The organism is Simplicispira metamorpha (assembly GCF_004341365.1).
GTDB lineage: Bacteria > Pseudomonadota > Gammaproteobacteria > Burkholderiales > Burkholderiaceae_C > Simplicispira > Simplicispira metamorpha.
In genome coordinates, this window is sequence record NZ_SLXH01000010.1 from 1 (window position 1) to 109905 (window position 109905).

Annotated in this window: 110 protein-coding genes, 1 tRNA gene, 1 pseudogene and 1 CRISPR repeat array (1 of these 113 only partly in view); of the genes and pseudogenes, 56 read left to right on the plus strand and 56 right to left on the minus strand. The window is 64.8% G+C overall.

Going from position 1 to position 109905, the window contains the following annotated elements; translation table 11 throughout:
- Window positions 1–334 (plus strand): annotated as a pseudogene (locus EV674_RS17725) (single-stranded DNA-binding protein); the annotation flags it as partial.
- Window positions 335–798: 464 nt separating this feature from the next.
- Window positions 799–1427: direct repeats of the CRISPR family, unit length 28 nt; unit sequence TTTCTGAGCTGCCTATTCGGCAGTGAAC.
- A gap of 1394 nt (window positions 1428–2821) precedes the next feature.
- On the opposite strand, the gene EV674_RS06880 reads toward EV674_RS17725, so the two are convergent.
- Window positions 2822–3055: a hypothetical protein gene (locus tag EV674_RS06880; RefSeq protein WP_119013870.1), complete on the minus strand. Its 234-nt coding sequence runs from the start codon at window positions 3053–3055 to the stop codon at window positions 2822–2824.
- A 203-nt stretch (window positions 3056–3258) separates the two neighbouring features.
- Window positions 3259–3558 (minus strand): hypothetical protein, encoded by a 300-nt coding sequence (locus EV674_RS06885; protein WP_119013880.1) that lies wholly within the window; start codon window positions 3556–3558, stop codon window positions 3259–3261.
- Window positions 3559–3847: 289 nt separating this feature from the next.
- On the opposite strand from EV674_RS06885, the gene secA reads away from it, so the two are divergent.
- The 4 genes from secA to EV674_RS06905 all read left to right on the plus strand — a co-directional run bounded on the left by secA (window position 3848) and on the right by EV674_RS06905 (window position 9419).
- On the plus strand, window positions 3848–6607 hold the full coding sequence (gene secA / locus EV674_RS06890) for a preprotein translocase subunit SecA (protein ID WP_119013869.1): 2760 nt from the start codon (window positions 3848–3850) through the stop codon (window positions 6605–6607).
- Between the two features lie 91 nt (window positions 6608–6698).
- A complete protein-coding gene (argJ, locus tag EV674_RS06895) occupies window positions 6699–7928 on the plus strand; it encodes a bifunctional glutamate N-acetyltransferase/amino-acid acetyltransferase ArgJ (RefSeq protein ID WP_119013868.1) in 1230 nt (409 codons plus the stop codon).
- 44 nt (window positions 7929–7972) lie between these two features.
- A complete protein-coding gene (locus tag EV674_RS06900) occupies window positions 7973–8908 on the plus strand; it encodes an ATP-binding protein (RefSeq protein ID WP_119013867.1) in 936 nt (311 codons plus the stop codon).
- 43 nt (window positions 8909–8951) lie between these two features.
- Window positions 8952–9419 (plus strand): NUDIX domain-containing protein, encoded by a 468-nt coding sequence (locus EV674_RS06905; RefSeq protein ID WP_119013866.1) that lies wholly within the window; start codon window positions 8952–8954, stop codon window positions 9417–9419.
- 46 nt (window positions 9420–9465) lie between these two features.
- On the opposite strand, the gene EV674_RS06910 is transcribed toward EV674_RS06905, so the two are convergent.
- From EV674_RS06910 to EV674_RS06970, 13 genes are all read right to left on the minus strand, one after another.
- Window positions 9466–9696 carry a DNA gyrase inhibitor YacG gene (locus EV674_RS06910; RefSeq protein WP_119013879.1) on the minus strand — a complete coding sequence of 77 codons (231 nt, stop codon included), beginning with the start codon at window positions 9694–9696 and terminating at the stop codon, window positions 9466–9468.
- 11 nt (window positions 9697–9707) lie between these two features.
- Window positions 9708–10463 carry a cell division protein ZapD gene (gene zapD / locus EV674_RS06915; protein WP_119013878.1) on the minus strand — a complete coding sequence of 252 codons (756 nt, stop codon included), beginning with the start codon at window positions 10461–10463 and terminating at the stop codon, window positions 9708–9710.
- A gap of 77 nt (window positions 10464–10540) precedes the next feature.
- Window positions 10541–11161 (minus strand): dephospho-CoA kinase, encoded by a 621-nt coding sequence (coaE, locus tag EV674_RS06920; RefSeq protein ID WP_119013865.1) that lies wholly within the window; start codon window positions 11159–11161, stop codon window positions 10541–10543.
- On the minus strand, window positions 11158–12033 hold the full coding sequence (locus EV674_RS06925) for a prepilin peptidase (protein ID WP_119013864.1): 876 nt from the start codon (window positions 12031–12033) through the stop codon (window positions 11158–11160). The genes coaE and EV674_RS06925 overlap by 4 nt, the downstream gene beginning before the upstream one ends.
- Window positions 12033–13250, minus strand: coding sequence for a type II secretion system F family protein (locus EV674_RS06930; RefSeq protein ID WP_119013863.1), 1218 nt, complete (start codon window positions 13248–13250; stop codon window positions 12033–12035). Before EV674_RS06930 ends, EV674_RS06925 begins: the two co-directional genes overlap by 1 nt.
- A 24-nt stretch (window positions 13251–13274) precedes the next feature.
- A complete protein-coding gene (gene pilB, locus EV674_RS06935; protein WP_119013862.1) occupies window positions 13275–15011 on the minus strand; it encodes a type IV-A pilus assembly ATPase PilB in 1737 nt (578 codons plus the stop codon).
- Between the two features lie 136 nt (window positions 15012–15147).
- Window positions 15148–15222 (minus strand) — tRNA-Arg (locus EV674_RS06940).
- 104 nt (window positions 15223–15326) lie between these two features.
- Window positions 15327–19556, minus strand: a complete 4230-nt coding sequence (locus EV674_RS06945) for a translocation/assembly module TamB domain-containing protein (protein WP_119013861.1) — start codon at window positions 19554–19556, stop codon at window positions 15327–15329.
- A gap of 3 nt (window positions 19557–19559) precedes the next feature.
- Window positions 19560–21464, minus strand: a complete 1905-nt coding sequence (locus EV674_RS06950; protein WP_119013860.1) for an autotransporter assembly complex protein TamA — start codon at window positions 21462–21464, stop codon at window positions 19560–19562.
- Window positions 21465–21468: 4 nt separating this feature from the next.
- A complete protein-coding gene (locus EV674_RS06955) occupies window positions 21469–22656 on the minus strand; it encodes a vWA domain-containing protein (RefSeq protein ID WP_119013859.1) in 1188 nt (395 codons plus the stop codon).
- 18 nt (window positions 22657–22674) lie between these two features.
- Entirely contained in the window at window positions 22675–23277 is a 603-nt protein-coding gene (locus EV674_RS06960) for a GNAT family N-acetyltransferase (protein ID WP_119013858.1), read from the minus strand.
- A 68-nt stretch (window positions 23278–23345) separates the two neighbouring features.
- Window positions 23346–24200 carry an AAA family ATPase gene (locus EV674_RS06965; protein ID WP_119013857.1) on the minus strand — a complete coding sequence of 285 codons (855 nt, stop codon included), beginning with the start codon at window positions 24198–24200 and terminating at the stop codon, window positions 23346–23348.
- Between the two features lie 135 nt (window positions 24201–24335).
- Window positions 24336–25643: an AI-2E family transporter gene (locus EV674_RS06970; RefSeq protein WP_119013877.1), complete on the minus strand. Its 1308-nt coding sequence runs from the start codon at window positions 25641–25643 to the stop codon at window positions 24336–24338.
- 125 nt (window positions 25644–25768) lie between these two features.
- Between EV674_RS06970 and EV674_RS06975 the strand changes: the two genes are divergently transcribed.
- Both EV674_RS06975 and EV674_RS06980 read left to right on the plus strand, forming a co-directional pair.
- Complete coding sequence (locus EV674_RS06975; protein ID WP_119013856.1) at window positions 25769–26473, plus strand: hypothetical protein; 705 nt, start codon at window positions 25769–25771, stop codon at window positions 26471–26473.
- On the plus strand, window positions 26470–27012 hold the full coding sequence (locus EV674_RS06980; protein ID WP_119013855.1) for a FlgO family outer membrane protein: 543 nt from the start codon (window positions 26470–26472) through the stop codon (window positions 27010–27012). Before EV674_RS06975 ends, EV674_RS06980 begins: the two co-directional genes overlap by 4 nt.
- A gap of 239 nt (window positions 27013–27251) precedes the next feature.
- Here EV674_RS06980 and flhC read toward each other — a convergent pair whose 3' ends face one another.
- From flhC to EV674_RS07005, 5 genes are all read right to left on the minus strand, one after another.
- A complete protein-coding gene (gene flhC, locus EV674_RS06985) occupies window positions 27252–27824 on the minus strand; it encodes a flagellar transcriptional regulator FlhC (protein ID WP_119013854.1) in 573 nt (190 codons plus the stop codon).
- A 40-nt stretch (window positions 27825–27864) separates the two neighbouring features.
- Window positions 27865–28194, minus strand: a complete 330-nt coding sequence (gene flhD, locus EV674_RS06990) for a flagellar transcriptional regulator FlhD (protein WP_119013853.1) — start codon at window positions 28192–28194, stop codon at window positions 27865–27867.
- Between the two features lie 234 nt (window positions 28195–28428).
- A complete protein-coding gene (locus tag EV674_RS06995; protein ID WP_119013852.1) occupies window positions 28429–29331 on the minus strand; it encodes a sulfurtransferase in 903 nt (300 codons plus the stop codon).
- Between the two features lie 60 nt (window positions 29332–29391).
- The gene (locus tag EV674_RS07000) at window positions 29392–30303 is read right to left on the minus strand and encodes a DMT family transporter (protein ID WP_119013851.1); all 912 of its coding nucleotides are present in this window, start codon (window positions 30301–30303) and stop codon (window positions 29392–29394) included.
- An 89-nt stretch (window positions 30304–30392) separates the two neighbouring features.
- Window positions 30393–31532, minus strand: a complete 1140-nt coding sequence (locus tag EV674_RS07005) for an aromatic ring-hydroxylating oxygenase subunit alpha (RefSeq protein WP_119013850.1) — start codon at window positions 31530–31532, stop codon at window positions 30393–30395.
- A gap of 229 nt (window positions 31533–31761) precedes the next feature.
- On the opposite strand from EV674_RS07005, the gene xseB reads away from it, so the two are divergent.
- From xseB to EV674_RS07030, 5 genes are all read left to right on the plus strand, one after another.
- Window positions 31762–31989, plus strand: a complete 228-nt coding sequence (xseB, locus tag EV674_RS07010) for an exodeoxyribonuclease VII small subunit (protein ID WP_119013849.1) — start codon at window positions 31762–31764, stop codon at window positions 31987–31989.
- Window positions 31986–32930: a polyprenyl synthetase family protein gene (locus EV674_RS07015; RefSeq protein WP_241524971.1), complete on the plus strand. Its 945-nt coding sequence runs from the start codon at window positions 31986–31988 to the stop codon at window positions 32928–32930. Before xseB ends, EV674_RS07015 begins: the two co-directional genes overlap by 4 nt.
- A 92-nt stretch (window positions 32931–33022) precedes the next feature.
- Window positions 33023–34933 (plus strand): 1-deoxy-D-xylulose-5-phosphate synthase, encoded by a 1911-nt coding sequence (gene dxs, locus EV674_RS07020; protein WP_119013847.1) that lies wholly within the window; start codon window positions 33023–33025, stop codon window positions 34931–34933.
- Between the two features lie 153 nt (window positions 34934–35086).
- A complete protein-coding gene (locus EV674_RS07025) occupies window positions 35087–36169 on the plus strand; it encodes a TRAP transporter substrate-binding protein (protein ID WP_119013846.1) in 1083 nt (360 codons plus the stop codon).
- 132 nt (window positions 36170–36301) lie between these two features.
- Window positions 36302–37381 carry a TRAP transporter substrate-binding protein gene (locus EV674_RS07030; RefSeq protein ID WP_119013845.1) on the plus strand — a complete coding sequence of 360 codons (1080 nt, stop codon included), beginning with the start codon at window positions 36302–36304 and terminating at the stop codon, window positions 37379–37381.
- Window positions 37382–37453: 72 nt separating this feature from the next.
- Here the strand turns inward: EV674_RS07030 and EV674_RS07035 are convergent, their stop codons facing one another.
- The 3 genes from EV674_RS07035 to EV674_RS07045 all read right to left on the minus strand — a co-directional run bounded on the left by EV674_RS07035 (window position 37454) and on the right by EV674_RS07045 (window position 39474).
- Window positions 37454–37888: a DUF1841 family protein gene (locus EV674_RS07035; RefSeq protein ID WP_119013844.1), complete on the minus strand. Its 435-nt coding sequence runs from the start codon at window positions 37886–37888 to the stop codon at window positions 37454–37456.
- A 16-nt stretch (window positions 37889–37904) separates the two neighbouring features.
- A complete protein-coding gene (locus EV674_RS07040) occupies window positions 37905–38546 on the minus strand; it encodes a trimeric intracellular cation channel family protein (RefSeq protein WP_119013843.1) in 642 nt (213 codons plus the stop codon).
- A gap of 100 nt (window positions 38547–38646) precedes the next feature.
- Window positions 38647–39474, minus strand: a complete 828-nt coding sequence (locus tag EV674_RS07045) for an IclR family transcriptional regulator domain-containing protein (RefSeq protein ID WP_119013842.1) — start codon at window positions 39472–39474, stop codon at window positions 38647–38649.
- 91 nt (window positions 39475–39565) lie between these two features.
- Here EV674_RS07045 and EV674_RS07050 point away from each other — a divergent pair, with 91 nt between their 5' ends.
- The 7 genes from EV674_RS07050 (at window position 39566) to EV674_RS07080 (ending at window position 45650) form a co-directional block, all read left to right on the plus strand.
- Window positions 39566–40261: a 3-oxoacid CoA-transferase subunit A gene (locus tag EV674_RS07050; protein ID WP_119013841.1), complete on the plus strand. Its 696-nt coding sequence runs from the start codon at window positions 39566–39568 to the stop codon at window positions 40259–40261.
- A 35-nt stretch (window positions 40262–40296) separates the two neighbouring features.
- Window positions 40297–40944: a 3-oxoacid CoA-transferase subunit B gene (locus tag EV674_RS07055; protein ID WP_277749426.1), complete on the plus strand. Its 648-nt coding sequence runs from the start codon at window positions 40297–40299 to the stop codon at window positions 40942–40944.
- 88 nt (window positions 40945–41032) lie between these two features.
- Window positions 41033–42235: a 3-oxoadipyl-CoA thiolase gene (pcaF, locus tag EV674_RS07060; protein WP_119013839.1), complete on the plus strand. Its 1203-nt coding sequence runs from the start codon at window positions 41033–41035 to the stop codon at window positions 42233–42235.
- 45 nt (window positions 42236–42280) lie between these two features.
- Window positions 42281–43270: a tripartite tricarboxylate transporter substrate binding protein gene (locus EV674_RS07065; RefSeq protein WP_119013838.1), complete on the plus strand. Its 990-nt coding sequence runs from the start codon at window positions 42281–42283 to the stop codon at window positions 43268–43270.
- Window positions 43271–43423: 153 nt separating this feature from the next.
- On the plus strand, window positions 43424–44062 hold the full coding sequence (locus EV674_RS07070; protein ID WP_119013837.1) for a LysE family transporter: 639 nt from the start codon (window positions 43424–43426) through the stop codon (window positions 44060–44062).
- 137 nt (window positions 44063–44199) lie between these two features.
- The gene (locus EV674_RS07075; protein ID WP_119013836.1) at window positions 44200–44664 is read left to right on the plus strand and encodes a MaoC family dehydratase; all 465 of its coding nucleotides are present in this window, start codon (window positions 44200–44202) and stop codon (window positions 44662–44664) included.
- A 44-nt stretch (window positions 44665–44708) separates the two neighbouring features.
- Window positions 44709–45650, plus strand: a complete 942-nt coding sequence (locus tag EV674_RS07080) for a LysR family transcriptional regulator (RefSeq protein ID WP_119013835.1) — start codon at window positions 44709–44711, stop codon at window positions 45648–45650.
- Here the strand turns inward: EV674_RS07080 and EV674_RS07085 are convergent.
- Together EV674_RS07085 and EV674_RS07090 are read right to left on the minus strand one after the other, a co-directional pair.
- Complete coding sequence (locus EV674_RS07085; RefSeq protein WP_119013834.1) at window positions 45638–46129, minus strand: tRNA (cytidine(34)-2'-O)-methyltransferase; 492 nt, start codon at window positions 46127–46129, stop codon at window positions 45638–45640. The two genes, EV674_RS07080 and EV674_RS07085, sit on opposite strands and share 13 nt — an antisense overlap.
- Window positions 46130–46201: 72 nt before the next feature.
- Window positions 46202–46918: a ComF family protein gene (locus tag EV674_RS07090; protein ID WP_119013876.1), complete on the minus strand. Its 717-nt coding sequence runs from the start codon at window positions 46916–46918 to the stop codon at window positions 46202–46204.
- 48 nt (window positions 46919–46966) lie between these two features.
- On the opposite strand from EV674_RS07090, the gene EV674_RS07095 reads away from it, so the two are divergent.
- From EV674_RS07095 to EV674_RS07105, 3 genes are all read left to right on the plus strand, one after another.
- Window positions 46967–47878 carry a methyltransferase domain-containing protein gene (locus EV674_RS07095; protein WP_119013833.1) on the plus strand — a complete coding sequence of 304 codons (912 nt, stop codon included), beginning with the start codon at window positions 46967–46969 and terminating at the stop codon, window positions 47876–47878.
- Between the two features lie 18 nt (window positions 47879–47896).
- Window positions 47897–48508, plus strand: a complete 612-nt coding sequence (locus EV674_RS07100) for an SCO family protein (RefSeq protein WP_119013832.1) — start codon at window positions 47897–47899, stop codon at window positions 48506–48508.
- 195 nt (window positions 48509–48703) lie between these two features.
- Window positions 48704–50503, plus strand: coding sequence for a putative bifunctional diguanylate cyclase/phosphodiesterase (locus tag EV674_RS07105; RefSeq protein WP_119013831.1), 1800 nt, complete (start codon window positions 48704–48706; stop codon window positions 50501–50503).
- A 77-nt stretch (window positions 50504–50580) separates the two neighbouring features.
- Here EV674_RS07105 and EV674_RS07110 read toward each other — a convergent pair whose 3' ends face one another.
- The 5 genes from EV674_RS07110 to ftsY form a co-directional block, all read right to left on the minus strand.
- A complete protein-coding gene (locus tag EV674_RS07110; RefSeq protein WP_243647377.1) occupies window positions 50581–51237 on the minus strand; it encodes a Crp/Fnr family transcriptional regulator in 657 nt (218 codons plus the stop codon).
- A gap of 189 nt (window positions 51238–51426) precedes the next feature.
- Window positions 51427–52443 (minus strand): Bug family tripartite tricarboxylate transporter substrate binding protein, encoded by a 1017-nt coding sequence (locus tag EV674_RS07115; protein WP_119013875.1) that lies wholly within the window; start codon window positions 52441–52443, stop codon window positions 51427–51429.
- A 137-nt stretch (window positions 52444–52580) separates the two neighbouring features.
- Complete coding sequence (gene rpoH / locus EV674_RS07120) at window positions 52581–53510, minus strand: RNA polymerase sigma factor RpoH (RefSeq protein ID WP_119013829.1); 930 nt, start codon at window positions 53508–53510, stop codon at window positions 52581–52583.
- Between the two features lie 245 nt (window positions 53511–53755).
- On the minus strand, window positions 53756–54889 hold the full coding sequence (locus tag EV674_RS07125) for a hypothetical protein (protein WP_119013828.1): 1134 nt from the start codon (window positions 54887–54889) through the stop codon (window positions 53756–53758).
- Window positions 54890–54982: 93 nt separating this feature from the next.
- Window positions 54983–56227 (minus strand): signal recognition particle-docking protein FtsY, encoded by a 1245-nt coding sequence (gene ftsY / locus EV674_RS07130; protein ID WP_119013827.1) that lies wholly within the window; start codon window positions 56225–56227, stop codon window positions 54983–54985.
- 29 nt (window positions 56228–56256) lie between these two features.
- Between ftsY and EV674_RS07135 the strand changes: the two genes are divergently transcribed.
- The 4 genes from EV674_RS07135 (at window position 56257) to coaD (ending at window position 60608) form a co-directional block, all read left to right on the plus strand.
- Window positions 56257–57732: a M16 family metallopeptidase gene (locus EV674_RS07135; protein ID WP_119013826.1), complete on the plus strand. Its 1476-nt coding sequence runs from the start codon at window positions 56257–56259 to the stop codon at window positions 57730–57732.
- 21 nt (window positions 57733–57753) lie between these two features.
- Window positions 57754–59106, plus strand: a complete 1353-nt coding sequence (locus tag EV674_RS07140) for a M16 family metallopeptidase (protein WP_119013825.1) — start codon at window positions 57754–57756, stop codon at window positions 59104–59106.
- Between the two features lie 122 nt (window positions 59107–59228).
- Window positions 59229–59891, plus strand: coding sequence for a 16S rRNA (guanine(966)-N(2))-methyltransferase RsmD (rsmD, locus tag EV674_RS07145; RefSeq protein ID WP_374761689.1), 663 nt, complete (start codon window positions 59229–59231; stop codon window positions 59889–59891).
- Window positions 59892–60110: 219 nt separating this feature from the next.
- On the plus strand, window positions 60111–60608 hold the full coding sequence (gene coaD / locus EV674_RS07150; protein ID WP_119013823.1) for a pantetheine-phosphate adenylyltransferase: 498 nt from the start codon (window positions 60111–60113) through the stop codon (window positions 60606–60608).
- Window positions 60609–60712: 104 nt separating this feature from the next.
- Here the strand turns inward: coaD and EV674_RS07155 are convergent, their stop codons facing one another.
- The 4 genes from EV674_RS07155 to EV674_RS07170 all read right to left on the minus strand — a co-directional run bounded on the left by EV674_RS07155 (window position 60713) and on the right by EV674_RS07170 (window position 63259).
- Entirely contained in the window at window positions 60713–61027 is a 315-nt protein-coding gene (locus EV674_RS07155; protein WP_119013822.1) for a BON domain-containing protein, read from the minus strand.
- Window positions 61028–61068: 41 nt separating this feature from the next.
- Entirely contained in the window at window positions 61069–61512 is a 444-nt protein-coding gene (locus EV674_RS07160) for a hypothetical protein (RefSeq protein WP_241524970.1), read from the minus strand.
- Between the two features lie 48 nt (window positions 61513–61560).
- Window positions 61561–61725, minus strand: coding sequence for a DUF1328 domain-containing protein (locus EV674_RS07165; protein ID WP_119013821.1), 165 nt, complete (start codon window positions 61723–61725; stop codon window positions 61561–61563).
- A 148-nt stretch (window positions 61726–61873) separates the two neighbouring features.
- On the minus strand, window positions 61874–63259 hold the full coding sequence (locus EV674_RS07170; protein ID WP_119013820.1) for a sensor histidine kinase: 1386 nt from the start codon (window positions 63257–63259) through the stop codon (window positions 61874–61876).
- A 148-nt stretch (window positions 63260–63407) separates the two neighbouring features.
- Here EV674_RS07170 and EV674_RS07175 point away from each other — a divergent pair, with 148 nt between their 5' ends.
- Entirely contained in the window at window positions 63408–64040 is a 633-nt protein-coding gene (locus EV674_RS07175; RefSeq protein WP_119013819.1) for a response regulator, read from the plus strand.
- Window positions 64041–64051: 11 nt separating this feature from the next.
- On the opposite strand, the gene EV674_RS07180 is transcribed toward EV674_RS07175, so the two are convergent.
- From EV674_RS07180 to gpmA, 4 genes are all read right to left on the minus strand, one after another.
- Entirely contained in the window at window positions 64052–64447 is a 396-nt protein-coding gene (locus EV674_RS07180) for a response regulator (RefSeq protein WP_119013873.1), read from the minus strand.
- A 112-nt stretch (window positions 64448–64559) separates the two neighbouring features.
- The gene (locus EV674_RS07185) at window positions 64560–65318 is read right to left on the minus strand and encodes a HesA/MoeB/ThiF family protein (RefSeq protein ID WP_119013818.1); all 759 of its coding nucleotides are present in this window, start codon (window positions 65316–65318) and stop codon (window positions 64560–64562) included.
- A 75-nt stretch (window positions 65319–65393) separates the two neighbouring features.
- Window positions 65394–66833: a S41 family peptidase gene (locus tag EV674_RS07190; RefSeq protein ID WP_119013817.1), complete on the minus strand. Its 1440-nt coding sequence runs from the start codon at window positions 66831–66833 to the stop codon at window positions 65394–65396.
- Between the two features lie 127 nt (window positions 66834–66960).
- Window positions 66961–67704, minus strand: a complete 744-nt coding sequence (gene gpmA, locus EV674_RS07195; protein ID WP_119013816.1) for a 2,3-diphosphoglycerate-dependent phosphoglycerate mutase — start codon at window positions 67702–67704, stop codon at window positions 66961–66963.
- A gap of 72 nt (window positions 67705–67776) precedes the next feature.
- Between gpmA and EV674_RS07200 the strand changes: the two genes are divergently transcribed.
- The 5 genes from EV674_RS07200 (at window position 67777) to EV674_RS07220 (ending at window position 70734) form a co-directional block, all read left to right on the plus strand.
- A complete protein-coding gene (locus tag EV674_RS07200; protein ID WP_119013815.1) occupies window positions 67777–68181 on the plus strand; it encodes a rhodanese-like domain-containing protein in 405 nt (134 codons plus the stop codon).
- Window positions 68182–68239: 58 nt separating this feature from the next.
- On the plus strand, window positions 68240–68500 hold the full coding sequence (grxC, locus tag EV674_RS07205; RefSeq protein WP_119013814.1) for a glutaredoxin 3: 261 nt from the start codon (window positions 68240–68242) through the stop codon (window positions 68498–68500).
- Between the two features lie 74 nt (window positions 68501–68574).
- Window positions 68575–69021 carry a protein-export chaperone SecB gene (secB, locus tag EV674_RS07210; RefSeq protein ID WP_119013813.1) on the plus strand — a complete coding sequence of 149 codons (447 nt, stop codon included), beginning with the start codon at window positions 68575–68577 and terminating at the stop codon, window positions 69019–69021.
- A 49-nt stretch (window positions 69022–69070) separates the two neighbouring features.
- Window positions 69071–70102 carry an NAD(P)H-dependent glycerol-3-phosphate dehydrogenase gene (locus EV674_RS07215; protein WP_119013812.1) on the plus strand — a complete coding sequence of 344 codons (1032 nt, stop codon included), beginning with the start codon at window positions 69071–69073 and terminating at the stop codon, window positions 70100–70102.
- A 131-nt stretch (window positions 70103–70233) separates the two neighbouring features.
- Window positions 70234–70734 carry a flavodoxin family protein gene (locus tag EV674_RS07220; protein ID WP_119013872.1) on the plus strand — a complete coding sequence of 167 codons (501 nt, stop codon included), beginning with the start codon at window positions 70234–70236 and terminating at the stop codon, window positions 70732–70734.
- A 178-nt stretch (window positions 70735–70912) separates the two neighbouring features.
- Here EV674_RS07220 and EV674_RS07225 read toward each other — a convergent pair whose 3' ends face one another.
- Window positions 70913–71803 (minus strand): NAD-dependent epimerase/dehydratase family protein, encoded by an 891-nt coding sequence (locus EV674_RS07225; protein ID WP_119013811.1) that lies wholly within the window; start codon window positions 71801–71803, stop codon window positions 70913–70915.
- Between the two features lie 174 nt (window positions 71804–71977).
- On the opposite strand from EV674_RS07225, the gene EV674_RS07230 reads away from it, so the two are divergent.
- Complete coding sequence (locus EV674_RS07230; protein WP_119013810.1) at window positions 71978–72883, plus strand: dienelactone hydrolase family protein; 906 nt, start codon at window positions 71978–71980, stop codon at window positions 72881–72883.
- Window positions 72884–72991: 108 nt separating this feature from the next.
- Entirely contained in the window at window positions 72992–73843 is an 852-nt protein-coding gene (locus EV674_RS07235; protein ID WP_132750389.1) for a ZIP family metal transporter, read from the plus strand.
- A gap of 33 nt (window positions 73844–73876) precedes the next feature.
- Here the strand turns inward: EV674_RS07235 and EV674_RS07240 are convergent, their stop codons facing one another.
- Window positions 73877–74692: an SAM-dependent methyltransferase gene (locus tag EV674_RS07240; RefSeq protein WP_119014308.1), complete on the minus strand. Its 816-nt coding sequence runs from the start codon at window positions 74690–74692 to the stop codon at window positions 73877–73879.
- Entirely contained in the window at window positions 74689–75288 is a 600-nt protein-coding gene (locus EV674_RS07245; RefSeq protein WP_119014307.1) for a Maf family nucleotide pyrophosphatase, read from the minus strand. Before EV674_RS07245 ends, EV674_RS07240 begins: the two co-directional genes overlap by 4 nt.
- A 26-nt stretch (window positions 75289–75314) precedes the next feature.
- Between EV674_RS07245 and EV674_RS07250 the strand changes: the two genes are divergently transcribed.
- The 21 genes from EV674_RS07250 to nagZ all read left to right on the plus strand — a co-directional run bounded on the left by EV674_RS07250 (window position 75315) and on the right by nagZ (window position 93798).
- On the plus strand, window positions 75315–75866 hold the full coding sequence (locus EV674_RS07250; protein ID WP_119014306.1) for a YceD family protein: 552 nt from the start codon (window positions 75315–75317) through the stop codon (window positions 75864–75866).
- Window positions 75867–75977: 111 nt separating this feature from the next.
- A complete protein-coding gene (gene rpmF, locus EV674_RS07255) occupies window positions 75978–76160 on the plus strand; it encodes a 50S ribosomal protein L32 (RefSeq protein WP_019575026.1) in 183 nt (60 codons plus the stop codon).
- A gap of 173 nt (window positions 76161–76333) precedes the next feature.
- Window positions 76334–77386, plus strand: a complete 1053-nt coding sequence (plsX, locus tag EV674_RS07260) for a phosphate acyltransferase PlsX (protein ID WP_119014305.1) — start codon at window positions 76334–76336, stop codon at window positions 77384–77386.
- Window positions 77386–78363 (plus strand): beta-ketoacyl-ACP synthase III, encoded by a 978-nt coding sequence (locus EV674_RS07265; protein ID WP_119014304.1) that lies wholly within the window; start codon window positions 77386–77388, stop codon window positions 78361–78363. Before plsX ends, EV674_RS07265 begins: the two co-directional genes overlap by 1 nt.
- A gap of 57 nt (window positions 78364–78420) precedes the next feature.
- The gene (fabD, locus tag EV674_RS07270) at window positions 78421–79371 is read left to right on the plus strand and encodes an ACP S-malonyltransferase (protein ID WP_119014303.1); all 951 of its coding nucleotides are present in this window, start codon (window positions 78421–78423) and stop codon (window positions 79369–79371) included.
- Window positions 79368–80114 (plus strand): 3-oxoacyl-ACP reductase FabG, encoded by a 747-nt coding sequence (gene fabG / locus EV674_RS07275; protein ID WP_119014302.1) that lies wholly within the window; start codon window positions 79368–79370, stop codon window positions 80112–80114. The genes fabD and fabG overlap by 4 nt, the downstream gene beginning before the upstream one ends.
- 105 nt (window positions 80115–80219) lie before the next feature.
- Complete coding sequence (acpP, locus tag EV674_RS07280; protein ID WP_119014301.1) at window positions 80220–80459, plus strand: acyl carrier protein; 240 nt, start codon at window positions 80220–80222, stop codon at window positions 80457–80459.
- Between the two features lie 50 nt (window positions 80460–80509).
- Window positions 80510–81757 carry a beta-ketoacyl-ACP synthase II gene (gene fabF, locus EV674_RS07285; protein ID WP_119014300.1) on the plus strand — a complete coding sequence of 416 codons (1248 nt, stop codon included), beginning with the start codon at window positions 80510–80512 and terminating at the stop codon, window positions 81755–81757.
- A 36-nt stretch (window positions 81758–81793) separates the two neighbouring features.
- Window positions 81794–82279: a hypothetical protein gene (locus tag EV674_RS07290; protein WP_132750390.1), complete on the plus strand. Its 486-nt coding sequence runs from the start codon at window positions 81794–81796 to the stop codon at window positions 82277–82279.
- Window positions 82280–82311: 32 nt separating this feature from the next.
- Entirely contained in the window at window positions 82312–82944 is a 633-nt protein-coding gene (rpoE, locus tag EV674_RS07295) for an RNA polymerase sigma factor RpoE (RefSeq protein WP_119014298.1), read from the plus strand.
- A 24-nt stretch (window positions 82945–82968) separates the two neighbouring features.
- Window positions 82969–83649, plus strand: a complete 681-nt coding sequence (locus EV674_RS07300) for a sigma-E factor negative regulatory protein (RefSeq protein WP_241525001.1) — start codon at window positions 82969–82971, stop codon at window positions 83647–83649.
- Window positions 83650–83759: 110 nt separating this feature from the next.
- Complete coding sequence (locus EV674_RS07305) at window positions 83760–85223, plus strand: DegQ family serine endoprotease (RefSeq protein ID WP_119014297.1); 1464 nt, start codon at window positions 83760–83762, stop codon at window positions 85221–85223.
- 187 nt (window positions 85224–85410) lie between these two features.
- A complete protein-coding gene (gene lepA / locus EV674_RS07310; RefSeq protein WP_119014296.1) occupies window positions 85411–87219 on the plus strand; it encodes a translation elongation factor 4 in 1809 nt (602 codons plus the stop codon).
- Window position 87220: 1 nt separating this feature from the next.
- On the plus strand, window positions 87221–88195 hold the full coding sequence (gene lepB / locus EV674_RS07315; RefSeq protein WP_119014295.1) for a signal peptidase I: 975 nt from the start codon (window positions 87221–87223) through the stop codon (window positions 88193–88195).
- Between the two features lie 38 nt (window positions 88196–88233).
- Entirely contained in the window at window positions 88234–88596 is a 363-nt protein-coding gene (locus EV674_RS07320; RefSeq protein WP_119014294.1) for a DUF4845 domain-containing protein, read from the plus strand.
- Window positions 88597–89280: a ribonuclease III gene (gene rnc / locus EV674_RS07325; protein ID WP_119014293.1), complete on the plus strand. Its 684-nt coding sequence runs from the start codon at window positions 88597–88599 to the stop codon at window positions 89278–89280.
- A complete protein-coding gene (gene era, locus EV674_RS07330) occupies window positions 89277–90371 on the plus strand; it encodes a GTPase Era (protein WP_119014292.1) in 1095 nt (364 codons plus the stop codon). The genes rnc and era overlap by 4 nt, the downstream gene beginning before the upstream one ends.
- A gap of 101 nt (window positions 90372–90472) precedes the next feature.
- Window positions 90473–91246, plus strand: a complete 774-nt coding sequence (gene recO / locus EV674_RS07335; protein WP_119014312.1) for a DNA repair protein RecO — start codon at window positions 90473–90475, stop codon at window positions 91244–91246.
- Between the two features lie 18 nt (window positions 91247–91264).
- Window positions 91265–92119, plus strand: coding sequence for a pyridoxine 5'-phosphate synthase (locus EV674_RS07340; protein WP_241525000.1), 855 nt, complete (start codon window positions 91265–91267; stop codon window positions 92117–92119).
- Window positions 92120–92176: 57 nt separating this feature from the next.
- A complete protein-coding gene (acpS, locus tag EV674_RS07345; RefSeq protein WP_119014291.1) occupies window positions 92177–92599 on the plus strand; it encodes a holo-ACP synthase in 423 nt (140 codons plus the stop codon).
- A 62-nt stretch (window positions 92600–92661) separates the two neighbouring features.
- Complete coding sequence (gene nagZ, locus EV674_RS07350) at window positions 92662–93798, plus strand: beta-N-acetylhexosaminidase (RefSeq protein ID WP_119014290.1); 1137 nt, start codon at window positions 92662–92664, stop codon at window positions 93796–93798.
- A gap of 99 nt (window positions 93799–93897) precedes the next feature.
- On the opposite strand, the gene EV674_RS07355 is transcribed toward nagZ, so the two are convergent.
- The 13 genes from EV674_RS07355 to EV674_RS07410 form a co-directional block, all read right to left on the minus strand.
- Window positions 93898–94554 carry a mechanosensitive ion channel family protein gene (locus EV674_RS07355; RefSeq protein ID WP_119014289.1) on the minus strand — a complete coding sequence of 219 codons (657 nt, stop codon included), beginning with the start codon at window positions 94552–94554 and terminating at the stop codon, window positions 93898–93900.
- Between the two features lie 35 nt (window positions 94555–94589).
- Window positions 94590–95609, minus strand: a complete 1020-nt coding sequence (locus EV674_RS07360; protein ID WP_119014288.1) for a GGDEF domain-containing protein — start codon at window positions 95607–95609, stop codon at window positions 94590–94592.
- Window positions 95610–95622: 13 nt separating this feature from the next.
- Window positions 95623–97176 carry a lysine--tRNA ligase gene (gene lysS, locus EV674_RS07365; RefSeq protein WP_119014287.1) on the minus strand — a complete coding sequence of 518 codons (1554 nt, stop codon included), beginning with the start codon at window positions 97174–97176 and terminating at the stop codon, window positions 95623–95625.
- A 65-nt stretch (window positions 97177–97241) separates the two neighbouring features.
- Window positions 97242–97874 carry a sugar transferase gene (locus tag EV674_RS07370; protein WP_119014286.1) on the minus strand — a complete coding sequence of 211 codons (633 nt, stop codon included), beginning with the start codon at window positions 97872–97874 and terminating at the stop codon, window positions 97242–97244.
- 20 nt (window positions 97875–97894) lie between these two features.
- The gene (locus EV674_RS07375; protein WP_119014285.1) at window positions 97895–99061 is read right to left on the minus strand and encodes a DegT/DnrJ/EryC1/StrS family aminotransferase; all 1167 of its coding nucleotides are present in this window, start codon (window positions 99059–99061) and stop codon (window positions 97895–97897) included.
- 9 nt (window positions 99062–99070) lie between these two features.
- Window positions 99071–100402, minus strand: coding sequence for a UDP-glucose dehydrogenase family protein (locus tag EV674_RS07380; RefSeq protein ID WP_119014284.1), 1332 nt, complete (start codon window positions 100400–100402; stop codon window positions 99071–99073).
- Between the two features lie 10 nt (window positions 100403–100412).
- Window positions 100413–101111 carry a class I SAM-dependent methyltransferase gene (locus tag EV674_RS07385; protein ID WP_119014283.1) on the minus strand — a complete coding sequence of 233 codons (699 nt, stop codon included), beginning with the start codon at window positions 101109–101111 and terminating at the stop codon, window positions 100413–100415.
- A complete protein-coding gene (locus EV674_RS07390; RefSeq protein ID WP_119014282.1) occupies window positions 101108–102151 on the minus strand; it encodes a glycosyltransferase family 2 protein in 1044 nt (347 codons plus the stop codon). The genes EV674_RS07385 and EV674_RS07390 overlap by 4 nt, the downstream gene beginning before the upstream one ends.
- Window positions 102148–103257, minus strand: coding sequence for a glycosyltransferase (locus tag EV674_RS07395; RefSeq protein ID WP_165887073.1), 1110 nt, complete (start codon window positions 103255–103257; stop codon window positions 102148–102150). The genes EV674_RS07390 and EV674_RS07395 overlap by 4 nt, the downstream gene beginning before the upstream one ends.
- A complete protein-coding gene (locus EV674_RS17360; RefSeq protein WP_165887074.1) occupies window positions 103254–104447 on the minus strand; it encodes a hypothetical protein in 1194 nt (397 codons plus the stop codon). Before EV674_RS17360 ends, EV674_RS07395 begins: the two co-directional genes overlap by 4 nt.
- Window positions 104444–105232, minus strand: a complete 789-nt coding sequence (locus tag EV674_RS07400; RefSeq protein WP_119014279.1) for a class I SAM-dependent methyltransferase — start codon at window positions 105230–105232, stop codon at window positions 104444–104446. The genes EV674_RS17360 and EV674_RS07400 overlap by 4 nt, the downstream gene beginning before the upstream one ends.
- Before the next feature lie 305 nt (window positions 105233–105537).
- Window positions 105538–107499, minus strand: coding sequence for a polysaccharide biosynthesis protein (locus EV674_RS07405; protein ID WP_374761696.1), 1962 nt, complete (start codon window positions 107497–107499; stop codon window positions 105538–105540).
- 37 nt (window positions 107500–107536) lie between these two features.
- Entirely contained in the window at window positions 107537–108172 is a 636-nt protein-coding gene (locus EV674_RS07410) for an LON peptidase substrate-binding domain-containing protein (protein ID WP_119014278.1), read from the minus strand.
- Window positions 108173–108333: 161 nt separating this feature from the next.
- Here EV674_RS07410 and EV674_RS07415 point away from each other — a divergent pair, with 161 nt between their 5' ends.
- Complete coding sequence (locus tag EV674_RS07415; protein ID WP_119014277.1) at window positions 108334–108882, plus strand: YggT family protein; 549 nt, start codon at window positions 108334–108336, stop codon at window positions 108880–108882.
- 120 nt (window positions 108883–109002) lie between these two features.
- Here EV674_RS07415 and accD read toward each other — a convergent pair whose 3' ends face one another.
- Window positions 109003–109875 (minus strand): acetyl-CoA carboxylase, carboxyltransferase subunit beta, encoded by an 873-nt coding sequence (gene accD / locus EV674_RS07420; RefSeq protein WP_119014276.1) that lies wholly within the window; start codon window positions 109873–109875, stop codon window positions 109003–109005.
- Between the two features lie 15 nt (window positions 109876–109890).
- Window positions 109891–109905, minus strand: partial view of a tryptophan synthase subunit alpha gene (gene trpA, locus EV674_RS07425; RefSeq protein ID WP_119014275.1) — the 3' end only. The gene runs 795 nt beyond the window's last position; the window shows 15 of its 810 coding nt (coding positions 796–810); its start codon lies off the right edge, out of view — the gene reads right to left on this strand; the stop codon is at window positions 109891–109893.

A 109905-nucleotide genomic window follows, 5' to 3' on the forward strand; every position in this document is an offset into this window, starting at 1 on the left:
TGACGCCCTCATATCCGGCAAGCTGTACGGCCAGCCCACCGAGCGCACCAGCAAGAGCGGCAAACCGTTCGCCCTGGCCAAGGTGCGCGCCGCTGGTGGCGACGGTGAAAGCCTGTTCGTGAACGTGATTGCCTTCGATGCCGCGCCCTGCACCGCACTGCTGGCGCTGGGAGACGGCGACAGCGTTGCCTTGTCGGGCAGCCTCACGCCCAAGGTGTGGACGGACAAGGAAGGCAACGCCCGGCCCGGCCTCGACCTGGTGGCGCACCAGGTGCTGACGGCCTACGCTGTGAGCCGCAAACGCGACACCGTGCGACAAAACGCGACAGCCCCAGCACCAGCACCAGCCCCAGCACCAGCCCCAGCACCAGCACCAGCACCAGCACCAGCACCAGCACCAGCACCAGCACCAGCACCAGCACCAGCGCCAGCGCCAGCGCCAGCGCATGGCAGGCCCAGGGATGAAGCGTGGCGGGCGATGGCGCCGCGAGATCGAAGCGGCCTCGATGACGGCGCACCGCTGGACTGGTGAGGTGCCCAGCATGACCACCACCACACCGCCGCTGCGCGCCCAGGTGCTGGCGCTGCGCCGCACGCAATCGGCCCGCGCCGTGGCCCAGGCCCTGAACATCCCCTTGGGCACGGTCAAGGCCATCAGCAGCCGCGCAGGCATCACGCGCGACAACGCCAAGATGCGCGCGTTCTTCCGGCTGCCCGAGATCGTGGCCAGCGCCTGCGCCGCACTGCAACCCCCGGTTGCAGGGGCCACCAACAGAGCGGCGCCCGTGGGGGCGCTCCTTTATGAGCTGCCTATTCGGCAGTGAACGAAGTGACGCATTCGCCAATCGACACCCGCATTTTCTGAGCTGCCTATTCGGCAGTGAACCGTGGCGTCTTGCAAGGCAAACCGCTCGTCAATTTCTGAGCTGCCTATTCGGCAGTGAACGAACGCCTGCGATAGCGCAAGGCTATCTGTCTTTTCTGAGCTGCCTATTCGGCAGTGAACGTAGCAAGCATCCCAGAAACAGGAGCCACAATTTTCTGAGCTGCCTATTCGGCAGTGAACATCGCCTGCTTGGACGTTGAGCCTAGCTTTTTTTTCTGAGCTGCCTATTCGGCAGTGAACGCACGACAGCTTGGACTTCCACCAACCGGCAAATTTCTGAGCTGCCTATTCGGCAGTGAACTACCTGTTTGGCAAGCGCGACAGTTTGGTGTTTTTCTGAGCTGCCTATTCGGCAGTGAACCCGTCTATCCTTTTGCGGGGATAGCGGTTCACTTTCTGAGCTGCCTATTCGGCAGTGAACGAAGTGACGCACAGCCCAATCGACACCCGCATTTTCTGAGCTGCCTATTCGGCAGTGAACATGGCGGCGACCTGCGGGCGCTTCTTGAGAATTTTCTGAGCTGCCTATTCGGCAGTGAACTAGAACCAGAAACGGGCAATTGATTGTCGCGCAACGAGAAAGCGCATGGTTGCGCGGCTTACCCTTTTTCTTTGCGCCAGAGCGACGAATTCGAGAAGGGTGCAAATTCTGCCGAAAACATCGCACCAAACCGCGCCACCAGCGTGACCACCCTGACGCCACGGGAAACGCTGGCGCTGTCCAAGCTGTTGGCCGGGGTGGTTCTGGACTTTGGTGCGGGGAAGTAGGCGCAGGCTCAGTTTTGAGCCACGAGGCACACCCCACCACCAGCCCGGCCCCTGCGCCGGGTTTTTGCTTTCGGCGCGCGGCTTAACTTCCGTCAGTGGCGGGAGTCCAGTTCCCGCAGGCCGTTGGCGACAGGGGCGAGGAAAGGGCGAGGGTGATGTTGGGGTGATGCTGCGGGCGTGAACACTAAGGTTTGCGCCCTGGAATTTTCGGAGGCGGTCACGCGCACGGACGGCAAGGTTACGGCAAGGAATCCAACGCAGTACGCGCACGGGAATTTTCCGAGGCGGTCACGCGCGGGGGAGCGGTATCCACGCTGGTATCCAAGGAATCAGGCATTTGCTGGATGGTTACCAGCGCATGGTTACCAGGCCGGTTACCAACGAAAGCGCACTTTTCTGGAGAGCACTTAACAGCCTGCTTAACAGCGAAAGCGCACTTTTCCGCAGGTGTTTCCAGCCGCAGGTTTCCAAGCGGGTTTCCACGGGAACCTGTCAAAACCTTACCTTCGGGACAGTGCGCAAGGATGCGGTGCGCGGTCTGGTACACACGGAAAGCGGCGTGTGAACTTGTCAAAACTTTACATCTTGGGCGGTACGCACAGGGGTGGTACGCAAGCTGGTACGCACGGAATCGGGGGCGCTGGCGCAGGTTAGCGCTGGCAGGTTAGCGCTGGCAGGTTAGCGCCGTGGTTAGCGCCGATTGAAGGTGTTGACCGCACCGCAGTAGATGCGCCGCCGCTGGCACGACTATGGACACTGCCAGCTTTCGCCAAGGGTGACACAGCTCGCCTTGGCAACGGCGCAGGGGGAAGTGTAGGGGCTGGCTATGCACCCAGTGTGTGCAGCAATACCGGCTCAAAACTGAGCCGGTATCGGACGACAGCTCAAAACTGAGCCATCGATACCGACCACTGCCCATTCACCGTGCTGCTGGCAAATGCTGGCACCACGGCTGAATTTTCAGCCCTCGATGGCAAGGGGCTGGATTTCAAGTCTGACCCATCGCCCATGCGCAATCAGCCGACTATTGGCCGTGTGCCTTGCAACCGGAAATGAGCCGGTAGCAAAAGGGGGTCACGAAATGTCACCCCCTTTGGCGAGATGCCTTCAGAACTGAGGCCATCTGCTGACCTGAGTTCTTGGGCCAGCGCCACACCGGCTGAAAATTCAGCCAATCTCCAACGTGCTGCGCGCTGGTGCGGTGCAAAAGCTGCACCCCAGGCAAATACCCGGAATCTGGGTAGTTTGAGCTGGTGGGGTAGCGACCGGCGAGGTCATGGCCAAACCGCGTGGCATGGCGCCCACCACCACGGCCAGCGCCAGCACCGTGCGCCTACTGCTGGCGCTGGTGTCGGCAATGCACTGCTGCGCAACGCTGCCGAGCTGCTGACCTGGTGCCACTGCCCGACCACCACGACCAGCGCCAGCGCGATCAAAAGATGTTGCGCCGCACTGACAAGGGGGTCACTTTTCTTTTTGTTGGTATTTTTGTTGGTACTTTTCGCAAAAACAGAACTTCTACAGAGGGAAATTCGATTCCGACAACCCCTCAATGAAAGCCCGTCAACTGTTTGCAGTTGGCGGGCTTTTTCAATCTGCAAGCATCAGGCCTGCACTTTCAGGCGAATGGATGTGACGTCCCAGCCTTTGCTGCGCAAGTGGGATTGCAGTGCAGGTATTAGTTGCCGCATTTTGGCTGCAGCAGCGTTGCTTTTCACCAAAATGCACCATGTTTGTCCGTCGATCGGGCCAGCTTGTACGCTGGCACGCAGCGGTGCAGGAATCAGCGGTGCCACGCAGCGCAAACGGTCGCTGGAGTCACGGGTCAGCGCCGCCAGTTTGGCGAGCATGGGCGACTCTTCGGAGGCTTGCTGTAGTGATACGGCGTAGTGGCGGCGGTGCATTGGCGCGGTGCTGGTGCAATCCATGAAGTGTGTTGGATTATCGAGCAAGTCCGTGCAGGTGTTGTGCGACGGTGGTGTCCATGGATATCGATGGTAGCGGCCCCACTACGGCGTCCATCCATATCCGACCAAGTGGTCACCATGTGGGCGGGTAAAATTCGGCGTCCGGGGTCAGTGGGGCATCTGTTGCCATGACGGCAAGGGGTCTGCTGGTTCCATCTGAATTCATTTCTTCACAGGGATTTCGGACACTCTGCCAGTTTTGCGCTGGTAGCGTGTTTCTGCTCGCATGGCCACCAACTTCCTTACCAAACTTTTCGGCAGCCGCAATGATCGGCTTCTCAAGCAATACCGCAAGACGGTGGCGCGCATCAATGCGATGGAACCCGAATTTGAAAAGCTGGATGATCAGGCGCTGCGTGCCAAGACGCAAGAATTCAAAGAGCGCGTAGCCAAGGGTGAAACTCTCGATGCCCTTTTGCCTGAGGCATTTTGCGTAGTGCGCGAAGGCTCCAAGCGCATCATGAAAATGCGGCATTTTGATGTGCAATTGCTCGGTGGCATGGCCCTGCACTACGGGAAAATTGCCGAAATGCGCACCGGTGAGGGCAAAACCCTGACGGCCACGCTGCCCGTGTACCTCAACGCACTTTCCGGCAAAGGGGTACATGTGGTCACGGTGAACGATTATTTGGCCAGTCGTGATGCCAAATGGATGGGGCGGCTTTACAACTTTCTGGGTCTGACGGTGGGCATCAATTTGCCCAACATGCCGCGCGAAGAAAAACAGGCCGCTTACGCCGCTGACATCACCTACGGCACCAACAACGAGTACGGCTTTGACTACCTGCGCGACAACATGGTCTATGAGGCCCGTGATCGCGTGCAAGGCCAGCTCAATTACGCCATCGTCGATGAGGTGGACTCCATCCTGATCGACGAAGCCCGTACCCCATTGATCATCAGTGGCCAGGCCGAAGACCACACCGCCATGTACATCGCGATGCACAAGGTGGTGCCCTTGCTGGTGCGCCAGGAAGGCGAGGCCGATCCGCGCACCGGCGAGGGCGTAACCAAGCCCGGGGACTTCACGCTGGACGAGAAAACGCACCAGATTTTCCTGACCGAGCAAGGCCACGAAACCGCTGAGCGCGTGCTGGCGGCCCAAGGCTTGATTGCCGAGGGCGCCTCCCTCTACGACCCCGCCAACATCACGCTGATGCACCACCTGTATGCAGCACTGCGGGCCAACCACCTCTATCACCGCGACCAGCACTACGTGGTGCAAAACGGCGAGATCGTCATCGTCGATGAGTTCACGGGGCGCTTGATGTCGGGCCGCCGCTGGAGCGAAGGTTTGCACCAGGCCGTCGAGGCCAAAGAAGGCGTGCAAATCCAGGCTGAAAACCAGACGCTGGCGTCCATCACCTTCCAGAACTATTTCCGCCTGTACGGCAAACTCTCGGGCATGACTGGCACCGCCGATACCGAAGCCTACGAGTTCCAGGAAATTTACGGCCTCGAAACCGTGGTCATTCCGCCCAACCGCCCCAGTAAGCGCGACGACCAGCTCGACCGCATCTACAAAACCACCAAAGAAAAATACGACGCGGCCATCCAGGATATCCGCGAGTGCCATGAACGCGGTCAGCCGGTGCTGGTGGGCACCACGTCGATCGAGAACTCCGAAATCATCGACCAGTTGCTCAACCAAGCAGGCCTGCCCCACCAGGTGCTCAATGCCAAGCAGCATGCCCGCGAAGCCGACATCGTTGCGCAGGCCGGGCGCACCGGCATGATCACCATTGCCACCAATATGGCCGGTCGTGGTACTGACATTGTGCTGGGCGGCAATATCGAAAAAGACATTGCCCAGATCGAGGCCGACGAGTCCCTGGATGACGCTACCCGCCAGGCCCGCATTGAGGCTTTGCGCGCGGCCTGGGCGCAGGAAAATGAAAAGATCAAAGCCCTGGGTGGCCTGCGCATCATTGCCACTGAGCGCCATGAGTCGCGCCGCATTGACAACCAGTTGCGGGGCCGCTCGGGCCGCCAGGGCGACCCGGGCTCGTCGCGCTTTTACCTCAGCCTGGACGACTCGCTGATGCGCATTTTTGCGGGCGACCGGGTGCGCGCCATCATGGATCGCCTGAAGATGCCCGAAGGCGAGGCCATTGAGGCCGGCATTGTTACGCGCAGCATTGAATCGGCGCAGCGCAAAGTGGAAGCGCGCAACTTCGATATCCGCAAGCAACTGCTCGAATACGACGATGTGGCCAACGACCAGCGCAAGGTGATCTACCAGCAGCGCAACGAAATCCTCGATGCACAAGCCCTACACGACGTGATCCATGCCATGCGCGAGGATTGCTTTACCGACCTGGTACGCCAGCATGTGCCCGTCGAGTCGGTGGAGGAGCAGTGGAACCTGCCTGCCCTGGAGAAAGCCCTGGCCGAAGAATGGCAGCTGCCCCTGGCACTGCGCGCCGAAGTGGAAGGCGCCCAGTCCATCACCGATGACGAGGTGCTGGAGAAAGTCCTTACCGCCGCCCACGCTGCCTTCCAGGCCAAGGTGGAGCTGGTGGGCGAGGAGAACTTCACGCAGTTCGAGCGTGTGGTATTGCTGCAAAGCTTCGACTCCAACTGGCGCGATCACCTGAGTGCGCTGGACTACCTGCGCCAGGGTATCCACCTGCGCGGTTATGCGCAGAAGCAGCCCAAGCAGGAGTACAAGCGCGAGGCTTTCGAGCTGTTCCGCCAGCTCATCGACATGGTGAAAAACGAAGTCACCAAAACGCTGATGACCGTGCAGGTGCAGTCGCCCACGCAGCTGGGCCAGGCCGCTGAGGACATGGAGCAGCGCGCCGAGAGCATTGCCAACGTGACCTACAGCGCGCCCACCGAAACCGGCGATGTCGAGGTCACGGTGGACGAGCGCACCCTGAGCGTGCAGCAAAAGGTGGCTGCCGGTGGCCGCGTGGGCCGCAACGACCCTTGCCCCTGCGGTAGTGGTCAAAAATACAAGCAGTGCCACGGCAAGCTGGCCTGAAAACCAGTCGCGAAACCACTGCACAATCGCACGGGCTTCGGCCCGTGTTTGCATTGCCCTTCTTCTTTTCGATTTATTCAGGAAGCCTTTTATGCCCGTGAATCTGTCTGCCCCTGTGGCCTCTGAACTGCTGCCGGTGGCCGGTGTGCGCATTGGCGTCACCGAAGCCGGTGTGCGCAAGGCCAACCGCAAAGACCTGACCGTGTTTTTGCTGGATGAAGGCACCAGCGTGGCTGGCGTGTTCACGCAGAACCGCTTTTGCGCTGCGCCAGTGCAGGTCAGCCGCGAGCACCTGGCTGCGGGCCAGGGCGTGCGTGCCATGGTGATCAACACTGGCAACGCCAATGCGGGCACGGGTGCCGATGGCCTGGCGCGTGCGCGTGCCACCTGCGAGGCGTTGGCTGCGCAACTGGGCGTGGCAGCCGTGCAAATCCTGCCGTTTTCTACCGGCGTCATCATGGAGCCGCTGCCGGTGGAGCGCATTGCAGCTGGCCTGCCTGCCGCCATCGCCGACGCCCAGACGGCCCACTGGGGCCGTGCCGCCGAGGGCATCATGACCACCGACACCCTGCCCAAGGCTTTCAGCGCCCAGGTGCGCATCGGTGGCGCCGTGGTCAACATCACCGGCATCAGCAAAGGCGCTGGCATGATCCGCCCGAACATGGCGACCATGCTGGGCTTTTTGGCCACCGACGCGGCCATTGCCCCCGAGTTGCTGCAAGGCTTGGTGCGCGAGCTGGCCGAGGGCTCTTTCAACCGCGTGACTATCGACGGTGATACCTCCACCAACGATTCCTTTGTGCTCATGGCCACGCACCGGGCGGGCAACGCGCCCATCACCGCGCTCGACAGCGACGATGGCCGCGCGCTCAAGGCCGCGCTGCTGGGCGTGGCACAAAAGCTCGCCCAGGCCATCGTGCGCGATGGCGAAGGCGCCACCAAATTCATCACCGTGCGTGTCGAAGGCGGCAAGACCAGCGAAGAATGCCGTCAGGTGGCCTACGCCATCGCCCACTCGCCGCTGGTCAAAACCGCTTTTTACGCCAGCGACCCGAACCTGGGCCGCATTCTGGCCGCCGTGGGTTACGCCGGTATCACCGACCTGGACCAGACCGGCATCGACCTGTACCTGGACGACGTGCATGTGGCCGTGCAAGGCGGGCGCAACCCCGCTTACCGTGAAGAGGACGGCCAGCGCGTGATGAAGCAAAGCGAAATCACCGTGCGCGTGCTGCTGGGCCGGGGGGATGCGCAAGACACCGTCTGGACGTGCGACTTCAGCCACGACTACGTCACCATCAACGCCGATTATCGCTCCTGATTTAATAGCTGCTTGCGCTTGTATAGCAAGCCTTTGAGGGCAAAATGAATCAAAATTTTGAACATTTACTGCTGCGGGCCGAGCAGCTCATCACGCGCATTGAATCGGTGCTACCGCAGCCGCTGTCGGCGCCCGACTGGGCCGCTGCCATTGCCTGGCGCTACCGCAAGCGCAGCAGCGGCCATGGCACGCTGGAGCCGGTGCGCCACGTGGGTAGCATGGCGCTGCACGACCTGAAAGAGATCGACGCGCAAAAAGAAAAAATCCAGCGCAACACCGCGCAGTTTGTGGCCGGGCGCAGCGCCAACAACGTGCTGCTGACCGGCGCGCGCGGCACCGGCAAATCCTCCCTCATCAAAGCCTGCCTGAACGCTTTTGCGCCCCAGGGCCTGCGGCTGATTGAAGTGGACAAGGCCGATCTGGTCGATTTGCCCGACATCGTGGACGTGGTGGCCGGGCGGCCCGAGAAATTCATCGTCTTTTGCGATGACCTGAGCTTTGACGATGGCGAGCCCGGCTACAAGGCGCTCAAATCCATTCTGGACGGCTCGGTGGCTGCGGCCACGCCCAACGTGCTGGTCTACGCCACCAGCAACCGGCGCCACCTGCTGCCCGAATACATGTCAGAGAACCTCAGCTACCAGCACACGCCCGATGGCGAAGTGCATCCGGGTGAGGGCGTAGAAGAAAAAATCTCCCTCTCCGAGCGCTTTGGCCTGTGGGTGAGCTTTTACCCTTTCAGCCAGGAGGAATACCTGGCCATCGTGGCGCAGTGGCTGTCGGCGCTGGGCGTGGATGCCGCAGCCATCGCGGCGGCACGGCCCGAGGCGCTGGTCTGGGCGCTGGAGCGTGGCTCGCGCAGTGGCCGCGTGGCCTACCAGTTTGCCCGTGACTACGCCGGGCGCACCGAGCCTGCCCATGCCAGCCCGGCGCAGATTGCCGACGTGGCTGGACTGAGCGACGAAACCAGCACCCTGTGATGGCCCCTGGCGCCGCCAGGGCGCCATTTTTTGGAGCTTTGCCATGAGCGATGCCACCTCTGTTACCACTGCCAGCGCTGCCCCTGCACGCACCCATACAGAAGTCGCTGTGGGCGTGCTGCTGCGCGCCGATGGCGCCATGCTGTTGTCCACCCGCCCGCCGGGCAAGGCGTATGAAGGCTACTGGGAGTTTCCCGGCGGCAAGATCGAAACGGGTGAAACCGTGGAGCAGGCCCTGCGCCGTGAACTGATCGAAGAACTGGGCGTGACCATCGGCCCCGCCCAGGTCTGGAAAGTCACCGAGCACGACTACCCGCACGCACTGGTGCGTCTGCACTGGTGCAAAGTCACCGAATGGAGTGGCGAGTTCGAGATGCGCGAAGGCCAAATCATGGCCTGGCAGCAGTTGCCGCTGCAAGTGCGCCCGGTGCTGCCCGGTGCCTACCCGGTGCTGCAATGGCTGGCCGAGGAGCGCGGCCAGACTTTTGACCCTGAATCGCTCCTGGAATGAGAGCTGCTAGCGCCCACGGGATGGGCGTTAGCAGCGTTTTTGATACTTAATTTTGCAGGCGCGGATCGCCATAAGGCGCATCGTCTGGTGGTGCCTCGGTGGGCACGGCAAAGTCTTCGCTGGCCCAGGCACCCAGGTCGATCTGCTTGCAGCGCTCGCTGCAAAAAGGTCGCCAAGGGTTTTGCGGGCTGTACAGACTGGGCCCGCCGCAGGTAGGGCAGGGCACCTGCCGGGCGGCAGGGCTATCAGGGCTTGCGGGGGGTGGGGTGGTGCTCATGGGCGGCATCTTCAGGCACACAGGGTCAGTTCAAACGTGGCGTCATCCTGGCAGGCCAGCAGATGCCCGTCCTCTTGCAGGCGCATGAGGCGCACCGACACCAGCAAGCGGTTGCCGCTGATTTCCGGAATCAGGCCCAGTGACGGGTCAATGGCCAGGCGCAACAGCTGGAACGTGCGCCCTTGGGGCAGGTTCTGCTGGAAATGGCCATGCTCTGCCGCCACCTTTTGCGGTATGCCCGAGTCGCGCAGCAGCTTGAGCAGCACATAAATGGATTCGGCCAGCGGCGCCAGTGTGCTGGCCCAGCCTTCCAGGGCCTGCTGGCGCACTGCGGGTGCGTTGTGCTGCCAAGCAAAATAGCCCGGCAAATCAAAGCCGCAGGTGCCACCGGGAATGCCGATGCGGCTGCGGATGCTCATGAGCCAGTCGTTCTCGGTCAGCGCCTGGCCCGCTTTGCCCGACTGGGCATTGATGGCCGCGAAGCAGCGGTCAAGCTGCGCCACCACACCATCGAGCACGGCCTCGGAAATCGACGGGTTGCCCCGGTAGCTGTCGAGCTGGTGCTTTTGCCGCTCAATGTCTTTGAGCACGTCGGTTTTGAGGTCGGCGCGCGCGGCCACATCCATGATCTCAAAGATCGTGGTCAGGGCAAAGTGGTGGTCCAGCGGGTGCGAGCGGGGAATGAGTTCGCCCAGTCGGCGGAACAACTGCTCCAGTCGCAGGTAAGTGCGAATGCGTTCGTTGAAGGGGTATTCGTAAAGGATCACGCTGCCGGGTTCCTGATGGGAGAGAGCGGACGCCGTGGGCTTGTGGTGCTGGACGACTGCAGAAAAGGCGAATTTCATCATAGCCCGAACCGCTGGGCCACCAGGCGCACTTGCGCCTGTAGTGCGGGCAGGCTCAGACCATCGTTGTAGAGCACGATGTCGGCACCCGCACGGCGCTGCTGGCGGCTGGCCTGCGATGCCATGATGGCTTGCACGGCGGCTGGCGTGAGTGCGCTGCGCGCCACCACGCGGCTGATTTGCGTGGACTCACGGCAATCCACCACCAGTACGGCGCTGAGTTGGCGCGGCCAGTGCCCGGATTCGATCAGCAGCGGAATATCCTGCACCACCAGCCGGTGGCCTGCGGCCAGTGCCGCTTGCACGCGCTCTTCAGAGACGCGCCCGACCAGCGGATGCACGATGGCTTCGAGCTGCTGGCGCGCTGCCGGGTGCGCAAAAGCGTGCTCGCGCATGCGGGGGCGATCCAGGGCGCCAGTGGCATCGAGAAAATCGGCGCCAAAGGTGCGGGCAATGTCTGCCATGGCTGCACCGCCAGCACCGGTGAGTTCGCGGGCAATCTGGTCGGCATCGACCAGCGCAGCACCCAGCTCCACCAGCATGCGCGCCACGGTGCTTTTGCCGCTGCCAATGCCGCCGGTCAGTCCCAGGCGGGTGGCGTGGTGAATGCCTGCACTCACAGGCCCAGCGCGCCCAGAATGGTGTGCAGTACCGTCTGCGGCCCCCAGATGAGAGCGATCAGTCCGGCACCGACCAGAAATGGGCCAAACGGCACATAGCCACCTTCGCGCAGGCTGCTGGAGAGCTTCATGGCGATGCCTACGACCGCGCCCACCACGGAGGCCAGCAAAATCAGCGGAACCAGGGCCTGCCAGCCAAACCAGGCGCCCAGAGCGGCAAACAGTTTGAAGTCGCCGTAGCCCATGCCTTCCTTGCCAGTGGCGAGCTTGAAACCCCAGTACACCAGCCACAGCGACAGGTAGCCACTGGCAGCACCCACCACGGCCTGGGGCAGCGCCACATCCGTCCATTGCAGCGTTGACGCCAGCAGCCCGGCCCAGAGCAGGGGCAGGGTGATGTCATCGGGCAGCAGCGTGGTGTCCCAGTCGATGAAAGCCAGCACCACCAGCGCAGCACAAAAGCCGCACCAGGCCAAGCCGGTGGGCGTCAGGCCCCAGCGGTGAATGCAAAAGAAAAACAAGCCTGCGGTGATCAGCTCCACCAGCGGGTAGCGCAGGCTGATGGGTGCCTGGCAGGCCGAACAGCGCCCACGCAAGAACACGTAACTCAGCACCGGAATGTTTTCGTACCAGCGCACCTGGTGCCCGCAAGACTGGCAGCGCGAGCGCGGCTGCGAGAGGTTGAAGACACCCTGCGGGGGCGCCGCCACGCCCGTGGCACCGGGCAGGGTGGCGGCATATTCAGCGCACTCGGCGGCCCACTGCCGCTCCAGCATTTTGGGCAGGCGGTAGATGACCACGTTCAAAAAGCTGCCCACCAGCAGACCCAGCACACCCAACAGGGCGGCATCCAACCACAGTTCCATGCCCATCAGACCACCTGTCCCAGCTTGAAGATGGGCAGGTACATCGACACCACGATGCCGCCGATCAAACCGCCCAGAAACACGATGATGATGGGCTCCATCAGGCTGGACAGCCCGGCCACCATCTCATCGACTTCTTCTTCGTAAAAATCGGCTGCCTTGCCCAGCATGTGGTCAATGGAGCCCGATTCTTCCCCGATGGCGCACATCTGCAACACCATGGAGGGGAAGATATTGGCATTGGTCATGGCCGCCGTCAGGCTGGTGCCGGTGGACACCTCTTGCTGGATTTTGTCGGTGGCCATGGCATACACCGAGTTGCCTGCTGCACCACCCACTGAGTCCAGTGCCTCCACCAGCGGCACGCCCGCAGCAAACATGGTCGAGAGCGTGCGCGTCCAGCGCGCCACTGCCGATTTCTCGATCAGGATGCCGAAGATCGGTATTTTCAGCATCAGCCTGTCCATGAACATCTGTACTTTTTCGCTGCGGCGCCATGCCTGCATGAAAAAGTAGAAGCCGCCGCCGAGCACACCAAAAATCAGCCACCACCACTGCACAAAGATTTCACTGATGCCCATGACCAGCAAGGTGGGTGCGGGTAGGTCGGCGCCGAACGAGGTAAAAACCTCCTTGAAGGCCGGGATCACGAAAATCATGATCACCGTCACCACCACAAAGGCCACGATGACCACGGAAATGGGGTACATCAGGGCCGATTTGATCTTGCCCTTGATGGCCTCGGTCTTTTCCATGTACATGGCCAGCCGGTCGAGCAGGGCTTCCAGAATACCGGCCGCCTCGCCGGCTTCGACCAGGTTGCAGTACAGGCTGTCGAAGTACAGCGGGTACTTGCGAAACGCTGCGTTCAGCGAGGTGCCCGTTTCCACATCGGCGCGGATGTCGTTGAGCAGCTTGCCCACGCTGGGGTTGGTGTTGCCCCGGCCCACGATGTCAAACGCCTGCAAAAGTGGCACACCGGCCTTCATCATGGTGGCCATCTGGCGGGTGAACAGGGCAATGTCTTTGGGCTTGATCTTTTTGCCCGAGCGCATGTTGCGCTTTTTGATTTTGGTCGGAAAAACCCCCTGGCGGCGTAACATGGCCTGCACCTGGTTTTCGCCAGAGGCACGGGTTTCGCCACGCACGATTTTGCCGTTGCGGTCTTTGCCCTCCCATTCAAAGACGTAGTCCTTGATGCCCTGTGATGCAGCGGTCGCCATGGCACTTCCTCGTTGGTATGGTTTTTATAGGTTGGTGACGGCCAGCACTTCTTCCAGGGACGTCATGCCCTGGCGCACCTTGTGCAAACCCGATTCGCGCAGTGATCTGACCCCTTCGCGTTTGGCTTGTTCGGCAATTTCGAGGGCACTGCCATCACGCAGGATGATCCGCTGGATCTCCTCTGAAATGGGCATGACCTGGTAGATACCGACGCGCCCCTTGTAGCCGTTGTTGCAGGCCGAGCAGCCCACGGGCCGGTAGGGCGCCCAGCTGCCATCGAGTTCCTCATCGGTAAAACCGGCTTCGAGCAGGGCTTCGTGGGGAATGTCGGCAGGTGCTTTGCACTGCGGACACAGGCGCCGGGCCAAGCGCTGGGCTGTGATCAGGATCACGCTGGAGGCAATGTTGAACGGTGCAATGCCCATGTTGCGCATGCGCGTCAGCGTGGTCGGTGCGTCGTTGGTGTGCAGCGTCGAGAGCACCAAGTGGCCAGTTTGCGCTGCCTTGATGGAGATGTCGGCGGTTTCCAGGTCGCGAATTTCACCCACCATGATGATGTCCGGGTCCTGGCGCAGGAAGGACTTGAGCGCTGCCGCAAAGGTCAGCCCGGCTTTTTCATTGACGTTAACCTGGTTGACGCCGGGGAGGTTGATTTCCGAGGGGTCTTCGGCGGTGGCGATGTTCACCCCCGGCTTGTTGAGCAGGTTCAGACACGAGTACAGCGACACCGTTTTGCCCGATCCGGTAGGCCCTGTCACCAAAATCATGCCGTAGGGGCGGCCAATGGCGTGCAGCAGGCGCTCTTTTTCCTCGGGGTCGTAACCCAGCGCTTCAATGCCCATTTTGGCGCTGCTGGGGTCAAGGATACGGATCACGATTTTTTCGCCAAACAGCGTGGGCAGGGTGCTGACACGAAAGTCAATGACCCGGTTGGGGCCCACCTTGAGCTTCATGCGCCCGTCCTGGGGCACGCGCTTTTCGGAGATGTCCAGCCGCGAGATCACCTTGATGCGCGAAGCCAGCTTGTCCTTGATGGCAATGGGTGGCGAGGCAATCTCGCGCAGTTCGCCGTCGATGCGAAAGCGCACGCGGTAATGGTGTTCGTAGGGCTCGAAGTGCAAGTCCGAGGCGCGCATGTTGAACGCGTCCAGCAGCATCTTGTGCAAAAACTTGACGATGGGCGCATCTTCAACCTCGTTGGCGCCCGTGTCCTGGGTCTCGGCGGCTTCTTCGACCGGGACATCATCGAACTCGAAATCGCCGCCGCCAGTAATAGCGTCCAGGGTTTCGCTGGCGCTTTTGCCGTTGGCCTCCACCATGGCGCTGAGCTTGTCGTATTCGGCAATGACCCAGTCCACGCCCATCTGGGTGCTGAACTTGATTTTTTCGGCGGCTTCCTGGTCGGTGGGGTCGGCCGAGGCCACGATCAGGCGGTTGTTGCGCTTGCTCAGCACCACGACGCGGTAGGCGGTGCAGATTTTGGCGTCGAGCAGTTCGCGTGGCAGGCGTTGCGGGTCGATGGCGTTCAGATCGAGCAGCGGGGCACCAAAAATGGACGATACCGTGTGCGCCAGATCCGCCGCAGACACCGCCCCCGAGCCAATCAGCTCGTTGATGAAACGCGAGCGGCTGGCCAATGATTTGCGGTAAATCTCTTCAGCCGACTTTTCTGTCAGCTTGCCAGCAGAAATGAGCGCCCTGCCCAAACCTGGGAGCGCGACTGTTGCTGAGTCTTTGGTGGGGGTGTCAACAGCGGCCATGTAACCGGAAGGGATAAAAATCAATGGGCCATCGTATCACCGCCCATGCGCCCCGGTCTGCCAATCAGCGGGGGCTATCCTGGGCTTGGGCGCCTGTTGGCATGGGCCAGGTCTGCTGTGCAGGGCCATCAACCGATGGTCCCCTCGACAGGAATCGAACCTGTATCTAGCGCTTAGGAGGCACTCGTTCTATCCATTGAACTACGAGGAGGCTAAGGCGGCGATTGTACGTGTTCTTTTGCTTCTTTATTGATAGCTGCTTGCGCCCATCTGGCGGGCGTTACAGGCCAATTTGATTCAGAAAGTTACAGCGTTTCAGTCGTGGCGCACGGTGTAGACGATGTCCAGCGCGCTTTTGGCGCCGGTCTGGCCGCGCAGGGTCAGGCGGCGCGAGAGGTCGTAGAAAATGTAGAGCGTGCCCAGCGCGCCCGAGAGGCTGCGCTCGTAGGTCACGTACAGGTCTTGCGATAAGCGCTTGCCGAAGGTGAGCGCCGCGCCGCTGGCATCCTGGCCCGCGCCGGGGCCTTTGAAGCCGATTTCATCCAGCCCCAGGCGGCTGGCGACCCCAGCGGTGGGGCTGTGGCCACCGCGCCCGAGCAGGCCCAAGGCGGCCTGTTGCAGCAGGGCCGACTCGGCGCCGCCGCTGGCGGCGTCGCGCCCTAGCACCACCCAGGAGAGCTTTTCGGCATCGGGCAGATCGGGGCTGGAGTAGAGCCGCACGCGCGGCGCCTGCGCCGTGCCGCTGACTTGCACGCCCGCGCGCACGCTGATGTTGGGGCGCAGCGCCAGGATGTCGAGCGCGGGGTTGTCATAAGGGCCGTTGAAGCGCAGCAGGCCGGTTTCCACGTCCAGCATCTGGCCCCAGGCGCGGTAGCGGCCTTGCACGGTGGTGATCTCGCCGGTGACGCGTGGCGGTGCCCCGGCCACGGCGCCGCTGCGGATGTCCAGCTCGCCAGTCAGGCGCGTGGTGATGCCGTGGCCTTGCAGGGCAAAGTCCTGGCCCAGGTTCACGGTGAGGGCGATGTCGGGCGGCTTGGCCGTTTGCGCGCGGGCGGCGGTCTGGCTGGCACGCCGGGCTTGCTCAGCCTTGGCCTGGTCGATGGCGGCGGAGCGCACCACCACGTCGCTGCCCAGCCGGGGCGCTGACGCTTCGGGCAGCAAGATGGTGGCGCGGTCGGTGGTGAGCTGGCCGCGCAGGGTGACCTGGCCCTGGCGCAGGCTGGCGCGCACGTTACCCGAGAGGCTGACTTGGCGGTCGGCGCGCACCAGCACTTGCAGCGCACGGGCCTCGGCGCGCAAATCCATGGCGATGCCGGAGCCTGTGCCCAGCTCTTGCGCTGCACCTGTGCTGGCGCTGCCCCAGGTGATGCTGCCGCTGCCGTGCAGGCTACCGCCATCTTGCGGTGCGCTCGTGCGGTTGCCGCTGTAGCCGGCGATGCGGGCACGACTGCCCTGGCCGCCGTGCAATACGAACTCGGTGATGTCCAGGCGATCGCCGCGCAACGCAGCGCGCAGGCGGCCACCTTGCAAGTCCACCCCATCAAGGAGCGAGCGCAGCGCCAGTTGGTCGGCGCCCAGCGTGCCCTGCCAGCGCGGTGCGCTGCGATCGCCCGAGAGCATGGCATCGGCATCCAGCGTGCCGCCGATGCGCCAGCCCGGCGGCGCCAGCACCGACCACACGCCCAGATCGGGCAGGCGGGCGCGGATGCGCGCGGCCAGCGGCGCCTGCGTGGGCCACACCCAGGCCCCGTTCTCACGCGCCAGGCGGGTGCTGGCATCGGCCTCGATATGGCCAGCGCGTTCGCTGTCCCACAGCAGGCGGGCACGCAGTTGTTCGCCTTCGGCGCTCAGTTGCAGCGTGGCCTGGCGCACGCCCGCAGCGGTGCCGGGTGCGTTGCTGCTGGCGCGCGCCAGTGGCTGGGCGCCGCTGCTGCGTACGGTGGTGACGCTGGCGGCTTCGCCCGTGAGCACGTGCAGATCGCCGCTGCTGCGTTGCACGCTGGCACTGGCGCGCAGGGTGTCGGTGGCAGCCACGTCCCAGCGGCCTTCCAGAACCAGGTCGCCAGCCAGTCCGCGTTCGGCCAGTGTGGCCTTGCCTGCGGGGGGCAGGGCGTCGGCCCATGCCAAGGGCAGGCCGGTGAATTCGCCGCGTGTTTGCAGTTGCAGCGCGCCTTGGGCGGGCACCTCCAGCCGCAGCGGCTGCCAGCGCAGCACGGTGGTGCCGGGTACGGGGGCAGTGATCTGGGCCTGGCCTGCGGCGGTTTCCAGACTGTGGCGCGCTTTGCCACCGGGCTGGCCATTGCGCGTTTGCCGCAGCGTGAGCGCCAGCGGCTGGGCCAGTTGCAGCGCCCAGGGGCCAGACTGTTGCGCGGGGTGTAGCTGCAATTGCAAGGCGTTGATGCTGGCGCGCCATTGGGTGGCTTGGGCGCTGGTGGTGCCCAGGCTGGCGCTGATCTGCGTTTGCAGCGTGGCGCGCTGATCGTCCACATGGGCTTGGCCGTTCACGTTGAGCGTGGCTTGGGCCAGATTGCCTGCCAGCACGGCGCGCACGCCATGCAATTGCACGTGGGTGGCGGCGTCTGTGCGATCACTGGCTGCACCTGTAGTGCCGGGTGCAGCAGGTGGCAGGATCAGGGCCAGCTGTGGTGCCTCCAGCGTGGCTTGCACGGTAAAGGGCTGCAGCGGGGCGGTGTTGGCGGTGTCGGTCGTGGGTGCAATGCCTGAGGTGGCCGCCTGCCATTGCCGTTGCAGGCTCTGCCAGCCCCCCTGCCAGCGGGCCTCCAGCCGGGTCTGGCCTTGCAGTGCGCTGCCTTGCAGCACGGCAGACAGGCCGGGCAGGCGCTGCAACCAGGCTAGCACCTGCTCTGCCGCTGCCACGTTCACTTGCAAGCTGCCGCCACCGCTGCGTTCGGCCAGTTGGCCGCTGGCTTGCACGCTGGCACCGGGCACGGTCAGCGACAGTGTGCCGCGCCCGCCGGGGGCGCTGCCCAGCGTGGCCTCGATGGCCTGGCCGCGCAATTGGGCCTGCAAGGCATCTATCTCCAGGCGTTGCAAACTGAGCCGGGGTGCATCCCACTGACCTTGCACTTGCACTTGCCCAATGCGCAGCGGCACGGCCTTGCCGCTGGCAGGTCGACCGGTGCTGCGCGCGGCCTGCAACTGGGCCGCAAAGCGCACGGCGGTGCCGTGGCTTTGGGCACTGAGATGGCCATTCAGGGCTGCGGCATCCAACTGGCGGTGCAGCGCAGCAGGTGCCAGTTGTTGCACCTGGGCGCTGGCCTGCACAGCACCATTGGCGGGGGTGTAGCTGCCTTGCAGCACGATCTGGCCCGTGCCTACCTGCAATGTGGCCTGGGGGATGCGCCACTGGGTGCCATCAAAGTCGGCACGGGCGTCCAGCGCGCTCAGGGGCAGGCGCTGTGCGTCCCAGGGGCCAGGCAGGTCGTTGCGCAACTGGGCGCTTAGCTGCCAGCCGCTGGCCTGTGGCCCTGCTTGCACGCTGCCGTGCAAAGCGGTGGCCGGGGCCTGCGGCCACAGCGCTGCCAGATTGAGTGCCCGCAGGTCGGCGCTGGCCTGTTGCAGCGGTTGCGCCGCCCAGGGTTGGAGCGTGGCGCTGATGTCGGCCTGCATGGCGTTGGTATCGGTGTGTACCGCAGCGTCGGCCTCCGGTGCGCGGCTTATCTGTGCTTGCAGTTGCAACTGTGCTGCTGCCGTGGCCAGGGTGCCGTGCAGCGTGGCCTGGGCCGACAGGTGCAGTGCCTGCCCCCCCGGGCCGGGCGTGGTAGCCCGCACCTGGCCATTGGCGGTGGCTTGCAGGGTCATGGGCGCTTGTGCTTGCAGTGTGGCCTGGGCGCGGTACTGGCCTTGGGCCAGTTCCATACGGTGGATGTCCAACTGGTGCTGGGCCAGGTCATGGCGGTAGTGGCCGCTCAGGGCATGTACCTGCACCGGCGCGGGGCCAGCCCATTCGATGTGCGCGATCTCGAAGGGCAAGTCCACGCGCACTGGCAGCACCCATTGCGCGGGAGGCTTTGTGGGCGGCGCATCGGGTTGCGGTGTGGGGGTGATGCGCACGCTGGCCACTTGCACCAGACCCAGCGCCACAGTGCGTTGCCACAGCGCTGCCAGGTTCCAGCCGATGCGGGCATCGCGCACTTCTACCGTCAGGCCGGGGCTGCTCCAGCGCAGCCAGTCCAGCTGGCCGCCGCTGCGCAGGGAGCCGCTCACGCCGCTGCTTTGCAAACTTTGCCCGGCGGGCAACCAGCGCGCGGCCTGGGCCAACGTGGTGGCCAGAGAGCTGTGCTGGCCTGCCCACCACCAGCCGAATGCGCCCAGGGAACACAACAACAGCACCAGCCCCACTACCCCCAGCAAGGCTGCCGCACCAGCGTGCCGCAACCGGCGCAGCCACGTGGGCGGGGGGGGGCTGGCGCTGCTGGCCTGCGCTGCTGCGGCCGCAAACGGATTGGGCGCCGCCGGGGTGCCAGCGGCGGCGGCAAAGGTGTCGGCGCCTGCGTCGGGGGGGATGGGGGTGCGCTGGGCCATGGCTCAGAAGGTAAAGCCCAGGCGCAGGTGCAGGCGCAGGCGTTTGGCCTGCACGCCGTAGGCCAGGTCTGCCTGTAGCGGCCCCACCGGGCTGCGCCAGCGCAGGCCTGCGCCCACGCCCACGCGCGGGTGCAGGGCACCCAGTTGGTCGCTGACGGCGCCCACGTCGGTGAACAGGGTGCTCTCCCAGTCGGTGAAGTTGCCGCGCAAGGCGATGGGGCGTTGCCATTCAGCGCTGGCTACGGCCAGGTAGCGGCCACCGTAGAGCAGGTTGTTATCGGTGCGGGCGCCAATCTCGCGGTAGGCGTAGCCGCGCACCGTGGTGTCGCCGCCGGTCAGGAAAAGCTGGGTCACAGGTACCTGGGCTGCATCGCGGGCCAGCACCACGCCGCCTTCGGCGCGCAGTGCCAGGCGGCTGCCACGCGGCAGGCCGCCATCCAGCGCCACCTTGCCCAGCGGCACAAAACCCAGCCAGCGCACCATGGCGCGCACAAACGGGTCGCGCTGCGGTCGCAGCGTGGTGCCTGCGCCCAGCTCCCAGGCCAGGCCGTGGCCCGTGCTGGGGGCATTGGGGTGGTCAAAGTAGCGGCCCGTCCAGCTGTAGTTCATGCTCAGGGCAGTGCTCGACGGGGGCGCTTGCAGGCCCTGCGAGTTGGCGTAGTCGTATTGCAGGTAGTAGTTGCGGTCGATGCGCTCGGTGCTTTGGCCACGCCCGGCGCGTAGGCGGGCGCTGTTGACCTGGTAGCTGCCGGTGGTTTCACGCTGCGCCTGTGCGCCGCCAAACCAGCGCCAGCCGCCGTCGTCGGGCAAATCCGTCCATTCGGTGCTGATGAGCTTGGTCTTGCGGTCCAGCGCCAGTTTGCTCACGGCGCGCCAGCCGACCAGGGGCAGGCGGTTGTGGATGTGGTCGGTGCCCCAACGCACGCCGCTGTCGGTGGACAGGCCCAGGCCGAACACCCACTTTTGCAGCGGTGCCTCGCGCACCTGCGCCAGCACCGCAGCGGCTTGCGGGTCGCTGGCCTCGGTGTCGAGCGTGAGGAACACCGCGTCGTAATAGCCGCTGCTGGCCAGGCGCTGCTGGGCGTCCAGCAGCTGGGCTTCGCTGTAGTCGGCGCCGGTGGGCAGGCGGGCCAGGCGGCGGGCGCCGTCGCTGTCGTAGCGCTGGCTGCCCTGCACGCGCAAGGGGCCAAAGCGGTAGGCCGGGCCAGAGTCGTACGTGACCGACAGGTCGGCCAGGTGTGTGTCGGCATCCACCTCGGCGCGGCTGTACGCGATCTGTGCAGCGGGGTAGCGCTGGCTTTGCAGCGTGCGCAGGCCCTGCGCCTTGGCGCCATCCCAGGCCGACTGGCTGAAGGGCTGGCCCGGCGGCAGTGACCAGGCGCGGCGCACCTGGTCGGCCTGCTGGTCGGTGTCGGCGCCTTGGGTGGTCTCGGCCACCGGCCCGCTGAACGTGATGTGCGCCTGGCGAATCTGCGTTTGCGGCCCCGGCTCCACGGTGACAGCGATGGCGCGCGGGGCATGGCTGCTGCCCGGCGTCTCGGTCATTTCCACGGTCAGTGTGGGACTGAAGTAGCCCAGCGTGGCCAGCAGCTCGCGGGCGTTCGCGTCGGCAGCGCCCAGCAGGCGTGACAGCTCGTTGGCCGTCAGCCCTGGCAGGGATTGAAAGCGCTGCAATTCCAGGTGGCGCGCCAGGTAGTCGGCGATGTCCTGGGGCGCGCGCACCTCCAGAGTGAAAGCGGCTTGCGTGTCCGATGTGGCGCTGGCGCCTTCCTCGGAGCCCGCCTGCGCGTTGTTGGCGGGCGTCGCAGGCAGCAGACCACAACCGGGCAGCGCCAGGAGTGCCAGCAGGCTGATAAGCAACAACGCCGACCCACGGGCCGGCGCTGCGGTGTGCAAAAGACAGGGCATGCAGTTATTTTGACAACATGCGCATGGCCTCTTCCAGGCCCTTCAAGGTGAGGGGGTACATGCGGTCGCTCATCAGCTGCTGAATGATGCTGATGCTCTGGCGGTATTGCCACACGCCCTGCGGCTCGGGGTTGATCCAGGCGAACTTGGGGTAGGTGTGCGTCAGGCGTTGCAGCCACTCGGCGCCGGCCTCTTCGTTGTTGTATTCCACGCTGCCACCGGGTTGCAGGATTTCGTAGGGGCTCATGGTGGCGTCGCCCACAAAAATCAGCTTGTAGTCCTTGTTGTACTTGCGCAGGATGTCCCAGGTGGCAAACTTTTCGGCAAAGCGGCGCCGGTTGTTCTTCCAGACAAAGTCGTACACGCAGTTGTGGAAGTAGTAAAACTCCAGGTGCTTGAACTCGGTCTTGACGGCGCTGAACAATTCCTCCACCCGCTGGATGTGCTCATCCATGGTGCCGCCCACGTCCATCAGCAGCAGCAATTTGACGTTGTTGTGCCGCTCCGGAATCATCTTGATGTCCAGCCAGCCCGCGTTGGCGGCGGTGCTGCGGATGGTGTCGGGCAAATCCAGCTCCAGCTCGTGGCCTTCGCGGGCAAACTTGCGCAGGCGGCGCAGCGCCACCTTGATGTTGCGCGTGCCCAGCTCCTGGCTGTCGTCGTAGTCGCGGTAGGCGCGCTGCTCCCACACCTTGACGGCACTTTTGTTCTTGCCCGCGCCGCCAATGCGGATGCCCTGCGGGTTGTAGCCGCCGTGGCCAAATGGGCTGGTGCCGCCGGTGCCAATCCATTTGTTACCGCCCTCGTGGCGCTCTTTTTGCTCTTCGAGGCGCTTCTTGAGCGTCTCCATCAGCTCGTCCCAGTCCATTTTTTCGATGGCCGCTTTTTGCTCGGGCGTGAGCTCGCGCTCCAGCACCTTGCGCAGCCAGTCGGCGGGCACTTCCTGGCGGAAATCGGCCACCAGCTCCACGCCCTTGAAGTAGGCGGCAAAAGCGCGGTCGAACTTGTCGTAGTGCTTCTCGTCCTTGACCAGCGTCAGGCGCGCCAGATGGTAGAAGTCGTCAATGCTCCAGGCATCTTCCGAGTGCGGGCCCACGATGCCCGCCTGCAAAGCCTCCAGCAGCGTGAGCAGCTCTTTGACCGACACCGGCAGTTTGGCGGCGCGCAGGGTGTAGAAAAAATCAATCAACATGTTTTTGGCCTCCAGGGCTTATGCAGCCTGCGCGTGCAGCTCCAATTTTGAGAGCAAATGTGCGCGCGACTCGGGCCACTCGCCCGCGCGCAGGCTGTACATCACGGTGTCGCGGATGGTGCCGTCGCGGCGCAGGGCGTGGCCACGGATCACGCCGTCCTTCTTGGCCCCCAGGCGCTCGATGGCGCGCTGGCTGGCAAAGTTGAAGTTATCGGTGCGCCAGCCCACGACGTGGCAGCCCAGCTGGTCAAAGGCGTGGCCCAGCATCAGCAGCTTGCAGGTGGTGTTGACGTGGCTGCGCTGCACGCTGCGCGCGTACCAGGTGTAGCCAATCTCCACCCGGCGCACGGCGGGAATGATGTCGTGAAAGCTGGTGCTGCCCAGCACGCGGCCCGTGGCCTCGTCGATCACGGCAAACGCAAAGCGGTTGCCCTGTTCGCGCATTTGCAGCGCCGTCTCGATGTACGCGCGCGTCTCTTGCGGCTCGGGCACCGAGGTCACGCGCAGGCGCCACAGCTGGCCATCGGCAGCGGCGGCGGCCAGGCCGTCTTCATGGGCCAGGGCCAGTGGTTCAAGGCGCAGGCCGTTGCTGCGCAAGGTGACGGGTTGCACAAAGGCCATGTGGGTTACTCCTGGCGCAGGCCCTGGGCGTGGCCCAGTGCGGTGGGGCGAAGTGGCATGGGCAGGCGTCAGCGGTTGCGCTGGTTCATGAACACCAGCTTTTCAAACAGGCTCACGTCCTGCTCGTTCTTCAGCAGCGCGCCCACCAGCGGCGGCACGGCCACTTTGTTGTCCTGGCTTTGCAGGGCCTCCAGAGGGATGTCTTCGGCCACCAGCAGCTTGAGCCAGTCGATCAGCTCGGAGGTGGAGGGCTTTTTCTTCAGGCCGGGCAGGTTGCGCACGTCGTAAAACGTCTTCATCGCCGCCGTGAGCAGCTCGCTCTTGAGCGTGGGAAAGTGCACGTTGACGATTTGCCGCATGGTGTCGGCCTCGGGGAACTTGATGTAGTGGAAGAAGCAGCGGCGCAAAAAGGCGTCGGGCAGCTCTTTTTCGTTGTTCGAGGTGATGAACACCAGCGGGCGGTGTTTGGCGCGGATGAGTTCACGCGTTTCGTAGCAGTAAAACTCCATGCGGTCGATTTCGCGCAACAGGTCGTTGGGAAACTCGATGTCGGCCTTGTCGATTTCGTCGATCAGCAGGGCCACGGGCTGCTCGGCGGTGAAGGCCTGCCACAGCACGCCCTGCACGATGTAGTTGCGGATGTCTTTGACGCGCTCGCTGCTGTGCTCGTCATTGAGCTGGCTGTCACGCAGGCGGCTGACGGCGTCGTATTCATACAGCCCTTGCTGCGCCTTGGTGGTGGACTTGATGTGCCACTGCAAGAGCGGCATGTTCAGCGCCTGGGCCACTTCTTCGGCCAGCATGGTCTTGCCGGTGCCCGGTTCGCCCTTGACCAGCAAAGGGCGTTGCAAGGTGCTGGCAGCGTTCACGGCCAGCATCAGGTCTTGGGTCGCGACGTAGTTGGAGGAGCCTTGGAATTTCATGGGTAATGGTCGAATCGGGTCGAATCGTTGAAAAAACGGCGGATCGCATGCCAGGTTGCCACTGCGTGCGGCGGCCCGGCCCTGGAGAAAACGGCCCCGGAATTGTGCGCGCAAAACCTGGCCTGGGTTGTCGCCTCAGTGCCCCAGCAGCTCACCGAGGGGTTGCAGCCCGGTCACGCGGTCGCACACGGCCTTGACCGCCATCATGATAGGGATGCCCAGCAGCAGCCCCCACAGGCCCCACAGCCAGCCCCAGGCCAGCACGCTGACAAACACCACCACCGGACTCAAGCTGCTGGTGCGGCTGGTGAGCCAGGGGGTGAGCAGGTTGCCCACCAGCGTGTGGATCAAAAGCGAGGCGCCGCCCACGCTCAGTGCCATATCGAGCGTGCCAAACTGCAAAAACGCCACCAGCGCCGAGCCCGCCGTGACCACCAGAGAGCCCGCATAGGGCACCAGGTTGAGCACGGCAGCGGCCACGCCCCACACCGCCGCCTGTTCCAGCCCCAGCGCCCAGTAGGCCAGCCCCGTGGCCACGCCCACGATCACGCTGGTAAAGCATTGCACCAGCAGATAGCTGCGCACCTGGCGGTTGATGTCGTCCAGCATGGACAGGGTGATTTGCCGCTGCTCCAGGCTGGCGCCGGCAATGCGCAGCAGTTTGCGCCGCAGCAGCCCGCCCGAGGCCAGCGAGAAAAAGCTCAGAAACACCACCACCGCCAGCTGCGTCAGCCCCGAGGCCAGGCCCATGGTGCCGGGCAGCACATAGTCGCGCACGTTAAAGGGCGCACGCTCAATCACCACCCGCTGCACGCCCCGGCGCGCTGGTGGGGCGGCGTTGTTGTTTTCACTGGCGGCCTGTTCGATTTGCGTGGCCGCCTTCTGCACCGTCTCCAGCGGGCTGGCGCTGCTGCTGGAGCGGCTGTGCGCGCGCAACTGGTCGCGCACCTTCTTGGCCGCCACAGGCAGCGAGTCCACCAGCTGCGCCGCCCCATCGCTGAGCGACCAGCTGCTGGCGCCCAGCGCCGCCACCAGCACCAGCAGCAGGGCACCTGCACCCAGCGCGCGCGGTACATGCCAGCGCTGCAACCAACCCACGGCGGGCCCTAGGGCACAGGTCAGCAGCAAGCTCAGCACGATGGGAATGAACACCGCGCTGGCCCAGTGCAGCATGGCCAGGCTGGCACATACCGCCAGCCACACCAGCGATAGCGTGCCCAGGTTCAGGGGCGGCGGTGCCAGCACGTCCGCTGGCAGCGGTGCAGGCCCCGGCGGTGCGCAGGGGGGCGCTGGCGCAGGGGCGGGCGCTGGCGGTGCTGTGTCAGCGGGGGTGTCCTCGGGGCGTGGCATAGGGTGTGGCGCAGAGGGTAGTGCGTGTTCTGGTATGGCGGTGTCGCTGGTGCCAGGCGGTGCTGGCGGGGCGGGGCGTTCGGGCTCGGTCATGGGCAAATTGTGCAGCGCGGCGCCAAAGAGTGCGGCGAATGGGCGGCTGATTGGCCAATTGCCCGTGGCCTTGGCCGCTACCATGGTGGCCTATGCAAGCCAAGCCACTTGAACCAAGGCGCACCATGCACCGAACCCTTTTGCCGCTGCTGGCCGTTGCCGCACTGGCAGGCGGTTGCAGCACGCTGGACGTGCCGCGCGCCGACAACTACCCCGCCACCGGCCAGAAAAAAGCCCGCGCCGTCCACCACTGGGAGGTGCTGGCCGCCGATGTGGCCGTGCGCGTTGCACAAAAAATTGGCGAGTGGCCCCCCGGCGAGCACCCCATCTACATCCCGCCCGCAGGCGACTCGGGCTTCAACCAGGGCTTTCGCAAGCTGCTCATCACCCACCTGGTCGAGCGTGGTGTCACCCTCTCGACCGTGCCCACACCAATAGAGCTGAGCTTTGATACGCAAGTGGTGCAGCACTACGCCCCGGTGAGCAACCGCGCGCAAATGCCGCTGACGCGCCTGGCCGCTGGCGTGGCGGTGGTGCGCGACTGGCACCTGTATGCGCAGACCAACCCCTCCCTGATTGCAGGCGGTCTGGCGGCCACGGCGCTGATCGACGCCACCATGCTGGCCACCGATGGCGCCGCTGCGGGCGGCCCCACGCGCACCGAGGTGCTGATCACCACCTCGCTGGAGAGCAACCAGCGCTACCTGGCACGCACCGCCGATGTCTATTACATCGAGCCCGACGACGCGCTGCTCTACATCCCGCCGCCGCCACCGCCGCCGCCACCCGCGCCCACCCCCCTCAAAACCTGGCGTGTGGTGGTGCCATGAAGCGCCGCACCGCTGCCCTGGGCCTGTGGGCCGCTGCCAGCCTGGCGCTACTGCCCGGCTGTGCCCAGTATTACTACGGCGAACACGCCACCGCCACCTCGACCGATCTGGTCGAAGCCAACCGCATCGCCGCCGACCGGCTGTTGCAAGACGCCCTGATCGACCCCGACCGCCCCGTGCTGGTGGCCACGCTGGTGAGCGTGGACCAGTTGGGTGAGTCCTCGCGCCTGGGCCGCACCATCACCGAGCAAATTTCCGGGCGGCTGGTGCAGCGCGGCGTGCTGGTGATTGAGCCGCGCATGCGCGCCAGCCTGGCCATGTCGCCCGCGCAGGGCGAACTGCTGCTGTCGCGCGAGGTGCGCGAAGTCAGCCGCTCGCACGATGCGCAAGCCGTGCTGGTGGGCACCTATGCGGTGTCGGTGCGCAGCGTGTACGTGAGCCTCAAACTGGTACACCCGGTGGGCAACGTGGTGGTGGCCGCCGTGGACTACACCCTGCCCATGAGCGACAACGTGCGCGGCCTGCTGATGGCGCGCTGACACGGCATTCCTGTTCAGTATCTTTTTGATAGCTGCTCGCGCTTATCCAGTAAGGGCTAGAGTCAATTTTTATTGAAAATATAGACTTGATGCCTGTGCCCTGCCTGTGCCCGCCACGGGCCCAACAAAAAACCCGGTCTGCGCCATGCAAACCGGGTTTTTTAATCTCTTTTTGATAGCTGCTTGCGCTTTGCTACCAAGGGTTGGAGCCAGTTTTGGCTCCAAATTTCAGCATCCGATCAGTGCAGCATCAGTGCGCCGGCGGTCTTGCTCTTGCCAGCGCGGGCGGGCGGGTTGCACAGGCCACAGGTGTAGTGGCGGTTTTCGTACAGCTCGGTGACGAACTGACCACCGCACTGGCTGCACTTGGTGCGCGTGAGCATGCCCGCATCGACAAACTTCACCAGGCGCCAGGCGCGCGTGAACGACAGCAGGGGCTCCACCTGGGCCATCTCGATCTGCTCGGTGTAGAGCCGGTAGGCTTTGGTCAGCTGATCGACCGCGTCCAGGTCCATGCCCTTGGACAGGTATTCGTAAATGTTCAGGAACAGCGAGCTGTGGATGTTTTCTTGCCAGGTCAGGAACCAGTCGGTAGAAAACGGCAGTTGGCCTTTGGACGGAGATTTGCCAGCGACTTCCTTGTAGAGGCGGATCAAGCGCTCATAGGACAGCGTGGTTTCAGACTCCAGCACCTGCATGCGGGCGCCCATGCCGATGAGCATGGCAGCGCGTTCAATTTGCCGCGATTCGTTGAGTACGCTCTTGACGGGGGCCTTGGGGGCGGGGGCTGCGCTTTTGTCGGTGGCGGTCATGGCATGTTCTCCTGGTCAGTCTGTGGGGGGCAGCGGGTGCTCAGAGCACTTCCGATACGCGGCTGGCCATCAGGATGTTGGCGTGCAACGTGTTGGTGGCTTCGTTGCCCACCTTGCTGGGGGTGTTGTGGTTGGTCAGCAAGCTCCACACCAGGTTGTCATCGACGCGGAAGTTGCACAGCAAGGTATTGCGCGATGCCAGCTTCATGACCTGCGCTGCCGACAGGGAGCCCAGGATGTCGGCCGCCTCTTCGTTGATGCCCAGGCGGAACACCGCTTCAGCCTTGTCCTGGCGAATCAGGGTCTGCGCCAGCATCAGGTAAGTCAGGTTGGCTTCGCGGATTTCGGCGAGAAGTTGTTCGTTGGTCATGGTGCAATCCTTTTCAGTTCGGGCCTGGTGGCATGCTGCTGCATGTGTGCTTGATCCGTTGAAATGGATTGTGAAGTGACCCCAATCAAAAATTAAGTCGGGGTTTGGCTATGTCGCGTGTCTGGGTTTGCGGTGGGCTTGTAGGTGTTTGCCTTACAGGCGGCGCCGTGAGGGCGCCTTTTGTCAGGGTGCGGGCCGTGCTGCATGGCATGGCCCGCAGGCCGTGTGGGCGGCTCAGGTGCGGGCCATGGGGCGGGTGCGGTCGCTGCACCACTCGCTCCAGCTGCCCGCAAAAAGCGTTGTTTTTTCGAAACCGGCCAATTCCATGGCCAGCACATTGGGCAGCGCGGTGACGCCGCTGCCGCAGTGGTGGACCACGCTGGCCGGATCGCGCCCGGCCAGCAGTGCCTCGAACTCGGCGCGCAGCACGGCAGCGCTCTTGAAGCGGCCATCGGGCCCGAAGTTGTCGGTAAAGGGCCGGTTCAGCGCCCCGGGGATGTGGCCAGCCACCGGGTCCAGGGGTTCGACCTCGCCACGGTAGCGCGGCGCGGCGCGGGCGTCGATGAGGGTCTGGCCCGGCTGATCCAGTGCGGCCAGCACATCCTGGGCGGTGGCCAGGCGCCGCAGGGAGGGGCGCAACGCGAAGTCGGAGGCAAAGTGCGATGTCTCGGGGCCCTGCGCCACGGCGCCGCCATCGGCCACCCAGGCCTGCCAGCCGCCATCGAGCACGGCCACCTGCGCGTGGCCCAGCCATTGCAGCATCCACCACAGGCGGCCACAGAATGCGCTGCCATTGCGGTCGTACACCACGGCCTGCATGGCGTTGGTAAAGCCCACGCTGCGCAGCCAGGTGGCGAATTTCTCGCGGCTGGGCAGGGGGTGGCGGCCCCCCGAGGCGGGGGTGTCGGCCTGGGTGGCGGTGATGGTGCCGTGTGCGCCGGGGGCGCCATGCAGGGCGCTCAGGGTGCGGTCAAGGTCGGCATGGACGGCGCCCGGGATGTGCGCTTGCAGGTAGTGCTGGGCGCCCGCGCCGGGCTGGGCCAGGTCAAAGCTGCAATCAAAAACCATCAGCGGTGCGCCGCTGGCGGCCAGGGCACGCAGCTCGGGGGCAGAAATCAGGGTGGTGTAGGTGGTCATGGGCTGCTCTCCAAAAACAGCCTGCATTGTGGCGCTGGCCGTGCAGTGCGAGAGCGGGCCTCAGTGCTCTTCTGCGGGCGTGCTGGGCGCGGCCTGGCTGCGCAGCACGGTGGCCAGGATGCCGCTGGCCACAATCAGCACCATGCCTATCCAGCCAATGGCGGGAATCTGGTCGCCAAACAGCACCACGCTGTAAATGGCCGCAAACACAATGCCCGAATACTGCAAGTTGGCCACCACCAGTGTGCCGCGCTGGGTTTTGGCGCTGGCGTAGGCGCGCGTCATGCACAACTGCCCGCCTGCGGCCAGAAAGCCCATGGGCAGCAGCCACAGGCTGGGCCAACCCGGCCAGGGTGAGGTGCCCGCAATCAGTGTGGCCGCACCGCCCGCCACCGCCGAACCCACGGCAAAGAAAAACACGGTGCGCGTTTCAGGCTCGCCCAGGCGCGATAGCGCCACCACCTGCATATACGCAAAGGCCGACGCAATGCCCGAGAGCAGGCCGATCAGGCCCGCAAACATCTGGTTCTGGTCGAGGCTGGGGCGCAGCATCATGATCACCCCGGCAAACCCGGCCAGCACCGTCAGCACCAGCGGGCCTTGCAGTGCAGGGCGCGGCGTGGCCGCCGAGGGGCGCCAGGTCAAGAGAGCGCCGCCCACCAGAAAAGCGGCAATCCAGACGCTGCTCATGTAGTTCAGCGTCATGGCCGTGGCCAGGGGCAAGTGGGCTATGGCGTAAAACCAGGCGCCCAGCGCCGTGACCCCGATCAGGCTGCGCCAGGCGTGCATGCCCGGGTAGCGCGTGGCCAGCGACACGCGCTGCGAGCGCGCCAGCAGCCACAAGATGGCGATGCCGATGATGCCGCGGTAAAACACCAGCTCGGCAGAGTTGAAATGCGCTGACGCGAGCTTGATGCACACGCCCATGCTGGCAAACAAAAAGGCGCCCAGCACCATCCAGAGGGCTTGCATGTGGTAGGTAATGTTGGAAGTAAAAATAGCTGCCAGCGCTTGTGGCACAAGCGCTGGCAGCTATTGTAATGAGAGCAGCGCGGGTCTGCTCAGCGCTGCGGCACAGCGGCGCCCATGGCGGCGCGGTACCACTCGTGAAAGTGCTGCATGCCGTCTTCCATGGGGCTTTGGTAGGGGCCGACCTCATTGACGCCGCGCGCCAGCAGCGCTTTGCGGCCAGCGTCCATGCGCTCGCCGATCTCGTCGTCTTCGATGCAGGTCTCCATGTAGGCCGCTTGCTGCGCCTCGACGAATTCGCGCTCGAAGGCGACGATTTCTTCGGGGTAGTAGAACTCGACCATGTTCATGGTCTTGGTCGGGCTGATGGGGTGCAGCGTGGATACGGTAAGCACATGCGGATACCACTCGACCATGATGTGCGGGTAGTAGGTGAGCCAGATAGCGCCGCGCTCGGGCAGCTGGCCGCTGCGGTATTGCAGCAGCACCTCGTGCCACTTTTTGTACACGTCAGAGCCGGGGCGGCCAAAAGTGCTGGCCACGCCCACGGTTTGCACCGAATACTCTTTGGCAAATTCCCACTTCAGGTCGTCGCAGGTGACAAAGTTGCCCAGGCCGGGGTGGAAGGGGCCGACGTGGTAGTCCTCCAGATAGACCTCGATGAAGGTCTTCCAGTTGTAGTTGCACTCGTGCAGTTCCACGCGGTCCAGGGCAAAGCCCTCGAACGAGAGTTCAGCGCGCGGGCCCATGCCGGCCAGGTCGGCGGCGATGTCGCGGCCGTTGTCCTCGAACATGAGGCCGTTCCATTCGCGCAGCGGGAAGTTTTGCAGATCAAGGCCGGGGTCGTGCGGGAAGTGGGGGGCGCCCAGCAACTCGCCGCGCGGGCTGTACGTCCAGCGGTGCACGGGGCAGACGATGTTGCCGCCCGCGCTGCCTTTTTGCTGCACCTGCAGCGAGCCCCGGCCCTGGAGCATGACGGCCTGGCGGTGGCGGCAGACGTTGGAGACCAGCTCCACCTCCCCTTGGGCGTTGCGCACCAGTGCGCGGCCCTCGCCTTCCTGCGCCAGTGCGTGGTAGTCGCCCACGTTGGGTACGCAAAGCTGGTGCCCCACATAGCGGGGCCCACGCTGGAAGATGAGTTCTAACTCGCGCTGGAACAGCGCCTCATCGAAGTAGCTTGAAACTGGTAGTTGGCTTGCGGCCTGCTGCAGTCGAAGACTTAAATCAGACATGGGTGACCTGACCTAAAGACTCCCCACAGGGAGATGCGCACGGTGCGCGGGAGAAAAAATAAACCGGCAGACTGCCGGCTTGTAGGGAATGGGATTATAGGTGGTGGGGTTATTGCCGGGGTGATTCCCGCAGGGGCCATGCGTGTATTGCGGGTGGCCCCGCGCTGGCCGGGGCGCGCGGCGGCATCGGCCTAAAATCGCGCGTTTCAGACTCTCGCCTACCTGCCCCATGCCCAAAACCAAGACCGCCGATCCGGCCAGCTACGAGGCTGCGCTGGAAGAACTGGAGCAGCTGGTCGGCCGCATCGAGTCGGGCCAATTGCCCCTGGACCAGTTGCTGGCCGGTTACCAGCGCGGCGCTGCCTTGCTGGCGTTTTGCCGGGATCGCCTGGAGGCCGTAGAGGGCCAGATCCAGGTGTTGGACGCAGGGGCCTTGCAACCATGGACATCCGAATGAACCACCCCGCGCCCGCCGCCACCCCCACCGACTTTGCCGCCTGGATGCAGGTTCAGCTGGCGCGCGTAGAGCAGGCCCTGTCCGACTGGGTGGGTGCGGACGCCCCCGCCGGGCTGGGTGAGGCCATGCGCTACGCCGTGCTCGATGGCGGCAAGCGCCTGCGCCCGCTGCTGGTGCTGGCTGCGCGCCAGGCCGTGGCCGCTGCCGACGCGCACGACGCCACCGCGCGCGCCGGGCACGACGAAGCCGCACTGCGCGCCGCGTGCGCCGTAGAGCTGATCCACGCCTATTCGCTGGTGCATGACGACATGCCCTGCATGGACAACGACGTGCTGCGCCGGGGCAAGCCCACCGTGCATGTGCAGTTTGGCCAGGCCCGCGCTCTGCTGGCGGGGGATGCCCTGCAAGCGCTGGCCTTTGAGCTGCTGGCGCCCGATGAGGCCGGGGTGCCCGAGCCCGTGCAGGCCCGGCTGTGCCGCTTGCTGGCGCGGGCGGCGGGTTCCTCGGGCATGGCGGGCGGCCAGGCCATTGACCTGGCCAGCGTTGGCGTGGCCCTGGACGAAGCCCAGCTGCGCCACATGCACCGCCTGAAAACCGGCGCCCTGCTGCAAGGCAGCGTGATGATGGGCGCCGCCTGCGGTCAGGCCGACGCTGCGGCGCTGGCCGGGTTGTCGGCCTATGGCGCGGCTTTGGGTCTGGCGTTCCAGGTGGTGGACGACATCCTGGACGTGACGCAGGACGCAGCCACACTGGGCAAAACCGCAGGCAAAGACGCCGCGCACGACAAGCCCACGTATGTCTCGCTGCTGGGGTTGGAGCGCGCCCAGGCCCATGCCCAGGCGCTGCGCCACGACGCCCTGGCCGCCCTGGCCGCTACGGGGCTGCCCGATACGCGGGCGCTGGCGGCCTTGGCCGACCTGGTGGTTCACCGCGCGCACTGATCCCGACCGGGCTCGCACTGAAAATTACAAGCCAAAAATGCCTCCAGCGCTTACTTGATGAGCGCCTACAGCTATCAAAAACATAGTAGCCAATGCCCACGAACTCCTATCCCTTGCTCACCAGCGTGAACGACCCGGCCGACCTGCGCCGCCTGCCGCGCGCCGATCTCAAGGCGCTGGCCGCTGAGCTGCGCGCCTTCGTCATCGACAGCGTGGCCCAAACGGGCGGCCACCTCAGCTCCAACCTGGGCACCGTGGAGCTGACCGTGGCGCTGCACCGCGTCTTCAACACGCCGCACGACCGCCTGGTCTGGGACGTGGGCCACCAGACCTACCCGCACAAAATCCTGACCGGGCGGCGCGACCGCATGGGTTCGCTGCGCCAGCTGGGCGGGCTCTCGGGTTTTCCGCAGCGCGTGGAGAGCGAATACGACACCTTCGGCACCGCGCACTCCAGCACCAGCATTTCGGCGGCGCTGGGCATGGCGCTGGCGGCCAAGCGCAAGGGCGAAGAGCGCCACGCCGTGGCCATCATCGGCGATGGCGCCATGACGGCGGGCATGGCCTTCGAGGCCCTGAACAACGCGGGCGTGGCCGACTGCAACCTGCTGGTCATCCTCAACGACAACGACATGAGCATCAGCCCGCCCGTGGGCGCGCTCAACCGCTACCTGGCGCAGCTCATGAGCGGGCAGTTCTATGCCAAGGCCAAGAACGTCGGCAAAAACGTGCTCAAAAACGCGCCGCCGCTGCTCGAATTGGCCAAGCGCCTGGAGCAGCAGGCCAAGGGCATGGTGGTGCCCGCCACGCTGTTCGAGAAGTTCGGCTTCAACTACATCGGCCCCATTGACGGCCACGACCTCGATTCGCTGATCCCGACGCTGGAGAACATCAAGGGCCTGCCCGGGCCACAGTTTCTGCACGTTGTCACGAAAAAAGGCCAGGGCTACAAGCTGGCCGAGCAGGATCCCATCGCCTACCACGGCCCCGGCAAGTTCGACCCCCGCGTGGGCCTGACGCCGCCGGCCACGCCCCCGAAGCAGACCTTCACCCAGGTGTTTGGCCAGTGGCTGTGCGACATGGCCGCGCACGACAGCCGCCTGGTGGGCATCACGCCCGCCATGCGCGAGGGCTCGGGCATGGTCGAATTCCACCGGCGCTTTCCCGATCGCTACTACGACGTGGGCATTGCCGAGCAGCACGCCGTGACCTTTGCCGCAGGCATGGCCTGCGAGGGCGCCAAGCCCGTGGTGGCGATTTACTCCACCTTTTTGCAGCGTGGCTACGACCAGCTCATCCACGATGTGGCGCTGCAAAACCTGCCGGTGGTGTTTGCGCTGGACCGTGCCGGTCTGGTGGGCGCCGACGGTGCGACGCACGCCGGTGCCTACGACATCCCGTTCATCCGCTGCATCCCCAACATGGCCCTGGCCTGCCCGGCGGACGAGCGCGAATGCCGCCAGCTGCTCTCCACCGCTTTTGCCCAGAACCAGCCCGTGGCCGTGCGCTACCCGCGCGGCGCCGGCGTGGGCACAGCGCCCCTGGCCAGCCTGGAGGGCTTGCCCTTTGGCAAGGGCGAGGTGCGCCGCACCCGCCAGGCCAGTGCCGAAGCCGACGCTGCACCGGGCAGCGCCCCGCGCATCGCCATCCTGGCGTTTGGCACGCTGCTGTACCCCGCGCTGCAAGCGGCCGAGGCGATCGACGCCACGGTGGTCAACATGCGCTGGGCCAAGCCGCTGGATGTGGAGCTGCTGCTGGAAGTGGCCGCCAGCCACGACGCGCTGGTCACGCTGGAAGAGGGCGCCATCATGGGCGGTGCGGGCAGCGCCGTGCTTGAAGCCCTGAGCCAAGCCGGTGTGCTGCGCCCCGTGCTGCAACTGGGCCTGCCAGACGTGTTCATCGAGCATGGCGACCCGGCCAAGCTGCTGGCCCTGCAAGGGCTGGACGCCGCAGGCATTGAGCGCGCAGTGCACCAGCGTTTTCTAGCGCCAGTGCCGCTCTGAAGTCGCGCAGGTGCCAGCGGCGCGGGAAAACCCCCAACGCCCTGGCCGCCGTGCGTTTTTACAATGGCACGCGCTGCTATAGTTTTTGGGCCGCGCGCTTGACCAAAGTGCGCGGCCTGTTCTTTTTGGCCACTTCTATTCGGAGAGATATTCATGGATCGTCGTTCACTCATCAAACACGCGGGCATCGCGGGCGTGCTGGCTGCCGGAGTTGCTCCCGCAGCGCACGCGCAAACGGCGGTTCGCTGGCGCCTGGCATCGAGTTTTCCGAAGTCGCTGGACACCATTTTTGGCAGCGCTGAAACCTTCGCCAAAACGGTCAAGGCCCTGTCGGGTGGCAAGTTTGAAGTCTCGGTGCACGCTGCTGGTGAACTGATGCCCGCCTTTGGCGTGGTGGACGGCCTGCAAAACGGCACCGTCGAGATGGCGCAAACGGCCTCTTACTACTTCACCGGCAAGGACTCCATTTTTGCCTTTGGCTGCGCCGTGCCCTTTGGCCTGACCGCCCGCCAGATGGACGCCTGGATGGAGCACGGCAATGGCCGCAAGCTCATGGACGAGTTCTACGCCCAGTACAACATCAAGAGCCGCAGCGCAGGCAACACCGGCACGCAAATGGGCGGCTGGTACCGCAAAGAGATCAAGACCGTGGCCGACCTCAAGGGCCTGAAGATGCGCCTGGGCGGCGGCCTGTTCGGCGAAGCCATGCAAAAGCTGGGCGTGGTGGCACAGAACATGCCCGTCGGTGAGGTGTACCAGGCGCTGGAAAAAGGCACCCTGGACGCTGTTGAATTCGTCGGCCCCTACGATGACCAGAAGCTGGGCTTCAACAAGGTGGCGCCTTACTACTACTACCCCGGCTGGTGGGAAGGCGGCGCCGAGCTGGAGTTCTTCATCAACACCAAGGCCTACGCGGCACTGACGCCCGAGTTCCAGGCCATCGTGGACGCTGCCACCACCGTTGCGGCGCGCGACATGACGGCCAAATACGACGCCCTCAACCCCATCGCCCTGAAAAAGCTGGTGGGCGACAAGACCAAGCTCAAGGCCTTCCCCAAAGACTTCATGGATGCGGGCTACAAGGCCTCGATGGAGGTGTTTGCCGAGCATGAGGCCAAGTCGCCCATGTTCAAGAAGATTCACCAGGACATGCGCGCCTTCCAGCGCGACCAGCTGCTGTGGGAGCGCTTCTCGGAGTTCCGCTACAACAGCTACATGACCGGCGTGAAGCTGTAACCATCCCCCTGACCTGGTGTGGCCATTGCATGAACCGCATTGACCCCACCTGGCACCAGCGCCCCCGCACTGCCTATGCACGGCAGTGCGGGGGCGCTTTTTTTGTGTTTTTCAAAAAATAAGGAGACAACCATGGACCGTCGTTCATTGATCAAAAAAGCCGGCATCGCCGGGGTGCTGGCTGCGGGTGCGGCGCCTGCCGTACATGCGCAGACTGCGGTGCGCTGGCGCCTGGCATCGAGTTTTCCGCGTTCGCTGGACACCATTTACGGCGCAGCAGACGTGTTTGCCAAGGCCGTCAAGGACATGTCGGGCGGCAAGTTTGAAATCTCGGTACACGCTGCCGGGGAGCTGATGCCCGCCTTTGGCGTGGTCGATGGGGTGCAAAACGGCACGGTGGAGATGACGCACACGGCGCCGTATTACTTCTTCGGCAAGAACGAGGCGTTTGCCATTGGCGGCGCGATTCCGTTTGGCATGAACTCGCGCCAGCTCACCGCCTGGATCATCGATGGCAACGGCGGCAAGCTGATGCGCGAGTTCTATGCCAAATACAACATCATCAATTTTGTGGGTGGCAACACGGGGGCGCAAATGGGCGGCTGGTTCCGCAAGGAAATCAAGTCGCCTGCCGACATCAAGGGCCTGAAGTTCCGCATTGGCGGCTTTGCGGGAAAAGTGATCGAGCGCATGGGCGGCGTGCCGCAAAACATTCCGGGCGGCGAAATCTACCAGGCCCTGGAAAAAGGCACCATCGACGCCGCCGAGTGGATCGGCCCGTATGACGACCAGAAGCTGGGCTTCAACAAAGTGGCGCCGTTTTACTACTACCCCGGCTGGTGGGAAGGCAGCCTGAACCTGGAGTTCTACATCAACGACAAAGCCTTCAACGCCCTGCCCAGCGAGTACAAGGCCATCGTGCAAGCCGCTGCCCACGAGGCGCATGTGGTTACCCAGGGCCGCTACGACGCACGCAACCCCGGCGCCCTCAAGCAGCTGGTGGGCGCCAAGACCAAGGTGCTGGCTTTTCCGCCCACCGTCATGGATGCGTCGTTCAAGACCACCATGGAGCTGTACGCCCAGCTCAACGAGAGCAACCCCGACTGGAAGAAGATTTACGCCGACTACCGCAACTTCCAGCGCGATCAGGTGCTGTGGTTCCGCTTTGCCGAGTCGAGCTTTGACAACTTCATGCAGCGCCAGAAGCTGTAATCCATCCGTTGTTTAACGCCAAAAGCCGCTTGAAGCCTTGCGCTGCAAGCGGCTTTAGCTATGGTTTTTGCGTCAGTCGCGCGTGGCGCGGCGCTGCACGCCGGCAACGTAGGCCTCGCCATCGGGGGGGCGGCCTGCGCGCTGGCTCTCCCAGAGCATCTGGCCCAGGCAGTCCATGGCGGCGTGGTGGGCGTCGTGCAGCGAGTCGAGGCGCTTGGCCAGCAGCTCTACGGCCTGGCGTATGCCCCGGGGCTGGTCGATGCTGCACTGCTCGCTGATGGACAGGTGCATGGACAGGTGCAAAAACGGGTTGGCCTGCTCGGGCGTGTCGTCGTAGTTGCGGGCCACGGCGGCATCGGCGTCGGCCAGGTCGGCGTGGTACTCGGGGTGCTCGGCAATCCACAGGCTGGCCAGGGTTTCGATGGCTTCCATGGGAGCGCCGCTTGCGGCTTTGGCGTGTGCGGCGCAGAAAAAACGCCGCACATCGGCTTGGGAGGGATTGAACATGGCGCCAGAGCGTACCTCAGATGCGCCAGGCGGGCAGCTCCCAGTTGCGCCACACGGCCAGCGCGCGCAGGCCCGCCGTGACGGCCACGCAGGCCAGCACCGGCAGCCATTCGGGGGCAGCCACTTGGCGCAGCGCCAAGTCCACCCAGCCACCGGCAAAGGCACACAGCGCGTAGGGCCGGTGGTCACGGAAGGCCTGCGGGATTTCGTTGCACACCACGTCGCGCAGCACGCCGCCAAAGACGCCGGTGGTCACGCCCATCATCACGGCCACCAGCGCGGGCATGCCCAGGGCGCTGGCCAGGTCGGTGCCCACGGCGGCAAACAGGCCCAGGCCGATGGTGTCGGGCCACTGCATGGCGCGCTCGGTGGGCTGGATGTGGTGCTGGCGCATGAACACCATGGCCGCCAGCGACAGCGCCAGAATGCCCCAGACAAATTCAACGTGCCGCACCCAGAAAAAGGGGCGCTGGTCCAGCAGCACATCGCGCAGCGTGCCGCCGCCAAACGCGGCCAGAAAACCCACCACGCACACGCCCACCACATCCAGCCGCTTGCGCGCCGCCATGATGACCCCCGAGAGGGCAAAAGCCGCAGTGGCAATGAACTCCAGCACCAGCCGCAGCGTATCGATCAGGGGGGGACTCAAAATTTCCATGGCGCGATGGTAGCGTGTTGGTAGTTGCTATTGATTTAAGAGCTGCTAGCGCTCATCCACAGGGCGCTAGCAGCCTATTTGATCCCAAGAATACGCCGCCTCAGGCGCGGCGCGTGCCCAGCATCTGCGAGATGGTGTGCGCCGCTTGCAAGAGCGCGGGCAGCATGGTCTGCTGCATCACCTCGGCGCTGGTGCGGTTGGCCTGGCCGCTGATGTTCATGGCCGCCACGGTCTGCCCGGCGCGGTTGGTCAGCGGTGCGGCCATGGAGATCAAGCCCTCTTCCAGCTCCTGGTTGACCAGGCTCCAGCCCTGCTGGCGCACCTGGCGGATGCGCTCGATCAGCGTGGGCACGTCGGTCACGGTCAGGCCGGTGTGCTGCACGCGCGGGCAGGCGTGCAGGCGCCGCTCCAGCTCGGCATCGGGCAGGGTGGCCAGCAGCACGCGCCCCGACGAGGTACACGAGGCCGGCAGCCGCGAGCCCACCCCCAGGTTGGTGCGCATGATTTTGTGCGTGGGCACGCGCAGCACATACACGATGTCGGTGCCATCGAGCACCGAGGCCGAGCACGACTCGCGCACCTGCTCCACCAGCCCTTCCATCACTGGCTCGGCCAAGTCCCAGATGGGCATGGACGACAGGTAGGCAAAGCCCAGGTCAAGGATGCGCGGCGTCAGCCGGAACCACTTGCCGTCGCTCTCCACATAGCCCAGCGTTTGCAGCGTCAGCAGGATGCGCCGGGCGCCCGCGCGCGTCAGGCCCGTGCGGCTGGCCACTTCACTCAAGGTTTGCTCGGGCGCGGTGGCGCTGAACGAGCGGATCACCTCCAGCCCGCGTGCAAAAGATTGCACGTAGCTGTCACCGGGTTTGGGCGCGCTGGACTCAGGGGCCAAGGGCAGGGCGGGGGGCAAGGCGGAATGTAGGGTCATGGCAGACAGTGTTTATAATTCTTTTAGCGAACATTTGTTCATTATGCGAACAAAATGCGCTCGAATTTGAACTTTCCAACGGAAAATTTGCATGATCAACAAGATCTCGGACTCGGTAGCGCAGGCGCTGGCGGGGGTAAAAGACGGTGCCACGGTGTTGATTGGCGGCTTTGGCACGGCGGGCATTCCCGATGTGCTGATTGACGGCCTGCTGGAGCAGGGCGCGCGCGATCTGACGGTGGTCAACAACAACGCGGGCAATGCCGACTATGGCGTGGCCGCGCTGCTCAAGGCCGGGCGGGTGCGCAAGGTGATTTGCAGCTTTCCGCGCCAGGTCGATAGCTACGTGTTTGACGACCTGTACCGCAGCGGCAAGCTCGAACTGGAGCTGGTGCCCCAGGGCAACCTGGCCGAGCGCATCCGCGCAGCGGGCGCGGGCATTGGCGCTTTTTTCTGCCCCACGGCCTACGGCACCGAGCTGGCTGCGGGCAAAGAAACGCGCGACATCAACGGCAAGCAGTACGTGCTGGAGTACCCCATTTACGGCGACGTGGCCCTGATCAAGGCCGAGCAGGGCGACCGCTGGGGCAACCTCACCTACCGCAAGGCGGCGCGCAACTTTGGCCCGGTGATGGCCACCGCCGCCAAGACCACCGTGGCCACCGTCCACGAGGTGGTGGAGCTGGGCGCACTGGACCCCGAGGCCATCGTCACCCCCGGCATCTACGTCAGCCATGTGGTCAAGATCGACCACGTGGCCACGCAGGCCGGTGGCTTCAAGAAATAAGTATGAAATTGGCCTCTGGCGCACAAGGAGTAAGCGTGAGCAGCTATCAAAAACGTAGTAAAGAAGCACTGGCACAACGGGTGGCGCAAGACATCCACGACGGCGCTTACGTCAACCTGGGTATCGGCATGCCGACCCTGGTGGCCAACCACATCCCCGCTGGCCGCGAAGTGATTTTGCAAAGCGAAAACGGCATTCTGGGCATGGGCCCCGCGCCCGCTGCGGGCCAGGAAGATTACGACCTGACCAACGCCGGCAAGCAGCCCGTGACGCTGCTGCCCGGCGGTGCGTATTTTCACCATGCCGACAGCTTTGCCATGATGCGCGGCGGCCACCTCGATATTTGCGTGCTGGGCGCGTTCCAGGTCTCCAGCACGGGCGACCTGGCCAACTGGAGCACGGGCGAGCCCGGCGCCATTCCCGCCGTGGGCGGCGCCATGGACTTGGCCATCGGCGCCAAGCAAACCTGGGTGATGATGGATTTGCTGACCAAACAGGGCGCCAGCAAAGTGGTGGCGCAGTGCAGCTACCCGCTCACCGGCATTGGCTGCGTGCGGCGCATTTACACCGAGCTGTGTACGCTGGAATGCACGCCCCAGGGCCTGAAACTCATCGACACGGTGGACGGCCTCTCGCACGCTGCGCTGGAGCAGCTGGTGGGCCTGCCCATCGCCGCTGCCTGACACCGCCGCTGGCACCGCACCCGCTGCACCCGTACCTGCCCCCCGTTTTTTACCGCCCACTTTTCACACCTCCCTCGGAGACAAACCCATGAACCAGGCTTTCATCTGCGACGCTATCCGCACTCCTTTTGGTCGCTACGGCGGCGCGCTGTCTGGCGTGCGCACCGACGACCTGGGCGCCATCCCCCTCAAAGCGCTGATGGCGCGCAACCCCGGCGTGGACTGGGCCGCCGTGGCCGATGTGCTGTATGGCTGCGCCAACCAGGCCGGTGAAGACAACCGCAACGTGGCCCACATGTCCAGCCTGCTGGCCGGTTTGCCCATCGACGTGCCCGGCGCCACCATCAACCGCCTGTGCGGCTCGGGCCTGGACGCCGTGGGCACGGCAGCGCGCGCCATCAAGGCGGGCGAAGCCGGTTTGATGATCGCCGGTGGCGTCGAGAGCATGAGCCGCGCGCCCTTCGTCATGCCCAAGGCCGAGAGCGCCTTCAGCCGCAACAACGCCGTGTACGACACCACGATTGGCTGGCGCTTTGTCAACCAGCTGATGAAGGCGCAGTACGGCGTCGATTCCATGCCCGAAACGGCAGAAAACGTGGCCACCGACTTTGGCATTGAGCGCGAAGCGCAAGACCGCATGGCCATGAACAGCCAGCTGCGCGCCGTCGCTGCCATCGAAGCGGGCCACCTGGCCCGCGAAATCTGCCCCGTCACCATCCCGCAAAAGAAGGGCGATGCCATCGTCGTGGACACCGACGAGCACCCCCGCAAAACCAGCCTGGAAGCATTGGCCAAGTTGAAGGGCGTGGTGCGCCCCGACGGCACCGTGACCGCCGGCAACGCCTCGGGCGTGAACGACGGCGCCTGCGCCCTGCTGCTGGCCAATGAAGCGCGCGCCGCCCAGTACGGCCTCACCCCCCGCGCCCGCGTGGTGGGCATGGCCACTGCCGGTGTGGCACCGCGCATCATGGGTTTTGGCCCCACGCCCGCCACGCTCAAGGTGCTGGCGCAAACCGGCATCACGCTGGAGCAGCTGGACGTGATCGAGCTGAACGAAGCCTTTGCCGCGCAGGGCCTGGCCGTGCTGCGCGCCCTGGGCCTGCAAGACGACGATGCGCGCGTCAACGCCTGGGGCGGCGCCATTGCCCTGGGCCACCCGCTGGGCGCCAGCGGCGCGCGCCTGGTGACCACGGCGGTCAACCGCCTGCACGCCACCGGCGGCCGCTACGCCCTGTGCACCATGTGCATTGGCGTGGGCCAAGGCATTGCCGTGATTCTGGAACGCGTGTAAACACCGCTCCACCCCCCCACTTCATTCAGGACTACAGGAAACACCATGACCCATTTCACCCGCACCACCCGCCGCGCTGCCATTGGCGCCATCGCCCTGGCCGCTGCCACGCTGTCGCTGGGCGCTGCTGCGCAGGCCTACCCGACCAAGCCCATCACTATCGTCGTGCCGTTCTCGGCGGGCGGCACCACCGACATCCTGGCGCGCCTGGTGGGCCAGTACCTCACCACCGAGCTGGGCCAGCCCGTGGTGGTGGACAACAAGGCAGGCGCAGGCGGCAACATCGGTGGCGCCCTGGCAGCCAAGGCACCGGCAGATGGCTACACCCTGTTCATGGGCACGGTGGGCACGCACGCCATCAACGCCGCCCTGTACAAGAAGATGCCGTTTGACCACGTCAAAGACTTTGCCCCGCTCTCGCGCGTGGCCAACGTGCCCAACCTGCTGGTGGCCCACCCCTCGCAGCCGTTCAAGACCGTGCCCGAGATGATTGCCTACGCCAAGGCCAACCCCGGCAAGATCAACTTTGGCTCGCCCGGCAACGGCGCCTCGCCCCACCTGTCGGGCGAGCTGTTCAAGTCCATGGCCAAGGTCGAGCTGACGCACATCCCCTACAAGGGCAGCGCCCCCGCCGTCTCTGACCTGCTGGGCAACCAGATCGCCATCATGTTTGACAACATGCCCTCGGTGATTCCGCATGTGCGCTCGGGCAAGCTGCGCGCCATTGCCATCAGCACCGCCAAGCGCTCGCCCGAGCTGCCCGATGTGCCCACCATCGCTGAAGCGGGCGTGCCCGGCTACGAGGCCGTGTCGTGGTTTGGCCTGTTTGCCCCGGCGGCCACGCCCAAGCCGGTGCTGGACAAGCTCAGCACCGCGCTGTCCAAGGTGCTGGCCAACCCCGAAGTGCAAAAGAAGATCAGCGCCCAGGGCGGCGAAACCGTGAACGAAACACCGGCGCAGTTTGCCGCCTTCATCCGCAGCGAAACCACCAAGTGGGGCAAGGTGGTGAAAGAGTCCGGCGCCACGGTGGATTGATTTTTTCTGCTGCATAAACAATAGCTGCTTGCGCCCATCCACCGGGCGCTGGCGGCTTTTTTCTTATGTGATTGGCGCTGGCGCCTTGCCCGCCGCAGCGGGGCGCCGCAAGCCGCTTTAAGATTTCGCCCTTTGTTTGGGAGCCTGGTTGTCATGGACTTACACCTTTGGCTGGCGTATGTGGCCGCCGCTTTTTTGATTGCCGTCTCGCCCGGCTCGGGCGCGGTGCTGAGCATGAGCCACGGCCTGGCCTACGGTGTGCGCAAGGCCAGCGCCACCATCGGTGGGCTGCAACTGGGGCTGCTGCTGATTTTGCTGGTAGCGGGCGCGGGCGTGGGCTCGCTGCTGCTGGCCTCGGAGCTGGCATTCAACGTGGTCAAGGTGCTGGGCGCGCTCTACCTGATTTACCTGGGCTGGTGCCAGTGGCGCGCAGGCGGTGCATCGCCCCTGGCCGGTGCGCACGAGGTGCCCGCCGGTTCGTGGCGCAAGCGCTGCCTGACGGGCTTTTTGACCAACGCCACCAACCCCAAGGGCATCATTTTCATGGTCGCCGTACTGCCGCAGTTTTTGACCGATGCACGGCCCCTGTGGAGCCAGCTGCTGGTGATTGCCGTCACCACCCTGGCCGTGGACACGGTGGTCATGCACGGCTACGCCGCCAGCGCCAGCGCCATGCGCCGCCTGCTGCGCAGTGCGCGCGCCGTGCAGGCGCAAAACCGCGTGTTTGGCGGGCTGCTGATGGCGGTGGGGGCCGGGTTGTTCTTTGTCCAGCGCGGCGCGCGCCACGCCTGAAGGGTGTGTTTGCTATATGTTTGATAGCTGATGGCGCTTTCTGTATGCGACCTGTGGCCTGTTTTGACTGGTAAATGGCGTGCCCCTTGTCCCCGGCCTGACAAGGGCGGTGCCGGGCGCGCAGCTACATTGCGCAGATGAAAAATTTTCACTCCTACTCTGAACTCATGGCCTGCGTGGGCCAGGAAGTGGCCTTGACCGACTGGGCCACCATCACGCAGGAACAGGTCAACCTGTTTGCCCAGGCCACGGGCGACCACCAATGGATTCACGTCGATCCCGAGCGCGCCAAGGCCGGCCCGTTTGGCGCGCCGATTGCGCACGGCTTTCTCACGCTGTCGCTGTTGCCGCAGTTTTTTGCAGCGGCTTTTGCCATCGTGGGCGCGCGCATGGGCGTGAACTACGGGCTCAACCGGGTGCGCTTTACGTCGCCCGTGCCCGTGGGCAGCCGCTTGCGCGCGCGCCTGGTGCTGCAAGACGCCGAGGCTTTGTCGCCCGAGGGGCTGCAAATGACCTGGCTGGTCACGCTGGAGCGCGAGGGCAGCGACAAACCCGCGTGCGTGGCCGAATTCTTGACCCGCAACTACGGGGCCGCCCCCTGACGCCCGCCATGCCCGGCGCAGCCCTCCAGACCAGGAGCTAACGCATGGATCGCTTGCAAGCCATGCGCGCCTTTGCCCGCGTGGCCGACGAAGGCGGCTTTGCCGCTGCCGCGCGCGCCCTGGACTGGTCGCCGCCCGTGGTCACGCGCCTGGTGGCCGAGCTGGAGCGCCACTTGGGCACGCGCCTGTTGCAGCGCACCACGCGCAAGGTGGCGCTGACCGAGGCGGGCCAGGCCTACCTGCACCGCGTGCGCGCCATCCTCGAAGAAATTGACGACGCCGAAGCCGCCGCCACCGCCAGCACGCGCGATCTGCGCGGCACGCTGCACCTGATGGCGTCGCCCGTGCTGGCCACGCATTTTTTGGGGCCACTGATGGTGCCTTGGCGCGAGCGCCATCCCCGGCTGCTGCTGGATGTCAGTGTGGATGTCCGGGCCGCCGCGCGCGTGGAGGAGTTTGATGCCACGCTGATGGTGGTGCCCCAGGGCTACGACAGCAACATCGTGGCGCGGGCCTTGTTTCAGGGGCAGACCATCGTGGTGGCCTCGCCCGATTACCTGGCCCGCACCGGGGTGCCCCAGCAGCCCCAGGATTTGCTGCAACACCACCACTATCTGCGCCATTCCACCCCCGCCCTGCGCGGGCAGGCCGGGCGCAGGCTGCGTTTGCAGCCGGCCCAGGGCGATGGGCCCGCGCAGGAGCTGGACATTGCGGTGGCCTTGCAGTCCACCAGCGCCGATTTGCTGCTGCGCGCTGCCCTGGACGGCGTGGGCGTGGCGGTGATGGCGCGGTTGCTGGCCGCGCCCTACCTGGCCAGCGGTACGCTGGTGCAGGTGCTGCCCGACTGGATTTTTTCCAGCTACACGGTGTATGCCGCCGTGCCATCGCGGCGCATGGTGCCCGCGCGCACCCGGGTGTTTCTGGATTTCGTCAGCGAGTACGTGGCCCAGACGCTGGCCGACCCGCGCAGCTGTCAGTGGCCCTGAGGGGCCGGTGCGCCAGGCAGGGCAAAGCCGTTTTGCCGCCAGCCCTCGAACACGGCCACGGCCACGGCGTTGGACAGGTTCAGGCTGCGCTGGCCCGCCACCATGGGCAGGCGCAGGCGCTGCGTGGGGGCAAAGCTCTCGCGCAGCTCGGGCGGCAGGCCCCGGGTTTCGGAGCCAAACACCAGCCAGTCGCCGGGCTGGAACTGGTTGTCGTGCAGGGTGCGGGTGGCGTGCGTGGTCATGGCAAACATGCGCGCCGGATCGGGCTGGGCCAGGCGCAAAAAAGCCGTCCAGCCCGCGTGGCGTAGCACCTGGGCGTATTCGTGGTAGTCCAGCCCGGCGCGGCGCATCAGCCGGTCTTCCATCGAAAAACCCAGCGGCTCAATCAGGTGCAGCGTGCAGCCCGTGTTGGCCGCCAGGCGGATGACGTTGCCCGTGTTGGGCGGGATTTCGGGTTCGACCAGGACGATGTGAAACATGGCGCCTATTGTGGTGCGTGGTGTGCGCGTGCCCGCGCAACAGGGCGTAAAAAAACCGTTTGCGGTGGCGGTTCAGGGCGTGCGGGCCACGACCAGCGCGCTCACCTGGGCGGCACCGGCCCGGTGCAGCACGCCAGCGGCGGCGTGCAGCGTGGCGCCGGTGGTCATCACATCGTCGATCAGCACCACGCGCTGGCCACTGACCCGGTGGGCGCGCAGCGGCTCGATGGCGAAGGCGCCGTGCAGGTTCTCCAGCCGCTGGGCGCGCGCCAGGCTGCTTTGCGCGGGCGTGTCGTGCAGGCGCAGCAGCAGCGTGGCGTCGGTTTTGTCGGGCGCCAACTGGCGTGCCAGCAGCAGCGCCTGGTTGAAGCCGCGCTGGCGCAGGCGCTGGCGTGACAGCGGCAGGGGCAGCACCAGATCGGCACCGTCCAGCACTGGCTCGGCCCACGGGGTGCTGCGCAGCAGCAAGGCCAGGGTGCTGGCCCAGCCGGGGTCGCTGCGGAACTTGAAATCGCTCAGGGCGTCGGCCCAGGGGTAGGCGTAATCGACGGCGGCCACGCAGCGCGCCAGCGGCGGCGGCTGGTGCAGGCAGGCGCTGCATTGCTGCTGCCCGGCTTCGACGGCGATGGCGCAGGTGGGGCAGCGCGCACGCGGCTGGGCAAAGCGCGCCGCGCAGGCGCCGCACACGCGCTGCGCGGGCCAGCTCTGGCACACCGCGCACTGGCTGGGCAGGCGGGCCAGGGCGCGCTGCCAGGCCGCAGATATCCTTGATGCCATCGGGTTGCGCATGATGGTGTCCAATATACGGCCCCTGCTTTCATCGCCCTGACTTGCCCCATGCCGACCGACACCCCCCCCACCATCGACCCCGTTGCCGCCGCCCGTTGGCAACGCGCTGCGCCCGCGCATTCGCCCTGGCTGCACGAGGAAGTGGCCCGGCGCATGGAGTCGCGCTTGCAGTGGATGCGCCAGGCCCCCGCCACCTGGTGCCACTGGGACCCGGTGCGCGGTGGCCTGCAAGCCCATGCCCTGCTGCGCCAGCGCTACCCCGGTGCTGATTGCTACGTGACGGAAACGGCCCCCCCCCGCCAGGCCCACGCCGCCGCCGCACTGGCCCCGTCCTGGTGGAGCACCGCGCGCTGGACGGGCGGCGCCACCCGCCTGGCCCCGCCGCCGCCGGGCAGTGTGCAGATGCTGTGGGCCAACATGGCGCTGCACATGGCCGCCGACCCGCAGGCGCTGATGGCGCAGTGGCACCAGGCGCTGGCAGTGGACGGCCACGTCATGTTCTCCTGCCTGGGCCCCGACACCCTGCGCGAGCTGCGCGCGGTGTATGCCGCGCTGGGCTGGCCCGTGCCCTCGCACACCTTCACGGACATGCACGACTGGGGCGACATGCTGGTGCACGCCGGTTTTGCCGAGCCGGTGATGGACATGGAGCACATCACCCTCACCTTTGCCACGCCCGAGCGCCTGCTGCAAGAGCTGCGCGAGCTGGGCGCCAACCTGCACCCCCAGCGCTTTGCCGGTCTGCGCGGGCGGCGCTGGCATGGCCAGTTGTGTGATGCGCTCACGCAGCACCTGGCCAGCGCCGCGCACGGCGGCCAGCTGGCGCTGACCTTCGAGATCATTTACGGCCACGCCTTCAAGCCCACACCGCGCGTGGCCGTGAGCGGGCACAGCGCCGTCTCGCTGCAAGACATGCGCGCCATGCTGCGCAGCGCGCGCCCGCCGCAAGAACCCGTGTAGCCCGCCAGCAAGGACAAGATGTTGAAACGAAATACTCTCAAATTGATAGCTGTAAGCGCTCTGTCTGCGGGCGCTGTGGCCATTTTGGCTGCATGTTCGCCCGATGCGGCCAAGCTGCGCGGCGTGGACATCACCGGGGCCGACTACGCGCGCGACTTCCAACTGACCGACCACAACGGCCAGGTGCGCAGCCTGCAAGACTTTCGCGGCAAAGTGGTGGTGGTGTTTTTTGGTTTCACGCAGTGCCCCGACGTGTGCCCCACCTCCATGCAGGAGCTGGCCGAGGTCAAGCAGCAGCTGGGCGCAGACGCCGATCGGCTGCAAGGCATTTTCATCACCGTCGATCCCGAGCGCGACCAGTTGGGCATGCTCAAGGCCTACATGGGCAATTTCGACCCCACTTTCCTGGCCCTGCGCCCCACGCCCGAGCAACTGCCCGCCCTGGCCAAAGACTTCAAGATCTATTACAAGAAAGTGGAAGGCAAGACGCCCACCAGCTACAGCATGGACCACTCGGCGGGCAGCTACCTCTACGACCCGGCAGGCCGCTTGCGTGTGTACCACCGCTACGGCAGCGGTGTGGCCGCCCTCACGGACGACGTGCGCACGCTGTTGTTGCCTGCGCGCTGAAGTTTCAAGCCCCCGGCGGGCTGCAAACTGCCAAGTGCGTCACGTTGGGGGGCGATAGCGCGCCATGCTGGGGTTTCCCCATGGTGGGCTGTCACAGTGTTTTCGTAGAGTGTGTGCATCTCCGCCACTGGCCCTGTCAGTGGGCTGGCGGTCAGGCGCCGTGTTGGCGTCACAGCCCAAGGGGAGGAGCCGCACATGCATGCACTTGATATTCCCGCACTGCGCGATAACGCGCCCCGGCGCTGCCCTTTCAGCGCCACTGCCACGCAGGCCGACAGTCTGCGCGATGTTCCCCGTGGATGGCTGGAGCAGGTAGCCATGGCCGCTGCACCCGACGGCATCTTGCTGGTAGACCGGCAGGGCACCATCATGATGGCCAACCCGGCCATGGAGACTATCTCGGGTTATGCCGCCGCGCAGCTCATGGGCCAGCCCATCAGCATCTTGCTGGCACCGCACCTGGGTGCCAAACATGGCCAGCATGTGCGCCGCTATTTCCAAAACCCCACGCGCCGCCCCATGGGCATGGAGCGCGACCTGTGGCTGCACCGGCGCGATGGCGCCAAAGTGCCTGTCGATGTGGCACTGGGTTACTCCGAGGCGTATGGCGGCGCCAGCGTGGCGTTTGTGCGCGACATCTCTGAAGTGCGCCGCCTGGAGGCCCAGACCTGCTACCAGGCATCGCATGACAACCTCACCGGGCTGGTCAACCGCTGGCAGTTTGGCCAGCGGCTGGAGCAGGCCATCCACACCTGCACGCCCCAGGGGCGGCCATTTGCGCTGCTGCTGCTGGATCTGGACGACTTCAAGGCCATCAACGACGGCTATGGCCATGCCGCTGGCGACCAGGTGCTGGTGGAGGTGGCGCGGCGCCTGAAAAATGCCCTGCGCGCTGGCGACACGGTGGGGCGATTGGGGGGCGACGAGTTCACGGTGCTGCTGCCCGAGTTGAACCAGGTGCAAGAGGCCATGCTCGTTGCGGCCAAGCTTTTGCAGTTGTTGCAAGAGCCGTTCCGGGTGCAAGGCTTTGAGCTTCACTGCGGCGCCAGTGCGGGCATTGCCGTGTTTCCGCAAGATGCGCCAGACGCTGACACGCTCATGCGCTATGCCGACATGGCCATGTACTGTTCCAAGCGGCGTGGACGGGGCCATTTCTCTCTCTATGAGCCTGCCATGGGCGAGAAGATGGCAGAAAAAATCCTGCTGCACGACCACCTCAAGCTGGCGCTGGCCTATGGCGGACTGGCGCTGCATTACCAGCCGCAGGTGGATGTGCTGACCGGGCAGGTGGTGGGCGCCGAGGCGTTGCTGCGCTGGACAGACCCGGTGCTGGGCGAGGTGCCGCCCTCGCGCTTCATTCCGGTGGCCGAGGCCACCGGACTTATCCTGCCCTTGGGCGAGTGGGTGCTGAACGCAGTGTGCCGCCAAATCCGCGTCTGGCAACAGGCCGGTACGCCGCTGCGGGTGGCGGTTAACGTGTCGGTGCAGCAATTGCAGCAAAACGACTGGGTGGAGCAGTTGCAAGGGGCATTGCAGCGCCACGGAGTGCCCCCCGACCTGCTGGAACTGGAACTGACCGAGTCCGAGGCCATGGCCGACCCGGTGCTGGCGCGCCATTCGCTGGCACGCGTCAAGGCGCTGGGCATCAGCGTCACGCTGGACGACTTTGGCACCGGGCATTCCTCCCTGGCCTATCTGCAACAGTTGCCCATTGCGCGCATCAAGATCGCGCGGGACTTTGTCGAGCCCATGTTGCGCGGCGACAGCGAGTCTGCGCTGGTGCGGGCGGTGATCGAGTTGTCGCACACCCTGGGCCTGACCGTGGTGGCCGAGGGCGTAGAGGCGCCAGATCAGTTGCGCCAACTGCGCCGGTTTGGTTGCGATATTGTCCAGGGGTGGTTGTATTCGCGGGCCGTGCCCGCCCCCGAGATGGCACAGTTGATCGGTACCCCCGAGCCTTTTGCCGCGCTGTGCAGGGCCGCAGCACTGCCGTAGCCGTAGCCGTAGCCGTAGCCGTAGCCGTAGCCGTAGCCGTAGCCACTGTGCCGGCGGCTTGTCTGGCGCGGGCCGGTTCAGGCAGACCGCAGCCCCGGGCGCGCCGGTAGTGCGCTGCCGCTGCTTGCCAGCGCCAGCAGTGCATCGCGCTCAATTTCGCAATGCCAGCGGTCGCGCCGCACCAGACAGGCCTGCTGCTCCAGTTGCCGCAGGGTGCGGGCAATGGTTTCGCGCGTGGTGGCCAGCAGCGCGGCCAGTGCGCTTTGGCTGGGCAGGCGCACCAGGGTGCTGCGCTGCAAGGCGGCCAGTTGCAGCAGCGTACCTGCCACCTGACCGGCCACGGTGCGGATGCGCACAATGCGCGCCCAATCGGCCAGGTGCGCATTGGTTTGGGCGTAGCTGACGGCCAGCTCCCACAAAAAAGCCTGATCGACCAGGCCGCTGTGCAGCAGGGGCGCAATCGGCACCTCGCACACCCGCACGGGCGACAGTGCCAGACACGAGAACGTGGCCGGTTGCCCCAGCAGCACAGTGCTGCCCAGCGTTTGGCCGTGGCCGCACATGCCCACAGGGCGCTCCACGCCATCTTCGGCGCTGCGCAGCAGCATGGTGGTGCCCACTTTGACGATGCGAAAGAAAGACGCCGTTTCACCCTGGCGCAACAGCATGTCGCCCTTGGCAAAAGAGCGTTCAGTCGTCAAGTCCTGCCACGACTGCCGGGTGACCGTGTTCATCTTTCCCAGCAGGCAAAGGCTCTGGCAGGCGCACCGCGCGCAGCCGGTGTGCCGGGGGGCAGGGTCAGTGTTCATGGGCGGGGCGGGCCAAGAGGGGCGGGGCTGTAAAGCTTGCACCATAACCGGCTTGAGTGGGCGCAGCAAGGCGCGTTGGCCGCTGCGGCTGCCCAAGTAGCAGGCCGGTGGTGCTTATTCTGACTGGATGCCGCGCGCGGCAATCACGCCGCCCAGCAGGCGCGTGTCGGCCTGAATGCGCCGGGCCAGCCCCTCGGCGGTGGTGCCCGTGACCTGCCAGCCTTGCTGGAACAGTTTGTCGCGCACCTGCGGGCTGCGGGCAATCTGGCTGAACAAGACGGACAGCCGCGCCACCACCGATGGCGGCATGGAGCGTGGGGCGGCCACCGCGTTCCAGATTTCCAGGTGAAAGTCTGCAATACCCGCTTCGGCCAGGCTGGGGTAGTGCGGCACCAGCGCGCTGCGGCCTGCCGATGTCACGCCCAGCACGCGCAGTTTGCCCGCGCGCTCTTGCGCAGCCGCCATAGCCGGTGGCAGCAGCGCCAACTGAATCTGGCCGCCGAGGATGGCGTTGATGACCTGCGGGTTGCCCGGGTACGGCACATGCACCGGGTTGAGGCCCGCTTTGCCCTTGAGCAGCTCCATGCCGATGTGCGCCACCGTGCCCACGCCGGGGGTGCCGTAGCTCCAGTGGTCGCCTGCCTGGCGGGCTGCCGTGAAAAACTCCTGCGCGCTGGCCCCGGGGGCGTTGGCAGGCGCTGCCAGCGCCAGCGGGGCGGTGCCCACCAGGCTCACGGGCACCAGGTCTTGCAGCGGGTCGTAAATGGCCTTGGGATTGATCAGCTTGGCGATGGTCAGGTTGCCATTGATCATCAGGCCGATGGTGTGGTTGTCCGTGGCACGGGCTACCGCGCTGGCGCCAATATTGCCGCCCGCGCCCACCCGGTTTTCTACGATCACCGGCTGACCCAGGGCCTGCGCCAGCGGCTCGGCCAGGGTGCGCGCTGCCAGGTCGGGCGATGAGCCGCCCGGAAAACCGACGATGATTTTCACCGCCTGACTGGGCCAGCCTGGCGTGGTGCTGGCACCAGCCGCCATGGCAGTGGCTGCGGTGGGTTGGGCCAGGGCGCTGCCGCCAGCGGCAGCCAGGGCCAGTACCAGTGCGGCACGGCGCAGGGCGCAAACTTGCATGAAAAATTCTCCAAAAAGCGCCGCCAGGCCTTTTGCCACGGCGCAGGCACAAAAAAGCGCGCAACCCCGGTCAGGGGTGCGCGCTGTGCATTATCGCCAGCCGGTTCTGGGCGGTGCATACCGCCCAGCCGGTGCACTCAGGCGTATTCGGCCAGCGTCTTGCGCATTTTTTTCATGGCGGCCACTTCAATCTGGCGGATGCGCTCGGCGCTGACGCCATAGACGGCGGCCAGATCGTGCAGCGTCATGCCGCCCGAGCCATCGTCGCGCACCTTGAGCCAGCGCTCTTCCACGATGCGGCGGCTGCGCTCGTCCAAAGCAGCCAGGGCGCTGGCAATGCCGTCGGTGGCCAGCAGGTCGCGCTGGTGCGACTCGATCATGGCCGTGGGCTCGTGGGCGGCGTCGGCCAGGTAGGCAATGGGGCCAAAGGCCTGCTCGCCGTCGTCGGACGGGGCGGGGTCCAGCAGCACATCACCGCCGGACATGCGCGTTTCCATCTCCATGACTTCTTCGCGCTTGACCTTGAGCTGCGCGGCCACCAGGTCGATCTCGCTGTCGGACAGGGTGTTGCGGTGCGTGGTTTCAGCCTCGGTCTTGAAGCCCTGCTTCATCGAGCGCAGGTTGAAAAACAGCTTGCGCTGTGCCTTGGTGGTGGCCACCTTGACCATGCGCCAGTTTTTCAGGATGTATTCGTGGATCTCGGCCTTGATCCAGTGCATGGCGTAGCTCACCAAGCGCACGCCCTGGTCGGGGTCGAAGCGCTTGACGGCTTTCATCAAGCCGATGTTGCCTTCCTGGATCAGGTCGCCGTGGGGCAGGCCGTAGCCCAGGTATTGGCGCGAAATGGAGATGACCAGGCGCAGGTGCGACATCACCAGGCGCCCCGCGGCCTCTACGTCGTTGTGGTCACGCAGCTTGCGGGCGCAGTCTTGTTCTTCTTCGTGGGTGAGCAGCGGCAGGCGATTGGCTGCCGAAATATAGGCGTCCAGGTTGCCCAGCGACGGCACCACCGTCCACGGATTGGTGGGCGCCAGAGCGGTTGCTGCGAGTCCAGATGAAAGTGCCATTCCAGAAATCCTTTCGTCTAAGCCTTCATGTTAGCACTCGGTTGGAGGGACTGCTAAGCCCATAGTTCCCGTCAGGGTGTCAGACAATGCCGCCCCTTTTTTTGAAGCCAAATCGGCCTCTATAGCCCTCCAGTTGGGCGCTGGTAGCTATTAAATAAATAGCATCAAAGGTGTGAATCGACCCCGCCGGTGCGGGTTGTGCCACCCGGACGCAGGCGCCCGCAGCGCCCGCAGCGCCCGCAGGATCACACTGCCAGGTCGATTTGCTGCAAGACGCCCGCCTGCCCGTCCTCGCGCAGGTAGGCGCCAGTGGCGCGCAGTGCGCCCAGGCTGGCGTTGCCCTCGGTGCGCAGGGCAAAGGGCGTAGCGGCGTTGGCCAGGCCCAGCGCGCCCACGCCTTCGGCTTGCAGTGTTTGCAGGCTGCCGCCGCCGTCGGCGCTGGGGCGCCAGATGCGCAAGTCTTTGAAGGCCGCATCGCCCTCGTCGATCCAGCCGTTGCCGTCATCGTCCAGCGCGGCCAGTTCGGCAAAGCCGTTGTCGGTGCGCGGGCCAAACAGCTCCAGACCATCGTCGATGCGGCCATTCTGGTTGCGGTCCAGTGCCAGGTAGCCCCAGCCCTGGGCCAGCAGGGGCACGTTGTCGGCGCTGCCGTCGCCTTGCAGGTCAAACGCAAAGCGCTGGTTTTGCAGTGCCTGGGCCGGGCCATCAAAGCGCAGCACCAGCGGATCGACAGGCGCTGCCGCACTGCCCAGCGCGATGCGGGTGGAGCTTTCTTCGCGGTAGCTGCGCTGCAGTTGCAGGTCGAGTTCGAAGCGGATGGTCTGGCCGTCGGCGGTCTGCACCTGTCCTTGCATTTGAAAGCGCAGCTGCTCGGATTCCTGGCGCACGGTGGACGTCTCATGCACCAAGCCCCAGCCGGTGCCCGCTGCTGCGGCGTTGCCGGCTGGGGCCGCAGATACCCCGGCGGTGCTGCGCTGGCTGGCCATGGCCTGCAACTGCGCTTGCAGTTTGTCGGCATAGACCTCTACCGACGCGCCCATCATGCGTTCGATCAGGTCTTTGAGCATGGCCATTTGCGGCGTCAGGGTGGTGCCAATTTTTCCGGAGGCGCTGGCTTCGGTGCTGTCGGCCACGGCAGGTTCGGCCATGGCCGCACGCCCGGGTGCGCTGGAGGGGTTGGACTGGGCCAGCGCCGCAGGCGACAGGCTCAGTCGGGTGCCCGGGGTGGCCAGTGGGTTGGGCGCAGGGCTGGTGCGGGGCAGGGCCGCTGTGTTGGCGTTCGGTGTGCCCCGGCGTACCTCCAGCCGCTCGGTGTGCTGGCTGCTTTGCTGGGCCTGGTGCTGAACCTGGAACTGCTGGGTGGACTGGGCGATGCGCATGGTGAACCCCCGTGAAAGAACGTACCTGTTTATCGGCAGTCCGGGGGGGCTCCTTGAGCGGCCAGCACATGCCGCCGCCCAGTGGCCGGGGTGTCAGGCCAGCAGCGCCTGGGCAAACTCGCGGGCGTTGAAGGTTTCGAGGTCTTCGAGTTTTTCGCCCACGCCGATGAAATACACCGGAATGGGGCGCTCCTGCGCAATGGCGGCCAGCACGCCGCCCTTGGCCGTGCCGTCCAGTTTGGTCACGACCAGGCCGGTCAGGCCCAGCGCATCGTCAAAGGCGCGCACCTGGGCCAGCGCGTTCTGGCCGGTGTTGCCGTCAATCACCAGCAGCACCTCGTGCGGCGCTGTGCCATCGGCCTTGGTGACCACGCGCTTGATTTTTTGCAGCTCCTGCATCAGGTGCAGCTGCGTGGGCAGGCGCCCGGCGGTATCGACCAGCACCACGTCCTTGCCACGCGCGCGGCCTGCGGTCACGGCGTCAAAGCTGACGGCAGCGGGGTCACCGCCTTCCTGGCTGACGATATCGACCAGGTTGCGGTCAGCCCACACCCCGAGCTGCTCGCGCGCAGCGGCGCGGAAAGTGTCGGCGGCGGCCAGCAGCACGCTGGCGCCCTCGTGGGCCAGGTGCTTGGTGAGTTTGCCAATCGACGTGGTTTTGCCCGCACCGTTGACGCCCGCCACCATGATCACGGTGGGGGTGTGCTGGCCAATGACCAGGGATTTTTCCAGCGGCTGGAGCAAATCGGTCAGCGCGTCGGCCAGCAGGCCCTTGACGGCGGCGGGATCGGTGGTTTTAGTGTCTTTGACGCGGCGCTTGAGGTCGGTCAGCAGCCACTGTGTGGCCTTGACGCCGGTGTCGGCCATGAGCAACGCCTCTTCCAGCTCCTCATACAGCGCGTCGTCGATTTGCGTGCCGGTAAAGACGGTGGCAATGCTGGAGCCCGTTTTGCGCAGCCCGGCCTTGAGGCGGTCGAGCCAGCCTTTGCGCTCGGCCGCTGTCGCTGTGGCGGTGGGCGCGGTTGCCAGCGCTGTGGTCGGTGGGGTGGCAGGGTGCGCCAGTGCGGGCACTGCGGTGGCCGGTTCTGCCGATCCCACCGATGGCGCAGCCACAGGCACGGGCGCTGCCGCCGTCTTGGCCCCGAAAGGCTTGCGCAGCCAGTCCAGGGCACCGGCCACGGCGCCAGGTGCGGGCGCTGCGCTGGCAGGCGCTGGGGTGGGTGCCGCGGCTGCGGTGGTGGTTGCCGGGGGCGTGGGCGCTGCGGGCGTGGCCGTGGGCGCGGTCAGCGCATCCGGCACGGGCGGTGGAGGGGGTTTCTTTTTGAAAAAACTGAACATTGCAGGGGTTCTTAGAATCACTCCATTCTATGAAACGCGCTATCTCCCTCCTGGGCCTGCTGGCCTGCACCGTGGCCGGGGCGCAAGCTCCGGCGTCCTCAACCTCTGCCAGCGCAGCGCCGTCCGCCCCCACAGCGGCTGCGGCGGTGGACGCGGCCGCTGCTGCGCAGGCCAGCACGGCCTCTGGCGCGCAGCAGTTCCAGCTGGCCAACGGCATGCAACTGATCGTGCAGCCCGATCGGCGCGCGCCCACGGCGCTGCACATGGTCTGGGTGCGCGTGGGCGCGATGGACGAGGTCGATGGCACCTCGGGCGTGGCCCATGTGCTCGAACACATGATGTTCAAGGGCAGCACCAAGCTGGCGCCGGGCGAGTTCTCGCGCCGCGTGGCGGCCCTGGGCGGCTCGGAAAACGCTTTCACCAGCCTCGATTACACGGGCTACTACCAGCAGATTCCGTCCGACCGGCTGGAGCAGGTCATGCGCCTGGAGGCCGACCGCTTTGCTCACAATCGCTGGCCCGATGCCGAGTTCCGCAAAGAGATCGAGGTGGTCAAGGAAGAGCGCCGCATGCGCACCGAAGACCAGCCGCGCGCACTGCTCATCGAGCAGCTCAGCGCCGCCACCTTCACTGCCTCACCGTACCGCCGCCCGGTGGTCGGCTGGATGAGCGACCTGGACGCAATGACGCCCGCAGACGTGCGCCAGTTCCACCGCCAGTGGTATGTGCCCGCCAACGCCGCGGTGGTGGTGGTGGGCGATGTGGACGTGCGCAAGGTGCGCGCACTGGCCGAAAACACCTATGGCCGCATCCCTGCCCGCGCCGTGCCCGTGCGCAAGCCGCGTGCCGAGCCGCCCCAGATGGGCCTGCGCCGCATCACCGTCAAGGCGCCCGCCGAGCAGGCTTACGTGGCGCTGGCGTTTCGTGCGCCCACGCTGGCACGGGTAGAGGCCCTGACCGACGCCGACCGCGATGCGCTGGCGCTGGTGGTGCTCTCGGCCGTGCTCAGCGGCTACGACGGTGCCCGCCTGGAGCGCGCCCTGAGCCAGGGCCCCGAGCGCGTGGCCGATAACGTGGGCAGCGGTGCCTCGGTGGTGGGGCGCGGGCCGGGCATGTTCATGCTGACGGGGGTGCCCGCGCAGGGCAAAACCGCCCAGCAGGTGGAAGACGCCCTGCGCGCCGAAGTGGCTCGCGTGGCCCGCGAGGGCGTGGGCAGCGCCGAGCTGGAGCGCGTCAAAACCCAGTGGGTGGCCAGCACCGTGTACCAGCGCGACTCGCTGCACGGCCAGGCCAGTGATCTGGGCAGCAACTGGGTGCAGGGCCTGCCGCTGGACGCCGAAGACCGCCTGCTGACCCTGCTGCGCGCTATCACCCCCGAGCAGGTGCAGGCCGTGGCCCAGCGCTATTTCGGTGATGACCAACTCACTGTGGCCACCCTAGCGCCCCAGCCCCTGGACCCACAACGCAAGCGTCCGGCTGCCGCCGCAGGCGCCATGCGCCACTGAACACCCCACCGGACTGGTCTGATGATTACTATTAAAAGAGTAGCTGCTCGCGTTTTCCTGGTAAGCGCTGGAGTCGTTTTTTATGCCCAATCTGCTTGGGCTTTACTGCCCATACAACACTGGCGCGAGCCCAGTGGTGCGCAGGTTTGGCTGGTTGAGAGCCCGGCCATCCCCATGGTCGATGTGCAAATCGACTTTGACGCCGGCAGCCGCCGCGATCCCGCGCCCCAGGCGGGCCTGGCCAGCGCCGTGGCCGGCATGGCCAGCAAAGGTGTGCGCGCTGTGGGCGATGCGCCCGCGCTCGATGAGAACGCCCTGGGCGAAGCCTGGGCCGACCTGGGCGCCAGCCTGGAAGTCAGTGCCAGCAACGACGCGCTGGCGTTTTCGCTGCGCTCGCTCACGGTTCCCGATCTGCTGGACAAGGCCGCGCACCTGGCTGCACGCCAATTGGCCGAGCCCGCCTGGCCCGAAGATATCTGGCAGCGCGAACAAGCCCGCTGGAGCGCCGCCATCCGCGAATCGCGCACCCGACCGGCCACGGTGGCGGGCGAGGCGTTTGCCAGCGCCGTCTATGGCAGCCACCCCTATGGCCAGCATGTAACGGAAGAATCGCTGGCACGCATCCACGTGGCCGAGATGGCGCAATTCCACAGCCGCTACCTGCAAGCCTGCCGCGCCCGCGTGGCCATCGTCGGCGCCGTCAACCGTGAGCGCGCCCAAGCGCTGGTGGCCACGCTGCTGGCGCGCCTGCCTGCTGCCGATGCCGCCGCCTGCGCACCGCAGCCCGCCGTGCCCGAAGTGCAGCCGCTGGCCGCGCCCGTGCAGCAAAACATTGCCTTTGCCTCGGCCCAGGCGCATGTGCTCATGGGCCAGCCCGGCTTTGCCCGCAGCGACCCGGATTTTCTGGCACTGCTGGTGGGCAACCACATTTTGGGCGGGGGCGGTTTTGTCTCGCGCCTGACCGAAGAAGTGCGCGAAAAGCGCGGTCTGAGCTACAGCGTGTACAGCGGCTTCAACCCCGGCCTGCACGCGGGCGCCTTTGTCATCAGCCTGCAAACCCGGCCCGACCAGGCCGCGCAGGCGGTGCAGGTGGCGCGCGAGGTGCTCACCCGCTTTGTGGCCCAGGGCCCCACGCCCGCCGAGCTGCGCGCCGCCAAAGACAACCTCATCGGCGGCTTTGCCCTGCGCATCGACAGCAACCGCAAGCTGCTGGGCAACGTGGTCAACATTGCCACCAACGGCCTGCCGCTGGACTACCTGGAGCACTGGCGCCAGCGCGTGGAGGCCGTCACGGTGGCCGACATCCGCGCCGCCATGCAGCGCAAATTGCAGCCCGAGCGCATGGTGACCGTCACCGTGGGCGCCCAGCCATGAGCGCGCGCTTGAGCCCCGCGCAGGTGGCCGCCGCGCTGCGCCGCGCCAGCACGGCCAGCCCTGGCGCAGCGTCATCCGGGCAGACCTTGCCCGGTCAGCGCCCGCCACGCGCTGCGCAGGCCCTGGGCGCTGGCACCACCAACAGCGCACCCCAGCGCGGCGCCAAGGCCCCCGCTGCGCCAGCGGCCCCGGCAGGCTCGCCCGCGCTCCGCAGCGGCGCGGGCGAAATCCGCATCATCGGCGGGCAGTGGAAGCGCACGCGCCTGCCCGTGCCCCATTTGCCCGGCCTGCGCCCCACGCCCGACCGCGTGCGCGAGACCCTGTTCAACTGGCTGGGCCAGGACTTGTCGGGCTGGCGCTGTCTGGACGCTTTTTCCGGCACCGGTGCGCTGGGGCTGGAGGCGGCCTCGCGCGGTGCGGCCAGCGTGTGCATGGTCGAGCAAGACGCCGCCCTGGTCGCGCGCTTGCAGGGGCTGTGCCAGCGCTTGCAGGCCAGCGCCGTGCAAGTGCGCCGGGGCGATGGCGTGGCGCAGTTGCGCCAGTGCGCACCGGCCAGCCTGGACTTGGTGTTCATCGACCCGCCGTTTGATGGCGATTTGTTCCTGCCCGCATTGCAAGCGGCTGCGGCAGTGCTGGCGCCCCAGGGCCTCATCTACCTGGAGGCGCCCACCGCCTGGGCCGATGCCGAACTGGCGCCACTGGGTCTGGCACTGCAACGCCACCTGCGGGCGGGCGCAGTGCATGCCCACCTGCTGCGGCCCATTGCCAAGATCCATCAAATTTGATAGCTGCTAGCGCCCGCTGTATGGGCGTTAGAGCCTGTTTTGACCTGTATTTGGTGGGGTGTGCGTTGGCTTTTTGTGCAGGGGTGTACGCTGCATAATCGCCGCTTTCGCAGCAGCAGTGCAGCGGCACTGGCAGTGCAGCGTCCCTTACCGTGCCGTAGCAGACCGCCAGGTAGATGGCTGCTGTTTTCTTTGCCCTCTTTTTCAGGAAAAACCGCCATGGCCCTCGACGTGCATGCCATTTACCCCGGCACCTTTGATCCCATCACCCTGGGCCACGAAGACCTGCTGCGCCGCGCCGCGCAGCTGTTTGGCCGCGTGACGGTGGCCGTGGCCATGGCACACCACAAAAAAACCCTGTTCAGCCTGGAAGAGCGCATGGACATGGTGCGCCAAGCCCTTCAGGACTGTCCGCAAGTGCAGGTCGAGCCCTTTGAAGGCCTGGTGACCGAGTTTGCTGCTGCCCGGGGCGCCCAGGCCATGGTGCGTGGCCTGCGCTCGGGCACTGATTTTGACTACGAGGCCCAGCTGGCCGGCATGAACCGTGCCTTGCAGCCGCAGATCGACACCGTATTCCTCACCCCCGCCAGCCAGTACCAGCACATCAGCAGCACCCTGGTGCGCGAGATTGCCACGCTGGGCGGCGATGCGGCGCAGTTTGTCTCGCCCGCCGTGTGGGATCGGCTGGTACACAAGTTGCGCGCCAACGCGCGTTGAGTGGAGCGGCGGAGACGGGCGCCACTGCCTGCGCCTGCCGCCCACGCACAAAAAAGCCGCCGCCCGCAGCACTGCGCGGACGGCGGCTTTTTTGCGCGCTGGTGTTATGGGCGCACCACGATGCTGTTGCGCACCTCACGCACATGCTGGGTGTTGCGGGCAATCGATTCGGCTCGGTCTTTTTCTGCCTGCGACTTGGCAAAACCGGACAGTTGCACGGTGTTGTTGAGTGTTTCCACGCTGATGGCTGCGGCAGAGACGACGGGGTCTTCGGTCATCTTGGCCTTCACGGCGGCGGTGATGCCAGCGTCATCCACATAAGAGCCCACAGTTTGCTGGTGGCGGGCTACCGAGCAGCCCGTGGTGACGATGGTGATGCCTGCAAGAGCGGCAAAAGCGATGGCGCGTACATATTTCATGGTTTTTTCCTTGGTGGATGTTGGGGATGGGGCTGTCAGTATCAGGTATTGCTGCCCTGCCGACGCGACAGCAGCAACACTGCGGCCGTCAGCGCCGCGCCGGTGGCAGCGGCAATCGCCATGGATTTGCCAGGCTGGTTTTTCACGTACTCCGTGGTAGCGGCGGTGCAGTCGTCCATCTGCCTGCGCAGCACAGCATGCTTTTGCGCGCAGTAGCCAATGCTGCGCGAGGCCAAGGCCTGTGCCTTGGCGGCCAGGTCGCCGATGGCGGGCTCTGCGCTCTCGCGCAGTCCCTGCACGCTGTGCGCAGCCTTGTCCAAAGACTGGTCGGCGGCGCTGCGGGTGGCTTGGATGGCGCTTTGGGCGCCTTGCAGTGCGCTGTCCGTCAGGTGGCGCGCGGTATCGGCCAGATGCTGGACGGTATCGCTGGCTTGGGCGCTGGCGCGGGTATCAGTGGAGGGGGTGTTGGTGGGTGTGGTGTTCATGGCGAAAGTCCTGAATGAGAGTGGAGGCTGGTCGGGGTGCGTGACAGATCACCGTCGCTTGATCAGACCGATGACAAAACTCACCACGGCCATGATCACGAAGATGAAAAACAAGATCTTGGCGATATCCACAGCCCCGGCGGCAATGCCACCAAAACCGAAAATGGCTGCGATCAAGGCGATGACCAGAAAAACGACGGCGTAGTGCAACATGCCTGGCTCCTTGTGTGGTGGTGCGCTGTGCAATCGACTGTAGGTGGTGTTGCACCAGGCCGTTGTGGGTGTCAGACGTCCGAAGGCGTCAGCATCCGGGCCGCACGCATGTAGGACAGCGCTTGACTGCGGATGGCCCAGGGCCTGTTCAGACAGTCAGGTCGCTGGCGCGGCGGCGCGGGGTGTCGCCGCTCGAATCGGGTGTGGGCAGGATGGCAGACACCAGCGTGCCCTCACCCGGCGTGGAGCTGACCGTCAGGCGCCCGCCAGCGGCCTCTACGCGCTGGCGCATGCCTGCCAGGCCATGCGATGTGCGGCCAATGCCAGAGAGGTCAAAACCCTGGCCGTCGTCGCGGATCTGCACCGCCACATGCTGGGGGTGGTTGTGTACCGTGACCAGTACCTTGTGTGCGTGGGCGTATTTGCCGATGTTGGTGAGGGACTCCTGCACCATCCGGTACACCGTGAGCTGGGTGGCATCGCTCAGTTCTACGGTTTCCAGGTTGGTTTGCACTTCAAGGCCGGCCCGTTCCGCAAACTCGCGCGTCAGTATCTCCAGCGCCGCCGTGAGCCCGAGGTTGGACAGCGAAGACGGGCGCAGGTCTTCAATGATGCGCCGTTTGAGGGCGATGACGCCATTGAGCGTTTCGCTCAGATGGCGCAGGCGCTCCAGCACTTCGGGTGCCTGCGTATCCAGGCGGGATTTCAGGCGTGCCACGTCCAGTTTGGCCGCTGTCAGCAGAGCGCCGAGTTCGTCGTGCAGTTCACGGGCCAGATAGCCGCGTTCGTCTTCACGCACTTGCTGCAAATGGTTGGCCAGCGCCGACAGCGAGGCCGTGCGCTCGCGCACCAGGCCTTCCAGGCGCGCGCGTTCGTGTTCCAGCACCTCTTGCTCGCGCTCGGTGGCGCGTTGCAGGGCATTGGTCTGGCGCAGGTACATGTAAAAGGCCAGCAGCCCGATGGCCGTGACGGTGGCAATGCCCAGGCGCGAGAGGTGCAGCGAGCGCTGCACTTCGACCTGGCTGCTGACGACGCGCTGGGTATTGCGCTCCAGCAGGGCGCGCCCATAGCGGCGGATGGCGTCCATGTTTTCCTTGCCAACATCGCTGAACATGACGAACTTCCAGGCGTCTTCATTGCCTTGGCGGTACAGCTGCAGGCTCAGCTCCATTTCCGAGAGCTTGCGCGATATTTGCCGCGAGAGTTGTGCAAAGTCGGCCATGTCTTCGGGGGACTCGGCCAGCAGGGTGCGCAATTCATCCAGGTTGCTATTGACGGTGGATACCGCAACCTCGTAGGGTTGCAGGTAGCGTTCGTCCTCGGTCAGCAGGTAGCCACGGTGGCCGGTTTCTGCATCGAGCATGCTTTGCAGCAGCCGGTTGACGGAGGAGTGTGCGGCCTGGTTGTGCGCCATGGTTTGCAGCGCGCGGTGCGAGCGTTGGTAGCCCGATTCGTTGATGGCAATCAGGGCCAGCGCCGCCAGCACGGCCAGTGGCAGGCTGATGGCAATTTTGTGCAGTTGGGACCAGCGCATGGAACCCTCCGGGGCGGAAATGGTGAATTTCTGGATAATGCGGCCACGCCCGCCAGCGGTTGCCGCAGGCACCGCTTGTGCGGTTCAATGTATGGCCACATCGTGGTGTTGCGGGCAGACAGAGCTGCCGTTGCGGAAAGTAGGCTCAATGATCAATGTTGGAATTGTGGATGACCACGCCATCGTGCGTTCGGGGTTGCGCCAGTTTCTGTCGGAGCATGTGGATTTGCGCGTCTCCGGGGAGGCTGCCAATGGCCGTGAGGCCATTGACCTGGTGCGCAACCACCCTGTGGATGTGTTGGTGATGGATTTGTCCATGCCCGGGCAAAGCGGCCTGGACGCACTGGCCATGCTGCGCGCCAAAGCCCCCGAGATGGGCATCCTGATTCTGAGCGGCTACCCTGAGGAACACTACGCCATCAGCATGATTCGCCAGGGCGCCAGTGGCTACCTGAACAAGGAGTGCGAGCCCAAAGAGATTGTCGAGGCCATTCGCACCATTGCCCTGGGGCGGCGCTACCTGACGCCTGCGGTGGCCGAGCTGTTGGCCCAGCAACTCAACCGCAAGGACGATGCGCCCGCGCACGAGCAGCTGTCTGAGCGGGAGTTTCAGGTGTTTTTGAAGCTGGCGCGTGGCGAAACGGCGGGCGACATTGCCAAAGCGCTGTCGTTGAGTGTCAAAACGGTGAGCACCTACCGCACCCGTCTGATGGAAAAAATGGCGCTGTCTTCCAACAGCGACTTGACCTATTACGCCCTGAAAAACCGCTTGATTGATTGAGGCGGGCACCATCAGTCGATGGGTGAGGGGCGGGCTGCATCGCTCTGGGCAATGCAGTAGTCGATCAGGGCGTCAATCTCATTGGATTTGTCGAAGACAGCATCTACGCCCAACTGGGCGCAGCGTACGCGCACGTCAGGGGTGGCGTAGTTGCTGAGCACCACCATGCGCTGGTGGGGCAGGCGCTTGCGGCAGGCGGCCAGCACACCCAAGCCACTGCCTTGGCGCAAGAACAAATCCACAATGGCCAAGTCCCAGTGCGCAGGGTGCGCGGCCAGCCACGATTTTCCCTCGTCCTCCGTTGCTGCGGCACCCACAGACTCCACGGATGCCAACTCCTCCAGCGTGCCAATCAGGTTTTCGCGGATGGTGGCGTTGTCTTCAACGATGTAGGTCTTGAGTTTCACAATCGGATCCATTGCACGGTCGTCGGGCAGGTGCGTTAACCGTTGAACCACTGTAGGTCTGGCCGGTCGGCAATTCTGCCAGCGGCAGCACGCGCTGTACGTAGGCGTGTTCCTACGCTGTGGCGGTTGCGCCGCAGACGCTGCAATGCGGGTTGCGCGGCACCCGCAGGCTATTCCACTCCATGGTGCGGGCGTCCAGCATCAAGAGGCGTCCTGCCAGCGACGGTCCGGCACCGCTCAGCAGCTTGAGCGCCTCGGCGGCCTGCATGGCACCCATCACGCCCACCAACGGCGCAAACACGCCCATGGTGGCGCACTGCACTTCTTCAAACTGTGCCGCTGGGTCAAACAGGCAGGCGTAGCAGGGCGATGCGCTGCTGCGCGGATCGACCACGGTGATTTGCCCATCAAAGCGGATGGCTGCGCCTGCCACCAGCGGCACGCCCTGGCGCACGCAGGCTGCGTTGATGGCGTGGCGCGTGGCGTAGTTGTCAGAGCAGTCCAGCACCACGTTGGCGCTGGCCACCAGCTGCTCCAGCAGGGCCACATCGGCACGTGCCTGCACCGTGTGGATGGCCACCGTGGGGTTGATGGCCTGCACCGCCTGGGCAATGGAGGCCACCTTGGCCTGGCCCACGCGCGCCGTGGTGTGGGCAATCTGGCGCTGTAAATTGGTCAGATCGACTACATCGTCGTCCACCAGCGTGATGTGCCCCACCCCCGCCGAGCCCAGAAACAACGCAGCAGGCGAGCCCAGGCCACCGGCGCCAATCACCAGCGCATGGGCACCCAGGATGCGCTCCTGGCCCTCAATGCCGATTTCATCAAGAAGAATGTGGCGCGAGTAGCGCAGAAGCTGGTCGTCGTTCATGGAATGGGGAAAGTTGAAAGGGCCGGGCCCCTGGCGGAGTCCGGCCCTGTGCGGTGTGCGCAGTCTGAGAGCAGGTCAGGGCGCTTCTTTTTTGGTTTCCTTGCGCTCGGTTTGCGTCTTGCTGGCCAGCACGGTACGCCCCTTGAGGTGGTTCAGTGCCTGCGTGAGCTGGAAGTCTTTGTCGGTGCCAAATTCAGGCAGCTTGCGTTCGGCCACGGGTTTTTTGGCTTCTTCTTCCAGGCGTTTGCGGGCTTCTTCGCGGGCCTTTTCGCGGACTTCGTCTTTTTGCTCTTCGCCCTGGCCGTTGCCCAGGTGTTTTTCGAGGTCGGCTTCGCGCATGCGCAGGGCGGCAAACACGTCGCCCTCGGCGGTTTCGTCCAGCATCACGTCGGGCACGATGCCTTTGGCCTGAATGGATTTTCCGCTGGGCGTGTAGTAGCGCGCAGTGGTCAGCTTGATGCCGGTATCAGGGCCCAGGGGGCGCACGGTTTGCACCGAGCCCTTGCCAAAGGTCTGGCTGCCCATGACGGTAGCGCGCTGATGGTCTTGCAGTGCGCCGGCCACGATCTCGCTGGCCGAGGCTGAGCCCTCGTTCACCAGCACCACCAGCGGTACGGTCTTGAGGGCCGCAGGCAGGCGCTTGAGCGGGTCGCCACTGCCCCGGCGCGCGTAGAACTCGGGCGATGCCTTGTAGGTGGCTTTGCTCTCGGCCAACTGGCCATTGGTGGACACCACGGTGACGTTGGCAGGCAAAAACGCTGCCGACACCGCTACCGCAGCGTCCAGCAGGCCACCGGGGTCGTTGCGCAAATCCAGCACCAGGCCTTTGAGTTGCGGGTCGGCCTTGTACAGCTCTTCGGCCTTGCGCACGAAGTCATCGACGGTGCGTTCCTGGAACTGGCTCAGGCGAATCCAGCCGTAGCCGGGCTCAATCATCTTGCCCTTGACCGATTGCGTCTTGATCTCTTCGCGCGTGATGGTCACGGGGAAAGTGCGGCTCTCGTCCTTGCGCAAAATCATCAAGGTGACTTTGGTGCTGGGCTCGCCGCGCATCTTCTTGACGGCATCGCTCAGTGACAGACCCTTGACGGCGGTGTCGTCGATCTTGGTGATCAGGTCGTTGGTTTTGATGCCGGCGCGGAAGGCGGGCGAACCCTCAATGGGCGATACCACCTTGATCAGCCCGTCTTCCTGGGTGATTTCGATGCCCACGCCAACAAAGCGCCCCGTGGTGCCTTCGCGAAATTCAGAGAACGATTTTTTGTCGAAATACTGCGAGTGTGGATCCAGGCTGGCCACCATGCCCGAGATGGCATCGGTGATGAGCTTTTTATCGTCCACCGGCTCGACATAGTCGGTCTTGACCAAGCCAAACACCGCTGAGAGCTGCTGGATTTCTTCCAGCGGCAGCGGCGTCATGGCGCCGCGCGCCACGGTTTGTAGCGATACCGTGGTCAGCGCTCCGGCCACTACGCCGATTGACACCCACCCTGCAATTTTGAGTTTGTGGCCCATAGAACACCTTTACCGTTTCAATATATACCTTGGAAGGGCCATGCCTGCGCCGGTTCCCGGGCAGGCATTTTCTTACACGCCTGAGGGTGGGGCAATCGGGTGGCTGGAGGGCGGCTTTACCGCAGCTTTACGCCTTGCCCTGGCACGCCACAGCCGCCGCTGCCCGGGCTGCCGCCTCGGCATCCCCCAGATAGTAGTGGCGGATGGGTCGCAGGTCGTCGTCCAGCTCATACACCAGTGGAATGCCGTTGGGAATGTTCACCCCCACGATGTCGTCGTCGCCGATGTTGTCCAGGTACTTGACCAGGGCACGAATCGAGTTGCCATGCGCTGCTACCACCACGCGCTGGCCGCTGCGGATGGCGGGGGCCATGGTCTCGTTCCAGAAGGGCAGCACGCGCGCCACGGTGTCTTTGAGGCATTCGGTCAGCGGCACATCGCTGGCAGGCAGGCTGGCGTAGCGGCGGTCGCCGCGCTCGCTGCGTGCATCGGTGGCTTCGAGGGCGGGGGGCGGGGTGTCGTAGCTGCGGCGCCACACCAGCACCTGCTCGTCGCCGTATTGCTTGGCCATGTCGGCTTTGTTCAGCCCTTGCAGCGCGCCGTAGTGGCGTTCGTTCAGGCGCCAGCTCTTTTGCACGGGCAGCCAGGTGCAGTCCATCTCATCGAGGGCATACCACAGGGTGTGGATGGCGCGCTTCAAGACGCTGGTGTAGGCCAGGTCAAACTCGTAGCCCTCGGCCTTGAGCAGCTTGCCTGCCGACATGGCCTGCGAGACGCCGGTGGGGGTCAGATCGACATCAGTCCAGCCAGTGAAGCGGTTTTCCAGGTTCCAGGTGGATTCACCGTGGCGGATCAGAACGAGTTTGTGCATGGTTTCCCCAAAGAAAGCGGGCCAAAACCGTACATTCTAAAATTGCTGCTGTTTGCCAACCCAAGGAATAACGTGAATTTCATTGTCGAGAACTGGTATTTGATTCTCCTGGCCCTGGTTTCGGGTGCCATGCTGGTGGTGCCTGCGCTCAAAGGGGCCGCCGGGGGCTTGAGCGCTGCCAATGCCGTGCTGCTCATCAACCGCGAAAAAGCCGTGCTCATTGACGTGTGCGGCGCTGACGAATACGCCGCTGGCCACGCGGGCGGTGCCAAGAGCGTGCCTTTGTCCGAGTTTGAAACGCGCTTGCCCGCTGTGGTCAAAAACAAGGCTGTACCCTTGGTGCTGGTGTGTGCCAGTGGCGCACGCGCCCAGCGCGCTGCGGCCCTGGCGCAAAAGCTGGGCTATGCCAACGCCCAGGTGCTGGCCGGTGGCCTCAAAGCCTGGAAAGAGGCCGGCCTGCCGGTAGAAAAGTCCTGACCGCACCCGTGCGCGCGCCCGCTTGCCCATTCATTGCCCCGCCCCAAGGAGTTCTCCCATGCAACCCGTGAAGATGTACACCACTGCCGTCTGCCCCTACTGCATCCGTGCCAAGCAGGTGCTCAAGGCCAAAGGCGTAGAGCAGATTGAAGAAATCCGCATCGACACCGATCCCGCCGCCCGTGCCGTGATGATGGAAATCACCGGTCGGCGCACGGTGCCGCAAATTTTCATTGGCGACACCCACGTCGGTGGCCACGATGACCTGGTGGCGCTGGACGCGCGCGGTGGCCTGATGCCGCTGTTGGGCGCTGCATAATCGCGCCCCATGTGCCCGCTGCGGTAACCACTGCCCCAGCGGGTTTTTTTGTCTGAGCAGAAAGACTCACTTCCATGTCCGACCAAGAAGCACCCGTGTTCCAGATTCAGCGCGTTTACCTCAAGGATTTGTCGCTGGAGCAGCCCAATTCGCCCGCCATCCTGCTGGAGCAGGCCCAGCCCAGCGTGGACATCCAGCTCGGCGTGGAAGCCACCCCCGTGGCCGACGGCATCTATGAAGTGGCTGTCACGGCCACCGTGCAGACCAAGATCGAAGACCGCACCGTGTTTCTGGTCGAAGCCAAGCAGGCTGGCATCTTTGAAATCCGCAACCTGCCCGAAGACCAGATGGGCCCGGTGATCGGCATTGCCTGCCCGCAAATCGTGTACCCCTACCTGCGCGGCAACGTGGCCGACATCATCAACCGCGCTGGCTTCCCGCCCGTGCACCTGGCAGAAATCAACTTCCAGGCCATGTACGAGCAGCAGCAAGCCCAGGCCGCTGGCACGCTGCCGCAGTAATTTGAAGCCAAATCGGCCTCTAGCGCCCGCCAGACAAGCGCAAGCAGCTATGAAAATAGTAGTGATTGGAGCCGGTGCCTGGGGCACCGCTGTGGCCATCAGCGCCGCTGCCAACCCGGCCGGCCACCGCGTGACGCTGTGGGCGCGCGATGCCCAGCAAGTGGCCGACATGCAGGCTGCGCGCAGCAACACGCGCTACCTGCCCGACATCGCCTTGCCCGCCACGCTGGTGCTGGTCAACGGTGCCGCCACCGCCCTGACCGAGCTGGTGGCTGGGGCCGATCTGGTCATCGTGGCCACGCCCATGGCCGCCCTGCGCGCCATGCTGGCGCAGTTGCGCGACTGCCGCGCCCCCGTGGCCTGGCTGTGCAAGGGCTTTGAGGCCGCGCTTCCCGGTTCAAGTGCTTTTGGGCTGCTGGCGCACGAAGTGCGGGCGCAGGTAGCTCCTGATTTAAGAGCAGGCGTGCTCAGTGGCCCCAGCTTCGCGCAAGAAGTGGCGCGTGGCCAGCCTTCGGCGCTGGTGGCTGCCAGCGAACACGCCTGCGTGCGCGATGCGCTGGTGCAGGCTTTTCACAGCCCCAGCGTGCGCGTCTATGCCAACGACGACATCGTGGGCGTGGAAGTGGGCGGTGCCGTGAAGAACGTGCTGGCCATTGCCACCGGCCTGTGCGATGGCCTGCAATTGGGCCTGAACGCCCGCGCCGCCCTCATCACGCGCGGCCTGGCTGAAATGACGCGCCTGGGCGTGGCCCTGGGCGCGCGGGCCGACACCTTCATGGGCCTGTCGGGCCTGGGCGATCTGGTACTGACGGCCACGGGCGATTTGTCGCGCAACCGCCGCGTGGGCCTGCTGCTGGCGCAGGGCATGACCTTGCCGCAGGCGGTAGATTCTTTAGGCCATGTGGCCGAGGGCGTGTACTGCGCCCGCACCGTGGTGCAGCGCGCGCGCCACCTGGGCGTGGACATGCCCATCAGCGACGCCGTGGTGGCCCTGCTTGATGGCCAACTACAGCCCGCCGAGGCTGTTTCGGTGCTGATGGAGCGCCAGCCCAAGGGCGAAGGCGCTTGGGCCTCGTGCTGAGCTGATCTCCCGCCGCAGCCAACGGGGGCGCTCTGCACCGGCGCTTTCACGATTGCCGTGGGGTGCTCTGGGGCTTGCGCAATGGTGGCAATAGCGCCAGCATGCACCATCCCATTGCCTCTTCAATGCCCATGTGCGCCAACAAAATCCTGCTGATCGTTTACCACTCCCTGACCGGTGGCACGCGGCAAATGGCCGAGGCCGCACGCGATGGCGCTGCGCAGGAGCGTGGCTGCACCGTGCGCCTGTTGCACGCCGCGCAGGCCGGGCCACAGGATGTGCTGGCAGCCGATGGCTATGTGTTTGCCACGCCCGAGAACCTGGCGGCCATCAGCGGCCAGCTCAAGGACTTTTTTGACCGCAGCTACTACGCCGTGCTGGACCAGATCAATGGCCGCCCCTACGCCAGCTTGGTCTGCGCGGGCAGCGATGGCAGCAACGCCGCCCGGCAGATGGTGCGCATCGCCACTGGCTGGCGCCTCAAAGCGGTGGCCGAGCCGCTGATCGTGTGTACCCACGCGCAAACGCCCGAGGCCATCCTGGCGCCCAAGCACATTGCGGATGCTGACCTGGAACAGTGCCGCGCCCTGGGCGAGGCGCTGGCGGCGGGGCTGGTGCTGGGGGTGTTTTGATCCCCGGGTCGGGTGCGCTCGGCGCCGCCTGGTAGGAACCCTGTAGACGCTGCCAAGCTGCGCCCTGTAGCCTGACTCGGCCTGCGGGCCGTGCAGAAAATCTGCTGTAGGGTTCATTTTTGATAGCTGCTAGCGCCCGCCAATAAAGGGCTAAATGCTGATTTGGCTTATAAAAACTTCACCGCCAGGCGGTGGCCACCAGCTGGCTGTAATGCACGCCTTTTCTGCCCAGCAGTTGCTCAAATTGCGCCGGGTTGCCCACGTTGTCGCTGCCCAGCATGGCCAGGGTTTCGCTGCACCAGGGCGATGGGGGTACAGCGTCGCCCAGGCGCGCGCTCAAGGTGGTCAGCGGCTGGGGCAGGCGCAGCACGGTGGCAGGGCGCTGGCCCAGTTGCTGGCGCAGGCTGGCGATGAAGGCGCCCATGGTCAGCGCCTCGGGGCCGGTGCATTCAATGGTGCCGGTCTGGTCTATGGCTGGGCCCAGCAGGGCGACCACTGCGGCGGCCAGGTCGTGTACCGATACCGGCTGCACCCGCGCTTGCAGCACCGGGCCGGGCAGCAGCGCCAGCGGCAGGCGCGCCAGGTTCATGAACAGCGCGCTGCTGTCGCCGCCTTTGCCAAACACCACGCTGGGGCGCAGGATGGCCGCTCGCACTTTGCCTTGCGCGGCCAGTTGTTGCAGGTGTGCCTCGGCGGCCAGCTTAGTCTGGGCGTAGCGCGTGCTGCTGGCGTCAATGCCCAGCGCGGAGATTTGCACCACGCGCTGCACACCGGCCTTGGCGCAGGCATCGAACAGCGCGATGGGGGTATCGCGGTGGACGGCGTCAATGGGGCGCTGGCGCGTGTCGCGCAGCACACCCACGGCGTTGACCACGGCGTCGATGCCCTCCAGGCGCGGCAACCAGGCGCTGGCGCTGGTGTCGTGGGCAAAGTCCATCGCCACCTGGCCCGGTTGCAGCGCGCTGCGCCGGGGCGAGACGCCGCCGCGCACGGTATGGCCCGCGCGCTCCAGTGCTGCTTTCAGGGTGTGGCCGATAAAGCCGGTAGAGCCAGTGAGCAGGATGTGCATGGTGTTTCTCAAAGTGGGTGGCGTGGACTGGCACGATAGTACGGTTTGGCCGCCAGCGCTGGCCGGGGTTTCATCGGTGCGGGCTGCGCCCGGCGCGGCAGTCTTCTAGACTTGCGTTCCCATCCGGATGCCCCATTGCCCGGCGCCCACGCGCTTTTTTCAGGAGAGACTGCCATGCCGTTTGAAGATATCCGCTCTGATGTCCATTCCCTGCTGCCGGGGCGCAGTACCGAGGCGGGCACCACCCGGCGCACTGCCTTGCAGGCTGCGCTGGGCTTGGGCACGCTGGGCTATGCCGCCGCCGCCGCACCGTTGATGGCGCAAACGGCCCTCACCACACCCGCCGATGGTCTGGACGCGGGCACGGTGCATTACGAGGTCAACGGCTTCCAGGTGCCTGCCTACCGCGCTGCGCCCGCAGGCAAAACCGGCCTGCCGGTGGTGCTGGTGATTCAGGAGATTTTTGGCGTACACGCCTACATCGCTGACGTCTGCCGCCGCCTGGCGCGTGCCGGTTACCTGGCGATTGCGCCCGAGCTATACGCACGCCAGGGCAACCCGGCGCAGTACAGCGACATCAGCCAGCTGATGGCCGAGCTGGTGGCCAAGGTGCCCGATGCCCAGGTGGTCGCCGATCTGGACGGCGCTGTGGCCTGGGCCAGCGCCCATGGCGGTGATGCGGCGCGCGTGGCCATCACCGGCTTTTGCTGGGGCGGGCGCATCACCTGGCTGTATGCCGCGCACGGCCCGGTCAAGGCGGGCGTGGCCTGGTACGGGCGGCTGGTGGGGCAGCCCAGCGCACTCACACCCAAGCACCCGGTGGACATCACGCCCATCCTCAAGGCGCCGGTGCTGGGCCTGTACGGCGAAAAAGATGGCGGCATACCGCTTGACACGGTTGATAGGATGAAAGCGGCTTTGGCCAGCGGGTCTGCTGCGGCCCGGGCCAGCCAGTTCGTGGTGTACCCCGATGCGCCGCATGCCTTCCATGCCGACTATCGCCCCAGCTACCGCCAAGGGCCCGCTGAAGATGGATGGACGCAGGCACTGGCCTGGTTCAAGGCGCAGGGCGTGGTCTGACAACCCCGGCGCCCGCACCGGCTGCACCGACACAGCCGCCCCGCTCAGGCAGGGCGGCTTTTTTAATCAAAATGGCTTCCAGGCCATACAGGTAAAGCGCATACAGCTATGATTTTAATAGCAATTATTTTGGCTACTCTGGCCGCAGGCATTGGCAGTGTGTGGCTGGCGGCGTTGTTGATGCGCGCCGGGCTGGGCGGGCGCCCCGATGGCGTGGGGCCGCAGCACCTGTTGAGCCTGGCCGCCGGGGCGCTGCTGGCCACGGCCTTCATGCACCTGCTGCCCGAGGCGTTCGAGAGCCAGGCCGGTGCGCACGATTTGTTTGCCACGCTGCTGGTGGGGGTGGTGTTTTTCTTTTTGCTGGACAAGGCCGAGCTGTGGCACCACGGCCACGAGCACAACCACACCCCCGACGGCCACGACCATGCGCACCACGGTCACGATCATGGCCATGCCCCCCACGAGCACGGCGCCACGCCTGCCGTCCACGCACCCCACGCGCCCCGGGTGGGCGGCTGGAGCGTGCTGACGGGTGACAGCGTTCACTGTTTTGGCGATGGCGTGCTCATCGCGTCCGCGTTTGTCGCCGACGTGCGGCTGGGGCTGATTGCCGCAGTGTCGGTGCTGGCGCACGAGGTGCCGCACCACATGGGCGATCTGGTGGTGCTGCGCCAGAGCAGTGCCAGCCGGCGCATTGCGCTGGTCAAGGTGTCGCTGGCCGGGGCGGTGACGGCGCTGGGCGGGGTGGTGGGGTATTTTCTGGTGGAGCGCCTGCACGACTGGCTGCCGTATTTTCTGGCGGTGGCCTCCAGCAGCTTTGTTTATGTGGCGCTGGCCGATCTGATTCCGCAGCTGCAAAAACGCCTGTCCGCCCGTGAGACGGCCATCCAGGTGGTCTGGTTGCTGCTGGGTATGGCGGTGGTCATGGCCGTGAGCCGGGTGGCGCACCACGCGCACTGAAGCGGGCGCGGGTGCAGGCGCCAGGGCGCACGGTCAGCGCCCGATGGCAAACACGGCAGGCGTGTGCTTGTCGGGCCCGGCGCTGTTCTGGCGCCATTGGCGCACTGGCTGGCTGCGGGTTTGGGCGCTGGCCAGGGTCAGGCCGCTGCTGATGGCCAGGCGCGTGGTGGGCTGCAGCGTGTGCAGCAGCGCTTGCAGCAAGGCGGCGTTGCGGTAGGGCGTTTCAATGAACAACTGCGTCTGGCCGCTTTGCACGGCCAGGGTTTCCAGGGCGCGGATGCGCTGGGCGCGCTCGGCGGCGTCTTGCGGCAGGTAGCCGACAAAGGCAAAGTTCTGCCCGTTCAATCCACTGGCCGCCAGCGCCAGCAGCAGCGACACCGGCCCGACCAGTGGCACCACACGAATGCCCAGGTCGTGTGCGGCGCGCACCACTGAGCTGCCGGGGTCGGCCACCGCAGGCATGCCCGCCTCGCTCACCAAGCCCACATCGTGCCCGGCCAGGGCGGGCGCCAGCAGGGGCCGTGCATCCCACACGGCAGCGCCCTTGCCACCGTGGTCGCCTTTTTTGTGGACTTCGCGCGGCAGCTCGGTGATGTGCTGCTCTTGCAGCGCCAGCGCCAGCGGGTGCAGCGCATCGACGCGCTTGAGGTAGGCGCGGGTGCTTTTGGCGTTCTCGCCAATCCAGTGCGTCAGGCGGGCGGCGGTGCGCAGGGTGGCGTCGGGCAAGGCGTCTTGCAGGGGCGTTTGTGTGTCGCAGCCAAAGTCCAGCGGCGCGGGCACCAGGTACAGCGTGCCGGGTGCGCTGGGCGTTGCAGGCGCTGCGGGCAGGGCAGGGGCTGCGGCGCTCATGGCAGCACCAGCCCGGCAGCGCGCAGCAGGTGGCAGGTGCGGATCAGCGGCAGGCCGATGAGGGCGGTGGGATCGTCGCTGTGGATGGCGTCGAGCAGGCTGATGCCCAGGCCCTCGCTCTTGGCGCTGCCAGCGCAGTCGTAGGGCTGCTCGGCGCGCAGATAGCGCTCAATTTCCGCATCACTGAGCGGGCGAAAGCGCACTTCCACGGCGGCCAGCAGTGCCTGTTCAAAGCCAGTGGCGTGGCAGACCACGGCCACGGCAGTCTGAAAAACCACGCTGTGGCCGCTCATCAGGCGCAATTGCTCGGTCGCGCGTTCGTGCGTGCCGGGCTTGCCCAGTGCATGGCCAGCCAGGTCGGCCACCTGGTCGGAGCCAATCACCACGGCCTCGGGTTGCTGCGCAGCCACGGCATGGGCCTTGGCCAGCGCCAGGCGCAGCGCCAGGGCATCGGGGGCTTCATGCGGCTGCGGCGTTTCATCGACTTCAGGCGCCATCACGGTGAAAGGCAGGCGCAGGCGCTGCAACAATTCGCGCCGGTAGACAGAGGTGGAGCCCAGTACCAAGGGGCGTTGTAGGGTGGGAGAAGAATGCATGGCACGATTCTCTTACACTGCGCCCCATGACCAAGACATTCCACCCCGACAGACTGGACGTGAAGGCTTTTGCGCAGGCGGGCGGGCATCTCGCCGGCCATGAAACCTTATTGAAATACGAGCGTCTGGCCGAAGAGGCGCAAGGCTTGCACCCGGATTTGCGCGTGGATTGGTACGCCGACGCCGAGTTGCGCACCGATGCAGGCGAGGGCGTGCAGCACTGGCTGCATTTGCGCGCCGAGGCCACCTTTCCCATGGTGTGTCAGCGCTGTTTGCTGCCTGTGGATGTGCCTTTGCTGGTAGAGCGCTCGTTCCGCTTCGTGGCCGACGAGGCCACCGCCGAAGCGCTGGACGACGAGGTCGAAGAAGACCTGCTTGCCCTCAGCCGTGACTTTGATTTGCACTCCCTGATTGAAGACGAGCTGCTGATGGCGCTGCCTGTGGTGCCGCGCCACGAAGAGTGCCCCACGCCCGTCACGCTGGCATCCAGCGACGAAGACTTTGCACAGGCCAGCGCTGAAAAGCCCAACCCGTTTGCCGCGTTGGCCAGTTTGCGCGTGGAAAAGCCTGCCGAATAGGGCGCAAAAACCTTTGCGCTATAATCGCGGGCTTCGCGCGAATCCCACCTAGTGTCTTTTGAATGGGCTGATCGCGTTTTTACCAACCCTCTTTAAGACCAGGAGCCGACCATGGCCGTTCAGCAAAACAAAAAATCTCCCTCCAAGCGCGGCATGCACCGCTCGCACAATGCCCTGAATGTGCCTGGCATCGCAGTGGAGCCCACCACCGGCGAAATCCACCTGCGTCACCACATCAGCCCCAACGGTTTTTACCGTGGTCGCCAAGTGCTGAAGAACAAGTCTGAAGCCTGATAACAGTCCTTCAGCGCAGACCCTCAGGGGCCCGTAGCTACTATTTTTGTAGCACGGGCCTTTGCTTTGAGCGCTGTATTTTCAGGTTTGACCCCCTTCGGGGCAGAGTTTTTTGGTGGAGGGCTGGCCTCTTCCAAATTCGCCCCCCACTGGGGGCGTGGATTGAAACAAACATGATTACATTGGCCGTTGATTGCATGGGGGGCGACCACGGTCCCCGCGTCACACTGGCGGCGTGCCGCCGGTTTTTGGATGAGCACGCCGATGCGCGGCTCCTGCTGGTGGGCCTGCCCGAAGCCTTGCAGGGCTTTGCCCACGAGCGCGCCACCTTGGTACACGCCAGCGAAGTGGTAACCATGGAAGACCCGGTAGAGATCGCCTTGCGGCGCAAAAAAGACTCTTCCATGCGGGTGGCCATCCAGCAGGTCAAGGATGGCTCGGCAGCCGCAGCGGTGTCTGCGGGCAACACCGGTGCTTTGATGGCCATTGCGCGCTATGTGCTCAAAACCCTGGATGGCATCGACCGGCCTGCCATCGCCAGCCAGTTGCCCAATGCCACTGGTGGCTCCACCACGGTGCTGGATCTGGGTGCCAATGTCGATTGCACCGAGCACCATTTGCTGCAGTTTGCCGTCATGGGCTCGGCGCTGGATTCGGTGCTCAAGGGCAAGGAGCAGCCTACCGTGGGCTTGCTCAATATTGGTGCGGAGGCCATCAAAGGCAGCGAAGTGATCAAAAAAGCGGGTGATCTGCTGCGTACTGCGGCCAACTCCGGTAACTTGAACTTTGTTGGCAACGTGGAAGGCAATGATATTTTCAAAGGCACCACTGACATCGTGGTGTGTGACGGCTTTGTTGGCAACGTGGCGCTGAAAACCAGCGAAGGCCTGGCCTACATGGTCAGTACATTTTTGAAGCAAGAATTTTCGCGAAATATTTTTACGAAAATATCTGCCATCGTTGCTTATCCGGTGTTATCTGCTTTTAAAAAGCGATTAGATCACCGTCGCTACAACGGCGCAGCCCTGTTGGGCCTGCGTGGACTGGTGTTCAAAAGCCACGGATCTGCCGACGAAGTGGCCTTCGGTCAGGCGTTGAACCGCGCGTATGATGCAGCCCGCAACAACCTGCTGGACCGGGTTCGTCGCCGCATCGCCAGCGCAGCGCCTTTTCTTTTGCCTGCCAGTGCGCCTGCGGAGACCGGACAGGCGCCAGCGCCATTTTGATGAAACGCTATTCCCGCATTACCGGCACTGGCAGTTATTTGCCACCGCGCCGCGTGACCAATGCCGACCTGGTGGCCCAACTGGCTGAGCGCGGCGTCGAGACTTCCGACGAGTGGATTGTGGAACGCACGGGCATCCGGGCGCGCCACTTTGCCGATCCTGATGTGGCGTGCAGCGACCTGGGGCTCCACGCCGCCCGCAATGCCCTGGAGGCTGCGGCTTTGCAGGCGCAGGATATTGATTTGATCATCGTCGCCACGTCCACGCCGGACATGGTGTTTCCCTCCACCGCCGCCATCCTGCAACACAAGCTGGGCGCCAACGGCTGCGCCGCCTTTGATGTGCAGGCTGTGTGCAGTGGCTTTGTCTATGCGCTCACGGTGGCCGACGCCATGATCCGTGCTGGTGCGGCATCGCGCGCGCTGGTGGTGGGTTCTGAGATTTTCAGCCGCCTGCTTGATTTCAACGACCGCACCACCTGCGTGCTGTTTGGCGACGGTGCTGGCGCCGTGGTGCTGGAAGCCTCGGATACGCCCGGCATTCTGGCCAGCGACATCCACGCTGATGGCAAGCATGTGGGTATTTTGTGCGTGCCCGGCCATGTGGCGGGCGGGCAGATTACAGGCTCGCCCCTGCTCACCATGGATGGCCAAGCGGTGTTCAAACTGGCCGTGGGCCTGCTGGAGAGCGCCGCGCGCAATGTGCTGGAAAAATCCGGCCTGACCGAGGCCGATATTGATTGGCTGGTGCCGCACCAGGCCAACATCCGCATCATGCAAAGCACGGCGCGTAAGCTCAAACTGCCCATGGACAAAGTCGTGGTCACGGTGCAAGAGCATGGCAACACGTCAGCGGCCTCGATTGGGCTGGCGCTGGACCAGGCGGTGCGCAGCGGCCAGGCGCAGCCCGGCCAGACGTTGCTGCTCGAAGGCGTGGGTGGCGGCTTTACCTGGGGAGCTTTGCTCCTGAAATTGTAGCTGCTAGCGCTTATCCCGTAAGCGCTAGAGCCTGTTTTTACTTATATTTTGAACGACATGAAGTCTTTTGCATTTGTCTTCCCGGGCCAGGGCTCGCAGGCCGTGGGCATGCTCGATGGCTGGAGCGACCATCCGGCGGTGGTGCAAACGCTGCAAGAAGCCTCGGACGCCCTGGGCGAAGACGTGGGCCGCCTGATCCACGAAGGCCCCAAAGAGCAATTGGCCCTGACCACCAACACCCAGCCGGTGATGCTGGTGGCGGGCGTGGCCGCGTGGCGCGTGTGGCGTGCCGAGGGCGGCGCCCTGCCCGCTGCGGTGGCCGGGCACTCGCTGGGCGAATATTCGGCGCTGGTCGCTGCCGGTGTGCTGACGCTGGCGCAGGCCGCGCCGCTGGTGCGCCTGCGCGCTGCGGCCATGCAGGAAGCCGTGCCCGTGGGCACTGGCGCCATGGCCGCCATCCTGGGTCTGGATGCTACAAAAGTGATAGCTGTTTGCGCAGAGGTGACGGGCTCTATGGCCCAAAACGGCACTGAAGTGGTGGAAGCCGTCAATTTCAACGATCCGGCGCAAACCGTGATCGCAGGCACCAAAGCTGCCGTCGAAAAAGCCTGCGAGGTGCTCAAGGCCGCAGGGGCCAAGCGCGCCCTGCCGCTGCCGGTGTCGGCGCCATTCCACTCCAGCCTGATGAAGCCCGCCGCCGAAAAGCTGCGCGTGGCGCTGGCGACCACCGCGCTGGCGACGCCGCAGATTCCGGTGCTCAACAACATCGACGTGGCCGTGCAGCAGGACGCTGACGCCATCCGCGATGCGCTCTACCGCCAGGCGTTCGGGCCGGTGCGCTGGGTCGAATGCGTGCAGGCGCTCAAAGGCCGTGGCATCAGCCACATCATCGAGTGCGGCCCGGGCAAAGTGCTGGCCGGTCTGGTCAAGCGCATTGACGCCGAGCTGGTCGGCGCCGCTTTGTACGATATGAATACCCTGACTGCTACCAAGGAGCTGCTGGCATGAGCGAATCCTCTGTGAAATCCCCTGTGGCGCTGGTCACTGGCGCATCCCGCGGTATTGGCGCGGCCATTGCGCAAGAGCTGGCCCGCCGTGGCTACCAGGTCATTGGCACCGCCACCACCGCAGGCGGTGCCGAGGGCATCACGGCAGCGCTGGCGGCCTATCCCGGCTGCCGTGGCGCCGCGCTGGATGTGAATGACGTCGCTGCCGTAGAGGCACTGATCGACAGCATCGTCAAGCAGCAAGGCGGTTTGCAGGCGCTGGTGAACAACGCCGGCATCACGCGCGACCAGCTGGCCATGCGCATGAAAGACGACGACTGGGATGCGGTGCTGGACACCAACCTCAAGGCCGTGTTCCGCGTCAGCCGCGCGGCCATCAAGCCCATGATGAAGCAGCGTTTTGGCCGCATCATCAGCATCACCAGCGTGGTGGGGGCCTCGGGCAACCCGGGCCAGGCCAACTACGCTGCCGCCAAGGCGGGCGTGGCTGGCATGACCCGTGCCCTGGCGCGCGAGCTGGGCAGCCGCAACATCACGGTCAACTGTGTGGCGCCTGGCTTCATCCAGACCGACATGACGGCAGAGCTGCCCGAAGCACAGCAAAAAGCCCTGAACGCACAGATTCCGCTGGGCCACATGGGCCAGCCCGCAGACATCGCGCATGCTGTGGCCTACCTGGCATCGCCCGAGGCTGGCTATGTGACGGGGCAGGAGTTGCACGTCAATGGCGGCATGTACATGTAATTGATGAAAGTTCACGCCGGTTGATCCGTGCGGCGGGCCGTTCAGGAAGGGTTTCTTAAACGGCTAGAATCGCGGATTCTTTTCACAACCTCCCAGAGGGAAACCATGAGCGATATCGAAGCACGTGTCAAAAAAATCATTGCCGAACAACTCGGCGTGGAAGAGTCTCAAGTCACCAACGAAAAAGCCTTTGTGGCCGACCTCGGTGCCGACTCGCTGGACACCGTGGAGCTGGTGATGGCCCTGGAAGACGAATTCGGCATTGAGATTCCCGACGAAGACGCCGAGAAGATCACGACGGTGCAAAACGCCATCGACTACGCCACCAACCACCAGAAGGCCTGAGCCAGCGCCCAGCGCCTGCCCTCAGAGCGATCAGCACAAGGTTTTTACGCATGAGCCGTCGTCGCGTTGTCGTGACCGGCCTGGGTTGCATCAGCCCCGTGGGCAACACGGTGCAGGATGCCTGGGCCAATATCCTCGCCGGTCAGTCCGGCATTGATCTCATCACCAAGTTCGATGCATCGAACTTCGCTTGCAAAATTGCAGGAGAGGTCAAAGGATTTGACCTGGAGTCCTACATCAGCGCCAAAGATGCGCGGGCGATGGACAGTTTTATCCATTTCGGCATTGCTGCCGCGGCCCAGGCCGTGCGCGATGCGGGCTTGCCAACGGGCGAGGCGCTCAGCGATGAGCTGGCCACCCGCATCGCCTGTGTGATCGGCTCCGGTATCGGCGGCTTGCCGCTGATAGAAAACACCCATGCGGAGCTGGCCAGCCGGGGGCCGCGGCGCATCACCCCATTTTTTGTACCTGCCTCCATCATCAATATGGTGGCAGGCCATGTCTCCATGCGGTTTGGCTTCAAGGGGCCCAACCTGGCCGTGGTCACTGCCTGCACCACGGGGCTGCACTGCATTGGCGAGGCCGGGCGCATGATCGAATACGGCGACGCCGATGTGGTCGTTGCCGGTGGCACCGAAGCTACCGTGTCGCCGCTGGGCGTAGGTGGTTTTGCCGCCATGCGCGCACTGTCCACCCGCAATGACGACCCCAAAGCCGCTTCGCGCCCCTGGGACAAAGACCGCGATGGCTTTGTGCTGGGTGAGGGGGCCGGTGTCATGGTGCTGGAAGAGTATGAGCACGCCAAGGCCCGCGGCGCCAAAATCTACGCGGAACTGAGCGGCTTTGGCATGAGCGCTGATGCGGGTCACATGACCGCACCGAACATGGATGGCCCGCGCCGTGCCATGCTGCATGCACTGCGCAATGCGGGGGTCAACGCCGATGAGGTCGGCTACCTCAATGCCCACGGCACCTCCACGCCTTTGGGTGATATCAATGAGGCCAACGCCATCAAGGCCGCATTTGGCGACCATGCGCGCCAGAAACTGGTGGTCAGTTCCACCAAGTCCATGACCGGGCACTTGCTTGGTGGTGCCGGTGGCATTGAAAGCATCTTCACGGTGTTGGCGCTGTACCACCAAAAGGTGCCACCCACTATCAACCTGGACAACCAGGACCCTGAGTGCGACCTTGACTTCTGTGCCAATGTGGCGCGCGACATGAAGATGGATATCGCGGTCAAAAACAACTTCGGCTTTGGCGGAACCAACGGTTCCCTGGTGTTCCGACGCATCTGACGTGTCCAGCGGTCTGGCATGGTGCGGCCCCATCTGATGGCTGCATCGCCTTCCCGCTACCAAGCGCCTGCGGTGCGCTATCCCGTGGTGCGCAGCCGCCAGCTTGGCAGCCTGTTGCTGGTGCTGTCTGCACTGGGGCTGCTGGTGTGTCTGGCTTGGTGGCGCTGGGCCGGTGTGCCGCTGGCAGCGGTACTGGCTGCGCTGGCCACCTGGGGCGGTGCCACGGTGCTGGCATGGCGTTTCTGGTGGCTTTCTCCAGCGGGCGTTCTGGTGTGGGATGGTCGCAACTGGGCGTTGGATCGCCCGGGGCAGGGGGCCATCGTTGGTGTGCTGGCTGTACATCTGGATGTGCAGCGCAGTGTGTGGGTGCGTTTGACGCCTGCCCATGGCGCTCCCTGGTGGCTCTGGCTGGAGCAATCCTGGGATGCCACGCGCTGGATGGATGTGCGCCGTGCGTTATATTCGCGCCCCAGGCTGGGTGCTGCCGACAACCTTGCTGAAACCCCCGGCCGCGCCCCCTGAAGCGGTCGCCAGGCGCGCAACTTCCCTTACCCATGACCGTTTCTCCCCTTGCCGAACCACCTCCTGGCGACAGTGACTTCCAACTGGTCGAGCGCGCAGTCGCCGGGGATCAGCGGGCGTATGAACTGCTGGTCATCAAATACCAGCGGCGCATTGAGCGCCTGATTGGCCGCATGGTGCGCGATACCGACCTGGTGCAGGACATTGCGCAGGAAACCTTCATCCGTGCCTATCGAGCGCTGCACCAGTTTCGCGGCGAAGCGCAGTTCTACACCTGGCTATACCGTATCGCGGTCAATACAGCCAAAAAGGCGCTGATGGATCTCAAGCGTGATCCGCTGGTGTATGAGTCGACGCTGGCCGGTGCGGACGATGGTGATGAAACTTCCCGCCTCGGTAATGAACCAATCAACGAGGAAACGCCCGAAACTGTGTTGGCTGCCCGCGAGATAGCGGCTGCCGTCAACGCGGCCATGGAGGCTTTGCCCGAAGATTTGCGCCAGGCCGTGAGCCTGCGTGAAATAGAGGGCTTGAGCTATGAAGAAATTGCGCTGGCCATGGCCTGCCCCATAGGCACTGTGCGCTCGCGCATTTTTCGGGCGCGTGAAGCGATTTCGGCGCGTGTGCGGCCGTTGTTGCAAAACCAGATGGGCAAGCGCTGGTAACGGTGCTAACAAGAAGGCGGCAGCATGGCAGATGCAACAGGTGTGGGTTCGACAGGTGAAATCATGATGGAAAACCTCAATCAGAAAGAAATGCTGTCGGCATTGGCCGACGGGCAGTTGTCGGGCAATGCGCTGACACAGGCGCTGGAGTTCTCATCCCAGGACGAGGGGCGGGAAACTTGGCAGCTGTATCAACTGGTGGGCGATGTGCTGCGTTCGCCTGAATTGGCGCGCCCCGTGGACAACGGTGATTTTCTGGCCCGGTTGCGTACGCAGTTGGCCCAGGAAGCCGCACCTGTTGCGCAGGCCACGGCCAGCAGCCCCACAGCGCCCGCGCAACCCGTGCTTACCCAGTTCACGCCGCCACCGCAGGCCGCCAATGACTCGGTGTTCCGCTGGAAAATGGTGGCCGGGCTGGCTTCGTTGGCCGCTGTGGCCACGTTGGTCTGGAGCGCGGTGGGGGGGCTGGGCGGCCCGCCCGCTGGTGCGCAGATGGCTGCGGTGTCGGCCCCTGTCACTGCCTCTGTGTCGGTGCAAGCGCCTGCTGTGTCGCTGGCTGACAACCAGGCGCCCCAGCAAGTGATGATCCGCGACCCGCGCCTGGATGAGCTGTTGGCCGCACACAAGCAGTTTGGCGGTACTTCAGCCTTGCAACTGCCCGCAGGCTTTTTGCGCAACGCCAATTTCGAGGCCCCCAAGCGCTGACACTTGGGCGGGTGCCTGCGTTGTGGCAGGGAACCAATCGCTGCCCTGGCTTTCATAGGCATACCAGAACCGGCATATGGTCGGCGTCTGATTTGCATGAAAGGTTGCTGATGAAAAAAACAAGTTCAACCGTGGCGCGCCTGGTGTTGGCTGCCACGGTGTTTGCTTCGGCGGGCACGGCGCTGGTGGCGCCTGGCACTGTGGCGGCGCAGCCCGCCAGCGTGGTGCGTGGCTTGCCTGATTTCACGGAACTGGTGGAGCAGGTCGGGCCTGCGGTGGTCAATATCCGCACCTTGGAGAAAGTCTCTTCCCGTGCCAACGTCAATGGCATGGACGAAGAGATGCTGGAGTTTTTCCGGCGCTTTGGCGTGCCCGTTCCCAATGTGCCGCGCCAGCACCGCCCCCAGCGGCCACAGGACGAAGACGCCCAGCCCAGCGGCGTCGGTTCGGGCTTTATCGTCAGTGCCGACGGTTATGTGATGACCAACGCCCACGTCGTCGAAGGGGCCGATCAGGTGCTGGTGACGCTGACCGACAAGCGCGAGTTCAAGGCCCGCATCGTTGGCACTGACAAGCGCACCGATGTGGCCGTCGTCAAAATCGAGGCTACCGGCCTGCCTGCCGTCAAGATTGGCGACAGCAGCCGCCTGAAAGTGGGCGAGTGGGTGATGGCGATTGGTTCCCCGTTTGGTCTGGAGAGCACCGTGACGGCGGGTATCGTCAGCGCCCGCCAGCGCGAGACAGGCGACTATTTGCCCTTCATCCAGACCGATGTGGCCATCAACCCCGGCAACTCCGGTGGCCCCTTGATCAACATGCGCGGTGAAGTGGTGGGGATCAACAGCCAGATTTATTCGCGCTCGGGCGGCTTCATGGGCATTTCGTTTGCCATCCCGATTGACGAGGCCATGCGCGTGAGCGAGCAACTGCGCGCCACTGGGCGCGTGACGCGGGGCCGCATTGGCGTGCAGATTGGCCCGGTCAGCAAGGACGTGGCTGAGTCCTTGGGCCTGGGCAAACAGCAAGGCGCCCTGGTGACGGGCGTAGAGGCTGGATCGCCTGCCGAGAAAGCCGGTGTCGAGGCCGGTGACATCATCACGCGCTTTGATGGCAAGCCCATCGACAAGGTGTCGGACTTGCCGCGCATGGTGGGCAGCACCAAGCCCGGCAGCAAGAGCGTGGTGACGGTATTCCGCCGGGGCAACACGCGCGACCTGACCCTCACCATCGCTGAGATCGAGCCTGATAAAACTGCACGCAAAGCCGCTGACCAGCCCAAGCCCAAGGCCGCAGTGGCCACGCAGCAGCTGGGTCTGCTGGTCAGTGACCTGACCGAGGCGCAGAAAAAAGAACTCAAACTCAAGGGCGGTGTGCGCGTCGAGGCGGCCAGCGATGCCGCAGCGCGCGCCGGGCTGCGCGAGGGCGATGTGATCCTGGCCATTGCCAACACCGAAGTCTCCAGCAGCAAAGAGCTGGAAGCCGTTCTGGTCAAGCTGGACAAGAGCAAGCCCGTGAACGTCCTGTTCCGCCGTGGTGAATGGGCGCAGTACGCGCTGATTCGCCCTGCGCGCTGACCTGCCATTTGCGCTGCGTTGCCCCCGTGGCGCGCAGAGCCGGTTGGTTAGAATGGCGGCCGTTCCTGCAATGAAGCTCCAACCAACCCGGCTGCCAAGGATTGTTGGTTCAGGGCGCGTCGCCATTCGATGCGCCCTTTTTTCTTGTACGTGCCTTTGTAACCCCACCACTTGACGCTTTTTGTTGATGAACCACATCAGAAACTTTTCCATCATCGCGCACATTGACCATGGCAAATCCACCCTGGCCGACCGCCTGATCCAGCGCTGCGGCGGCCTGGAGGAGCGCCAGATGGAGGCCCAGGTGCTTGACTCGATGGACATCGAAAAAGAGCGGGGCATCACCATCAAGGCGCAAACTGCTTCTTTGCAGTACAAGGCCAAAGATGGTCAGGTCTATAACCTGAACCTGATCGACACGCCCGGCCACGTCGATTTTTCTTATGAAGTGAGCCGCTCCCTGTCGGCCTGCGAAGGCGCTCTGCTGGTGGTCGATGCCAGCCAGGGCGTAGAGGCGCAAACCGTGGCCAACTGCTATACCGCGCTGGATCTGGGCGTGGAAGTGGTGCCCGTGCTGAACAAAATGGATTTGCCCCAGTCCGACCCCGACAACGCCAAGGCCGAGATCGAAGACGTGATCGGTATTGACGCTGCCGATGCCATCCCCTGTTCGGCCAAAACCGGCATGGGCATTGAAGAAATCCTTGAAGCCATCGTGGCCAAGGTGCCCGCGCCCAAGGGCAACCCCGACGCGCCGCTGCGCGCCATGATCATCGACAGCTGGTTCGACCCGTATGTGGGCGTGGTCATGCTGGTGCGCGTGGTTGATGGCCGTTTGCTCAAGGGCGAGCGCTTCAAGATGATGGCCACCAACGCCGTCTACAACGCCGACAACCTGGGCGTTTTCACGCCCGCGAACGAGCCGCGCGATCGGCTCAATGCAGGTGAAGTGGGCTACATCATTGCCGGCATCAAAGAGCTGCAAGCGGCCAAGGTGGGCGACACCATCACCTTGGAAAAAAAGCTGCCCAACAACGCGGGCCCTGCCACCGAGGCGCTGCCCGGCTTCAAAGAGATTCAACCCCAGGTGTTTGCCGGCCTGTACCCCACTGAGGCCAGCGAGTACGACCAGCTGCGCGATGCCCTGGAAAAGCTCAAGCTCAACGATGCATCGCTGCACTACGAACCCGAGGTGAGCCAGGCACTGGGCTTTGGTTTCCGCTGCGGCTTTCTGGGCCTGCTGCACATGGAAATCGTGCAAGAGCGCCTGGAGCGCGAGTTTGACCAAGACCTCATCACCACCGCGCCCAGCGTGGTGTACCAGGTGGTCAAGCCCGGCGGCGAAGTCACCATGGTGGAAAACCCCGCCAAGATGCCCGATGTGGGCAAGCTGGCGGAAATCCGCGAACCCATCGTTACCGTGCACCTGTACATGCCGCAAGACTACGTGGGCCCTGTGATGACGCTGGCCAACCAAAAACGCGGCGTGCAGATGAACATGGCCTACCACGGCCGCCAGGTCATGTTGACCTACGAGATGCCGCTGGGCGAGATCGTGCTGGACTTCTTCGATAAGCTCAAATCGGTGTCGCGCGGCTATGCCTCCATGGACTACGAGTTCAAGGAGTACCGTGCCTCGGACGTGGTCAAGGTCGATATCCTGCTCAACGGCGAGAAGGTCGATGCGCTGTCCATCATCGTCCACCGCTCGCAGGCGCCGTACCGCGGCCGCGCGGTGGTGGCGAAGATGCGCGAAATCATCAGTCGCCAGATGTTTGACGTAGCCATCCAGGCCGCCATTGGCGCCAACGTCATCGCCCGCGAAACCATCAAGGCGCTGCGCAAAAACGTGCTGGCCAAGTGCTACGGCGGCGACGTCAGCCGCAAACGCAAGCTGCTGGAAAAACAAAAAGCTGGTAAGAAGCGCATGAAGCAGATCGGCTCCGTGGAGGTGCCGCAAGAAGCCTTCCTGGCCATCTTGCAGGTGGAAGACTGATATGCAAGCGGTGCAAGTTCTGACGGCGCTGCTGCTGGCGGCCTTTGTGGGCTACATCGGCTCCTGGTACATGGGGCTGATTGAGGGCAACTTCGCCCTGCTGCTGTTTCTGGCCACCGTGGTTACGGGCGCGTACTGGCTGGCCGAGCGGCTGTATTTTCTGCCCCGGCGCCGCCGCGCGGCCCAGGCCATTGAAGACGCCGCCGCGCAGCGCCGCACCGAACTCGATCGCATGGGCATTGCCAAGGTGGATGTGGATGTGCAAGAGGCCAAGGGCCGCATCCTCATGCAGCCCTGGTGGCTGGACTGGACAGCGGGGCTGTTTCCGGTGATTGCCACAGTGTTTGTGCTGCGCTCGTTCCTGTTCGAGCCGTTCAAGATTCCCTCGGGCTCCATGATTCCGACGCTGCTGGTGGGCGACCTCATTCTGGTGAACAAATTCACCTACGGCGTGCGCCTGCCGGTGATCCACACCAAGCTGACCGAGGGCAATGCGCCCCAGCGCGGCGATGTGATGGTGTTTCGCTACCCGCCCCAGCCCAACATGGACTACATCAAGCGCGTGGTCGGTGTGCCCGGCGATGAAGTCGCTTATCTGAACAAACGCCTGAGCGTTAATGGTCAGCCGGTGCCCACCACCGCCGTTCCTGACTTCTTCGATGAAGGCGCCATGCGCTACTTCAAGCAGTACGAAGAACAACTGGGCGCCCAGCCCCACCGCCTGCTCAACAACCCCGAGGCACCGGCCTTTGTGCAGGGCGCCAGCGACTTTGCCTACCGCGACCACTGCCGCTACAGCGTCGAGGGTGTGGTCTGCAAAGTCCCCTCAGGGCACTATTTCATGATGGGTGACAACCGGGACAATTCCCTCGACTCGCGCTACTGGGGCTTTGTGCCCGATGCCAACATCGTCGGCAAAGCCTTTTTTGTCTGGATGAACTTCGGCGACCTCAAGCGCATCGGGGCGTTCCATTGAGTTCACACTGTCACGTGGCAACCACCAGGGAGTAAGTTATGAATGCACAGCGCACCCCCCGCCGTTCGCGCCAGCGCGGCCTGTCATTTATCGGCGTGATCTTCATTGGCCTGATGGCTGTGGCAGCTTTTGCCATCGGTGGCCAGTCGATTCCGATCTGGCTGGAATACCAGGCCATCACCAAGGCCATGAACAAAGCCAAAATCGAAAGCACCGTGCCCGGCGTGCGTGCGGCCTTTGACCGCGCCGCTGCTATTGACAACATCAGCTCTGTCAAAGGCCAGGACCTCGAAGTCACCAAGCGCGGCGACAAGGTGGTGGTATCGGTCAATTACGCCCGCGAGATTCCGCTGGCTGGGCCCGCCTATCTGGTGTACCGCTTCCAGGCGCAGACAGACTAAGTGCAGCCCGCTCTTGCTTCGCTGCAATCGCGCTTGCAGCACACCTTTTCCAGCCCGGCCCTGCTGCTGCGTGCCGTCACGCACCGCAGCTTCAGCGCCGACCACAACGAACGCCTTGAATTCCTGGGCGACTCCGTTCTCAATCTGGCCGTCTCCAGCCTGCTGTACCAGCGCCTCAGTGCGCTGCCCGAGGGCGACTTGTCGCGCGTGCGTGCCAACCTGGTCAAAGAGGGCACCCTGCACCAGTTGGCGCTGGGCCTGCGCTTGTCCGAGGTACTGCGCCTGGGCGAGGGCGAGGCCCGCTCGGGCGGGCACCAGCGTGCCTCCATCCTGGCCGACGCCCTGGAGGCGCTGATTGGCGCCGTGTATCTGGATGCGGGCTACGCCTCGGCAGAAGCCCTGGTTCACCGGCTGTTTGCCGCCGTCGAAATCAACCCGCAAATGCAGGCCGCTGCCAAAGACGCCAAGACGGCGTTGCAGGAGTGGTTGCAGGGCCGCAAAATGAAAGTGCCGCAGTACACCGTGGTGGCCACGGCAGGCGCGGCCCACCGGCAAACCTTTGATGTGGAATGCCACATCCCCGAACTCTCGCTCACCGAGCGCGGCACCGGCGGCTCCCGCCGTGCCGGCGAGCAGGCTGCAGCCGCGGCCATGCTGGCCACCCTGAAAGCGAAAAAACCATGAACGATGCTACTAAAAACGTAGCTGCTAGCGCACAGCCAGCAAGCCTGCAAGCCGAAAAAGACCTTGAATCTGCCACTGCGGCACCGGCGCCAGCAGCGCAGCCCGCTGCGGTGCAAACTGCCGCCGAACTTGATGCCGTGCTGGCGCAGGCCCTGGGCCCAAGCGCAGCCGACAGCGCAGACGCTGGCGCCACCGGCCCGCAGCGCTGCGGTGTGATTGCCATCGTCGGCAAGCCCAACGTGGGCAAATCCACGCTGCTGAACGCGCTGGTGGGGCAAAAAATCAGCATCACCTCGCGCAAGGCGCAGACCACGCGCCACCGCATCACCGGCATCCGCACGCTGGGACAAACGCAGTTTGTGTTTGTCGATACGCCCGGCTTTCAGACACGCCACGCCACGGCGCTGAACAAGTCGCTGAACAAAACGGTGATGGGCGCGATTGGCGATGTGGACTTGATTTTGTTCGTCGTCGAGGCGGGCAGCTTCACGCTGGCCGACGCCAAGGTGCTGAGCCTGTTCAAGCCCGGCATCCCGACGCTGCTCATTGCCAACAAGCTGGACAACATCCACCGCCGTGCCGAGATCGCGCCCTGGCTCAAGGGCATGCAGGAGCGCCACCCGTTTGCCGAGTTCGTGCCCATGTCGGCCAAGAACAAGGGCGACATCCAGCGCCTGTATGGCATTTGCGAAAAGTACCTGCCCGAAGCGCCCTGGTGGTACGAGGCCGACGAGCTGACCGACCGCAGCGAAAAGTTTCTGGCCAGTGAAACCGTGCGCGAAAAGCTGTTCCGCTTCACGGGCGACGAGCTGCCCTACACCTCCACGGTGGTGATCGACAAGTTCGAAGAAGAAAAAAGCAAAGTCCACAAACGCATGATCCGCGTGGCCGCCACCATCATCGTCGAGCGCGACAGCCACAAGGCCATGGTGATTGGCGACAAGGGCGAACGCTTGAAGCGCATCGGCACCGAAACCCGCCAGGAGCTGGAAAAGCTCATGGACGCCAAGGTGTTTGTCGAGCTGTGGGTCAAGGTGCGCTCGGGCTGGGCCGACGACGAAGCCCGCGTGCGCTCGTTCGGCTATGAGTGAATGTGGCCCCCACGTTCGCCCACTGCGTGTGCTCTCTGCCCCCCGAGGGGGCGGCGTTTCGCCTTGGGGCGGCCCGGCGGCGAAACCACTGCTGATTGACCGTGGCCACCGCGCGCCGTTTTTCCAATGAACCGGCCTTTGTGCTGCACCGCTACGACTGGAGCGAGTCCAGCCTGATTCTGGAAGTGTTCACGCGCCAGCATGGGCGCGTGGCCCTGGTGGCCAAGGGTGCGAAAAAGCCCAGTTCCAACTTCCGGCCTGTGCTGCTGCCCTTGCAGCCCCTGAGCCTGACCTGGACACAGAGCGCGGCCACGGGCGCCAACGACATCCACACCCTCAAAGGCGCCGAGTGGGTCGGTGGCCACATCATGCCCACGGGGGATGCGCTGTTGGCGGGCACTTACCTCAACGAGCTGCTGCTGCGCCTGCTGGCGCGCGACGACCCGCACCCGGTGCTGTTCGATGCCTACAGCGCCGTGGTGCGCGTGCTGGCCAGCGAACACGGCGAAGCGCTGGAGCCGGTGCTGCGCACGTTTGAGTTGCTGCTGCTGCGCGAGATCGGCATGCTGCCCGCCCTGGACGCGCAAACCCTGACCCTGGAGCCCCTGCAAGCGCAGGCGCGCTACACCCTGGTGCCCGAAGGTGGCCTGCGCGCCGCCGATGCCAGCGAGCAGCGTGCCAGCCTGAGCGCCGCGCAGTGGCAGGCCCTGTACGCACCCCTGCAAGGCCGGGGCGTGCGCTTGGCGGCACTGCTGCGCGCCTGCGCGCCCGTGGCACTGGAACTCAAACCCCAACTGCGCGCCCTGCTGCAATACCATTGCGGCAGCCCCCTGCTGCGCACCCGCCAGCTCATGCTGGACATCCAAGCCCTTTGACCTCGCCACGACCTTGCCATGACCACTGCCATGCCTGCCACTGCGCCCGCCACCGCGCCCATTGCTGCCCACCGCACCGCCTTGTCGGTCAACGTCAACAAGGTGGCCCTGGTGCGCAACACGCGCCACCTGGGCATTCCCAGCGTCACGCGCGCGGCGCTGCTGTGCCTGCAAGCGGGCGCGCAGGGCATTACGGTGCATCCGCGCCCCGACGAGCGCCACATCCGTGCCCACGACGTGACCGAACTGGCCGCGCTGTTGCAAGACTGGCCGGGCCGCGAATACAACATCGAAGGCAACCCCTTCCACAACCTGATGGACTTCATCCGTGCCGTGCGCCCGCACCAGGCCACCTTTGTGCCTGACGGTGAAGGCCAGTTCACCAGCGACCATGGCTGGAGCTTTCCGCAAGACGCCGAGCGCTTGGCGCCCTTGATTGCCGAGTGCAAAGCCCTGGGCGTGCGCGTCAGCCTGTTCATGGACCCTCTCCCTGAGCAGATGGCCGCCGCCCGCGCCGTGGGTGCCGACCGCGTCGAGCTCTACACCGAGCCCTACGCCGCCGCCTGGGGCACGCCACAGCAGGCGCAAGAGCTGGAACGCTACCGCGCCGCCGCCCAGGCGGCGCTGGACGCAGGCTTGGGCGTCAACGCGGGCCACGATCTGAACCAGAGCAACCTTGCCGCTTTTGTGCGTGGCGTGCCCGGCCTGCTGGAAGTGTCGATTGGCCACGCGCTCATCGCCGACGCGCTGGAGCTGGGTTATGGCGCCACCGTGCAGGCCTACCTGCGTTGCATTGAGGCGGGCTTGGCTGCGCCCGAAGCAGACCCGCAGACGCCGCATGGCAGCGCGGACGGCATCCGCAATCACTCCTGAATCAATAGCTGCTTGCGCCCATTCTGCAAGGGCTAGAGCCTGATTTCATCTAAAACCATGATCTACGGCATTGGCACCGACATTTGCGACATCCGCCGCATCCGCGCCAGCCTGGAGCAGCGCGGCGAGCGCTTTGCCGCCAAGGTGCTCACACCCGCCGAGCTGGCCCAGTGGCAGGAGCGCAGTGCGCGCTGGCCCGAGCGCGGCGTGCGCTACCTGGCCACGCGCTTTTCGGCCAAAGAAGCCTTCAGCAAAGCCATCGGCTTGGGCATGGTCATGCCCATGACCTGGCATGCCTGCGAAGTGGCCAATCTGCCCAGCGGCCAGCCCACGCTGGTGCTGCACGGCGCACTGCAAGCGTGGTTTGTGCAGCGCCGCCTCAGCGCCCACCTCAGCGTGAGCGATGAATCCGACTACGCCGCCAGCTTCTGCGTGGTGGAACAATGCAGCGATCCCCACCCGCCATCCCCTGAAATTTGAACCCAATTGGCTTCCAGCGCCCGCCAGATGGGCGCAACCAGCTATTCAATAGATAGTAAAAAATGACCGAACACGCCCCCCTCATCATCGACATTGCCGGCACCAGCCTGACCGACACCGACCGCCGCCGCCTGGCGCACCCGCTCACCGGCGGCGTGATTCTGTTTGCGCGCAACTGGCAAGACCGCGCCCAACTGCTGGAGCTGACCGCCGCCATGAAGGCCGTGCGCCCCGATTTGCTGATCTGCGTAGACCACGAAGGTGGCCGCGTGCAGCGCTTTCGCAGCGACGGCTTTACCCACCTGGCGCCCATGCGCGCCTTGGGGGAGATGTGGCGCCAGGACGGTAAAAAAGCCAAGAAGGGCAAAAAAGGCCAGAAAGCCCAATCCGCCCAAACCCGCAAAGTCCGCCTGGGCGAAGGCGCCCTGCGCGCCACCAACGCTGCCACGGCAGCGGGCTACGTGCTGGCCAGCGAGCTGCGTGCTTGCGGTGTCGATTTTTCGTTCACGCCCGTGCTCGATCTGGACTGGGGCGGCAGCGGCGTGATTGGCGACCGCGCCTTTGACCGCGACCCGCGCATCGCTACCTTGCTGGCCAAAAGCCTGGCCCAGGGCCTGCTGCAAGCGGGCATGGCCAACTGCGGCAAGCATTTTCCGGGGCACGGCTACGTCAAGGCCGACTCGCACACCGAGGTGCCCATCGACAAGCGCAGCCTGAAAAAAATCCTCGCCGCCGATGCCGCTCCCTACCAGTGGCTGCGCAGCACCATTACCAGCGTCATGCCCGCGCATGTGATTTACCCCAAGGTGGATACGCGCCCGGCGGGCTTTTCCACGCGCTGGCTGCAAGACATTTTGCGCAGCCAGCTCGGTTTTGACGGTGCCATCTTCAGCGACGACCTGAGCATGGAGGGCGCGCGCCGCATCGACGGCCAGGTGGTCAGCTACACCGAGGCCGCCGTGGCCGCGTTGCAGGCGGGCTGCGATCTGGTGCTGCTGTGCAACCAGAGCCTGGGCGATGGCGCCGCCGTGGACGAGCTGCTCGATGGCCTGAGTGCGCAGCAGGCCCAGGGCCGCTGGCAGCCCAGCCCCGAGAGCGAGTCGCGCCGCCTGGCCCTGCTGCCGCAAACCCCGCCGCTGCCCTGGGACGAGCTGATGTTCCAGCCCGCCTATTTGCAGGCGCTGGAAATGCTGCCCTGAGCCAGTCACGCGCCCGGCATCGGTTGCGTGCGCTTTGGGACGTATCAATTTTGATAGCTGCTCGCGCACGCCCTGCAAGGGCTGGAGCCTGATTCGACCTTAAATTTTTGGCGCTGGATCGGCCCCTGCCAGGGCGGGCGGGGGCGCTGGTGTGGCGCCGCTGGGGGCTGCACGCACGGGTGGCTCGGGGGTGTTCGGGCCGCCTTTCCAGCGCCGGACCACGCGCTGGAAGATCAGCGCGTTGGGGATTTGCAGCAGCGCAGCGGGCGCCTCTGCCGTGCCCTCTTGCAGCGTGGTGTAGAGCAGGTTGATGTCCACCACCCGGCCCAGTGCGCCGGGTTTTTCGGCGGTGTCCAGCAGCTCGATGGTGTCGCCAATGCGAAACGGCCCCACGGTAAAAATCAGAAACGCGCAAAACAGGTTCGACAGCACGCTCCATGCGGCAAAAAAAGCCACCGCGCCCACGGTGGCAAAGCCGGTGAACGCCGTCCACAGCACCGTGGCTGAGACGCCCAGGCGCTCCAGCACCAACAGCAAGGTGCTGGTCAGAATCGTCCAGCGCAGCAGGCCCCGGATGGGCACTTGCAGTTCCAGCGGCAGCCCGTAGTGGGCGCTGGCGCGGGCCAGCACGCGGCGCAGCAGGCGTTGCAGCAGCCACGCCGCGATCACGATCAGCAGGAGTTGCAGGCCCGGGACAATGACTTCAAGCCAATCCTGGGCCCATTCGGGCAGGTAAAACTTCAGCGAGCGTTGCATGAAAAAGAGAAAGCAGCGTACCCGGTGGCCAGGCGCTAGCTGCGCCGCTGTGCCACCGTGTCCATCTGCATTTCGAAGCTGAAAAAACGGTCGCGGCCCTGGGTTTTGGCAGCGTACAGGGCCTGGTCGGCGCGCATGAGCATGCTCTCGGCGCTGGTGTTGTCGTCGGGCACGCAGGTGGTAATGCCGCCCGAGAGGGTCAGCGCATTGCCCAGCGGCGAGTTGGGGTGGGTGATGGCACGCACCCGCAGCAACTGGCCCAGCGCGCGGGCAAACGTCATGGCCCCCGAGCGCGGCGTGTTGGGCAGGATGAGCACAAACTCTTCGCCGCCGTAGCGCGCGGCCACATCGCGCGGGCGCACACACACTTCGCTGAGCAGGCGGCCAATTTCGCGCAGGCACACATCGCCTTGCAGGTGGCCGATGGCGTCGTTGTAGAGCTTGAAGTGGTCCAGGTCGCACAGCATCAGCGTCAGCGGCGTGCCGTCGCGCCGTGCGGCCATGATTTCGCTGTGCAGGATGCGGTCCAGGCCGCGCCGGTTGACCAGCCCGGTGAGGGCATCGACCTCCACCATCTCGTTGAGGCGCTGGTTGGCTTGGTGCAGCTCTTCGGTCATGGCCACCAGGCGCCGGCGCATGTCCAGCAGGCGGCGCATGGCGCGCAGCTTGGCCACCAGCACGATGGGTTTGACGGGCTTGACCAGATAGTCGTCACCCCCGGCCTCGATGCCGCGCCAGACGTCCAGATCGCCGTCCAGGCCTGACAAGAAGATGATGGGCGTCCAGTCGCCCGACTCGGCCACGCGCATTTGCTGTGCCACCCAGTAGCCGTCGTTGCCGGGCAGTTTGATGTCCAGCAGCACCAGGTCAGGGCGGCGCGAGCGAAACAGGTGCAGCGCCATGTTGCCGTTGGCCGCTTGCAGAACGTCGGAAACCCCGGCGTGGTGCAGCTCGCCCACCAGCGCAGCGCGCACTGAATCCTGGTCTTCGACCACCAGCACCGTGAAGGGGCTGGCCGACTCTTCGTCTGGGGCCATGGCAGGCACAGCGTTCATGGCTGCACCGGACTCAGGTTTCGCGGCGCAGGGCCGGGAACAGGATCACGTCGCGGATGCTGGGGCTGTCGGTCAGCAGCATCATCAGGCGGTCGATGCCGATGCCGCAGCCGCCTGCGGGGGGCATGCCGTATTCCAGCGCGCGGACAAAGTCGTGGTCAAAGTACATGGCTTCGTCGTCGCCGCTGTCTTTGGCGTCCACCTGGGCGTGAAAGCGCGCGGCCTGGTCTTCGGCGTCGTTCAGCTCGGAGAAGCCGTTGCCGAACTCGCGCCCCGTGATGTAGAGCTCAAAGCGCTCGGTCACTTCGGGGCGGCTGTCGTTGGCGCGCGCCAGCGGGCTGATTTCGGTGGGGTGCTCCATGATGAAGGTGGGCTGCCAGAGCTTGTCTTCCACGGTTTCTTCAAAGTACAGCACTTGCAGGCTGGCCAGGGTGCGGCCCGAGAGCTTGTGTTTTTCTTCACTCATGCCCAGCTTTTTCAGGGCGCTGATCAGCCAGGCGGCGTCGTCCACATGGGCGCCCGCTTCGGTGTACTGAAAGATGGCTTCGCGGATGGTCAGGCGCGCAAAAGGCTGGCTCAGATCGACTTCGCGGCCGCTGTAGCTCAGTTGTAGCGTGCCCACGGCCTTCATGGCGGCATCGCGCACCAGCTGCTCGGTAAAACCCATCAAGTCCTGGTAGTTCCAGTAGGCCGCGTAGAACTCCATCATGGTGAACTCGGGGTTGTGGCGCACCGAGATGCCTTCATTGCGGAAGTTGCGGTTGATTTCGAACACGCGCTCAAAGCCGCCCACCAGCAGGCGCTTCAGGTACAGCTCGGGGGCAATGCGCAGGTACATCTCCTGTTCGAGCGCGTTGTGGTGCGTGACAAACGGCTTGGCGTTGGCGCCGCCCGGAATAGGGTGCAGCATGGGCGTTTCCACCTCCAAAAAGCCGTGTTGCACCATGAAGTCGCGGATGCCACTGACGGCCTTGCTGCGCGCCACAAAGCGCTTGCGGGCCTGCTCGTCGGTCATCAGGTCGATGTAGCGCTGGCGGTATTTGACTTCCTGGTCGTGGATGCCGTGGAACTTGTCGGGCATGGGCCGCAGGCTCTTGGTGAGCAGGCGCAGCGTGGTGACCTTGATCGACAGCTCGCCGGTCTTGGTTTTGAAGGCCGTGCCTTCGGCGCCGATGATGTCGCCCAGATCCCAGTGCTTGAAGGCGGCGTACAGCTCTTCGCCTAGCGCATCGCGCGTGATGTAGAGCTGGATGCGGCCACCCGTGCTGCCCAGCGAGCCGTCTTGCACGGTGGCAAAGCTGGCCTTGCCCATCACCCGCTTGAGCATCATGCGCCCGGCCACGCTCATGGTGACGGCCTGGGCTTCGAGCGTTTCGGCATCGAGCGCGCCGTACTGCGCGTGCAGATCGGCCGCCTGGTGCTGGGGTTTGAAATCGTTGGGGAAGGCGACGCCGCCGTTGCTTTGCAGCGATTCGCGCAGCGCGCGCAGCTTCTCGCGGCGCTCGGCGATGAGCTGGTTTTCGTCGTGGGCAGGGGGCGTAGCGTGGGGAGTGGTGTTGTCAGACATGGAGGGCGCCACTGCGGGGCGTAGAAAAATGGGGCTGGTCACAGCCAAACCGGGGATTTTATGGGTTATGGGCCATGAGAAGACCGCAGGTTTTCTGGCTTGCCCCAGCCCAGCACAACCAGTGCGGTTTGCACGATGATTTTCAGATCCAGCCACAGGCTGCGAGTGCGCACGTATTGGCTGGCGTAGTGCAGCTTGAGGGGCAGAATCTGCTCTGTGTACGTGCGTTCAGGGTCGCTGCTTTGGCCCAGCAGTTCGCTTTCGTGGCGAAACACGATGGAGGCCAGATCGGTGATGCCTGGGCGCACAGACAGAACGGTGTCATGTACATCTGCGGGGTACAGTGCTACATAGCGTGGTACTTCGGGGCGCGGGCCGACCACGCTCATGTCGCCGCGCAGCACGTTCAAAAACTGCGGTAGCTCGTCTACCTTGCTGCGCCGCAGCCAAGCACCGACGTGGGTGATGCGCGCATCCTGGCCTACGGTGATTTGCGGACCCACAGCCTCCGCGCCGGTGTGCATGGTGCGGAATTTGTAGATACCAAACAGCCGCCCGCCGCGCCCTACGCGTTGCTGTCTGAAGAACACCGGCCCGGGTGAATCCAGCCGCACCCACAATCCCACCGCCAGCAGCAGTGGGCACAGCAGCAGCAGGGCCAGGGTGGCAAAGGCGAGGTCGAACAAGCGTTTGGACATGGGACAGGGCTGTAAGAACGTCAGCCCAGCAGCTCGTGCAGCGCGGCAATTATGCGATCCTGCTCGGCATCCTGCATGGCGGTAAACAGCGGTAGGCTGAGCATGGCCTGGTAGGCTGCATCGGCTTGCGGGAATTGCTCTGGCGTGAGCTGGTAGCGGTCGCGCCAATAGGGATGGTGGTGCAGCGGGACGTAATGCACGCTGGTGCCAATGCCCCGGTCTGATAACGCCTGAATCAGTGCGTCGCGCCCCATGCACGCACTTGGCGCCAGCCGCACCACGTACAAATGCCAGGCATGCACATCGCCCGCCGGTGCTGTGGCGGGTAGCACCAGCGGCAGGCTCGCCAGCTGCGCGTGGTAGCGCTGCGCCAAGTATTGGCGCCGCTGCACAAACTGTGGCAAACGCTGTAATTGCACCAGGCCCAAGGCCGCGGCGGTGTCGGTCAGGTTGTATTTGAAGCCAGGCGCGACTACCTCGTAATACCACGCCGGGGTTTTGGAGCTGAAGCGCTCGAAGGCGTCGCGGTTCATGCCGTGCAGGCGCATCACGCGCATGCGTTCGGCCAGTTTCGGGTCGCGTGTGACGGCCATGCCGCCTTCGCCCGTGGTGATGGTCTTGTTGGCGTAGAAGCTGAACACAGTGATGTCGGATTGCAGTTGCCCCACCAGCGTGCCCTGCCAGGTGCTGGGCAGGGCGTGCGCGGCGTCTTCCACCACTTTCAGGCCATGTTCGCGCACGATGGCCAATATGGCGTCCATATTGCAGGCCAGCCCGCCGTAATGCACCGGCATGATGGCGCGGGTGCGCGGTGTGATGGCCGCGCGGATGGCCTCGGGGTCGATGTTCAAAGTCACCGGATCGACGTCCACCAGCACCGGATCGGCGCCCAGGTACCGCACCACTTCCACCGTGGCGGTGAAGGTCAGCGTGGGCGCAATCACCTCATCGCCCGGGCCTAGGCCTAGGGCCTCCAGCGCCAGATGCAGGCCAGCCGTGGCGGAGTTGACAGCAATGCTATGCACGCCGTTGCCGCCCAGGTAGTCGGTGAAGGCCTGCTCAAAGGCGCGGGCCCGAGGGCCGGTGGTGACCCAGCCAGAGCGCAGGGCCTCAGTGACTGCGGCAATCTCGGCATCGGTGATGTCTGGGAGGGCGAAGGGGAGGAAGGGAAGGTCGGTGTCGGACATGGTGGCGGTTCAGGGGGGGGCGCGGCCGATGGCGTGGTATTCGATACCTAGCGCCTTTATCGCTGCGGGTTCAAAGAGGTTGCGGCCATCGAAGATGATTGGCTGGCGCAGGGCGATGGCTAGGTGGGCAAAGTCGGGGCTGTGGAATTCTTTCCATTCGGTCACGATGATGAGTGCGTCCGCACCTTCGAGTGCGCTGGTGGCCTGGCTCACCAGGTGCAGGCCGGGACGCTCGCCCAACACCCGACGTGCCTGGGCCAGGGCCACCGGGTCGTAGGCGGCTACTTCAGCGCCGCGTGCGAGTAGGTGTTCGATGATGACCAGACTCGGGGCTTCGCGCATGTCGTCCGTACCCGGTTTGAAGGCCAGGCCCCATAAGGCAAAACGTCGGTCGCAAAGATCGGGGCCGAAGCGCGCCACGATCTTGTCGATCAGCACCTGTTTCTGTCTCTCGTTGACAGCCTGCACTGCGTGCAGAATGTGCAGCGCTTGTCCGGCTTCCTGCGCTGCATGCACCAGGGCTTTCACATCCTTGGGGAAGCACGAGCCGCCATAGCCCGTGCCAGCATAGAGAAAATGTGTGCCGATGCGTGGGTCTGTGCCCATGCCCGTGCGCACCTGCTCGATGTCGGCCCCCAGTTTCTCTGCCAGTAGAGCCAGTTCGTTCATGAAGCTGATGCGCGTGGCCAGCATGGCGTTAGATGCGTACTTGGTGAATTCCGCGCTGCGGATGTCCATCAGGATGAAGCGGTCGCGATTGCGCATGAAGGGCGCATAGAGCATGCGCAAGGCCTGCGCGGCCTGTTCATTGTCGGCGCCCACGATCACGCGGTCGGGGCGCATGAAGTCCTGCACGGCGGAGCCCTCCTTCAGGAACTCGGGGTTGGATGTCACCGAGAACGCCAGCTCTGGCAGGCCGCGCGCCAGCAGCACCCGCGCGATCACTTCGCGTACCCGATCCGCAGTGCCCACGGGGACGGTGCTCTTGTTCACGATGAGCCGGGGCTCCTGCATACGCTCGGCGATGGCCTGTGCTGCTGCGAGCACGTGCTGTAGGTCAGCCGATCCGTCCTCGTCTGCGGGTGTGCCTACGGCGATGAACTGCACGCTGCCATGCGCCACGGCGCGGTTCACGTCGTCGGTGAAGGTCAACCGACCGCCGCGCGTATTGCGCAGCACGAGGTCGAGTAGGCCGGGCTCATGGATGGGCAGCAGGCCGTTCTGCAATGCGGCGATATGCCCGGGGTTGCTGTCCAGGCAGACCACCTGGTTGCCCATCTCCGCAAGGCAGGCCCCCGTGACCAAGCCTACATAACCGGTTCCGACGACAGTGATTTTCATGCTCAGGATTTCACAGAGGTTTGACCGCCCAGGTTAGGCGGTGCGTGCGCAAGGGGGGGAGCAGCAGCGATGCCGGGGTGATGAGCCCGGCGGGCAGCCGTCGCGCAATCGGCGGCGCCAGCGTGAGCCGACGCGAATGCAGCCGTGCCCTGGGGAACAGCTCCCGCAGTTCGTCCAGCGGCAGCTTGCGTACATCCGGATTGTGTGGGTTGTTGACGACGAGGTCATACACCAGCACGCCGCCGCCTGGCGCCACCCAGCGCCACAGCGTGCGCGCGAACTGCTGCCGATAACCGGGGTCGAGCAGCGAGCTGAATACGGTGAATGCCAGCACGGCCTGCTGGCTGGCGTCGGCCACCGGTACCACGCAGGCGTCACCTTCTAGGACAGTCACCCCATCGGGCAGCAGGGCGCGTGCGGCGGTGGCGCGTTCTGGCAACAGTTCGATGCCGCCCAGCAGCCGGGGCGTGGCACCCAGGCGCAGCAGATCCAGCAGATTGCCGCCGCTGCCGCAGCCCACTTCGAGCAGGGTGCGATCGGCCAGGCTGGCCCAGCCATGGGCGCGCCACAGACGTGCCATGGCGTGCAAGCGCTCCTGCTGTGCCTGTAGGGCAGCCGCGTTGGCGTACAGGCTGTAGCGCTGCGCGTCTGCGCCGTTGTCGCGCCGCGCGTAGCGCGCCTGCACGGCGTGGATCTCAGGCGTGCTCATCGCGTGATCTTCGCGAAATGCTGCGCCGGCGTGCGCTTGCGCAGCACATCCCACAAGCCTTGCCAGGTGCCCCAGCCGTAGCCCAGGTGGAAGGCGGCGATCACGGCGGGCAGGCGCGGCAGCAGGCGCCAGGACCCGGCGGCGCGTGCCGCCACCACGCTCGCCAGCGCCAGATAGGCGCCATACAGCGCCACCAGTGCCGTGGCGGGCCAGGGCATCCAGTGCAGCAGCAGGGCACTCACGAGGAGCGCGGCGACGAACAGCGCGGGCACCAGCTGGCGCGGCGAGCCCGGCTGCCCGTGCTTGCGCACCACGAAGGGCCGCCAGTAGCCGTACTGCTGCTGCTGGGCGAAGAGGTGGCGCAGCGAGCCGCGCGGGTGGTAGACCGAGCGGATCGTGCCGCTCTGCCAGATGCGTCCGCCGCCCCGGCGCAGGCGCAGGTTGTGCTCGTCGTCCTGGTTGCGCACCAGCGCCTCGTCGAACAGGCCGAAGCGCGTGAACGCCTCGCGCCGCCAGCAGCCCAGGTACACGGTGTCGACCGCGCCCTCGTAGTCCTGGTAGCGCGAGCGAGCGCCGCCTACCACCCAGCGGCATTGGAACGCCGCAGCGATGGCTTCGCCCATGGGGCCGGTGCCCTGGGCGACCCAGGGGCCGCCCACGTTGTCGGCGCCACTGCGCTCCAGGGTGTCGATGCAACGGACCAGGTAGTCCGGGGCGAACTGGGTGTGGATGTCGAGCCGGGCGATCACCTCTCCCCGGGCGAGCGCGATGCAGGCATTGAGTCCGGTGGAGACGATGCGACCCGGGTTGTCCACCAGCACCAGCCGCCTGTCGCGCGCGCAGCGCTCCCGCAGGCACTCGCGCGTGCCGTCGTCGCTCTCGCCGTCAGCGATCAGCACTTCCATGTGCCAGCCTGCGGGCAGTTGCTGGCGCAGCACCGAGTCGCAGAATGCGTCGATGAAGGCTGCCTCGTTGCGGCACGGGGCGATGACGCTGAGCAGGCGGGGCGCGGCGGGTATGTAGTCTGTTGCTGTCGTCATGTGGATGTGTGGCCGCGTGCCATGGCTATCACCGTTTGGTAGCAATCCAGCATCTGGTCTACACACCGATGCCATTCGTAATGATTGAGTACATGCTGGCGGCCCTCGTAGCCCATGGCTTCGCGCAGTGGCGCGTTCAGCGCCAGCGCCTGTAGCGCATCTGCCAGCGCGGGCACGTTCTCGCGGGCTACAACCAAGCCTGTGCGGCCAGCGTCTACCACTTCAGGCAGCCCGCCTGCGTCGCTCACCACCACGGGTAGGCCACAAGCCGAGGCTTCCACGGCGGCCACGCCGAAGCTTTCGCTGCGGCTTGGTGCAGCGAAGATGTCGAATTGGCGCAGCCACGAGGGCACCTGGCCGTGCGTGACATGGCCTGCGAAGTGAACGCGTGCCTGAAGTCCCAGTTGGGCCACCAACTGTTGTAGCGGGCCGTGCTCTGGGCCGTCCCCTACCAGCAGCAGTCGCAGCGGGCGCTCGGCGTCTAGGCGCAGCATCGCAGGGCTTTGTAGCAATTGGGCAAAGGCGCGCACCAGTAGATCTACGCCGTATGTGGGTGCGAGAGTCTTTACGATGCCAATGGTGAAGGGGCCAGTGGTGCGTTGGGGGGCGGGTGTGAACATGTCGCAGTCAACACCGAAGGGCGTAATGTGCGCCGACGGAGCGCCGGGAATCAGTCGCGCCACTTGCCGTGCCATAGCATGGCTGGTGGAGGCGATAGCCGTAGCACGTCGTAGGTTCCAGCGCAGCACCAAGCTCTTGAGTCTGGACTCATAGGGAAAGTCGTAGACATCGCTGCCCCACACAGAAAGCACGCAGGGATGGCATGTAGCCAAGGAAGCACTCAGGCCATACCCGCTGGCGTAATGGGTATTCACGATGTCGGGCTGGATGTGAGCTAGCGCACGGCGCAGCGCTGGCACATTGCCCGCGTATCCCCAGGTGCGCTTGATGGGCAGCCAGGTCTTGGAGGCAAAGACAGGCGATACAGCGATGGCAGCGTCAGGGTGCTGTGAGATCAGATGGACCTCATGGTCACGGGCAGCCAGGGCATAAGCCCATCGCTGGTAGTGGATAACGTTGGCTGGGCCGAGTAGGGCAATCTTCATGGGGTTAAAGAGGCGGGCTTGGTGGGCCATAGCCTCATGGTGCAGGCTAGCGCCATCACGGCGCTTAGCGAGGCCAGAGCCCATGCCTGAGACAGAGCCTCCAAGTCTGCCGGGGGGGCAATGAGTATGGTGCCCATTAGGACAAGTAGGCGTGCGAGTTCGGCGGCTACAGCATGCCAAGGGCGGCCTTGGGCATTGCAGGCCACGCATGCGATGCGCAAGATGCTTTCAAGTACGGCAACGGCTGCGAAGTACCCGGCCACGTTCGCCAGTGCAGCGTATTCACTGAGCATCCTAGGCCAAGGTGCGAGTTGCAAGACTGAAACACACACTACCATGGCGGCAAGCACACCCAGGCCGTAGCGCAAAGCGGCCTTGGCAGGCGCTAGGGAGGTGTTACCAATCCAGTGCTTGAACAGCAGGGGGGCAGCATAGTTGGCTGGCGTGAGTACAACCTGAACACCCACAAGGCCCATTGCGAATAGTCCTGTGGCCTGCAAGCCCGACGTGGTTCCGATGTGGTGCAACCATAACGCAGGTGATGCACTGGTGAACACCGCAACGAGCCATGCTGCGGTGCTGAACCGCATAAGTGGGACTAAGCCCACAGAAGTGGCAGCCGTCGGCAGTGCGAGCTTGCGCGTCATTAGGGCCGCGACTGCGGCGCTGGCCAGCCAGGCTAGGAAGAAGGGGAGGGTTGGGTCGGTGCCCGCCAGTGCCGCTATGCTGGCGACGGCTACGGCACCCAGCATCAGCAGCACCTGGGGCAAAACCGTGATTGCGTTGAAGGAGCTGCTTGCCAGCCCTGCGAGGATGGCGCCGCGCAGTATCCCGTGTGCAGTGCCTGCTGCCGTAGTAATTGCCAGCAATACTAGCGTGGTGATGGCCATGCCCTCCGCGAAGAGACCGTAGGCTAGGGCCGACGTAATGCCTAGCAGCGCGGAGACCTGCGTTAACTGCACGGCCTTTTCTCGGGTGACCATGCCTTGACGTTGGAAATAGAGCAAGCCCTGCGGAATTCCCAGCATGGCGACCGCCATTAGCAGATCCAACGTGCTTTTGAGGCGGCTGAACGCGCCTTGGGCTGTCGCGCCAGCCAGCAGTCCGACTAGCACCACGGTGCCTAGGCTAGAGAGGGCGCCAAGACCTTGGAACAGCAGCGTCCAGCGCAGCTCATGGAATAGACTCATGCTTGGGTTTCGGCAGCAGCAAACAGCGTTGAGGCGTGTAGCCGCCGCCCAAAGGCCGGGACGGCCCGCGCTGCCATATCCACCGCTGTCTTCGTCGCCTGGACTATCGGGTTGCCGGAATAGGCTTGGCCCAGTAGCTCGTGCCGCAGCGCCCTGCGCTTTGCTTCTACGGGCAACTCATGAATCCATACCCGTTGCCAGCTGGTCACGTGCAGGCCCGCGCGAGCGAAAAGATCCAACCCCTGCGCCAGCGTGTAGCGCCGCAGGTGGCCTGATCCGTCCTGTGGGCCGTAGCGGCGCCGGTCATTGAGCCAGTTGCATTCCAGCGGTAGGTTTACGAGCACGGTTGTGCCTAGGTGTGCCGCGTCGCGTAAAAAGCCGACATCGTCTTCCACATGTTCAAGCACATCGCTGAGTATGACTGCGTCGAACCGGCGGGGCGCGAGTTCGCGAAAGTCGCCGTGGTGGAAGTCTGTGCCCGGGAAGCGTCGCCGCGCGGCTGCTACGTTCTCGGCTGAGATGTCACTGCCCGTACGCGTTACTGGGGCTGCGAGCGGAAAGTGTGCGACCAGTTCGCCTGTCGCGCAGCCGATCTCTAGTACGCTGTGGGCTTGCCATCCGGGGGGGAGTTGCGCCAAGAGGTGTGGAATTTTGAAGTCCAGCACCTCTAGAAGGATCTGCCGCTGCTCGAATGAGCCGTCTAACCGTCGCTTGGCGTATTGCGCATGTCCGTCGTACAGAGCTTGGTAGTTGATGGTGGGCGTGCGGATGTCAGTGGATGGCATGACGGTATTTCTGCATTTCAGGGGCGAGCGGGAGCATAGCCTGCAACCTGACGACTCAGCAGGGCAGATATTGCGGCATGGTCTTCTGTGGCGCAGGCCTACGCGAGCGCCTCAAGGGCACAAGATAAAGTTTCCCAATCCAGGTGCCCCCAGCGTGCCCGAAGAATGCGCAGGTGCGCCGTCGGTATGGGGCTGTCGCTAGGGCAAACGCGGCACTGCTGCGCCACAGCATTGCTGCTATATGGTATTTTGCTATTAGTAAAATAGCTGCTTGCGCTTTTTGCATAAGGGCTGGAAGCATATTTTTATGTCGAAATGGTTGCTGCGAAATGCTCGTTGTCAGCGTGAAGCTGCGTGGTTTTTGGGCGGTAACCCGGCACCAGTTGGATGAGCCCGTCTTTCAGGGCCGCCGCATCGCCAGCGTGTGCGGCGGCCCGCAGCGATTCCAGCAGGGGCTGTAGCGCTGGCCATGGCAGGTATTCCTCCCGCGCGCGCAAGATGCGCGGGTGTGCAGTGGGCAGGGGGTTGTCGCCAATGAGCAGTTCTTCGTAGAGTTTTTCGCCAGGGCGCAGGCCGGTGAAGGTGATGGCGATGTCGCCATCCGGGTGTTGGGCATCGCGTACCGTCAGACCCGACAGTGCCACCATGCGCTGGGCCAGCTCAAGGATTTTGATGGGCGCGCCCATGTCCAGCACGAACACGTCGCCGCCCTCGGCCATGGCGCCCGCTTGCAGCACCAGTTGCGCTGCTTCGGGGATGGTCATGAAGTAGCGCGTCACTTCCGGGTGGGTGACGGTGACAGGGCCACCGGCGGCAATCTGGCGCCGAAACAGCGGGATCACGCTGCCGCTGGAGCCCAGCACGTTGCCAAAACGCACCATGGAAAACCGTGTGGGGCACTGCCACGGGACTTGGGGGTGGGGCTGATCGTTGGCGGTGGAAGTATCAAACGGGGCATGGGGTGCCGCCGTGATGGCTTGCAAAACCATCTCGGCTATGCGCTTGGTCGTGCCCATCACGTTCGTGGGGCGCACCGCCTTGTCGGTAGAAATCAGGACGAAATGCGCCACCTGGTGTTCCAGGGCTGCGCGCACCAGATTCAGGGTGCCAAAGACGTTGTTGCAGATGCCTTCGCCCATGTTGGCCTCGACCATGGGCACATGTTTGTAGGCTGCGGCGTGGTAAATGGCGTGCGGACGGTAGCTGTGGCACAACTCGGCCATGCGCTGCGGGTTGGTGATGTTGGCCAGCAGCGGCACCAGGGTGCAGGTGCTGGCGTTGTGCGGGCTGTTGTGCGTTTGCAATTCCTGGTGGATGCTGTAGAGCGCGTATTCGCTGTGCTCTACGAGCAGCAAGCGGGCGGGCGCTTCGTTCAGGATTTGACGGCACAGTTCGCTGCCTATGCTGCCGCCAGCGCCAGTCACCATCACGGTTTTGCCGGCCAGGTTGCGTTGCAGCAGCGCAGGGTCGGGGGGGACGGGTTCGCGGCCCAGCAGGTCTTCGATGTCCAGGTCCTGAAAATCTGCCACCGTGACGCGCCCGCTGGCCAGGTCGCTCAGACCGGGCAAGGTGCGCACGCGCACGGGTACATCGTGCAGGCTGGCAATGATCTGGTGCCTGCGCTGGCGGCTGGCGCTGGGCAGGGCCAGCAGCACATCGGTGGTGCCCAGGCGCTGTACCAGCGCAGGCAGGGCACTGGGGGCATACACCGGCGCACCATTGATGCTGCGGCCCACTTTGTCGGTATCGTCGTCGATAAAGCCTTGCAGCAGGTAGTGCCGGGTGCCCTGGATACCCGCTGCCGTCTGGGCGCCGGCGTGACCAGCGCCATAAATCAGCAAGCGGTGGCGGGTTTGCTGCGGCCGCCCAGCCAGCAGCAGCCAGCCCAGTGCGCGGCTGCTGCCTACCATGAGCAGCAAAATCAGTGGCTGCAAAATGCCCACGCTGCGCGGCACACCTTCCCACTGGGCCACCAGCAAAATGGCCAGCAGCAGCACGCCATACAGTGCCACGGCCTGGCCGGTGGTGATCAGGGCGGTGATGCCGGTGTAGCGAAAGATGGCGCGGTACAGCCCAAAGCGCACAAAAATAGGGAACGCCAGCGCAGGTGCCAGCGCATACACCGGCCATTGCAGGCCCTCAGGCCAGTGCAGCATCTCCAGGCGCAGGCTGAAGGCCAGCCACATGGCCAGCACGCCCATGCAGGCGTCCAGCACCACCACAAACAGGCGCTTGGCGGCCCGGGGCCATTGCAAAAGGTGGTTCATCAGCGGGCGCGCAGTCGTGGCCGTGCAGTGGGCGCTGTCATAAGGCAATGCCGGTGCGCTCCAGCACGTCGCCCACCAGCTCCAGCCGCACCAGTGGGTTGTCCAGCTCCATCAGTTGTTGTTTGAGTGCCAGCGGCACGGGCAGCAGCTCGCACCAGCGGTTGGCCACCCAGCCACAGTCTTGCAGTTGGGCGCTGGTGGGGGTGATAGCCCTGGCGTCATCGGGGTGGCGTTGGCGCAAGGTGGCCAATACCTGGGCCAGCGCGGCGGCGGTCTTGCGCAGGTCTTCGGGGATGGGCACGGGCAGGTCGTCGGCCAACTGCTCTACATCAGCCACCCACAGCCCGTGCGCCAGCAAACTGCTGCGCACGATGCGAAAGCGCTGGCCGCCCCGGCCCAGCAACGTGAGCAGGCCGGGCTGCGGACTGCTCAGTTGCTCGATGCTGGCCAGCGTGCCCACGCCATGGAACTGCTCCTGGGGTGCACCTGCGCGGCGCACCTCGTCACCGCTGTGCAGGCAGACCACCCCGAACGGGGCTCCCGCCTGTTGGCATTTGCGCACCATGTCCAGGTAGCGCACTTCAAAAACCCGCAGCGCCAGAATGCCGCCTGGAAACAGCACGGCTTGCAGCGGAAGCAGCGGCAAAGAGGTCAGTGTGAGGCGTTGCGTCATGGTGGCTAGGCGTGATGTGGCTATCATCCCACGGCGCAATGCACTTGAGGAGCCGCCTTGGTCGCCAAGAGCAGGCCCCGTTTTGAAACCGCCCCCTTTAGGGCAACTCCCGTTGATCTGGTGGCAGGCCATCTCTGCCCCATTCGCCCAAGCAAACCAACATGCTCTACCAAATTGTTTCTTTTGTGCTGGATGTGGTCGCTGGCCTGCTTTGCGGCGCTTGCCTGTTGCGCATTTACATGCAGTGGCAGCGCATCCCGTTTGGCAATCCCGTGGGCCAGTTCGTATTTGCACTGAGCGACTGGATGGTGCTGCCGCTGCGCCGTGTGCTGCCTGCGGTCGGGCGCTGGGATGGTGCCAGCCTGCTGGCGGCGGCGCTGGTGGAGCTGGCGCAGTATGTGCTGCTGTGGCTGGTGCTGGGCGCGGGAGCCGGCTGGCAGTGGCTGCCGGGGTTGGCGCTGTTTGGCCTGGTGCGCGTGGCCATCACCGGGATGATCGGGTTGTTGATCGTGTATGCCGTGATGTCCTGGGTGCAGGCGCAGTCGCCCATGTCGGATGTCATCGCCCGCCTGTGTGCGCCCCTGCTGCGCCCGGTGCGCCGCGTGCTGCCCTTGATGGGCGGCCTGGACTTGTCCCCGCTGGTGCTGCTGGTGCTGCTGCAGGTGGCGCTGATGGTGCTGGGGTATTTGCAGGCAGCAGTGCTGCACTGATTCAAGGCCAAAACGGCCTTCAGCCCTTGTGCAGTCAGCGCGAGCAGCTATCAATAAAAGAGCATAAAAAAACCGCCAGCGCTGGCGGTTTTGGGGGGGTGAAGGGGCCGCGCGGGTGCGTCAGGCCACGGCGTCGGCGGGCAGGCGTTGCAGCATGGCCAGGCTGTTGGCCACGGTGCTGCGCAGTTCGCGGCGGTCGCAGATCAGATCGACGGCGCCTTTTTGCAGCAAAAACTCGGCGCGCTGGAAGCCCTCGGGCAGGGTCACGCGCACGGTCGATTCGATGACGCGTGGGCCGGCAAAACCGATCAGTGCCTTGGGCTCGGCAATCACGATGTCGCCCACAAACGCAAAGCCTGCACTCACGCCGCCCATGGTCGGGTCGGTCAGTACGCTGATATAGGGCAGGCCCTTTTTGGCCAGCCGCGTGAGGGCGGCATTGGTTTTGGCCATTTGCATCAGGCTGAGCAGGCCTTCTTGCATGCGCGCGCCGCCGGTGGCGGTAAAGCAGATGAAGGGCACTTTTTGCTCGATGGCGGTTTCGACGCCGCGCACAAAGCGCTCGCCCACCACGCTGCCCATGCTGCCGCCCATGAAGTCGAACTCGAAGCAGGCGACCACCACGTTGATGCTCTTGACGGCACCGCCAAATACCACCAGCGCATCGGTTTCGCCCGTGCTCTCCAGCGCCTCTTTCAGGCGCTCGGGGTATTTGCGGCTGTCTTTGAACTTCAGCGCATCGACCGGGATGACCTCCTGGCCGATTTCGTAGCGCCCTTCGGCGTCCAGAAAGGCGTTGAGCCGGGCGCGCGCGCCAATGCGGTGGTGGTGGCTGCACTGCGGGCAGACACACTGGTTGTGCTCCAGATCGGTTTTGTAGAGCACGCTGTCGCAGCTGGGGCATTTGATCCACAGGCCCTCGGGCATCTGGCGACGCTCGGTGGGGTTGGTGGGCTGGATTTTGGAGGGCAGGAGTTTTTCAAGCCAGGACATGGTTTTTTCCTTTCGTCAGGCGTCCAGCGC

Excerpts from the sequence above, each read along its gene's own strand:
- EV674_RS06905 (WP_119013866.1), top strand. The coding sequence starts at position 8,952 with ATGAGCGATGCCACCTCTGTTACCACTGCCAGCGCTGCCCCTGCACGC.
- EV674_RS07175 (WP_119013819.1), top strand. The coding sequence starts at position 63,408 with ATGATCAATGTTGGAATTGTGGATGACCACGCCATCGTGCGTTCGGGG.
- EV674_RS07070 (WP_119013837.1), top strand. The coding sequence starts at position 43,424 with ATGGACTTACACCTTTGGCTGGCGTATGTGGCCGCCGCTTTTTTGATT.
- fabD (WP_119014303.1), top strand. The coding sequence starts at position 78,421 with ATGAAGTCTTTTGCATTTGTCTTCCCGGGCCAGGGCTCGCAGGCCGTG.
- lepB (WP_119014295.1), top strand. The coding sequence starts at position 87,221 with ATGCAAGCGGTGCAAGTTCTGACGGCGCTGCTGCTGGCGGCCTTTGTG.
- EV674_RS07050 (WP_119013841.1), top strand. The coding sequence starts at position 39,566 with ATGATCAACAAGATCTCGGACTCGGTAGCGCAGGCGCTGGCGGGGGTA.
- EV674_RS07265 (WP_119014304.1), top strand. The coding sequence starts at position 77,386 with ATGAAACGCTATTCCCGCATTACCGGCACTGGCAGTTATTTGCCACCG.
- coaD (WP_119013823.1), top strand. The coding sequence starts at position 60,111 with ATGGCCCTCGACGTGCATGCCATTTACCCCGGCACCTTTGATCCCATC.
- argJ (WP_119013868.1), top strand. The coding sequence starts at position 6,699 with ATGCCCGTGAATCTGTCTGCCCCTGTGGCCTCTGAACTGCTGCCGGTG.
- EV674_RS07125 (WP_119013828.1), bottom strand. The coding sequence starts at position 54,889 with ATGCGCATCGCCCAGTCCACCCAGCAGTTCCAGGTTCAGCACCAGGCC.
- EV674_RS07250 (WP_119014306.1), top strand. The coding sequence starts at position 75,315 with ATGACCAAGACATTCCACCCCGACAGACTGGACGTGAAGGCTTTTGCG.
- EV674_RS06970 (WP_119013877.1), bottom strand. The coding sequence starts at position 25,643 with ATGACCGAGCCCGAACGCCCCGCCCCGCCAGCACCGCCTGGCACCAGC.
- lysS (WP_119014287.1), bottom strand. The coding sequence starts at position 97,176 with ATGTCTGACAACACCACTCCCCACGCTACGCCCCCTGCCCACGACGAA.
- EV674_RS06955 (WP_119013859.1), bottom strand. The coding sequence starts at position 22,656 with ATGTTGATTGATTTTTTCTACACCCTGCGCGCCGCCAAACTGCCGGTG.
- EV674_RS07380 (WP_119014284.1), bottom strand. The coding sequence starts at position 100,402 with ATGAAAATCACTGTCGTCGGAACCGGTTATGTAGGCTTGGTCACGGGG.
- EV674_RS07305 (WP_119014297.1), top strand. The coding sequence starts at position 83,760 with ATGAAAAAAACAAGTTCAACCGTGGCGCGCCTGGTGTTGGCTGCCACG.
- EV674_RS07015 (WP_241524971.1), top strand. The coding sequence starts at position 31,986 with ATGAACCACCCCGCGCCCGCCGCCACCCCCACCGACTTTGCCGCCTGG.
- EV674_RS07370 (WP_119014286.1), bottom strand. The coding sequence starts at position 97,874 with ATGTCCAAACGCTTGTTCGACCTCGCCTTTGCCACCCTGGCCCTGCTG.
- pilB (WP_119013862.1), bottom strand. The coding sequence starts at position 15,011 with ATGGCCGCTGTTGACACCCCCACCAAAGACTCAGCAACAGTCGCGCTC.
- flhD (WP_119013853.1), bottom strand. The coding sequence starts at position 28,194 with ATGACCAACGAACAACTTCTCGCCGAAATCCGCGAAGCCAACCTGACT.
- ftsY (WP_119013827.1), bottom strand. The coding sequence starts at position 56,227 with ATGTTCAGTTTTTTCAAAAAGAAACCCCCTCCACCGCCCGTGCCGGAT.
- fabG (WP_119014302.1), top strand. The coding sequence starts at position 79,368 with ATGAGCGAATCCTCTGTGAAATCCCCTGTGGCGCTGGTCACTGGCGCA.
- EV674_RS07185 (WP_119013818.1), bottom strand. The coding sequence starts at position 65,318 with ATGAACGACGACCAGCTTCTGCGCTACTCGCGCCACATTCTTCTTGAT.
- rpoH (WP_119013829.1), bottom strand. The coding sequence starts at position 53,510 with ATGGCACTTTCATCTGGACTCGCAGCAACCGCTCTGGCGCCCACCAAT.
- EV674_RS06930 (WP_119013863.1), bottom strand. The coding sequence starts at position 13,250 with ATGGCGACCGCTGCATCACAGGGCATCAAGGACTACGTCTTTGAATGG.
- EV674_RS07030 (WP_119013845.1), top strand. The coding sequence starts at position 36,302 with ATGGACCGTCGTTCATTGATCAAAAAAGCCGGCATCGCCGGGGTGCTG.
- grxC (WP_119013814.1), top strand. The coding sequence starts at position 68,240 with ATGCAACCCGTGAAGATGTACACCACTGCCGTCTGCCCCTACTGCATC.
- accD (WP_119014276.1), bottom strand. The coding sequence starts at position 109,875 with ATGTCCTGGCTTGAAAAACTCCTGCCCTCCAAAATCCAGCCCACCAAC.
- EV674_RS07220 (WP_119013872.1), top strand. The coding sequence starts at position 70,234 with ATGTGCGCCAACAAAATCCTGCTGATCGTTTACCACTCCCTGACCGGT.
- EV674_RS07245 (WP_119014307.1), bottom strand. The coding sequence starts at position 75,288 with ATGCATTCTTCTCCCACCCTACAACGCCCCTTGGTACTGGGCTCCACC.
- EV674_RS07215 (WP_119013812.1), top strand. The coding sequence starts at position 69,071 with ATGAAAATAGTAGTGATTGGAGCCGGTGCCTGGGGCACCGCTGTGGCC.
- EV674_RS07405 (WP_374761696.1), bottom strand. The coding sequence starts at position 107,499 with ATGAACCACCTTTTGCAATGGCCCCGGGCCGCCAAGCGCCTGTTTGTG.
- EV674_RS06925 (WP_119013864.1), bottom strand. The coding sequence starts at position 12,033 with ATGGGCATGGAACTGTGGTTGGATGCCGCCCTGTTGGGTGTGCTGGGT.
- EV674_RS07095 (WP_119013833.1), top strand. The coding sequence starts at position 46,967 with ATGCCGACCGACACCCCCCCCACCATCGACCCCGTTGCCGCCGCCCGT.
- EV674_RS07035 (WP_119013844.1), bottom strand. The coding sequence starts at position 37,888 with ATGTTCAATCCCTCCCAAGCCGATGTGCGGCGTTTTTTCTGCGCCGCA.
- flhC (WP_119013854.1), bottom strand. The coding sequence starts at position 27,824 with ATGACCGCCACCGACAAAAGCGCAGCCCCCGCCCCCAAGGCCCCCGTC.
- secB (WP_119013813.1), top strand. The coding sequence starts at position 68,575 with ATGTCCGACCAAGAAGCACCCGTGTTCCAGATTCAGCGCGTTTACCTC.
- EV674_RS17360 (WP_165887074.1), bottom strand. The coding sequence starts at position 104,447 with ATGAGTCTATTCCATGAGCTGCGCTGGACGCTGCTGTTCCAAGGTCTT.
- secA (WP_119013869.1), top strand. The coding sequence starts at position 3,848 with ATGGCCACCAACTTCCTTACCAAACTTTTCGGCAGCCGCAATGATCGG.
- EV674_RS07040 (WP_119013843.1), bottom strand. The coding sequence starts at position 38,546 with ATGGAAATTTTGAGTCCCCCCCTGATCGATACGCTGCGGCTGGTGCTG.
- EV674_RS06975 (WP_119013856.1), top strand. The coding sequence starts at position 25,769 with ATGCACCGAACCCTTTTGCCGCTGCTGGCCGTTGCCGCACTGGCAGGC.
- fabF (WP_119014300.1), top strand. The coding sequence starts at position 80,510 with ATGAGCCGTCGTCGCGTTGTCGTGACCGGCCTGGGTTGCATCAGCCCC.
- EV674_RS07155 (WP_119013822.1), bottom strand. The coding sequence starts at position 61,027 with ATGAAATATGTACGCGCCATCGCTTTTGCCGCTCTTGCAGGCATCACC.
- EV674_RS06965 (WP_119013857.1), bottom strand. The coding sequence starts at position 24,200 with ATGAAATTCCAAGGCTCCTCCAACTACGTCGCGACCCAAGACCTGATG.
- EV674_RS07045 (WP_119013842.1), bottom strand. The coding sequence starts at position 39,474 with ATGACCCTACATTCCGCCTTGCCCCCCGCCCTGCCCTTGGCCCCTGAG.
- EV674_RS07225 (WP_119013811.1), bottom strand. The coding sequence starts at position 71,803 with ATGCACATCCTGCTCACTGGCTCTACCGGCTTTATCGGCCACACCCTG.
- EV674_RS07230 (WP_119013810.1), top strand. The coding sequence starts at position 71,978 with ATGCCGTTTGAAGATATCCGCTCTGATGTCCATTCCCTGCTGCCGGGG.
- EV674_RS06900 (WP_119013867.1), top strand. The coding sequence starts at position 7,973 with ATGAATCAAAATTTTGAACATTTACTGCTGCGGGCCGAGCAGCTCATC.
- EV674_RS07005 (WP_119013850.1), bottom strand. The coding sequence starts at position 31,532 with ATGTCTGATTTAAGTCTTCGACTGCAGCAGGCCGCAAGCCAACTACCA.
- EV674_RS06960 (WP_119013858.1), bottom strand. The coding sequence starts at position 23,277 with ATGGCCTTTGTGCAACCCGTCACCTTGCGCAGCAACGGCCTGCGCCTT.
- EV674_RS07090 (WP_119013876.1), bottom strand. The coding sequence starts at position 46,918 with ATGCGCAACCCGATGGCATCAAGGATATCTGCGGCCTGGCAGCGCGCC.
- EV674_RS06995 (WP_119013852.1), bottom strand. The coding sequence starts at position 29,331 with ATGACCACCTACACCACCCTGATTTCTGCCCCCGAGCTGCGTGCCCTG.
- EV674_RS07355 (WP_119014289.1), bottom strand. The coding sequence starts at position 94,554 with ATGCAACGCTCGCTGAAGTTTTACCTGCCCGAATGGGCCCAGGATTGG.
- xseB (WP_119013849.1), top strand. The coding sequence starts at position 31,762 with ATGCCCAAAACCAAGACCGCCGATCCGGCCAGCTACGAGGCTGCGCTG.
- EV674_RS07375 (WP_119014285.1), bottom strand. The coding sequence starts at position 99,061 with ATGTCCGACACCGACCTTCCCTTCCTCCCCTTCGCCCTCCCAGACATC.
- era (WP_119014292.1), top strand. The coding sequence starts at position 89,277 with ATGAACGATGCTACTAAAAACGTAGCTGCTAGCGCACAGCCAGCAAGC.
- EV674_RS07080 (WP_119013835.1), top strand. The coding sequence starts at position 44,709 with ATGGATCGCTTGCAAGCCATGCGCGCCTTTGCCCGCGTGGCCGACGAA.
- EV674_RS06980 (WP_119013855.1), top strand. The coding sequence starts at position 26,470 with ATGAAGCGCCGCACCGCTGCCCTGGGCCTGTGGGCCGCTGCCAGCCTG.
- EV674_RS07065 (WP_119013838.1), top strand. The coding sequence starts at position 42,281 with ATGACCCATTTCACCCGCACCACCCGCCGCGCTGCCATTGGCGCCATC.
- EV674_RS07105 (WP_119013831.1), top strand. The coding sequence starts at position 48,704 with ATGCATGCACTTGATATTCCCGCACTGCGCGATAACGCGCCCCGGCGC.
- EV674_RS07410 (WP_119014278.1), bottom strand. The coding sequence starts at position 108,172 with ATGACGCAACGCCTCACACTGACCTCTTTGCCGCTGCTTCCGCTGCAA.
- acpS (WP_119014291.1), top strand. The coding sequence starts at position 92,177 with ATGATCTACGGCATTGGCACCGACATTTGCGACATCCGCCGCATCCGC.
- EV674_RS07385 (WP_119014283.1), bottom strand. The coding sequence starts at position 101,111 with ATGAGCACGCCTGAGATCCACGCCGTGCAGGCGCGCTACGCGCGGCGC.
- EV674_RS07340 (WP_241525000.1), top strand. The coding sequence starts at position 91,265 with ATGACCACTGCCATGCCTGCCACTGCGCCCGCCACCGCGCCCATTGCT.
- EV674_RS07160 (WP_241524970.1), bottom strand. The coding sequence starts at position 61,512 with ATGAACACCACACCCACCAACACCCCCTCCACTGATACCCGCGCCAGC.
- EV674_RS07140 (WP_119013825.1), top strand. The coding sequence starts at position 57,754 with ATGATTACTATTAAAAGAGTAGCTGCTCGCGTTTTCCTGGTAAGCGCT.
- rpoE (WP_119014298.1), top strand. The coding sequence starts at position 82,312 with ATGACCGTTTCTCCCCTTGCCGAACCACCTCCTGGCGACAGTGACTTC.
- EV674_RS07290 (WP_132750390.1), top strand. The coding sequence starts at position 81,794 with ATGGCTGCATCGCCTTCCCGCTACCAAGCGCCTGCGGTGCGCTATCCC.
- EV674_RS07235 (WP_132750389.1), top strand. The coding sequence starts at position 72,992 with ATGATTTTAATAGCAATTATTTTGGCTACTCTGGCCGCAGGCATTGGC.
- EV674_RS07300 (WP_241525001.1), top strand. The coding sequence starts at position 82,969 with ATGGCAGATGCAACAGGTGTGGGTTCGACAGGTGAAATCATGATGGAA.
- EV674_RS07170 (WP_119013820.1), bottom strand. The coding sequence starts at position 63,259 with ATGCGCTGGTCCCAACTGCACAAAATTGCCATCAGCCTGCCACTGGCC.
- EV674_RS07395 (WP_165887073.1), bottom strand. The coding sequence starts at position 103,257 with ATGAAGATTGCCCTACTCGGCCCAGCCAACGTTATCCACTACCAGCGA.
- EV674_RS06945 (WP_119013861.1), bottom strand. The coding sequence starts at position 19,556 with ATGGCCCAGCGCACCCCCATCCCCCCCGACGCAGGCGCCGACACCTTT.
- plsX (WP_119014305.1), top strand. The coding sequence starts at position 76,334 with ATGATTACATTGGCCGTTGATTGCATGGGGGGCGACCACGGTCCCCGC.
- EV674_RS07100 (WP_119013832.1), top strand. The coding sequence starts at position 47,897 with ATGTTGAAACGAAATACTCTCAAATTGATAGCTGTAAGCGCTCTGTCT.
- EV674_RS07115 (WP_119013875.1), bottom strand. The coding sequence starts at position 52,443 with ATGCAAGTTTGCGCCCTGCGCCGTGCCGCACTGGTACTGGCCCTGGCT.
- EV674_RS07390 (WP_119014282.1), bottom strand. The coding sequence starts at position 102,151 with ATGACGACAGCAACAGACTACATACCCGCCGCGCCCCGCCTGCTCAGC.
- EV674_RS07240 (WP_119014308.1), bottom strand. The coding sequence starts at position 74,692 with ATGAGCGCCGCAGCCCCTGCCCTGCCCGCAGCGCCTGCAACGCCCAGC.
- EV674_RS07075 (WP_119013836.1), top strand. The coding sequence starts at position 44,200 with ATGAAAAATTTTCACTCCTACTCTGAACTCATGGCCTGCGTGGGCCAG.
- EV674_RS07135 (WP_119013826.1), top strand. The coding sequence starts at position 56,257 with ATGAAACGCGCTATCTCCCTCCTGGGCCTGCTGGCCTGCACCGTGGCC.
- EV674_RS07415 (WP_119014277.1), top strand. The coding sequence starts at position 108,334 with ATGCTCTACCAAATTGTTTCTTTTGTGCTGGATGTGGTCGCTGGCCTG.
- acpP (WP_119014301.1), top strand. The coding sequence starts at position 80,220 with ATGAGCGATATCGAAGCACGTGTCAAAAAAATCATTGCCGAACAACTC.
- EV674_RS06910 (WP_119013879.1), bottom strand. The coding sequence starts at position 9,696 with ATGAGCACCACCCCACCCCCCGCAAGCCCTGATAGCCCTGCCGCCCGG.
- pcaF (WP_119013839.1), top strand. The coding sequence starts at position 41,033 with ATGAACCAGGCTTTCATCTGCGACGCTATCCGCACTCCTTTTGGTCGC.
- EV674_RS07400 (WP_119014279.1), bottom strand. The coding sequence starts at position 105,232 with ATGCCATCCACTGACATCCGCACGCCCACCATCAACTACCAAGCTCTG.
- EV674_RS06950 (WP_119013860.1), bottom strand. The coding sequence starts at position 21,464 with ATGCCCTGTCTTTTGCACACCGCAGCGCCGGCCCGTGGGTCGGCGTTG.
- EV674_RS07025 (WP_119013846.1), top strand. The coding sequence starts at position 35,087 with ATGGATCGTCGTTCACTCATCAAACACGCGGGCATCGCGGGCGTGCTG.
- EV674_RS07165 (WP_119013821.1), bottom strand. The coding sequence starts at position 61,725 with ATGTTGCACTACGCCGTCGTTTTTCTGGTCATCGCCTTGATCGCAGCC.
- EV674_RS07110 (WP_243647377.1), bottom strand. The coding sequence starts at position 51,237 with ATGAACACGGTCACCCGGCAGTCGTGGCAGGACTTGACGACTGAACGC.
- nagZ (WP_119014290.1), top strand. The coding sequence starts at position 92,662 with ATGACCGAACACGCCCCCCTCATCATCGACATTGCCGGCACCAGCCTG.
- EV674_RS07190 (WP_119013817.1), bottom strand. The coding sequence starts at position 66,833 with ATGGGCCACAAACTCAAAATTGCAGGGTGGGTGTCAATCGGCGTAGTG.
- EV674_RS07320 (WP_119014294.1), top strand. The coding sequence starts at position 88,234 with ATGAATGCACAGCGCACCCCCCGCCGTTCGCGCCAGCGCGGCCTGTCA.
- gpmA (WP_119013816.1), bottom strand. The coding sequence starts at position 67,704 with ATGCACAAACTCGTTCTGATCCGCCACGGTGAATCCACCTGGAACCTG.
- rpmF (WP_019575026.1), top strand. The coding sequence starts at position 75,978 with ATGGCCGTTCAGCAAAACAAAAAATCTCCCTCCAAGCGCGGCATGCAC.
- EV674_RS07085 (WP_119013834.1), bottom strand. The coding sequence starts at position 46,129 with ATGTTTCACATCGTCCTGGTCGAACCCGAAATCCCGCCCAACACGGGC.
- EV674_RS06885 (WP_119013880.1), bottom strand. The coding sequence starts at position 3,558 with ATGCACCGCCGCCACTACGCCGTATCACTACAGCAAGCCTCCGAAGAG.
- lepA (WP_119014296.1), top strand. The coding sequence starts at position 85,411 with ATGAACCACATCAGAAACTTTTCCATCATCGCGCACATTGACCATGGC.
- EV674_RS07000 (WP_119013851.1), bottom strand. The coding sequence starts at position 30,303 with ATGCAAGCCCTCTGGATGGTGCTGGGCGCCTTTTTGTTTGCCAGCATG.
- EV674_RS07360 (WP_119014288.1), bottom strand. The coding sequence starts at position 95,609 with ATGAACGCTGTGCCTGCCATGGCCCCAGACGAAGAGTCGGCCAGCCCC.
- dxs (WP_119013847.1), top strand. The coding sequence starts at position 33,023 with ATGCCCACGAACTCCTATCCCTTGCTCACCAGCGTGAACGACCCGGCC.